Genomic DNA, 110,526 nt, shown 5'->3' on the forward strand with positions numbered 1-110,526 from the left:
CCTGCCATGGAGTTTGCCTTTCTCGACAACGATGCAGCCAAGCACGGCACGCTGTTTCATGGCGTGCCGGTGATCGGTGGGGTAGAGCGTGTGGCCGACTTGAAAGGCCCGGACACGCACTTCGTGAACCTGATCACCCGCGACACCAGAACCCGTTATGAGACGACGCGGCAGATCATCGAGGCCGGCGGAACACTGGGCAACTTCCTGCACCCCGGCATCGATCTGAGCATGACGCGCATGGGCACCGGCAACTATCTCCAGGAAGGCGTGATCATTCAGGCCGAAGTGTCCCTGGGCGATAACAGCAGCATCAGCTACGGCAGCCTGATCGGGCACGAAGGCCGCATCGGGCACAGCGTATTCATGGCGCCCGGAGTAGCCATCGCCGGCTGTGTCGAAGTGGGGGACGGGGCTTTCATCGGCACTAACGCCACCATTCTTCCGCGTTTGCGCATTGGTCGCTGGGCAACGGTCGGCGCCGGCGCCGTGGTCACCCGGAACGTTCCCGACTATGCCGTTGTCGTCGGCAATCCCGCACGAATTATCAAGACTCAGGCCGTCCCTTATCAGGACGGTCGGGTTTTCAACTAACAACACCCCGTATCGGAGCGTTTGCATGAATCCTCATGAGCAGTTTCGCGAAGAAGTAAGCCAGAACATCGAAGGCTTGCAGCAAGACAAAAAACTTCAGTCCGAGTCGCTGGACTGGGTCGGTGTCACGGCCAAACACAAATACACCTACAACTTCAGCTGGATGGGCCGGCCGATCATTCAGTTTCCCCAGGACATGGTTGCCATGCAGGAAATCATCTGGGACCTGCGCCCGGATGTGATCGTCGAAACGGGCATCGCCCACGGCGGCTCCCTGGTGTTTTACGCCTCGATGCTGGAACTGATCGGCCACGGCGAAGTGCTAGGTGTGGACATCGACATTCGTCAACACAACCGCGATGCCATTGAAGCCCACCCGATGGCGCGCCGGATCAGCATGATCCAGGGTTCGAGCATCGATCCGGCCATCGTTGAAGAAGTGCGTGCACGGGTGGCTGGCAAGAAAGTGCTGGTGGTTCTGGACTCCAACCATACCCACGAACACGTGCTTGAAGAGTTGCGCCTGTACGCACCGTTGGTGTCGGTCGGCAGCTACTGCGTGGTGATGGACACCGTGGTCGAAGACATGCCGGAAGATGCCTTCCCGGATCGTCCGTGGGGCAAGGGTGATAACCCGAAAACTGCGGTCTGGGCCTACCTGGAAGAAAACCGCGATTTTGAAATCGATGCGCGGATTCACAGCAAGCTGCTGATCACCGTGGCGCCGGACGGCTATCTGCGTCGGGTTCGTTAAGCAACGACATCATTGTTGAGTTCATCGGGCGATACGCCGGTTGTGGGGAGAAATTATGCAAGGCAAGTGCGGTTCTGAAAGCGGATTACCATTGAACGAGTTGTTGACGGTGGTACTCATCACCCATAACCGACCGGCCTTTGCGCGCCGGGCGGTGAAGTTCTACAGCACCTTGCCTTGCAGGATTCTGGTGCTGGACTCTTCGACCCAAGCCACCGATGGCATCGACGGCGTGTACCCCACGGTCGACTATCAGCACCTGCCGCAGTACGGTTACTGGGGCATTCGGGCCAAGCTCGACTACGGCGTGCAGCAAGTCACCACGCCGTACATGGTGTTTGCCGCCGACGATGACTTCATCGTGCATGATGCCCTCGACGCTTCGGTATCGTTCCTGGAAGAAAATCCGGATTACGGCATGTGCCATGGCTATTGCCTGATGTACCTGACCCTGGCCAACAGCGTGAGCTACTACCGCCGGGACAAGAAGGTCTGTGAAGACTACTCGTCCGAACGTGCGCAGGACCGGGTCATCGATTTCATGCACCAGTACATCCCGCCGTTCTATGCGGTTCACCGCACCGAGCTGTTGCGTGACTGGTACGCGCTCATGCCAGAGAACACCATCTTCGAATGGCAGGAAATCGGCCATGCGTACTACATGCTGGCAATGGCCAAGGCGCGAATTCTGCCGATCCCGTATGTGGTGCGAGAGGTCAATTACATTGAGTCGGAGCACAACACCGAGATCTACAGCACCCTGACCCTTGCCGATGCCAAGTCGGTAGCGGACCGTGAAGCGTTCGCCCAATTGCTGGCGACGTTGCCGAGTAGCCGCACCGGTCTTGACGCGGAGCAGGCCAGGCAACTGGCACTGGACAGTTTCGAGGCGCTGGCCGACAGCTTGCGCAACCGTCGGGCGTTGACTGCCGAGCCGATTTTCGAATCGCGCTGGAACAATGTGCAGAAGGGGCCAGATCGCCAATTCGGGCTTTTGCAATATGTCGAAATGCCTTTCTACAATCAAAAGTTCTTCGACCTGTTGAGCCAGTTCGAATTTCTGCTTCACGCCATGCCGGCCGGCCGCGTTCAGCTTCAGGGGCTCGAAGGTATCTGGACGATGCAGGCTGACATGATGCGGCCCCGCAACAACGACACCCCTGAAAGCGTTATCGAGCGACTGGGGCACGCGTACGGCAGCAACCCGTTCAACCGTCAGGTGGTCAAGCGCCTGGCGCAGCAGTTGGAGCTTCTGGGCGAAGCGGACGACGCGCGGGACATGTTTGCCTGGGCCGAGCGCCTGGACGCGGTGACGACCCAGGGCAACGACGAGGTGTTCGGTGCCATGCGCTCCGGTCGCCTGCTCAAGTGGCTGGCGGCGCGCGCCCCGGACGCTGACGAAGTCGCTGCGACGTCACGTTATCTGGCCGCCCACAACGGCGGTCCACAGTTTGGCATTCTGGTGCTGGACCTCGACAACGACGCGGCCAAGCTGCAGATCACCCTCGACAGTTTGCTGGAAGGCCACAACCATGCCTTCAAGATCGTGGTGTTCACCACCGGTGAGCCGCTGGCGGCAACGACGGTGCACAACACGCTGCATTTCGTTCGCGTAACCCCGGCCAACCATGTCGACAAGCTCAATCAGATCGCGCGTCAATCGCCGTGCGACTGGCTGCTGCTGACCGAGGCGGGGGACGAGTTCACTGCTGGTGGTTTGTTGCGCGCAGGTCTGGAACTGCACGCCGCGCCTGACTGTCGAGCAGTGGCGGCGGACGAGATTCAGCGTGACACCAATGGCGCGCTGATCGATGTGTTCCGCCCAGGCTTCAACCTCGATTTGCTGCAAAGCCTGCCAGCGCTGATGGCGCGGCATTGGCTGATCCGCAAGGATGTGTTGTTGGAAGCAGGCGGTTACCAGGCCGACTTCAGCAAGGCACTGGAGTTCGACCTGCTACTGCGCATCATCGAGCAGGGCGGCCTGGCCTGGCTGGCTCATCTGGACGAACCGTTGCTGATCGCCCGGGCGCCGGTGCTGGAAGACAACGCCCACGAGCGCCAGGCGTTGATCCGTCACCTTGCGACCCGTGGCTACAAGGCGCAAATCAGCTCCGCCGAGCCTGGTACTTATCAAATCGATTACCGTCATGCCGAGCGTCCGCTGGTGTCGATCATCGTGGCCAGCCAGGACAACCTGGCGCAGCTGCAACGTTGCCTGACCGGCATTGTGCAACGAACCCGCTACACCCGTTACGAAGTGCTGATCGCCGATAACGCGAGCCAGTCACCGGACATCCTTCGATGGCTGGACGGCCTCGGGCAGCCGGGCGACAAGATTCAAGTCCTGCGGGCGCACGAGCGTCTCAGCCTGTCGGCGTTGTACAACGAGGCCAGTCAGCAGGTCCAGGGTGAATACCTGGTGCTACTGGCGGCGGACAGTGAAGTGGTCAACCCGAACTGGCTCGAATCCCTGCTCAACCAGGCCCAGCGCCCGGAAGTCGGGGTGGTTGGCACCAAGCTGCTGGATCACGACGGCAAGGTGACTCAGGCCGGGCTGATTCTGGGCATGAACGATGGCGTCGGTTCGGCTTTCGTTGGCGAGTCCAAGGATGCCAAAGGCTATATGAACCGTCTGGTGCTGGAGCAGAACTATTCGGCCGTTTCGGCTGTATGCCTGATGATCCGCAAAGCGCTGTTCGACGAGGTTGGCGGGCTGGACGAACAGGCGTTTGCCAATGCCTACGGCGATGTCGACCTGTGCCTCAAGGCAGGTCAGGCCGGCTATCTGGTGGTATGGACACCGCAAGTGCAGGTTATCCATCCTGGCACCTTGCCCGATGCACCGCAGGCGCTTGCGGCCTTGCGTGAAAAATGGGCCGGGCCGTTCCAGCACGATCTGGCGTACAACAAGAACCTCGCCCTGACCGGCAAGGGTTTCACTCTTGGCAATCCGACCAGCGTGGATTGGGCGCGGTTGCTGGTTTAAGTCTGGCGCACAGGTAAAAGGATCGCGGCATGTTCAACGGTAAATCGATTTTCATCTCCGGCGGCACCGGTTCGTTCGGGCGCATGTTCATCCGGCGTTTGCTCGAGCAGTACCAGCCCAAACGGGTGGTGGTGTTCTCGCGCGACGAACTCAAGCAGTACGAGATGCAGCAAACCTTCAATGCACCGTGCATGCGTTACTTTTTGGGCGATGTGCGCGATGCCGAGCGTTTGCGTCAGGCGATGCGTGGGATCGATTACGTGGTGCATGCCGCTGCCCTGAAACAGGTGCCTGCGGCGGAATACAATCCCACTGAATGCATTCGCACCAACGTCAATGGCGCGGAAAATATCATCGCCGCCGCCATTGATAACGGTGTGAAGAAAGTGGTTGCGCTGTCCACCGACAAGGCGGCCAGCCCGATCAACCTGTACGGTGCGACCAAGCTGCTCTCGGACAAGTTGTTCGTGGCGGCGAACAACATCGCCGGTGATCAGCAAACCCGGTTTGCGGTGGTGCGCTACGGCAATGTGGCCGGGTCACGCGGCTCGGTGGTGCCGTTCTTCAGCAAACTGATTGCCGAGGACGCGAAAGAACTGCCGATTACCGACGAGCGCATGACCCGCTTCTGGATCACTCTCGATCACGGTGTGCAGTTCGTGCTCGACAGCTTCGCGCGGATGCATGGCGGGGAGGTTTTCGTGCCGAAGATTCCGTCGATCCGCATTGTCGACCTGGCACGCGGCATGGCTGAGCATTTGCCGCACAAAGTCGTCGGGATTCGTCCGGGTGAAAAGCTCCATGAATTGATGGTGCCGCTGGATGACGCACGGATGACCCTGGAATTCGAGGACCACTACACCATCGAACCGTCGATTCGTTTTACTCACGTCGACATTGATTTTTCGCTGGACGGCGTGGGTGAGCAGGGACGGCGCGTGAGCGAAGACTTCGAGTACCGCTCCGACACCAACTCGCATTTCCTCTCGGTCGGACAGATCGCCGAGTTGCACGCTGGGTTATCGGCATGATTCCTTACGGTCGGCAAAGCCTGGATCAGGCGGACATCGACGCCGTGGTTGCCGTGTTGCAGTCTGACTGGCTGACTCAAGGGCCGACCATCGAGCGTTTCGAACAGGCCATGGCCCAGCGTTGCCAGGCGGATTACGCGGTGGCGGTGTGCAATGCCACGGCGGCCTTGCACATTGCTTGTCTGGCGGCGGGGCTCGGGCCAGGCGATCGCTTGTGGACCACGCCGAATACCTTTTTGGCCTCGGCCAATTGCGGTCGTTATTGCGGCGCCGAGGTGGACTTCGTCGACATCGACCCGCTGACCTGGAACCTCGATGCCTACGCCCTGAAAGCGAAGCTGGAAGCGGCAGAGGACAACGGCACGCTGCCTAAAGTGCTGGTGGCGGTGGCGTTCTCCGGGCAGAGCTGCGACCTGCGCATGATCGCCGAACTGGCCGAGCGCTATGGCTTCACAGTGATTGAGGATGCGTCCCACGCGGTGGGTGCGTCTTATGCCGGGCGTCCGGTGGGGTGTGGTGAGTTCGCGGCGATGACGGTGTTCAGCTTCCATCCGGTGAAAATCATTACCAGTGCCGAAGGTGGCATGGTCCTGACCAATCGCCGGGACCTGGCCGAGCGCCTGCAACGCCTGCGCAGCCACGGCATGACTCGCGATCCCGAGCAAATGACCGAAGCCAGTCACGGTCCCTGGTACTACCAGCAGGTGGAACTGGGCTTCAACTACCGCATCACCGACCTGCAAGCGGCCCTCGGGCTGTCGCAGTTGAACAAGCTGGATGACTTCATCGAGCGCCGGCGTGAGTTGGCGGCGCGTTATGACCGTTTGCTGGCGTACCTGCCATTGACCTTGCCCAGCGCTCAGCCTGAGGCCGAGTCGGCATGGCATCTGTATGTGGTGCGTCTGCAACTCGATCGTATCAACCTCAGTCATCGACAGGTGTTTGAAGGCCTGCGAGCGGCCGGGGTAGGGGTGAATCTGCACTATATTCCGGTGCATTTACAGCCGTACTATCGGGACCTGGGTTTCGCCGAAGGTGATTTCCCGCAGGCCGAGCGTTACTACGCGGAGGCCATCAGCCTGCCGCTGTTTCCGTTACTCAACGACGAACAGCAGGACTACGTGGTCGAGCAATTGCGCCGGCTGACCGAATAATTGCTGCCATGGCGGCGAATGGGAATGTGTGATGCGCGAACTCAGTGAGCAGGAAAAATTCTGGCAAGGCGATTTCGGTAACCAGTACATCGACCGCAACGTCGGCCAGCCGTTGGTGGCGGCCAACCTGGCCTTGTTTGCCAAGGCTCTGACCCGGGCCGGGCGTATCGAAAGCCTGGTGGAGCTTGGCACCAATGCCGGCAATAACCTGCAGGCGCTGCGTCAGTTGTTGCCGCAGAGCGAGCTGTTTGGCGTGGAGATCAATGCCAGCGCGTGCGCCCAGGCGCAGGCGCTGGGGATTGCGCAGATCTGGCACGGTTCGTTGTTCGATTTTCCCCTCGAACGCACCTTCGACCTGACCCTGAGCAAAGGCGTGCTGATTCACCTGGCACCGCAGCTGCTGCCAGCGGCCTATGCGCAGCTGTATGAACTGAGTCGGCGCTACATCCTGATCGCCGAGTACTACAACCCGGCGCCGGTCGAGGTGTCGTATCGCGGTAACAGCGGCAAGCTGTTCAAGCGCGATTTTGCCGGTGAAATGCTTGATCGCTATGATGACTTGCAACTGCTGGATTACGGGTTTGGTTACCACCGCGACCCGCAATTTCCGGTGGACGATGTCACCTGGTTTCTTCTGGAAAAACGCCGTTGAGCAACGTCGCCATCATCCCGGCCCGCGGTGGCAGCAAACGCATACCGCGCAAGAACCTCAAGCCGTTCGACGGCGTGCCGATGATTGTCCGTTCGATCAAAACCGCTCTCGATTCGGGGTTGTTCGCCCAGGTGCTGGTCAGCACTGACGATGATGAAATCGCCGACCTGGCCCGCGCCAGTGGTGCGCAGGTACCGTTTATGCGCCCGGCGGCGCTGGCTGATGACTTCACCGGCACCGCGGCGGTGATTGTCCATGCACTGGAAGAACTGCATCGACAGGGCAGTGACTTTGATTACGCCTGTTGCATTTACGCCACCGCGCCTCTGCTGCAAACGCGGTTTCTGCAACAGGGTTTGCAGCGGCTGGAACTGCACCCGGACAAGTCGTTCGCGTTCTCGGTGTGCGACTTCGGTTTTCCGGTGCAGCGTGCCCTGACCCTTGACGATCAGGGCGCCTTGAGCGCGTTGTACCCGGAATTTCGTAATACGCGCTCCCAGGATTTGCCGCCGGCCTATCAGGACGCCGGGCAGTTCTATTGGGGCCGCAGCAGTGCCTGGTTGCGCGGCGATGTGTTGTATTCAACCCGGAGTTTGCCGGTGATCCTGCCGCGCTATCTGGTGCAAGACATCGACACCCTCGAAGACTGGAAGCGCGCCGAGTACCTGTACGCTGCACTGAAGGCTGGCGGTGAATTGCAATGAGAGTGCTGATCCGTGCCGACGCCTCGCCGACCATTGGCAGCGGCCACATCGCCCGCTGCCTGACCCTGGCCAGAGCCTTGCGCCGGATGGGCGCGCACGTGGCGTTCGCCTGTCGACGGTTGCCTGGGCATCGGCTCGACAGTCTCGCCGCTGAAGGCTTTGAAACCTTCGCGCTGCCGGAGCGCTATCCCGACGAAGACCCGCTGCAAGCCATCGAGAGCCTGCTGCCGTGGCAGGCGGACATCGCCGCGCTGGGACAAGTGCTAGAGCAGCAGGCGGCTTTCGACTGGATCATTGCCGACCATTACGGCCTCGATCACCACTGGCAGACCGCCGCCCGCCGTTGGGCGCCACGGATCGGCGCAGTGGATGATCTGGCGACGCGCACCTATAGCGTCGATCTGTTGCTCAACCAGAATCTTTCCGGCACGCCAGAGGCCTATGCTTCGCTGCTTGCCCCCGGATGCCAGACATTGCTTGGCCCGCGCTTCGCCATGTTGCGCGATGAATTCTGCTGTCCGGCGATTGAAATCAAACCTCGGGCCAAACGCGTATTGGTGAACTTCGGGGGCTTCGATGCGGCGAAGCAGACTCACCATGCAATGCTCGCGTTGAGCGATTTCCCTGAGCTGCAAGTCGACTTCGTCGCCGGTGCCGACAACCCGGCGTGGGAGCAGATGCAGGTGCTGGCGGCCAGTCGCCCGAACTGGCGTTTGCAGCGTTTTGTCAGCGATTTTTACCGGCTGATGACCGAAGCCGACCTGTTTGTCGGTGCCGGTGGCGGCACCAGTTGGGAGCGGGCGGCCATGGGGCTGCCGACGATTTGCATTGCGGTGTCGAATAATCAGCAGGCCAATGGCGAGGTCATGGCGACTTCGGGCGCCCATGTGTTCCTGGGCGCGCGGGAGCAGGTCAGCGTCGAGCAACTGCGCCAGGCCATCGGTTTTGTCACAGGTAATCAGGGCCTGCGCCAGAGTCTGGCCGAACGCTCCCGGCAACTGGTCGATGGCCGTGGTGCGCAACGGGTCGCGGCGGCGCTGGTCGGTGCGGTGCTGCCGGTGCGCAAGGCAACGCAGAATGATGCGCGCCTGTTGTTCGAGGGCCGTAATGCCGAGGCGGTACGGCGCTGGTCGCAGGACAACTGCAGCATCGACTGGCAAGCACACCAGGTTTGGCTGGCCGCGAGTTTGAGCAATGAGCAGTGCTTGCTGTTGATTGCCGAGGCCGGTGATGGCCCGGTTGGCGTGTTGCGCTACGACCTTGATGGGGTGAGCGCCGAAGTCTCGATTTATTTGTTCGAAGGTCGTTTCGGCCTGGGCTGGGGCAGGGCGCTGCTGGCCCGTGGCGAAGCCTTCGTGACGGCCCATTGGCCGCAAGTACGCACCATCACCGCGCAGGTGTTGCCTGCCAACCGGCCGTCGCTGAGTCTGTTTCGCGAAGCCGGATTTACCCAGAGCGCTTGCGTGTTCACGCGCGTATTGAAGGAACACTGACATGACTAGCTTCAAGATTGGCGACCGGATGATCGGTGCCGATGCGCCGCCATTCATCATCGCCGAGATGAGCGGCAACCATAATCAGTCGCTGGAAGTTGCGTTGCAGATCGTCGAGGCTGCGGCCAGGGCCGGCGCGCATGCCTTGAAATTACAAACCTACACCGCCGAGACCATGACCCTGGACCTGGATCAAGGTGAGTTTTTCATCAAGGACCCCAATAGCCTGTGGGCCGGCACTTCGTTGTATGCACTGTATGAGAAGGCGCATACGCCGTGGGAATGGCACGCGCCGATCTTTGCCCGAGCCAAAGAGTTGGGCATGCTGGCGTTCTCGACGCCGTTCGATGACACCGCCGTGGATTTTCTCGAAGGTCTCGATGTGCCGGCCTACAAGATCGCCAGTTTCGAGAACACTGACCTGCCGTTGATTCGTCGAGTCGCCGCCACTGGCAAGCCACTGATCATTTCCACCGGCATGGCCAGCATTGCCGAGCTGGATGAAACCGTGCGTGCGGCACGTGCGGCCGGCTGCAAGGACCTGGTGCTGCTCAAATGCACCAGCACCTACCCGGCCACGCCGGCCAACAGCAATGTGCGAACCATCCCGCACCTGCGCGAGCTGTTTGGTTGCGAAGTGGGGCTGTCCGATCATTCGATGGGCGTCGGGGTCTCGGTGGCGGCGGTGGCCCTTGGGGCAACGGTGGTGGAAAAACACTTCACCCTGGACCGGGCTGCCGGAGGCGTCGACGCGAGTTTCTCGCTGGAGCCGGCCGAGCTGGCCAGCCTGGTGGTCGAGACCGAGCGCGCCTGGCAGGCCATGGGCCGGGTGCATTATGGCGTCACCGACGCCGAGCAAAAGTCGCTGGTGTACCGTCGTTCGCTGTACGTTGCCCAGGACATGGCCGCCGGTGAGGTGTTCACGTCACAGAACCTGCGAGCCATTCGCCCGGGGTTGGGACTGGCACCCAAACACGCTGAAAGCATTATCGGACGACGTGCACGCGGGCCTTTAAAGCGCGGCACAGCGCTGGCCTGGTCGCTGATCGAATGAGCGCTTGTGCGGCTGATTGCGCAAAATAGCGTGACCTGTGAGTCATAACGGGCATCTTCACTGTATTGTATTGATCGGAAAGATGGCGCCTGGCCGGTAATCGGCTCAGTGATAGCCCTTTAGGCTTTCCGTGGTTGCCCGTTGCGGGCAACGCAAAATCTATGTGTCGGCGCCCCTCGATTCGTGCGAACGGGGGTATTCAGCTGTTTATTATTGGGAAGCCGTAATGATTGGCATAAAGAGCATTGCGAGCTACGTACCTGTAGCCGGCGTGGACAATTACGCACAAGGTGCAAAATTCGAAAAGGATGAGGAATTCATCCTGGGCAAGATCGGTTCCGCTTTCCTGCCGCGTAAAGACGCCGGGCAGGAAACTTCGGACCTGTGTGTCGAAGCGGTCAATACGTTGTTTGCCAACAACCCGGCGCTCAAGCGCGAATCGATTGACGTGCTGATCGTCGTCACTCAGAACGGCGACGAAGAAGGTCTGCCGCACACCGCTGCGATCGTTCAGGACAAACTTGGCCTGCCCACCACCGTTGCCGCTTTCGATATCTCCCTGGGCTGCTCCGGCTACGTGTACGGCATCTACGCGATCAAGGGCTTCATGGAAGCCGCAGGCCTGAAGAACGGCCTGTTGGTGACCGCCGACCCTTACTCGAAAATCGTCGACCCCGAAGACCGCAACACCACCATGCTGTTCGGTGATGCCGCCACCGCGACCTGGATGGGCGAAGATGCTCCGTGGCAGTTGGGCAAGGCCAAGTTCGGCACCGACGGTTCTGGTGCACCGCACCTGAAAGTCACTGACGGAGTGTTCTTCATGAACGGTCGTCAAGTGTTCAACTTTGCATTGCTGAAAGTCCCGGCGCATTTGCACGAGCTGCTCGACGAGTCCGGTCTGCACGCCGACGATATCGATGCGTTCTGCATTCACCAAGGCAGTGCGGCGATTGTTGACGCCGTGGCGCGGCGTTTTGAAGGTGATCCGGAGAAATTCATCAAGGACATGGTCGAGACCGGTAATACCGTGTCTTCGAGCATTCCGTTGTTGCTGGAAAAACACGTACTTGACGCCAAATGGAAGCGCGTTGCGCTGAGCGGTTTTGGTGTGGGGCTCTCGTGGGGTTCGGCGATTATTTATCGCCCATGAGCTAGATCCTGTGGCATAAAAAATAGCGTTCAAGGTGTAACCTTGAACGCTATTTTTTTGCCTGAATGAATATCGAGGCCGCATGAGCGACAGCGTTGAAGACAATTTCCAGGTGATAGAGCGTCGCTGGCCGGCGCTGCATGTACGGTTGATGACTGAAGACAGTGCGGCGGTTCAGGTTGAGCTGGTGGAAGGTTTGGGGTCGACCCTGAGCATTGCCGGTATCCAGCTCACCAGTCGCCATGACCGTACGCGTGAAGCGCGGTTGCAAGCGGCCAGTCTGCCGCCGGCAAGCGAGGTGGTGCATGTCTACGGTACAGGGCTGGGTGACTTGCAGTCAGTACTGCTTGAAAACGCCGAGCTTCAGCGTTTGTACGTGCATATCCTCAATGGCGCGATTTTCTCGTTGACGTTGCAGTTGCTCGATCAGCGGCAGTGGTTGAGTGATCCTCGGGTCGAGTTGATCTATGCCGGCGACTTGTCGGACATCCACCTGCCGTTTTTTGCATTACCGTCCGAGATGCTGCTGGCAGATGATTTCAATGCCAAGATTCGGGATCGGCTGATCAGCGAAGTGCACCTTACCTTCAATAACCGTGAGTTCGATCCGCAGTCTCCAGCGATCATTGAGCGGCTGGAGGAGAGTCGTGAGCTCGTCGGCAGCGATCGCGATGTGGCCGAGTTGTTCGCGACGTGTACCGGTCGGGAAGTCTATGTGATCGGCACAGGGCCAAGCCTTGAGCAGCATTTCGATCAGCTCCGGGCGATACGCGAGCGTGATCAGCGGCCGTTGTTCATCAGTGTCGATACGGCGTACCGCCCATTGCGCGAGCACGGCATCCGGCCGGATCTGGTGGTCAGTATCGACCGACGCATCAGCTTCAGGCACTTGCCGCCCGAGGACACCGGCAACATCCCTTTGGTGTACCTGCCAATGAGCGACCCGCAGGTATTGAAGGCCTGGCAGGGCACGCGTTATGTCGGGTATTCCGCCAGTCCGGTCTATGCCGCTATTCGCCAACAGATCAGCAAGGCTGAACTGTATGTCGGTGGCAGCGTGATCCATCCGGCAGTGGATCTGGCGGTGAAGATGGGCGCGGACCGGATTACCCTGTTCGGTGCCGACTTTGCGTTCCCGATGAACAAAACCCATGCCGGCTGGAACGATGGTGATCTGGGGCCGGGGGTGAACCAGGCCAAGCACTGGGTGCTTGATGGGTATGGGGTGCGGGTCAGGACGCAGTTGAACTTTCGCAGTTATCTGTGTGAACTGGAGCGCTACATCGCCGGGCATCCGCAGGTGCGCTTTTTTAACAGCAGCCGGGCAGGGGCGATGATCGTGGGAACGACGTTCAATCAGGAGTTCGTGCAATGAGCGAGCTTGCACAATGTGTCATCGATTGTCGGCAGTGCGCCGGGTTGTTTCGTCTCGGGCGCGACGTCGAGGCTGCGCTGACCATGGTCGATGTGTTCGATAAGGTGCAGGACCTGCTTTGTCAGGCCCCTGAAGATATCCAGTTGCAATGGGCGCAATTGCTCATGTCGATGCTGGCCTCCCAGGAAGCGCAGGACTGGCTGGGGTTGGCCGACACCATGGAGTATGAATTGATCGACTTGCTGGACGCGATTCACGCTCACCTCTGAACCGTTTTTGCCGGCCAGGCGATCTCCTCGCTCTTCTGTCGCCGGCATTTCCCTGACGTCATTTTTCTCTCGTGGGTCTCGTGCAGGCCTTTGTTTTCGCGGGGGTGGCAGTGTGATGGCATTTTTTTTCAAAAAAGCCCTCAAGCAACCTGCAATCGCGACGATAACTACTACGAAGGTTCTCTAGGCCACACCCGGCGGTTGCCAGGGCCGGAAGCCGCAGTACCCAACCAACGAGGAACTCACCATGTCTTTAGGCGTAAACACTAACGTCGCTTCTCTGTCTGTTCAGAAGAACCTGAACAATGCCGCTAACGCGCTGCAGACCTCCATGACTCGCCTGTCTTCCGGCCTGAAAATCAACAGCGCCAAAGACGACGCTGCTGGCCTGCAGATCGCTACTCGTATGAGCAGCCAGATCCGCGGTCAGACCGTAGCTATCAAAAACGCCAACGACGGCATCTCGATGGCTCAGACTGCTGAAGGCGCTCTGCAAGAGACCACCAACATTCTGCAACGTATGCGTGAACTGGCTCTCCAGGCACGTAACGGCACCAACGGCACTGCTGACCAGTCCGCGACCAACGCGGAATTCACTCAGATGTCCGACGAGCTGACCCGTATTTCCCAGGCCACCAACCTGAACGGCAAAAACCTGCTGGACGGTTCCGCCGGCAGCATGACCCTGCAAGTGGGCTCCAACACCGGTACTGCCAACCAGATCACTCTGACCCTGAGCACCAAGTTCGACGCCGTCAGCCTGTCGGTAGGTAGCGGTACTACTGTTCTGACCGGTGCTACCAGTGCTACTGCTGCTACCAACATCGACGGTGCAATCACCGCAATCGATGCTGCAATCGCCTCTGTTGGTGCTGTTCGTGCAAACCTGGGTGCTTCGCAAAACCGTCTGACCAGCACCATCTCCAACCTGCAGAACGTCAACGAAAACGCCACCGCTGCACTGGGTCGCGTACAAGACACCGACTTCGCAGCAGAAACTGCTCAGCTGACCAAGCAGCAAACCCTGCAGCAAGCTTCCACCTCGGTTCTGGCTCAAGCCAACCAACTGCCTTCCGCTGTACTGAAGCTGCTTCAGTAATTTCGGAATGAGTTTTGGCGAGGGAGTGTGCTGGTCGCGCTCTCTCGCCTTTTTACGTTAAGAGGTGATGGATATGGACATGAGCGTGAAGCTGAACTTGTCTTACCCGACTGCTCAGCCGGCAAGTACGACGGTCGATAAAACGGCTGCAGCACCTCGTAGCAGCAGTGACAGCGTTCAGGCTGTGGCTGGAAGTAAGGGCGCGGACGCGGACGCGCAGAAGTTGAAACTGGCCGTGCAAGAGATCGAGAAGTTCGTACAGTCGATCAAGCGTAACCTGGAGTTCTCTATCGATGAGGCTTCCGGCAGGGTGGTCGTGAAGGTGATTGCCACCGAATCAGGTGAAGTGGTGCGACAAATCCCTTCCGAAGAAGCGTTGAAGCTGGCGGACAGTTTGAATACGGCGAGCAACGTACTGTTCGACGCAAAAGCCTGACAACTGGCATGAATAGTGGTTGCACGTTCATTTGACGACTTGAGTGGTCAAAAGACTGGCGACAGACAGAAAGGGAGAAGCACATGGCAAGTCCAATTTTACCGGGTACAGGGCTGGGTTCCGGCCTGGATATCGGTTCGATCGTTACAGCTTTGGTCAACAGCGACAAGTCGGCCAAGCAGACTCAGATCACCACTCAAGGCACGCTCAACACCTCGAAAATTTCCGGTGTGGGTTCGCTCAAAAGTGCCTTGGCCGCTTATCAGGCTGCCATGGACAAGCTCAATAGCTCGACAAGTCCTGCGTTTGGCGGGTTTGCGGCTACCTCGTCGACGCCGGCGACCTTGACCGTGACTTCTGATAACACTGCGGTCAACGGTACTTACAGCATTAATGTGAAGAATCTGGCTACCGGTTCCAAAGTTGCCAGTGCTTCATTTGCAGGCGGTGCTAGCAGTGCCATTCCGAGTGGTACTTTGAATATCAGTCAAAATGGCACTGCCTACAACGTCACTATCCCGTCCGGTGCGACGCTGCAGTCCACTCGCGACGCGATCAACACCACGCTGACGGCTAAAGGCATCACGGCCAACATCGTCACCGACAGCAGTGGTTCGCGTCTGGTGCTCGGGTCGACTACTACCGGCAAGGGTTCGGACCTTACTGTCAGTGGTATTGCCGGTCTGGAAATCGACGGCACCAAGATGATGGGGACTATCCCTGATCCTTCGTCGACCACCGGGGGGACGCTGCCTGATCCCGCCAGTGCCGGTACTATCGGCGCGCTGGCCGCTGATGCGAGCCTGACGATTGATGGTCTGGCAGTCACCAGCAAAACCAATACCGTCAATCAGGCGGTGGGTGGCTTGAGCATGACGTTGGTTGCGCCGGGTACTTCGACGGTAACCGTGGCCACCAACACCACCGGTTTGCAGACGGCGGTGCAGTCGTTTGTCGACGCCTATAACACGCTGGTGAAAACGGTTACCTCGCTGACCCAGGCCTCGGCCGATGCCAATGGCAAGCTGACCGTCTCTGCTGCGCTGACCGGTGACTCGGTGCCTCGTTCAATAATTGCCGATATTCGCAATCAGTTGGTGACTCCTGGGCCGGGAGGGCAATTGGCGGTGCTATCGCAATTGGGCATCACGACCGATCAGAAACTCGGCACGCTGAACTTTGACTCCACCAAGTTCACCGCTGCGATGACTACCCAGGGCTTGAGTAGCCAGGTTCAAACACTCTTTACCGGTACCAACAGCACCAATGGCCTGCTGGCCCGGATGGGTGCGGCGATCAAGCCTTACTTGCAGACCAATGGCATTCTTGATCAGCGCACCGCCAGCCTGAACAAGCAGAAAAGCGATCTGGCCAATCAGCAGGTGGCGTTGGACTTGCGCGTTACCACGCTGACCGCGACGTTGACTGCCAAGTACAATGCCATGGACTTGTTGGTCGGGCAGATGAAGGCGACGTCGACCAGTATCACCTCGTTCTTCACCTCCTTGAACGCACAGAAGTCCGGCGGCTAATCTTGAGCCAGCGCCAAAAACCCGGCTGCGTTTTTAACGCGCCGGGTTTTTGCCTTTTGAATTTAAAGTTTTTTGACTCGTAGACGATACATTGGTTATACGAGCCCTTGAGTTGTGATGAGGTAGAGCATGAATCCGATGTTAGCCCTTCGGCAATATCAGAAAATTGGAGCACAGGCCCAAACCTCCGAAGCCAGTCCGCACCGATTGGTGCAGATGTTGATGGAAGGTGGGCTGGATCGTATTGCTCAGGCCAAAGGCGCCATGGAGCGCAAGGATATTCCGGGCAAAGGTGTATTCATCAGCAAGGCCATCGGCATCATCGGCGGCCTGCGTGAAGGTCTGGACCTTGAGAACAAGGCGGATGAAGTAGGCGAGCTGGATAATCTTTACGTCTACATGATGAAGCGTCTGGCGGAGGCTAATATCAACAGCGATCCGAAGATCCTCGACGAAGTCGCCAGTTTGCTGGGGACGATCAAGGAAGGCTGGGACGCCATCGCAGCGCCAGGTCCGCAGTTTTAAGGAGATCACCATGAGTCTTGTACTGCAGCGTATCGAACAAACCCGTGAAGCCCTGGTCGATGCACTGGCCGAGCGTAACTGGGAAGCTATCGGTCAACTTGACCTGGATTGCCGTTCCTGCATGGAAGACGTCTTGAGTGAGGCTTCGCTGGATGAGGTGGCGTTACGCGATAATCTCGAGGAGCTGCTGGGGGTTTATCGGCAGTTGCTGGAGGCTGCGACGGGAGAGCGTCAGGCAATATTCGATGAGATGTCGCAGATCCATCAAGCACAGAGCGCGGCAAAGGTTTACCATCTGTTCGGTTAATCCTCAGTTAATCCGATCGTAGTGCGTCATAAATTTGACTGTGTACGGTTTTTTGACTTAACTAGTGGCTGTTTGAAGATTTCAGGCGTCTATCAGGCTTAACGTGCCTGCAAGCGTCTAGCTTGCCCACTTATTTCGGGCATTGAGTTGACTAGGGAAGTTGCTATTGCATGTGGCGTGAAACCAAAATTCTGCTGATTGATGACGATAGCGTCCGCCGCCGCGACCTGGCGGTGATTTTAAATTTTCTTGGCGAAGAAAATTTACCCTGCGGTAGCCATGATTGGCAGCAGGCTGTCGGCTCTTTGTCATCAAGTCGTGAAGTTATTTGCGTCCTTATCGGGACGGTAAATGCTCCTGGCTCACTTCCGGGCCTGTTAAAGACACTGGCTACCTGGGATGAGTTCCTTCCGGTTTTGTTAATGGGCGATAATTCTTCCATTGACCTGCCGGAAGACCAGCGTCGCCGGGTGCTTTCCACACTGGAAATGCCGCCCAGCTACAGCAAGTTGCTCGACTCCCTGCACCGCGCCCAGGTTTATCGCGAGATGTACGACCAGGCCCGCGAGCGCGGTCGTCACCGTGAGCCCAATCTGTTTCGTAGCCTTGTCGGCACCAGCCGGGCAATTCAGCACGTTCGCCAGATGATGCAGCAAGTGGCCGACACCGATGCCAGCGTGCTGATCCTCGGTGAGTCCGGTACGGGCAAGGAAGTGGTCGCGCGCAACCTGCACTATCACTCCAAGCGGCGTGACGCGCCGTTCGTTCCGGTCAACTGTGGTGCGATCCCGGCCGAGCTGCTGGAAAGCGAACTGTTCGGCCATGAGAAGGGCGCCTTTACCGGGGCCATCACCAGCCGTGCCGGGCGTTTTGAGCTGGCCAACGGTGGTACGCTGTTTCTCGACGAGATCGGCGACATGCCATTGCCGATGCAGGTCAAGCTGTTGCGAGTATTGCAGGAGCGCACCTTCGAGCGCGTGGGGAGCAACAAGACCCAGAGCGTCGACGTGCGAATCATTGCCGCGACCCACAAAAATCTCGAAAGCATGATCGAGGTCGGCAGCTTCCGTGAGGATCTGTACTACCGCCTCAATGTTTTCCCGATCGAGATGGCGCCGCTGCGTGAGCGTGTTGAAGATATTCCGTTGCTGATGAACGAGTTGATCTCGCGCATGGAGCACGAGAAGCGCGGTTCCATTCGCTTCAACTCGGCAGCGATCATGTCGCTGTGCCGTCATGGCTGGCCGGGCAACGTCCGTGAGCTGGCCAACCTGGTCGAGCGCATGGCGATCATGCACCCGTACGGCGTGATCGGTGTGGTCGAGTTGCCGAAGAAATTCCGTTATGTCGATGACGAAGACGAGCAACTGGTCGATAGCTTGCGCAGCGATCTTGAAGAGCGGGTAGCCATCAATGGCCATACCCCGGACTTCAGCGCTAACGCCATGCTGCCGCCAGAAGGGCTGGATCTCAAGGACTACCTCGGTGGTCTGGAGCAAGGCCTGATTCAGCAGGCGCTGGATGATGCCAACGGCATCGTGGCGCGTGCTGCCGAACGCCTGCGCATTCGTCGTACCACCCTGGTCGAGAAGATGCGCAAGTACGGCATGAGCCGTCGCGAAGGTGATGAACAGGCGGATGATTGACGCCTGTTTTTCAACTCACTGAATAATGGGCGGTTTTTTTTAGGCACGGGTATTGCTACGTCCCTCGCAACGTTCCGTTTAACTGACGGTCAGCCAAGCGAGAGAGCACGATGCCCCACGCCGCCCAAATGTCCCCTGTCTCCGAAGTCTCGGGGCAATCGTCCTCTGTAGAGCAGGCAAGTCGGCTTGGCCTTGAGCAGGCGTTCGCGCTGTTCAGTCAGATGTCGAGCCAACTGACCGATTCCTACAGCATGCTTGAGGCTCGGGTCACCGAGCTCAAGGGCGAACTGGCAGTGGTCAGTGCTCAGCGCATGCAAGAGCTGGCCGAAAAAGAACGCCTGGCCAACCGGCTGCAAAACCTTCTCGACTTGTTGCCGGGTGGCGTCATCGTCATCGATGCCCAGGGGATGGTGCGCGAAGCCAATCCGGCGGCCTGCGAGCTGCTGGGTCTACCGCTTGAAGGAGAGTTGTGGCGTCATGTGATTGCCCGCTGCTTTGCTCCACGCGAAGACGATGGTCATGAAATTTCCCTGAAGGATGGTCGACGCCTGTCGATTTCCACGCGCTCGCTGGATGCCGAACCGGGCCAGTTGGTGCTGCTTAACGACCTGACCGAAACCCGGCACCTGCAGGACCAATTGGCTCGCCATGAGCGCTTGTCGTCCCTCGGCCGGATGGTCGCTTCACTGGCGCATCAGATTCGCACGCCGCTGTCCGCAGCATTGCTGTATGCCAGTCATTTGACTGAGCAAGAGTTGCCGGTCGCTACCCAGCAACGGTTTGCCGGACGTTTGAAAGAGCGCCTGCATGAGCTTGAGCATCAGGTGCGGGACATGCTGGTGTTCGCTCGCGGCGAACTGCCGTTGACTGATCGCCTGACACCCGGGGCACTCCTGCAATCGCTGCAAGCGGCGGCATTGACGCATGTCCAGGATTATCCGGTGCGCTGGCAGTGCGACAGTCATGCCGGAGAATTGCTGTGTAATCGCGACACGCTGGTCGGCGCGCTGCTGAACCTGATTGAAAATGCGATTCAGGCCAGTGCTGGCGATGTCCGTCTGAAGGTCCATCTATACACCCGTGAAAGCACCCTTCGGCTGTGCGTCAGCGATAACGGCGGCGGTATCGACCCCACTGTGCTGGCGCGCCTGGGTGAGCCGTTTTTTACGACTAAAACCACCGGTACCGGCCTTGGCCTGACCGTAGTCAAGGCAGTGGCCCGTGCTCATCAGGGAGAATTGCAACTGCGCTCGCGGCCGGGCCGCGGCACGTGTGCGGTGGTGGTCTTGCCGTTGTTCTCCAGCGCTCAAGGAGTGGAAAGAGGCTGATGGCAATCAAGGTTTTACTGGTCGAAGATGACCGCTCTCTGCGCGAAGCATTGACGGATACGCTGCTGCTGGCCGGTCACGACTACACCGCAGTGGGCTCGGCCGAAGATGCGCTGCAAGCCGTGGCGAGCGAGTCATTCAATCTGGTGGTCAGTGACGTCAACATGCCGGGCATGGATGGTCACCAGTTGTTGGGGTTGTTGCGAATTCGTCAGCCGCAGTTGCCGGTCTTGCTGATGACCGCCCATGGCGCGGTCGAGCGCGCCGTCGATGCGATGCGTCAGGGGGCGGCAGACTATCTGGTCAAGCCGTTCGAGCCCAAGGCGCTACTGGATCTGGTGTCGCGCCATGCCCTGGGGTGCCTCGGTGCTGCAGAGGGCGAAGGTCCGGTGGCGTTCGAGCCGGCCAGTGCGCAGTTGCTTGAGCTGGCAGCCCGTGTGGCGCGCAGTGATTCGACGGTGTTGATCTCGGGAGAGTCGGGCACCGGCAAAGAGGTGCTGGCGCGTTACATCCACCAGCACTCGCATCGCGCCAGTCAGCCGTTCATTGCGATCAATTGTGCGGCGATCCCGGACAACATGCTCGAGGCGACCTTGTTCGGGCATGAGAAAGGCTCGTTCACCGGCGCTATTGCGGCTCAGGCCGGCAAGTTCGAGCAGGCCGATGGCGGGACCATTCTGCTCGATGAAATTTCCGAAATGCCCTTGGGGCTTCAGGCCAAGCTGCTGCGCGTGTTGCAGGAGCGTGAAGTCGAGCGCGTGGGTGCACGCAAGCCGATTGCGCTGGATATCCGGGTGGTCGCAACCACGAACCGCGATCTGGCGGGCGAAGTGGCGGCGGGGCGCTTTCGCGAAGATCTTTACTATCGCCTGTCGGTGTTTCCGCTGGCCTGGCGTCCGTTGCGTGAGCGCACCGCCGATATCTTGCCGCTGGCCGAGCGTCTGCTGGCCAAGCACGTCAATAAAATGAAGCATGCCGCTGCCAGGCTGTCGCCGGAAGCTCAGGCTTGCCTGATCGGTTATCCGTGGCCGGGCAACGTACGTGAGTTGGACAACGCCATTCAACGGGCGCTGATTTTGCAACAGGGTGGTTTGATTCAGCCGCAGGACTTTTGCCTTGCGGGGCCGGTCGCTTGCGCGCCACTGCCAGCATTGACACCGGTTCCAATGTCGTCACGCATGCTCGAAGTCGAGGCACCGCAAGGCGATTCAGCGGGCGCGCTGGGCGATGACCTGCGGCGTCGCGAGTTTCAGATGATTATCGATACCTTGCGTTCCGAGCGCGGGCGGCGTAAGGAGGCGGCCGAGCGCCTGGGTATCAGCCCGCGGACCTTGCGCTACAAGCTGGCGCAAATGCGCGATGCGGGAATGGACGTCGAAGGTTACTTGTTTGCGACCTGACCCGTATCTGTAGCAGCTGTCGAGCTTGCGAGGCGGCGTTCGAGGCGGGCCGCGTTCGGACGGAGTCCTCGCAAATCCTGCATACGCGGTTTACCTGGAAGAACGTGCCGCCTGATTTTACGACCGCTCCGTCTGGATGCGGCCCAGACCGAACGCAGCCTCGCGGGCTCGGCAGCTGCTACAGGGGCGGTGATCGGTGTCGGACTTTTATGAAGTGTCGCCATGGAGCTGGCACCCTTGTTGCTAACACCACTCTATCCGCCGAGTGAGTGTCAAAAAATTGCGGGTCGTCAGAGAGAGTAGACCATGAGCCAAGGTATTGAATTTAATCGCTTGATGTTGGACATGCGGTCCATGCAAATGGACGCCATGGCTCAGCCGAAAGCGGCGGTCGCGGTGCCGGAAATGGGCGGTAGCAGCTTTTCCGACATGCTCGGTCAGGCCGTCAACAAGGTCAACGACACCCAACAGGCTTCGAACCAACTGGCCAATGCTTTCGAAATTGGCAAAAGTGGCGTCGACCTGACAGATGTAATGATTTCCTCGCAAAAGGCCAGCGTATCTTTCCAGGCGTTGACCCAAGTGCGTAACAAGCTGGTTCAGGCATACCAAGACATCATGCAGATGCCGGTTTAAGGACGAGATTGAGTCATGGCAGAAGCAGTCGCCGATAACGTTCCGGCCAAGGTCACGCCAGCAGACGGCAAACCGCCGTTGTTTGGTCTGTCCTTCCTGGAAAACCTCTCCGAGATGACCATGCTGCGTCAGGTAGGCCTGTTGGTTGGCCTGGCTGCGAGCGTGGCGATTGGTTTTGCCGTGGTGCTGTGGTCGCAGCAACCCGACTATCGGCCGCTGTACGGCAGCCTTGCCGGTATGGACGCCAAGCAGGTCATGGAAACCCTGGCCGCTGCCGACATTCCCTATACCGTTGAACCCAACTCCGGTGCCTTGCTGGTCAAGGCCGATGATGTGGCGCGCGCGCGACTCAAGCTCGCCGCTGCTGGTGTCACTCCCAGCGACGGCAACATCGGTTTTGAAATCCTCGACAAAGACCAGGGCCTGGGGACCAGTCAGTTCATGGAGGCGACCCGTTATCGTCGCGGCCTTGAGGGTGAACTGGCGCGGACCATTTCCAGCCTGAACAACGTCAAGGGCGCCCGAGTGCACCTGGCGATTCCGAAAAGCTCGGTATTCGTGCGTGATGAACGCAAGCCCAGCGCATCGGTGCTGGTCGAGCTTTACTCAGGCCGTTCGCTGGAACCGGGCCAGGTCATGGCCATCATCAACCTGGTGTCGACCGCCGTTCCTGAGTTGAGCAAGTCGCAGATCACCGTCGTCGACCAGAAGGGCACCTTGCTCTCCGATCAGGCGGAAAACTCCGAACTGACCATGGCCGGCAAGCAATTCGATTACAGCCGCCGCATGGAAAGCATGCTCACACAGCGTGTGCACAATATTCTGCAGCCAGTGCTGGGTAACGATCGCTACAAGGCTGAAGTCTCCGCCGACGTGGATTTCAGTGCAGTCGAGTCGACTTCGGAGCAGTTCAATCCGGATCAGCCGGCCCTGCGCAGCGAGCAATCGACGTCCGAGCAGCGCACCGCCAGCAACGGCCCGCAAGGCGTTCCCGGTGCGCTGAGCAACCAGCCGCCATCGCCGGCTTCAGCACCACAAACCACCGGTGGATCGAGCGCTTCCGCGGGCATGGTGCAGCCAGGTCAGCCGCTGCTGGATGCCAACGGCCAGCAAATCATGGACCCGGCAACCGGTCAGCCGATGCTGGCACCGTACCCGGCGGACAAGCGTCAACAATCCACCAAGAACTTCGAGCTCGACCGTTCCATCAGTCACACCAAGCAACAGCAGGGCCGTTTGAATCGCCTGTCGGTTGCGGTCGTTGTGGATGATCAGGTCAAGGTCAATGCGGCCAACGGTGAAACTACCCGCGCGCCGTGGAGCACCGATGAATTGGCACGCTTCACACGTCTGGTGCAGGACGCCGTCGGTTTTGATGCCAGCCGTGGTGACAGCGTCAGCGTGATCAACGTGCCGTTCTCGGCCGAGCGTGGCGAAGTCATCGCTGACATTCCGTTCTACTCGCAGCCCTGGTTCTGGGATGTGGTGAAACAGGTTCTCGGCGTGTTGTTCATCCTGGTGCTGGTGTTCGGCGTGCTGCGTCCAGTGCTCAACAACATTACCGGCGGCGGTAAAGGCAAGCAATTGGCAGGTCTTGGCAGCGATGTCGAGCTCGGTGGCATGGGCGGCCTGGACGGCGAACTGGCCAACGACCGCGTCAGCCTAGGTGGTCCGCAAAGTATTCTGCTGCCTAGCCCGAGCGAAGGCTATGACGCACAGTTGAACGCAATCAAGAGCCTGGTGGCCGAAGATCCGGGTCGTGTGGCTCAGGTCGTGAAAGAGTGGATTAACGCAGATGAGTGATAACCGAGCCGCTATCGCCAAACTCAGCCGGGTCGACAAAGCCGCGATTCTGCTGCTGTCCCTGGGTTCAACCGATGCTGCGCAAGTGCTGCGCCACATGGGGCCCAAAGAGGTCCAGCGTGTGGGTGTGGCCATGGCGCAAATGGGTAACGTGCACCGCGAGCAGGTCGAGCAGGTGATGAGCGAGTTCGTCGACATCGTCGGCGATCAGACCAGCCTCGGCGTCGGCTCAGATGACTATGTGCGCAAGATGCTCACCCAGGCGCTGGGCGAAGACAAGGCCAACGGCCTTATCGACCGTATCCTGCTGGGTGGCAACACCAGCGGCCTGGACAGCCTGAAGTGGATGGAACCGCGTGCCGTGGCGGACGTGATCCGTTACGAGCACCCGCAGATCCAGGCCATCGTCGTGGCGTATCTCGATCCGGATCAGGCCGGCGAAGTACTCGGTAACTTCGACCATAAAGTACGCCTCGATATTATTTTGCGCGTGTCTTCGCTGAACACCGTACAGCCTGCCGCGCTGAAAGAACTCAACCAGATTCTCGAGAAGCAATTCTCCGGCAACTCCAACGCCGCGCGCACCACCCTGGGTGGTATCAAGCGTGCAGCCGACATCATGAACTTCCTCGACAGCTCGATCGAAGGCCAGCTGATGGACTCGATCCGCGAAGTCGACGAAGACCTGTCCGGTCAGATCGAAGACCTCATGTTCGTGTTCAATAACCTGTCCGACGTCGACGACCGCGGAATTCAGGCGTTGCTGCGCGAAGTCTCCTCGGATGTGCTGGTGCTGGCCCTCAAGGGCTCGGACGAAGGCGTCAAGGAAAAGATCTTCAAGAACATGTCCAAGCGGGCGGCCGAATTGCTCCGCGACGACCTGGAGGCCAAGGGCCCGGTACGCGTCAGCGACGTCGAAACCGCACAGAAAGAAATCCTCACCATTGCCCGCCGTATGGCCGAAGCCGGAGAAATCGTTCTCGGCGGCAAGGGCGGCGAGGAAATGATTTAACGCCATGGCATCCAAGAGTGATGAGTCGCCCACCGACCTGATTCGTGCGCGTGATGTTCGCGGTTTTGATACCTGGTCGTTGCCCAGCTTCGACCCGCACGTCCCGGAGCCTGAACCCGAGCCTGAGCCCGAGCCGCCGGAGATGGAAGAAGTGCCGCTGGAGGAAGTCCAGCCACTGACCCTCGAAGAGCTCGAAAGCATTCGTCAGGAAGCCTACAACGAAGGCTTCGCTACCGGTGAGCGAGAAGGTTTTCACAGCACCACGCTCAAGGTTCGTCAGGAAGCTGACGTGGCCCTGAGCGCAAAGCTCGCCAGCCTTGAATTGCTGATGGGCAATCTGTTCGAACCAATTGCCGAGCAAGATACGCAGATCGAGAAATCTCTGGTCGGGCTGGTCCAGCACGTTGCCAGGCAGGTGATTCAGCGCGAGCTGGCCATCGACTCGACGCAAATCGAACACGTCATGCGCGAAGCCCTGAAATTGCTGCCGCTAGGCGTCGGGAATGTGCGTCTGTACATCAACCCGCAGGACTTCGAGCAGGTCAAGGCATTGCGTGAGCGCCATGAGGAGACCTGGCGCATCGTCGAAGACGAAGCCATGTTGCCGGGCGGATGCCGGGTCGAGACCGAGCACAGCCGTATCGACGCGACCGTAGAAACCCGTATCACGCAGATCATGGCCAAGCTGTTCGATCAATTGCACGATCAGGCGCTGCATCCGGCCGAGGCGGATTTGACGCTGGAGCTACCCGTCAGCGAAAAGCCGTCTGCCGCAGCACTTGAGCCAGAGCCGGAAATCGCTGATGCGCCTTGATCGCACCAGCTTCGGCAAGCGCCTGAGCACTTATGCACAGGCCACCGAGTTGCCCGGCCAACCGATCCTCGAAGGACGCTTGCTGCGCATGGTCGGCCTGACGCTTGAAGCCGAGGGCCTGCGCGCCGCCATGGGCAGCCGTTGCATGGTGATCAACGACGACAGTTATCACCCGGTACAGGTCGAAGCCGAAGTCATGGGTTTCTCTGGCAACAAGGTGTTTCTGATGCCGGTCGGCAGTGTCGCCGGCATCGCCCCGGGCGCCAGGGTGGTGCCCTTGGCCGATGCCGGGCGCTTGCCGATGGGCATGAGCATGCTCGGGCGGGTACTGGATGGCGCCGGCCGTGCGCTGGACGGCAAGGGCGGAATGAAAGCCGAAGACTGGGTGCCGATGGATGGTCCCACCATCAACCCGCTCAAGCGCGACCCCATCAGCCAGCCGCTGGACGTGGGTATTCGCTCCATCAACGGATTATTGACGGTCGGTCGCGGTCAGCGCCTCGGCCTCTTCGCCGGCACCGGCGTCGGCAAGAGTGTGTTGCTGGGCATGATGACCCGCTTCACCGAAGCCGACATCATCGTGGTCGGGCTGATCGGCGAGCGGGGTCGCGAGGTCAAGGAATTCATCGAGCACATCCTCGGTGAGGAGGGGCTCAAGCGTTCCGTGGTGGTGGCGTCGCCTGCGGACGATGCGCCGCTGATGCGTCTGCGCGCCGCGATGTACTGCACGCGAATCGCCGAGTATTTCCGCGACAAGGGCAAGAACGTCCTGTTGCTGATGGATTCGCTGACCCGTTTTGCTCAGGCGCAACGGGAAATCGCCCTGGCCATCGGTGAGCCACCGGCGACCAAGGGTTATCCGCCATCGGTATTCGCCAAACTGCCGAAACTGGTGGAGCGTGCCGGTAATGCCGAGGCGGGCGGCGGTTCGATCACCGCATTTTATACGGTGTTGTCCGAAGGTGACGACCAGCAGGATCCGATCGCCGATGCCGCTCGAGGCGTACTCGACGGGCACATCGTCCTGTCGCGTCGCTTGGCGGAAGAGGGGCATTACCCGGCGATCGACATTGAAGCGTCCATCAGTCGGGTCATGCCATCGGTGGTCAGCCCAGACCACATGACCCGTGCGCAGTACTTCAAGCAGCTCTGGTCGCGTTATCAGCAAAGCCGCGACCTGATCAGCGTCGGCGCCTATGTAGCGGGCGGCGACCGGGAAACCGATCTGGCGATCTCGTTGCAGCCGCAGTTGGCCAAGTACTTGCGTCAGGGCCTGAACGACAGCATCAACCTGGGCGAGAGCGAGGCATACCTTGCCTCGATCTTTGCCCCGGCGGCTGGCGGCTAACACCTCATGGCCCAGAGCCGGTCGGCGCGCCTGGCGCCCGTGGTCGATATGGCTGAAAAGGCTGAAAAGACCGCTGCCCAGCGCCTGGGGCACTTTCAGGGCCAGGTGCGATTGGCCGAAAGCAAGCTCGCCGACCTCGAAAGCTTCCGCCTCGAGTACCAGGAACAATGGATCGTACGCGGCAGCAGTGGCGTCTCGGGGCAATGGTTGCTGGGGTATCAGGGCTTTCTCGCGCAACTCGGCACCGCGATCGATCAGCAGCGCCAAAGCCTGGCCTGGCACCAGAACAACCTGAACAAGGCACGTGACACCTGGCAGCAGGCGTTTGCCCGGGTTGAAGGGCTGCGCAAGCTGGTGCAGCGTTACATTGATGAGGCTCGCCAACTCGAAGACCGGCGTGAGCAGAAACTGCTCGATGAGCTTTCCCAGCGTTTGCCGCGCCACGACCCGTATTGAGCGATCTTTTGACCTTGCTCATGCTCCCGGCAAGTGCTAAACCTTCTACACGTTGCCAATGACAGGGAAGCCGCAGCATGTCAGTCGTTACAGAAGTATCGCCGGATGGGCAAAAACTCACGATTTCGGTCAAGGGGCGGTTCGATTTCGCCAAGCATCAGGAGTTTCGCGAGTCCTACGAGCGCCCCGACGGGCAAATGCCAAACTCGGTGGTGGTCGACTTGAAGGACGCGACCTACCTCGACAGCTCGGCGTTGGGTATGTTGCTGCTGTTGCGTGATCACGCTGGCGGAGACAATTCCGATATTCGCGTGGTCAACAGCAGTTCCGATGTGAAGAAAATCCTCGCCATCTCCAACTTCGACAAGCTGTTCGACATCAGTTGACCGTCATGTCGACGCTGCCCGAGCCGCTGACCGTGCTGATCGCAGAAGACAGCGCGGCCGATCGCTTGTTGCTGTCGAGTATCGTCCGTCGTCAGGGGCATGAGGTGTTGGCTGCGGCCAACGGCGCCGAGGCGGTTGAGCTGTACCAGCAGCAGCGTCCGCAACTGGTGTTGATGGACGCGATGATGCCGGTGATGGACGGTTTCGAAGCGGCGCGACAGATCAAGCAGCTGGCTGGCGAAACGCTGGTGCCGATCATCTTCCTGACCTCGCTGACGGAAAGCGAAGCCTTGGCGCGTTGCCTGGAGGCGGGTGGCGACGACTTTCTGGCAAAACCTTATAACCAGGTGATCCTCAGCGCCAAGATCAAGGCGATGGATCGTTTGCGGCGCCTGCAGGCGACGGTCCTGGAGCAGCGCGATCTGATCGCCAGGCACCATGAGTACCTGCTCAATGAGCAGCGGGTGGCCAAGGCGGTATTCGACAAGGTCGCTCACTCCGGCTGCCTGAGCGCTCCCAATATCCGTTATTCACAATCCCCCTATGCACTGTTCAACGGCGACCTGTTGCTGGCGGCATATACGCCTGCCGGTGACATGCATGTGCTGTTGGGGGATTTCACCGGTCATGGCCTGCCGGCAGCAGTCGGCGCCATGCCGCTGGCGGAAGTGTTCTACGGTATGACCGCCAAGGGTTACGGCCTGTCGGAAATGCTGTGCGAGATGAACGCCAAGCTCAAGCGTATCCTGCCGGTGGATATGTTCTGTTGCGCGACCCTGTTGTGCCTGAGTTTTCAGCGTCGTTCGGTGGAGGTCTGGAACGGCGGTATGCCGGATGGTTATCTGCATGATATCGCCAACGACAAGCGCACCGTATTGCCGGCGCGGCATCTGCCGCTGGGAGTGTTGAGTGCGCAAGCCTTTGATGATCGCACCGAGGTGTTGCCGATGGCCCTCGGCGACCGGGTATTCCTGTTGTCGGACGGCGTGATCGATACCTGTGATGCCAACGACCAGTTATTTGGTGTCGAGCGGTTGCAGCAGGTGTTTGCCGACAATCGCCAGCCAGACCGATTGTTCGAGGAGATCGAACAGGCGCTGCGGGATTTCCGTGGCGAGGCGCGTGACGATGTCAGCATGCTCGAGGTTCGCCTGCTCGAAGCCTCGCAACTCACGCCGCCAGCCATGGTGTATTCCGACAGCAGTGTGTCTTGCCCGCTGGATTGGTCGGTGAGTTTTGAGTTTCGTGCAGACTCGCTCAGGCGCTTCAATCCGTTGCCTTATATGATGCAATTGTTGCTTGAGGTGCATGGGTTGCGGGCGCAAAGCGGGGCGCTTTACAGTGTGCTGGCCGAGCTCTATTCCAATGCACTGGAGCATGGTGTACTGGGCCTGGATTCGAGTATCAAGCGCGATGCCTCCGGGTTTGCGCGGTATTACGAGCAGCGCAATGCGCGTCTGGAAGCGCTTGAGGATGGCTACCTGCGGGTGCATATGCAGCTGTCGCCGCAAGGTGCGGGAGGCTGTCTGGTGGTGGAAGTCGAAGACAGTGGTGCAGGGTTCGACGTAGAGCGGGTCATGACTCGACCTGTCGACAGCGGCCGCTTGTCGGGTCGCGGTGTGAGTCTGATTCGTCAGTTGAGTCACAGTGCCAGTTGGTCGGACAATGGCCGACGTGCCCGCGTGGAGTTTTCCTGGGAGGCTCAGGCATAATCCGCGCATTCTTGATCAAGGAGCGAACAAGTGACTGACATTCATCTGGATCACGACGTACTGAGTGCGCTGCAAGAAGTCATGGAGGATGAGTACCCGATACTTCTGGATACTTTCCTTCAGGACTCCGAAACACGTTTGACCCAACTTCGCGAAACTCAGGACCCCGACCAGTTGCTCAGTGCCGCCCACAGCTTCAAGGGCAGCAGCAGCAACATGGGGGCTACGCGCCTGGCTGAACTGTGCAATGAGCTGGAGCAGCGAGCGAAACAAAAAAGCCTTGCGGGAATTGAAGAGCTGGTCGGCGAAATCGACGGCGAATTTGCCATCGTCCGACGCTTGTACAGTGAAGAGCGCCAGCGTTTTCATTGTTGAAAGCACCCACGTTGCAGGTTTTTCCAGCACCTGAGCAAACCTGGCTCGACCCTTGCAGCTTTGTTTCTCAACTGTACCTACGATCCCAGTGCAGCGGAGACCGTTATGCCCCTCGCCCCGAATTCGCTTCTTCAGGCCGCCTCGCAGGCCAAGACTCAGTCCGTGCCTGTCAATGCGCCGGCAGCGCCTGCGGAGCCCCGGGATAAGGCCGCCAGCTTTTCTCAGGTCTACGCCAAACAGGCGCAAGCTACCCCGGCGTCCAGTGCTGACGGGGCCGGTAAAAACGTGCGCGACAAAGTGGCGGACAGCACCGGCAAAAAAGTGGCGCCTGACAACAAGTCTGCCGCGCCAGAGGCGAAAGTTGCCGATAGCGGCAAATCCTTGCCCGCCGACAAACCGGCGGATACCAGCGACAAGGCTGCTAGCGACACAAGCGGTGCCAGCGATGCTGCAGTGGCCAAGGATGCTCCGGTGGCTGATAGCGCTCCGCTTGACCCAACTCTCGATCCGGCATTGGCGCAGGCGGTGCAACCGGCTCAAGCGCCAGTGCCGGTACCCGATCCACAAACACCGCCAGTGGTCGCTCAGGTTCAGACCCAGCCTCAGGTCGATCCGGCTCTTGCGGCGACAGTGACGCCTGCACCGGCCCAGCCTGTGGCTGCGACTGATCCTTCGTTCGATCCTGCAGCCGATCCTTTGGACGCGATGCCGGCCGTGCGCCTGGCACTTGAGCAAAGTGGTCACGTGTCGGCCTCCAGCCAGTCCCCGACCAAAGCGACGCCGGATCAGGCCGATAGCGAGCCCACCGCGGCGCAGAACTTTGCCAATGGCATGGCGAGCATGCTTGACGTGCAAGCCAGCAAGGACAGCACCAGCCAGGGGGGCGAAAAGTCCTTCAGCGGTTTGATCGACGACGGGCTCAAGGACCTGAAATCGGCGACCAGTGACACGCGCGTTGACGATTTTGCCAATCGCCTGGCGGCGCTGACCCAGGCCGCCACGCCCAAGACCGCGAATGCGTTGCCGGTGAATCAGCCGATCGCCATGCATCAGAGCGGTTGGACCGAGGAAGTGGTCAATCGGGTCATGTATTTGTCGAGTGCCAACCTCAAGGCGGCTGATATTCAGCTTCAGCCAGCGGAATTGGGTCGCCTGGATATTCGGGTGAACATGGTTCCCGACCAGCAGACTCAAGTGACCTTCATGAGTGCTCACGTTGGGGTGCGTGAGGCGCTGGACAGCCAGATGCATCGTCTGCGCGACATGTTTGCCCAGCAAGGCATGGGGCAAGTCGATGTCAACGTGTCCGACCAGTCCCGCGGCTGGCAAGGGCAAGGGCAGCAGCAGGCCCAGCAAGGCCAGGGCGCAGGCGCGACTGCCAGCGGAGGTCGTCTGGGCTCGGCGGATGAAGAGCTGCCGGCAAGCGTGGCTGAAGCGGCCGCCAGCACGACCAGCGTCATCGGCTCCAGCGCAGTCGATTACTACGCCTGACGAGTTGCAGCAACCCGAACAGATCGCAGCCTTCGGCAGCTCCTACGCCCCGCCTTTGTAGGAGCTGCCGAAGGCTGCGATCTTTTGATATCGGCATTAGCCGACCGCTACACCATTCCCCCTCCTGACACTTCTGGCATAACACTTGCTCTTGCCTTGCCGTGCACCTGTGAAAACTCGAATAGTGACGGATTATTGGCATGGCGAAGAGCGAAGCAGCAGTGAAAGACCCTGCCGGGAAAGGCAAACTCAAGCTTATTCTCGTGATTGTGCTGGCCGTGCTGCTGGCGATCGGTCTGTCCGTGGGGGCGACCTGGTACTTCATGCACAGCGCTCAGAGCAAGCCTGCGCCTGCAGCCGAAACCGCCAGTAATGCCAAGCCTGCGGCGATTTACGAACCCATGGCTCCGGCCTTCGTGGCCAACTACAACCAGAATGGCCGTCAGCGCTACATGCAGGTGAGCATTACCCTGCAGGCGCGTAACCAGGCCGATCTGGATGCGCTGAAAGTGCATATGCCGGTGATTCGCAACAACCTGGTCATGCTGTTCTCCGCGCAGAGTTTCGACACCCTGGCGACTCCGGTCGGTCAGGAAATGCTGCGCCAGAAAGCCACTGCCAGTGTGCAGGAAGTCGCGCAGAAAGAAGTCGGCAAAGTCGTTATCGACCAGTTGCTGTTTACCAATTTCGTACTGCAGTAGGAACACGACATGGCCGTGCAGGACCTGCTGTCCCAGGATGAGATCGATGCGCTGTTGCATGGTGTCGACGATGGTCTGGTACAGACCGACAACGCTGCTGAACCCGGCAGCGTTAAAAGCTATGACCTGACCAGTCAGGATCGCATCGTCCGTGGACGCATGCCGACCCTGGAAATGATCAACGAGCGGTTTGCCCGTTACACGCGCATCAGCATGTTCAACATGCTGCGGCGTTCGGCGGACGTCGCTGTCGGTGGCGTGCAGGTGATGAAGTTCGGCGAATACGTGCACTCGCTGTACGTACCGACCAGCCTCAACCTGGTCAAGATCAAGCCGTTGCGCGGTACCGCGTTGTTCATCCTCGACGCCAAGCTGGTGTTCAAGCTGGTAGACAACTTCTTCGGCGGTGACGGTCGTCACGCCAAGATCGAAGGCCGTGAATTCACCCCAACCGAATTGCGCGTCGTGCGCATGGTGCTGGAGCAGGCCTTCGTTGATTTGAAAGAAGCCTGGCAAGCGATCATGGAAGTCAATTTCGAGTACATCAACTCGGAAGTGAACCCGGCCATGGCCAACATCGTCGGGCCGAGCGAAGCGGTGGTGGTCTCGACCTTCCACATCGAACTCGACGGCGGCGGTGGTGACCTGCACGTGACCATGCCGTACTCGATGATCGAGCCGGTCCGCGAAATGCTCGATGCCGGCTTCCAGTCGGACCTCGACGATCAGGACGAGCGTTGGGTCAACGCCCTGCGTCAGGACGTGCTGGATGTCGACGTGCCGATCGGTGCCACGGTTGCCCGTCGCCAGTTGCGCCTGCGGGACATCCTGCACATGCAGCCTGGGGATGTGATCCCGGTCGAGATGCCGGAAGAGATGATCATGCGCGCCAACGGCGTGCCGGCCTTCAAGGTCAAGATGGGCTCCCACAAGGGCAACCTGGCGTTGCAAGTGATCGAGCCGATCGAGCGACGCTGATCTGCGTTCGCACACATTCGCTTTTAATTGACGGTTTCCAATTGATTGGTTGCCCGCTGAGGACAAATGATGGCTGACGAAATGAATACCCAGGACGACCAGGCGCTGGCCGATGAATGGGCTGCGGCGCTCGAAGAAACGGGTGATGCCGGGCAGGACGATATTGACGCCTTGCTGGCCGCCGATGCGGCGAGTTCCTCGTCCTCCAGTCGTCTGGCAATGGAAGAGTTCGGCAGCGTGCCGAAGAACCACGAGCCAGTGACCCTCGACGGTCCTAACCTGGACGTGATTCTGGACATCCCGGTGTCGATTTCCATGGAAGTCGGCAGCACCGATATCAACATTCGTAACCTGCTGCAGCTCAACCAGGGCTCGGTGATCGAACTTGACCGTCTGGCCGGCGAACCGCTGGATGTACTGGTCAATGGCACGCTCATCGCTCACGGCGAAGTGGTGGTGGTCAACGAGAAGTTCGGCATCCGCCTGACCGACGTGATCAGCCCAAGCGAACGCATCAAGAAGCTGCGCTGAGTGAAGGCGTTTCTCGGTGTATTGCTGGCCTTGCCGCTCAGTGCATGGGCGGCGGAACCGGTAGCGGCGGTCGCGACCCCAGCGGTCGGCAGCGGCGTGGCCGGGCAGTTGACTCAGCTGGTGCTGGGTTTGCTGCTGGTGCTGGGCCTGATCTTCTTCCTCGCCTGGTTGTTGCGCCGTGTTCAGCAGGCGGGTCCTGCCGGCAAAGGGCAAGTGATCGAGCTGATCGGCTCGCGCGCCCTCGGGCCGCGTGATCGCCTGGTGCTGGTGCAAGTCGGTAACGAGCAGATTCTGCTTGGGCTGACGCCGGGCACCATTACCCCGTTGCATGTGCTCAAGGAGCCGGTGCAAGTGCCGAGCACCGAGCAGGCGACCCCCGAGTTTGCCCAGCGCCTGATGGAGCTGTTAGGTAAGGATAAGAAGTAATGCCGTTGCGCATCCTGTTGACACTGGTCCTGATGCTGGCCGCGCCGTTGGCGTTCGCTGCCGACCCGTTGTCGATTCCGGCGATCACCCTGGGCACGAACGCCAATGGCGCTCAGGAGTACTCGGTCAGCCTGCAAATCCTGCTGATCATGACCGCGCTGAGCTTCATCCCGGCGTTCGTCATGCTGATGACCAGTTTCACCCGGATCATCATTGTGTTCTCGATCCTGCGTCAGGCCCTGGGCTTGCAGCAGACACCATCGAACCAGATTCTCACCGGCATGGCGCTGTTTCTGACCCTGTTCATCATGGCGCCGGTCTTTGATCGGGTGAATCAGGATGCCTTGCAGCCGTATCTGGCCGAGAAGCTGACGGCTCAGGATGCAGTGGCCAAGGCGCAAGTGCCGATCAAGGACTTCATGCTGGCGCAGACCCGTAGCAGCGATCTTGAGTTGTTCATGCGCCTGTCCAAGCGCACCGACATCGCAACGCCGGATCAGGCGCCGCTGACCATTCTGGTGCCGGCCTTCGTGACCTCGGAATTGAAAACCGCATTCCAGATTGGCTTCATGATCTTCATTCCGTTCCTGATCATCGACCTGGTCGTTGCCAGTGTGCTGATGGCCATGGGCATGATGATGCTCTCGCCGCTGATCATTTCGCTGCCGTTCAAGATCATGCTGTTTGTGCTGGTGGATGGCTGGGCGTTGATCATCGGTACGCTGGCGAGCAGTTTCGGCGGTGTTTAGGCATAAGTGAGCGGGTAGGGCGATATGACTCCTGAAGTTGCGGTAGACCTGTTCCGTGAGGCGCTTTGGCTGACCACCATGATGGTCGCCATATTGGTCGTTCCGAGTTTGCTGGTGGGCCTGCTGGTGGCGATGTTTCAGGCGGCCACGCAGATCAACGAACAGACCCTGAGCTTCCTCCCGCGTTTGCTGGTGATGCTGATCACACTGATCGTTGCCGGTCCGTGGCTGATACAAACGTTCATGGAATACATCCTGCGCTTGTACACCAGCATTCCGCAGTTGATCGGCTAAACCATGTCATTGCTGGCGCTGACCGACGCGCAAATCAGTACCTGGGTGGCCAGCTTCATGCTGCCGCTATTTCGGGTTGGCGCGGTGCTGACGACCATGCCGGTCTTCGGCACGACCCTGGTGCCCAAGCGTATTCGGTTGTACTTCGCGCTGGCGATAACGGTGGTTATCACGCCGGGCCTGCCGCCGATGCCGCAGGTCAATCCGCTGGACTTGAGCGGTCTGCTGCTGATTGCCGAACAGATACTGATTGGCGCGCTGCTGGGGTTCTCCTTGCAGTTGTTCTTTCAGGCGTTCGTGGTGGCCGGGCAGATTGTTTCGATCCAGATGGGCATGGGATTCGCGTCCATGGTCGACCCCACCAACGGCGTGTCGGCGGCCGTCATCGGGCAGTTCTTGACGATGCTGGTGACGTTGCTGTTTCTGGGGATGAATGGCCATCTGGTGGTGTTTGAAGTCCTCACGGAAAGCTTCACGACCCTACCGGTGGGCAGTGGCATGCTGGTCAATCATTTCTGGGAAATGGCCGGCAAGATGGGCTGGGTGCTGGGGGCGGCGATGCTGCTGGTATTGCCGGCAATCACCGCGCTGCTGGTGGTCAACATTGCCTTCGGGGTCATGACTCGCGCGGCGCCGCAACTGAATATCTTCTCTATCGGTTTTCCGCTGACCCTGGTGCTGGGCCTGGTGATTTTCTGGGTCAGCCTTGGGGACATTCTCAACCAGTATCAACCGCTGGCCACCGAGGCCTTGCAGTTGTTGCGTGATATGGCACAGGCGCGCTGAGTCATGGCTGAAAGCGAGAGCGGTCAGGACAAGACAGAAGACCCCACGGACAAGCGCAAGAAGGACTCCCGTGAAAAGGGCGAGATCGCGCGCTCCAAAGAGCTCAATACTCTGGCGGTGATGCTGGCCGGTGCGGGCGGATTGCTGATCTACGGCGGCGGTCTGGCGCTGGACCTGCTGGAAATCATGCGCCTGAACTTCTCCCTGCCGCGTGAAGTGGTGCTGACTCCGGACGCCATGGGCCTGTATTTGCTGAAGTCGGGCAAGATCGCGATTATCGCGGTGCAACCGGTGCTGCTGACCTTGTTGCTGGCGGCGATCGTCGGCCCGATTTCCCTGGGCGGCTGGCTGTTCGCCGGCAGTAGCCTGGCACCCAAGTTCAGTCGAATGAACCCGGCCAACGGCCTCAAGCGGATGTTTTCGTCCACGGCGCTGATCGAGCTGCTCAAGGCTCTGGCAAAATTCCTGCTGGTGCTGTTCGTCGCGCTGAGCGTGCTGCGCTCGGACATCGACGATTTGTTGCGAATCGCCCATGAGCCGCTGGAGCAGGCGATTATTCACAGTGTGCAACTGGTGGGCTGGAGCACCTTGTGGATGGCGTGCGGGTTGATTCTGATCGCGGCGGTCGATGTGCCGGTTCAGCTTTACCAGAGTCACAAAAAACTGCTGATGACCAAGCAGGAAGTGCGCGACGAGCACAAGGATCAGGAAGGTCGCCCCGAGGTCAAACAGCGGATTCGCCAGTTGCAGCGCGAGATGTCCCAGCGGCGGATGATGGCGGCCATTCCTGAGGCCGATGTGGTCATTACCAACCCGACCCACTACGCGGTGGCGCTCAAGTACGATCCGGAGAAGGGTGGGGCGCCGATGCTGGTGGCCAAGGGCAGCGACTTCCTGGCGCTGAAGATCCGCGAAATCGCGGTGGCTAATGAGGTCTTGCTGCTTGAGTCGCCGGCTCTGGCGCGTTCGATTTACTATTCCACCGAGCTTGATCAGGAAATTCCTGGTGGGCTCTATTTGGCGGTTGCTCAGGTGTTGGCTTACGTTTATCAGATCCGTCAGTACCGTGCGGGCAAGGGTAAGCGTCCGGATCCGCTTAAGGATGAATTGCCGATTCCTCCGGATCTGCGGCGGGATTCCTGACCGGCTTACGCTGATCAAAATTGTGGGGGTTGGCTTGCCTGCGATGGCGGCCGGACAGCCGACCCGTCTCTTTCAGATATATCCCCATCCTCTGTAGGAGCTGAGCTTGCTCGCGATGACGGCCTGGCAGCCGACCCGTCTCTTTCAGATATACCCCCATCCCCTGTGGGAGCCGGGCTTGCCCGCGATGGCGGCCTGACAGCCGACCAATCTCTTGCAGGTGTACATATCCATTTCTGCGGTAACGGCCACTTAGGGTTTCGCCCTGACGGCGACTCCCTTTGGCAAACGCCCCAAAGGAAGCAAAAGTCTTCGCCCCAAGCGTACGGCACCTCGCCTAGGCTCGGCGTACCCTCGCTCCGGCATTCATCAGGGGGCATCGCCTACGGTCTGCTTCGCGACGACCTCCTCTCGATGTGTCCGGCTGCGCCGTACGGCGCTGCGCGCCCACCCCCTGATGAACACCTCCACTCGGCCTCCCGATAGGGGCGGGTGGATCAAGATCAACAGCAACAGCAACAGCAACAGCAACAGCACGGCGGCCTACCGGCCGGCCTGAGTGGTTGGGGCGTGAACGGCTTTAGATCGTTTCCGCGCAGGAGCGTGGGAGCGATTCGCGGTGGGTGAGTTAATGTTCGGCTTTTTGATGGTTGTTCGATGCGGCTATGACTTTCACCGCGTTATCGATGACGGCTTTGCTCATCTCCTGCAAGTAGTGAGAGGCCCAGGCACAGCGGTCGGTTTTGCGCTCCATCGCTGCATCTTCGGCCAGCATCCTGGAGAGGTGGAGCAGGTCGGACACGTGGGGCAAGGCTTCGTGGATCGAGACGCCACTGTTGACGCGGAACGAGGCTTGATCGTTGTGGATGGAGAAGGGGGTGAGGCTGGCGGTTTTTTAATCGTGGAGGTGCGAAGATTTGTTCATGGCGAGGTTCTCGTTTACTGGTTAGAGCGGCCTCGTTTACTCAATCGGGTTTCCAGTCCCGGTCGCTGATTTGGCAGTGACCACCAAAGACTAGTGATGCCACTTCCGAGGGGCAACCTTGAAAGCCTGTCGGACAAATCCCGGTGTTTTCCAGGTTTGTGGCTGAATTCTTGGGATGGGCGTTGAATATCCGGTCTCTTCGCGGGCAAGTCTTGCTCCTACGGATGTGAGTGATCTGTAGGAGCAAGGCTTGCCCGCGATGGCGTCTGTCCGGTCGCTGAAAAACTCCCGATAAACCCCGCTGTTTCAAGCCCCCTGCAAAAGTTGGAAAGCTTCTTGCAGTACCCGCTCTGCGCCCGCTTCAGGCGTCAAAAGTTTGCTTCAAGGAACGGGGAATACCGGTGGATCGCTCTCAGTTAATCAACAGTGCCCGCAGCAACCTGGCAGACCTCAGTCGAGGCAATCTGGGTGTGCCGCTGTTGCTGTTGGTCATGCTGGCGATGATGATGTTGCCGGTCCCGCCGTTCCTGCTCGACGTGTTCTTCACCTTCAACATTGCGCTGTCGATTGTCGTGCTGCTGGTCTGCGTCTACGCCTTGCGGCCGCTGGATTTCGCGGTGTTTCCGACCATTCTGCTGGTCGCCACGTTGTTGCGACTGGCATTGAACGTGGCCTCGACCCGGGTGGTGATGCTCCACGGTCAGGACGGCCATGCCGCCGCCGGCAAGGTGATTCAGGCCTTCGGCGAGGTGGTGATTGGCGGTAACTACGTGGTCGGTATCGTGGTCTTCGCGATTTTGATGATCATCAACTTCGTCGTGGTGACCAAAGGTGCCGGGCGGATTTCCGAGGTCAGTGCGCGTTTTACCCTGGATGCGATGCCGGGCAAGCAGATGGCCATCGACGCCGACCTGAACGCCGGCCTGATCGACCAGCCCGCAGCCAAACTGCGCCGTATGGAGGTGGCCCAGGAGGCCGAGTTCTACGGTTCGATGGACGGTGCCAGCAAGTTCGTGCGCGGTGACGCCATCGCCGGTCTGCTGATTCTGTTCATCAACCTGATTGGCGGCATGGCGGTCGGGATCTTCCAGCATGGCATGAGCTTCGGCGATGCCGGCAAGGTCTACGCATTGTTGACCATCGGTGACGGTTTGGTGGCGCAATTGCCATCACTGCTGCTGTCCACCGCGGCGGCGATCATGGTGACCCGTGCTTCCGGTTCGGAAGACATGGGCAAGCAGATCAATCGGCAAATGTTCGCGTCGCCCAAGGCGCTGGCGGTAGCTGCCGGTTTGATGGCAGTCATGGGCCTGGTGCCAGGCATGCCGCACTTCTCCTTTCTCAGCATGGCCGCCGTCGCAGCGGGCGGCGCGTATCTGTTCTGGAAAAAACACAACATCGTCAAGGTTCAGGCTCTGGAAGAGGTCAAGCGTCAGCAGGACCTGCTGCCGTCGCCCGCACGGGCCATGGAAACCAAAGAGCTGGGCTGGGATGACGTGACCCCGATCGACATGATTGGTCTGGAAGTCGGCTACCGGCTGATCCCGCTGGTGGATCGCAACCAGGGTGGTCAGTTGCTGGCGCGGATCAAGGGCGTGCGCAAGAAGCTTTCCCAGGATCTGGGCTTCCTGATGCCGACCGTGCACATTCGCGACAACCTCGATCTGGCGCCGAGTGCCTACCGCCTGACCCTGATGGGGGTGATCCTCGCCGAGGCGGAGATTTATCCGGACCGCGAACTGGCGATCAATCCCGGGCAGGTCTATGGCACGCTCAATGGCATCACCGCCAAAGATCCGGCCTTTGGCCTGGAAGCGGTCTGGATCGAAATCAGTCAACGTCCGCAGGCACAATCCCTGGGGTATACAGTGGTCGATGCCAGTACGGTGGTGGCGACTCACCTCAACCAGATTTTGTACAAGCATTCCAGCGAGCTGATCGGCCACGAAGAAGTTCAGCAGCTCATGCAATTGCTGGCTAAAAGCTCGCCAAAACTGGCCGAGGAGCTGGTGCCGGGCGTCGTTTCGCTGTCGCAGTTGCTCAAAGTACTGCAGGCCTTGTTGGCCGAACAGGTTCCGGTTCGCGACATTCGCAGCATTGCCGAAGCCATCGCGAACAATGCCGCCAAGAGTCAAGATACTGCCGCTCTGGTGGCGGCCGTTCGCGTCGGCGTATCGCGCGCTATCGTCCAAAGCATTGTAGGCACTGAGTCCGAGCTGCCTGTGATCACCTTGGAACCAAGGTTGGAACAAATATTGCTCAATAGTCTTCAGAAGGCAGGACAAGGCTCGGAAGAGGGCGTTTTGCTGGAGCCAAGCATGGCAGAGAAGCTGCAACGTTCGTTGATCGACGCCGCGCAGCGTCAGGAAATGCAAGGTCAACCGGTGATTCTGCTGGTAGCAGGTCCGGTACGCGCGATGCTCTCGCGGTTCGGACGTTTGGCAGTGCCGGGGTTGCATGTGTTGGCGTATCAGGAAATCCCTGACAACAAGCAAGTGACCATCGTTGCGACAGTAGGGCCCAACGGCTGAGGTAGTGGTTTATGCAAGTTAAGCGTTTTTTCGCCGCCGATATGCGTCAGGCCATGAAGCTGGTTCGCGATGAGCTGGGCGCTGATGCGGCCATTATCGGTAATCGCCGGATCGCCGGTGGTGTCGAGCTGACGGCGGCCCTGGATTACAAGCTGTCGGCGCTGGCCCCGCGTGTACCGAACATTGAACTCGAAGACGAGTTGCGCAAGACCCAGTCGCGGATCGTCACGGCTCAGGCCGAATTGAGCCTGCGTGGCGACGGCGAAGCTGATGCGAGCGCCAGCACCAATCGCCAGTTGTTTGCCGGCCTGCCGCTGACCGCTGCGGAACCGTTGATCGAGCCGACCTTTGCTGAGCGGCCGCGTCCTGCTTCAGCGCCTGTGCATTCTGCCGGGGTTGATCCGCGGGCTTTCGACTCGATGCGTTTCGAACTCAATGGCCTGCGCGAACTGCTCGAAGTGCAGTTGGGTTCGCTGGCCTGGAATCAGTTGCAAGGCAGTCGCCCGCAGCAAGCCAACCTGTGGCGCCGCCTGCAACGCATTGGCCTGTCCGGTCCGTTGTCGCGCGATCTGCTGGAACTGATTACTGACATTGAAGAACCCCGCCAGGCCTGGCGCATGCTGTTGGCGCACCTGGCGCGGATGATCGTGACTCCCGAGATCGAACCACTGGAAGAAGGTGGCGTGATCGCCATGGTCGGCCCTGCCGGCATGGGCAAAACCACCACGCTGGCCAAGCTGGCCGCACGTTACGTGCTCAAGTACGGCGCGCAGAACATCGCGCTGGTGAGCATGGACAGCTTCCGTATTGGTGCCCAGGAACAGCTCAAGACCCTGGGGCGTATCCTCAATGTCTCGGTGACTCACGTCGACCCGGGCCAGTCCCTGGCGCAAGCCCTTGATCCGCTGTTACGCAAGCGTGTGGTGTTGATCGACACCGCCGGCCTGCAAGCCAGTGATCCGGCGTTGCGCATGCAGCTGGAAAGCCTGGCCGGTCGCGGGATCAAGTCGAAGAATTATCTGGTGCTGGCCACTACCAGCCAAAAGCAGGTGCTGACTGCCGCTTATCACAGTTACAAGCGGTGCGGGCTAGCAGGCTGCATTCTGACTAAACTGGATGAAACAGCGAGCCTGGGCGAGGTGTTGAGCCTGGCAATCAGCCACGAATTACCTGTCGCTTATCTGACCGACGGGCCACGGATCCCGGATGATCTACATTTACCGCGCCGGCATCAGTTGGTCAGTCGCGCCGTTAGCGTGCAGATGCAGGAAGAACCCAGCGAAGAAGCCATGGCTGATATGTTCGCTGACCTCTACCACAGCCCGGCCAAGCGTGTCGGCTGAGGTAATAATGAATAGATTTGTATCTACATCGATGGCCTGCCATGCATTGTTCACAAGTGAGCGCGCAGCCAGTCATGTAGTCCGCGTCTAAGCAAGACAAGGTAAAGAACGAACATGGGCAGCATGCATCCCGTACAGGTGATCGCAGTGACCGGCGGCAAAGGTGGCGTCGGGAAGACTAATGTGTCAGTGAACTTGTCCCTGGCTCTTGCTGAGCTCGGCCGGCGCGTCATGCTGCTGGACGCCGATCTGGGGCTGGCGAACGTCGACGTCCTGCTGGGGCTCACGCCCAAGCGTACGCTGGCCGACGTCATCGAAGGCCGCTGTGAACTGCGCGATGTATTACTTCAGGGGCCGGGCGGAATTCGCATTGTTCCAGCAGCGTCCGGTACCCAGAGCATGGTTCACCTGAGCCCGGCCCAGCATGCTGGCCTGATTCAGGCATTCAGCGACATCGGCGATAACCTCGACGTATTGGTGATCGACACGGCGGCGGGTATTGGTGAGTCGGTCGTCAGTTTTGTTCGCGCAGCCCAGGAAGTATTGCTGGTGGTGTGCGACGAGCCGACGTCGATCACTGACGCCTACGCGCTGATCAAACTGCTCAACCGCGATTACGGCATGAACCGCTTCCGCGTGCTGGCCAATATGGCGCAAAGCCCGCAGGAAGGGCGAAATCTGTTCGCCAAGTTGACCAAGGTCACGGATCGCTTCCTCGACGTCGCCTTACAATACGTCGGTGCGGTGCCTTACGACGAATGCGTGCGTAAGGCGGTGCAGAAGCAGCGCGCCGTGTATGAAGCGTTTCCTCGTTCCAAGTGTGCGCTGGCATTCAAGGCCATCGCGCAGAAAGTCGATACCTGGCCGCTGCCTGCCAACCCGCGTGGGCACCTGGAATTTTTCGTCGAGCGTCTGGTGCAGCAAACTGCGGGTCCGGTTCTATGACAGCCAGCGGTTACAACCTGTACAAGAAGTCGGCGCGTGACGCGCAGTACGAACTGATCGAGCGTTACGCGCCACTGGTAAAACGTATTGCCTATCACCTGTTGGCGCGCTTGCCGGCCAGTGTTCAGGTCGAGGACCTGATCCAGGCAGGCATGATCGGTTTGCTTGAAGTGTCGACCAAATATGACGCGAGCAAAGGTGCGAGTTTCGAGACGTACGCGGGGATCCGTATCCGTGGCGCGATGCTCGATGAAGTCCGCAAGGGTGACTGGGCGCCACGCTCGGTCCACCGCAATACCCGGATGGTGAGTGACGCGATTCGCTCAATTGAAGCTAAAACCGGGCGTGACGCTAAAGATCACGAGGTTGCGGCCGAACTCCAATTGAGTCTCGACGATTATTACGGGATTTTGAATGACACCTTGGGCAGTCGCCTGTTCAGCTTCGACGATCTGTTGCAGGACGGCGAGCATGAAGGGCTGCACGAGGATGGCGCGAGTGCTCATCTCGAACCGTCGCGCGACCTGGAAGATGAACGCTTCCAGGCAGCACTGGCGGATGCGATTGCCAATTTGCCGGAGCGTGAGCGACTGGTGTTGGCGCTGTACTACGACGAAGAGCTGAATCTCAAGGAAATCGGTGAGGTCCTGGGGGTCAGTGAATCGCGGGTCAGCCAGTTACACAGCCAGTGCGCGGCCCGTTTGCGGGGGCGTTTGGGGGAGTGGCGAGCGCGCTGACAGCAGTGTGGGGACACTGCGAACGAAACAGGCAGGGCGTAACGCTGTGCCGGTCTTCATCCGTTGTGCTCCAGACAGTCGTCGAGTGCTCTGCCGAATTGATTGAATGGCGTGTTCAGGTGCTGAACGCGTTTAAGACTGCTTGGAGGTCGAATTGGACAAGAACATGAAAATCCTCATCGTTGATGACTTCTCAACGATGCGGCGGATCATAAAAAACCTGTTGCGTGACCTTGGGTTCACTAACACGGTCGAGGCGGACGACGGTATTACCGCCATTCCCGTCCTCAACAGCGGGAGCATCGACTTTCTGGTAACGGACTGGAACATGCCTGGCATGACCGGTATCGATTTGCTGCGCCACGTGCGCGCCGATGAAAAGCTCAAGCACCTGCCGGTGCTGATGGTCACTGCCGAAGCCAAGCGCGAGCAGATCATCGAAGCCGCTCAAGCCGGTGTAAACGGCTATGTGGTCAAACCCTTCACGGCCCAGGCGTTGAAAGAGAAGATCGAAAAAATATTCGAACGCATCGGTTGATGCGCGGAGCCACTGCGCCACGGGGGGAGCTATGGAGCAAAGAGAATCTTCACAGGGCGATTTCGAATCGACCCTGAAAAAACACGCTCACGAACTGGTCGAAAGCCTTGAAAAGGGCAGGTTCGGTGACGCTGTGCAACTGATCCATGAGCTCAATCAGACCCGTGACCGCGGCCTGTACCAGGAGGTGGGCAAGCTCACTCGCGAGCTGCATAGCGCGATCGTCAATTTTCAGATTGACCCGAACATGCCGCAAGCCGAGGAAGTCTCACAGATCACAGACGCCACCGAGCGCCTGTCCTATGTGGTCAAGCTGACCGAAGCGGCCGCGAACCGGACCATGGATCTGGTCGAGAACAGTACTCCGCTGGTCAATGGCCTGAGCACTGACGCCCAGGCCTTGAGCGCCGACTGGGGGCGTTTCATGCGCCGCGAAGTCGGTGCCGAAGAGTTCCGCGAACTGGCCCGGCGTGTCGACGGTTTCCTGACGCGTAGCGTCGAGGAGAGCCAGGTCGTCTCGGGCAACCTCAACGATATTCTGCTGGCTCAGGATTACCAGGATCTAACCGGTCAGGTGATCAAGCGCGTGACTCAACTGGTCACCGAAGTCGAAAGCAACCTGCTCAAGCTCGTGCTCATGGCCAGTCAGGTAGACCGCTTTGCGGGCATCGAACATGACCATGAAGCGATGCTGGCTGAAAAAGATCCGCAAAAACATCTCTCTCAGGGTGAAGGTCCGCAGATTCATGCCGATAAAAGAGAAGACGTTGTGTCCGGTCAGGACGATGTGGACGATTTGCTATCCAGTCTTGGATTTTAGGTTTTTTAGGTTTTTAGACCTTTAGGAGCACCCCCTTAATGAGCTTCGGCGCCGATGAAGAGATCCTTCAGGATTTCCTGGTTGAGGCCGGCGAGATTCTAGAGCAACTGTCCGAACAGCTGGTCGAGCTGGAAAGCCGACCCGATGATGCGGATTTGCTCAATGCAATTTTTCGCGGTTTTCACACTGTAAAAGGGGGCGCCGGCTTCCTCCAGCTCAATGAGCTGGTGGAGTGCTGTCACATCGCCGAGAACGTGTTCGACATCCTGCGCAAGGGTGAGCGTCGCGTCGACTCGGAACTGATGGACGTGGTTCTCGAAGCGCTGGACGCGGTGAACGGCATGTTCAGCGAAGTCCGCGAGCGTGCACCGATCACTGCGGCTACACCGGAACTGCTGGCGGCTCTGGCCCGCCTGGCCGAGCCTCAAACAGACGATGTGGCGCAACCAGTTGCAGAGGTGGTTGAAGCACCTGCCGCTGAAAGCGAATCGGGCGACGTCACCGACAATGAGTTCGAACTGCTGCTGGACTCGCTGAACGCGGTCAAGGCGCAAGCTGAGTCGGGGGCGCCTGTAGCCCCGGCACCTGAAGCGGCTGCCGGCAGCGATGAAATCACCGATGCCGAGTTCGAGTCATTACTCGACCAATTGCACGGCAAAGGCCAGTTCGCCCCTGATGCAGTGGCGGCAACACCTGCCGCACCGGCTGCCCCGAAAGCGGCAGGCGACAGCTCCGACATTACCGACGACGAATTCGAAGCACTGCTCGATCAGTTGCATGGCAAAGGCAACTTCGCCGTTGATGCCCTGGAGTCGGCAATTGCTGCCGTTCCGGCACCTGCGGCACCTGTGGCTGCGGCCGCTGGCAGCGATCTGATCTCCGATCACGAGTTCGAATCGCTGCTCGACGAATTGCATGGTAAAGGCAAGTTCACGGAGGTCGGCACGGGTTCTGCTGCTTCTGTGGCGGCACCAGTTGCCAAGGCTGCAGCGCCAGCACCTGTGGCTAAAGCGCCCGAGCCAAAGGCTGAAACGCCGAAGCCTGCTGCCGCTGCTGCACCGGCTCCCGCCCGCGCAGCGGCGTCACCGCCACCGGAAAAACCGGCCAGTGAAGCCGAGACCACCGTGCGTGTGGATACCGCACGTCTCGACGAAATCATGAACATGGTCGGCGAACTGGTACTGGTGCGTAACCGCTTGGTCCGTCTGGGCCTCAACAGCGGCGACGAAGCCATGTCCAAGGCCGTGTCGAACCTCGACGTGGTCACGGCCGACTTGCAGACCGCTGTCATGAAGACCCGGATGCAGCCGATCAAGAAAGTCTTCGGGCGCTTCCCGCGCCTGGTTCGCGACCTCGCGCGCCAGTTGAAGAAAGAGATCAACCTGGAGCTGGTCGGTGAAGAAACCGACCTCGACAAGAACCTCGTCGAGGCCCTGGCCGACCCGCTGGTCCACTTGGTGCGTAACTCGGTCGACCACGGTATCGAAGAACCGGCTGATCGTGAGGCGATGGGCAAGCCGCGTAGCGGCAAAGTGATTCTGTCCGCAGAGCAGGAAGGCGATCACATCCTGCTGTCCATCTCTGATGATGGCAAGGGCATGGATGCTGATGTCTTGCGCAGTATCGCCGTGAAGAAAGGCTTGATGGACAAGGATGCGGCGGACCGTCTCAGCGAGTCCGACTGCTTCAACCTGATCTTCGCGCCGGGTTTCTCGACCAAAACCGAGATCTCCGACGTGTCCGGTCGTGGCGTGGGCATGGACGTGGTGAAAACCAAGATCGCCCAGCTCAACGGCACCATCAATATCTACTCGACCAAGGGCAAAGGCTCGAAGATCGTCATCAAGGTCCCGTTGACCCTGGCGATCATGCCGACGCTGATGGTCATGCTCGGCAACCAGGCCTTTGCTTTCCCGCTGGTCAACGTCAACGAGATTTTCCATCTCGACCTGTCGCGCACCAACGTGGTCGACGGTCAGGAAGTGGTGATCGTGCGGGACAAGGCGCTGCCACTGTTCTACCTCAAACGCTGGCTGGTCAGCTCCGCCGCTCACGAAGAGCAGCGTGAAGGCCATGTGGTGATCCTTTCGGTGGGCACTCAGCGGATCGGCTTCGTCGTCGATCAGCTGGTGGGCCAGGAAGAAGTGGTCATCAAGCCATTGGGCAAAATGCTTCAGGGAACCCCGGGCATGTCCGGCGCCACCATTACCGGTGACGGCCGCATCGCCTTGATTCTCGATGTTCCAAGCATGCTCAAGCGTTACGCCGCACGGCGTATTTGATTCTGGCGGAGCGGGGCGACTGAGCCTCGCTCCGTCTAACGGAGTGTTTATGGCAGTCAAAGTCCTGGTGGTGGATGATTCTGGTTTTTTCCGCCGCCGCGTCTCGGAAATTCTTTCAGCAGATCCGAGTATCCAGGTTGTCGGTACGGCGACCAACGGTAAAGAGGCGATCGATCAGGCCCTGGCCCTCAAGCCAGACGTGATCACCATGGACTACGAGATGCCGATGATGGATGGCATCACGGCGGTGCGGCACATCATGCAGCGCTGTCCTACCCCGGTTTTGATGTTCTCCTCGCTGACGCACGAAGGCGCTCGGGTCACTCTCGATGCACTGGATGCCGGCGCGGTGGACTTCCTGCCGAAGAATTTCGAAGACATCTCGCGCAATCCCGAGAAGGTCAAGCAACTGCTGTGCGAAAAGGTCCACAGCATTTCGCGCAGTAACCGTCGTTTCAGCGCCTACAGCGCCCCGGCTCCAGCCGCCGCGCCAGCCCCGGCACCGGCACCTTCGAGTTTCGGCAGCAGTGCGCCTGCGCCTGTGCGTCCGGCCCCGACGCCGATTCCTGCGCGTGCGCCGGTTGCCAGCGCATCGTCGCCGGCACCGAAACGCAAAGCCTACAAGCTGGTTGCCATTGGTACCTCAACCGGCGGCCCGGTCGCGTTGCAACGGGTGCTGACACAGCTGCCGGCCAACTTCCCGGCGCCGATCGTGCTGATCCAGCACATGCCGGCGGCCTTCACCAAGGCTTTCGCCGAGCGTTTGGACAAGCTCTGCCGGATCAGCGTCAAGGAAGCCGAGGATGGTGACATCCTGCGTCCGGGCCTGGCCTTGCTGGCACCGGGTGGCAAGCAAATGATGATCGATGGCCGTGGCGCGGTGAAAATCCTTCCGGGCGACGAGCGTCTGAACTACAAGCCGTGCGTGGACATCACCTTCGGTTCGGCGGCCAAGTCCTACGGCGACAAAGTTCTGGCGGTGGTCCTTACCGGCATGGGCGCCGACGGTCGCGAAGGCGCGCGTCTGCTCAAGCAGGGCGGCAGCGCGGTCTGGGCCCAGGATGAAGCCAGTTGCGTGATCTACGGCATGCCGATGGCGATCGTCAAAGCCGATCTGGCAGACGCGATCTACGGCCTCGACGATATCGGCAAGCACCTGGCCGAGGCGTGCATCTGATGGATGTTTTAAGCCTCATCGGGATCATCATGGCGTTCATCGCCATTATTGGTGGCAACTACCTGGAAGGCGGGCATCTCGGTGCCTTGGCCAATGGCCCGGCGGCACTGATCGTGCTCGGCGGGACCATTGGCGCTGCCTTGTTGCAGTCGCCGATGAGTGCCTTCAAGCGCGCGATGCAGATTCTTCGCTGGATCCTCTTTCCGCCTCGCGTCGACCTCGCCGGTGGTATCGACCGTGTGGTCAACTGGAGCCTCACCGCGCGCAAGGAAGGTTTGCTCGGGCTTGAAGGGGTCGCGGACAGCGAACCCGACAGCTACTCGCGCAAAGGCTTGCAATTGCTGGTCGACGGCGCTGAACCCGAGTCGATTCGCAGCATCCTCGAAGTGGATTTCTACACCCAGGAAAGCCGTGACATCGAAGCCGCCAAAGTCTTTGAAAGCATGGGTGGCTATGCGCCGACCATCGGTATCATCGGTGCGGTCATGGGCCTGATTCATGTGATGGGCAACCTGGGTGATCCGTCGCAACTGGGCAGCGGCATTGCCGTGGCCTTCGTCGCGACCATCTACGGCGTGGCCAGCGCCAACCTGGTGTTGTTGCCGATTGCCAGCAAGCTCAAGTCCATCGCGTTGCGGCAGTCGCGTTATCGCGAAATGTTGCTGGAAGGCATTCTGTCGATCGCCGAAGGTGAAAACCCACGCTCCATCGAGTTGAAGCTTCAGGGCTTCATGGACTAAGGGAATAACCTCATGGCTCGTCGCCGTCAGCACGATGAACACGTCAACCACGAGCGCTGGCTGGTGTCCTACGCGGACTTCATCACACTGCTGTTTGCCTTTTTCGTGGTGATGTATTCCATCTCTTCGATCAACGAAGGCAAGTACAAGGAAATTTCCGAAGCGCTGGTCGGGGTCTTTACCAACTCTGACCGTGCCCTCAAGCCGATCCCCATTGGCGAAGAACGTCCGAAGACGGTTACCCCGGCCAAGCCGCTGGTCAAGGACAGCGAGCAGATCGATGCCGGCATCGCCCAGGCCAGCAAGGATCCGCTCAAGAGTATTGCCGATGACATCAGTGCGGCGTTTGGCGATTTGATCAGTTCCAATCAGATGACCGTGCGTGGCAACGAGTTGTGGGTCGAGATCGAACTCAACTCCAGCCTGTTGTTCGGCAGCGGCGATGCCATGCCCAGCGATATCGCGTTCAACATCATCGACAAGGTCGCGGCGATTCTGAAGCCGTTCGACAACCCGATTCACGTTGAGGGCTTCACCGACGATCAACCGATCCGCACGGCGCAGTACCCGACCAACTGGGAACTGTCCTCGGCCCGCTCGGCGAGCATCGTGCGCATGCTCGCCATGCAGGGTGTCAACCCTGGGCGTCTGGCCTCGGTGGGTTACGGCGAGTTCCAGCCCGTGGCCAATAACGCGACCGCCGAAGGGCGTGCGCGTAACCGGCGCGTGGTGTTGGTGGTGTCGCGCAATCTCGATGTACGCCGCAGCCTGACCGGTACCGGAACCGCTAATGCAAAACCGGACGCCGCGTTGAAGCGTGCTGGCACACAAACTGCACCGACGACCGTCAAGTCGCCGGGACACGAGAGTGCCGTCAATTCTCCGTCACCCGGCTTATAACGTTGAGCTATTTCTCGGTTGTATTGATTCGACCGGGAGGAACAATCTGAATGAGAGTCTGGGCAGTCGCCAATCAAAAGGGTGGTGTCGGTAAAACCACTTCCTCCATCGCTTTAGCCGGTTTGCTGGCAGAGGCGGGCAAGCGCGTGGTTGTGGTCGATCTCGACCCGCACGGCTCCATGACCAGCTACTTCGGTTACGACCCCGACAGCCTGGAACACAGCAGCTACGACCTGTTTCTGCACAAGGGCAGCGTGCCGCAAGGCTTGCCCGGGCAGCTGTTGCTGCCGACCAGCGACGAGCGTATTTCCCTGTTGCCGTCGAGCACTGCGCTCGCCACCCTCGAGCGCCAGTCGCCGGGGCAGAGCGGCCTGGGCCTGGTGATCGCCAAGAGCCTGGCGCAATTGTGGCAGGACTTCGATTACGCGTTGATCGACAGCCCACCGTTGCTTGGCGTGCTGATGGTCAATGCCTTGGCGGCCAGCCAGCAGTTGGTGATCCCGGTGCAGACCGAGCACCTTGCAGTGAAAGGTCTGGAGCGCATGGTCAACACCTTGGCGATGATCAACCGTTCGCGTAAACAAGCGCTGCCGTTCAGCATCGTGCCGACCCTGTTCGATCGTCGCACCCAAGCCTCGCTGGGAACCTTGCGTGTGCTGCGCGACATGTACCCGGAAGAAATCTGGCAAGGCTACATCCCGGTCGATACCCGACTGCGTGATGCCAGCCGTGCCGGCCTGACCCCTTCGCAGTTCGACGGCAAGAGCCGTGGAGTGCTGGCGTACCGCGCACTGCTCAAGCATTTGCTGGCGCAGCAACTTGTTCCGCAGGTGGCTTGAGGTGAATCTTTTCTCTGCCGGGATGGGGTGCCAATGAACCGGCCAGTAAAAATTACCAGCCGACCACAACTGGCGTTGCAGTCCTATCTGGATGCGTTGTTGCAAGACGCGACCGAGGAGTTGCCGTCAGAAGTCGAGGTATTGCCCGAGGTTGTAGAAGTCGTCGAGGTCGTTGAAGCCATTGAGGCGCAAGGCGCACTGGACGAGTTCCAGGCTGCAGTGCTCGAAGAGCAGGCTCGCGATGCACAAAAGCCCGTGGTTGCGCCTCCCGTTGTAGCTCCGGTTGCCGAGGCTCCCGTTGTCGTGCCGGTACTGGAAGCACCTGTACCGATACTGGCGCCGGTTTCAACGGTCGCCCCCTTGCTCAAAGCGCTGGTCGAGCCGGTGGTTGAAGTCCATCTGCCGCCGAGCAACACGCCACCGCCGGTGGTCGGCGATGACCGGCCAAGCTGGGCTGCCGAACCGTTTGAATGCCTGTTGTTCGACGTCGCCGGTTTGACCCTGGCCGTACCGCTGGTGTGCCTCGGTTCGATTTACTCGTTGGCCGGTCATGAGCTGACGCCATTGTTCGGCCAGCCGGAATGGTTCCTCGGGATCCTGCCAAGCCAGGCCGGCAACCTGAAGGTGCTGGATACCGCGCGCTGGGTCATGCCCGATCGTTATCGCGATGACTTCCGCCAGGGCCTGCAATACGTAATCTCGGTTCAGGGTTATGAGTGGGGGCTGGCGGTGCATCAGGTCAGCCGCTCGTTGCGCCTGGACCCGAACGAAATCAAATGGCGCAGCCATCGGGGTCAACGGCCATGGCTGGCCGGGACGGTGATCGAGCACATGTGTGCGTTGCTGGATGTCTCGGAGCTGGCGGAGTTGATCGCCAGCGGTGGTGCCAAGCACATGGGCGGCGGTAAGCCGGCCCACAAACCTACATAACAAGCAGCTGGCCGCATACACAGTGCGGCCGGGCAGAACACACACCGCCACAGGCGGTTTTTCGAGGGGTCAGGGTATGAATGATAAGGCGTCGTCTGCAAAGGGTTCCGAAGATCCGATCCTGCAATGGGTAACCTTCAAACTGGACAATGAAACCTACGGCATCAATGTGATGCGTGTTCAGGAAGTCCTGCGCTACACCGAAATCGCTCCGGTTCCGGGTGCGCCAAGCTACGTGCTGGGCATCATCAACCTGCGCGGCAACGTGGTGACCGTGATCGACACCCGCCAGCGCTTCGGCCTGGGCACCGTCGAAGTCAGCGACAACACCCGCATCGTGATCATCGAAGCCGACAAGCAAGTGGTCGGGATCATGGTCGACAGCGTGGCCGAAGTGGTTTACCTGCGTCAGTCCGAGATCGAAACCGCGCCTAACGTCGGTAACGAAGAATCCGCCAAGTTCATCCAGGGCGTGTGCAACAAGAACAACGAGTTGCTGATCCTGGTCGAGCTGGACAAAATGATGAGCGAAGAAGAGTGGTCGGAACTGGAGAGTATCTGATTGATTCTCGAGGTTGCTGTCATAGTACTGGGGTTCCTGTGGGTAGGGACCCTGGCGATGTTCCTGGCTTACACGCGCAAACAGCGAGAGCTGGCAGCGCTGCAAGCCCAGGGCGATGCGTTGCGCGATCAACGCATCAAGGACCTGGCCAAGCGTGTCGACGACTACCAGAACGGTAACGTGCGCATGGGTGAAGACCTGCATGAACTGCGTGCGGTGGTCGGCCCCTTGCCGGACAAGCTGGCCCAGCTTGAGCAGCGCGACCCGTCGAGCCTGTCATTCGCCCAGGCAGCCCGCCTGGTGGGAATGGGCGCCAGCGTCGACGAATTGACCCAGTCCTGCGGCCTGACCCAGGCAGAGGCCGAGTTGATGAGCAAGTTGCACAAGAACTGATAGCGACTGCGCGAGTCTGGCGACGGGTGAACAATTGTGGCGAGGGAGCTTGCTCCCGCTGGGCTGCGAAGCAGCCCTGAAACCAACAATTACATTCTTCCAGATAGATTCCGTCAGCTTTTTTACGACTGCTGCGCCCGAGCGCGAACCGGTCGGCGGGAGCAAGCTCCCTCGCCACAGTGAGCTTGCTACACCTGCTTGATCAGTAATCATCCCCGCGTTCTGTCACGTCCCGCTCCACTATCGTCTCCTCAGAACCATGCCCTTGTGGAAACTTGCCCTTGAGTTTCCAGGCAAACGCAATGATCTCGGCAATCGTGCGATAGAGCTCTTCAGGGATGCTTTCACCCAGCTCCATCCTCGCCAGCAGTTTCACCAGTTCGGCGTTCTCATATATCGGCACTTCATAGTCGCGGGCGATCTTCAGAATCGCTTCGGCCAGTTCGTCATCGCCTTTGGCGGTGAGCGTCGGGGCATGGCTGCCGTCGTATTTGAGGGCGATGGCCTGGCGCGGTGGTGTGTGGTTGTTCATGCGGTTTCGTCGACCCAGCGTTGTTCGAGGCGGGTTTGATTGCCTTGGGGCGGCGTACCGAGGTGGCAATTCAGGTCGCCGACATTCAGGCCCGATGCCAGCAGCTGCGCGCGCAAGCCCTCCAGGTTGCTTTCGATCAGGCTGGCGGTATAAGGCCGTTCGGCCCAGAGCTGGCTGGAGAGTTTGCCCTGGGCCAGCTGTGCCTGGATCTGCAACGGCCCAAGCGGTTCCATGTCGAACGCCAGCTCGACTCGCCAGAGCCGTTGTTTCGGCTCGCGCTCGACAGGTTTTTCGTGCTGTTGCTTTTCCGGTGTGTCTTCGCGTTGAAACTTGACCTGCAACGGCACGATGTCTTGCAGGTTACGCATGGGGATTTCCAGCTGCCAGGTGGTTTGCAGCTTGCCATCCTCGGTCATGCCGGTCTGTTCCAGGCTCGACAGTTGATGGCTTTGCAGGCGTGAAACGGCCGCTGCAGCCAGGCGCAGCAAATGCTCCAGATCGCCTTCACCTTCCAGGCTTTGCAGCAACCGCGAGGGCAGGGGGAAGCCGCTCGGCTGCGGTTTGGCGCTGACCTGCCCGAGGGTGCCGAGGGCGCTGCGGACAAAGCTTGGCAGCGCCTGCGCCAGGGTGTTGGCGGCGATGATCGCGTTGAAACTGTTATTGGCCGGCAGGTCGGGGGCCAATTGTGCGATCAATCGCAGCAAATTGCCTTTCATGTCCGGCGTCAGCGCAGGGTTCTGTCCGGTGAGCAGTTTGCTTTCCAGAAACAGCCCGCTGTTGACCAGCGCCTGCGCCAGACCTTTGGGGGTGCTTAGTTGCTGAACGTCTGGCAGGTCGGCAAGCAGTTTGTCGACGGCGGCGCGCAGATCGTCGGAGGTGGTGTCGGAGGCTGGCAGGTTTTGCAGGGCATCGATCAGCCCGCTCAATGAGCCTTGGCGACTTTGCTGGGCCAGCAGTTGTTGACTCACCGCCAGTTGCTCCTGACGACTGGCCAGTGGCACGAAGCTCAGGCTTTGCGCGCCCTGGACCAAGGCACTGAGCAGGCTGCCGATGCGCAACGGCTGCGGGCTGTCGATGCTCAAGGTGCTGCCACTGAGCGCGGTATTGAGCACACTCACCAGCGAGCGATAGACCGCCGCCTGCCCCGGTGTTTGCGGCATCAGCTGGGTGGTCAGGACTTTACCTTGCAGCAAGGTGCCGACCGGCAGTTGTGAGGTGTCGAGACGGGTGAGGGTGGCGATGTTGGAGGCGATGGCCTGTTGCACAGTAATCGCCAGGCTGCCGGCTGAAGGTTGACTGACCGTCAGGTTGGTACCTTGAGGCAGAGGCTGGTTGCTGGTGGCTTGCACAGTGGTCTGACGGCCACTGTCCAGAGTGACCTTGAGCAGCAACTGGAAAGTCTGGTCGTTCTGTTTGAGCGCCAGCACTTCAGCGCTGGCGCTTTGGCCTGCGGCGATCAAACCTTCCACCGGGGTCTGCAACTTGAGCAACTCACCACTGACCACCAGCGGGCGCGAGGTGGCCGGCGTCGTAGCGGGCAGTGGAAGGATGTTCATCTCGCCGGTCATCAGGTCACACCCTGTCGAAATTGCCCTCTTTGGAGTAGGACATGACATGTATAATGCCGCCCCGTTGTTGTCGGGGCGCGGAAAACATCGCAAATGTTTGACGCAGCTCTCTAGAACAGGCCGTCAATACATCTATGCTGCATCACTTTAACGGCCGCTCCATTGCCGACTTGAACCGTAAAGGCCCGCGATCTCTTGACCATCCCTCTACTAGAAGCCGTAGCGCTCGCCTGTGAGCGAGACTGGCGGATGCTCTTCGAAAACCTCGAGTTGCGTCTGGGCCGCGGTGACATGTTGCAGATCAGCGGCCCTAACGGTAGCGGCAAGACCAGCTTGCTGCGCCTGCTTGCCGGTTTGATGCAGCCGACCAGCGGCCAGGTATTGCTCAACGGCCAGCCTTTGAACACGCAGCGTCCGGAGCTGGCCCATAACCTGTTGTGGATCGGCCATGCCGCCGGAATCAAGGACCTGCTGACCCCTGAAGAGAACCTCAGCTGGCTGTGCGCGTTGCATCAGCCGGCGACGCATGAGGCGATCTGGCAGGCGCTGGCAGCGGTAGGACTGCGCGGTTTCGAAGATGTTCCTTGTCACACCCTGTCCGCTGGTCAACAACGCCGCGTGGCCCTGGCCCGCTTGTATCTGGACAGCCCGGCGCTATGGATCCTCGACGAACCATTCACCGCGCTGGATAAACAAGGCGTCGCCCAGTTGGAAGAACACCTGGCCGCACACTGCGAGCGAGGCGGCATGGTGATTCTGACCACTCACCACACGTTGGCCCGGATGCCGGCCGGTTACCGCGACATCGATTTGGGGCAGTGGGCCGTATGAGTGTTTTTGCACTGTTGGTCGCCCGTGAGGCGCGTTTGCTGTGTCGGCGTCCTGCCGAGCTTGCCAACCCTCTCGTGTTCTTCGCCATTGTTGTCTCAATGTTTCCATTGGCGGTCGGACCTGAGACACAATTGTTGCAAACCTTGTCACCAGGGCTGGTCTGGGTCGCGGCCCTTTTATCGGTTTTGCTCTCGCTGGACGGGCTTTTCCGCAGTGATTTCGAGGACGGATCCCTTGAACAGTGGGTCCTTTCGTCGCACCCCCTGCCTCTTCTGGTTTTGGCAAAGGTGCTGGCACACTGGGCGTTTTCCGGCTTGGCACTGGTGTTGCTTGCGCCGTTATTGGCGTTGATGCTCGGTTTGCCTGCCGCTTGTCTGCCGGTTTTGCTCTTGTCGCTGTTGCTCGGTACACCGGTATTGAGCTTGCTCGGTGCGGTGGGCGCGGCGCTGACGGTCGGATTGAAGCGCGGCGGTTTGTTGCTGGCGTTGTTGATTCTGCCGCTGTACATCCCGGTGTTGATTCTCGGCAGTGGCGCCTTGCAGGCAGCCTTGCAGGGTATGCCGGCAACCGGTTATTTGCTGTGGCTTGGTAGCCTGACCGCCCTGGCGATAACCCTGACACCCTTTGCAATAGCCGCTGGCCTGAAGATCAGCGTCGGCGAATAATGAGGTCTGGTTAAATTTTAACCAGTAAAGACCCTGGTTCTTCGTGATGGCGAAGAACTACCGTGATGGAAACAGTAATGAACTGGACCTGGTTTCATAAGCTCGGCTCGCCCAAATGGTTTTACGGCATCAGCGGCAAACTGCTGCCCTGGCTGAGTGTCGCGGCGTTGCTGCTGATCGGCGTCGGCGTGGTCTGGGGCCTGGCCTTCGCGCCGCCGGACTACCAGCAAGGCAACAGCTTTCGAATCATCTACATTCATGTGCCGGCCGCCATGCTGGCGCAGTCCTGCTACGTGATGCTGGCGGTCTGCGGCATTGTCGGGCTGGTGTGGAAGATGAAACTGGCGGACGTCGCCCTGCAATGCGCAGCGCCGATCGGTGCCTGGATGACCGCCGTGGCGCTGGTCACCGGAGCGATCTGGGGCAAACCGACCTGGGGCTCGTGGTGGGTCTGGGATGCACGACTTACGTCCATGCTGATTCTGCTGTTTCTGTACTTCGGTCTCATTGCGCTGGGCAACGCCATCAGCAATCGTGACAGCGCGGCCAAGGCCTGCGCGGTGCTGGCGATTGTCGGCGTGATCAACATCCCGATCATCAAGTACTCGGTGGAGTGGTGGAACACCCTGCACCAGGGCGCCACCTTCAGCCTCACCGAAAAACCGGCAATGCCGGCCGAAATGTGGCTGCCGTTGCTGCTGACGGTGCTGGGTTTCTACTGTTTCTTCGGCGCCGTGCTGTTGCTGCGCATGCGCCTTGAAGTGCTCAAGCGCGAAGCCCGTGCCAGCTGGGTCAAGGCCGAAGTGCAAAACAGCCTGGAGGCCGCGTAATGAGTTTTGCTTCATTCGGCGACTTCCTCGCCATGGGCCATCACGGTCTTTATGTCTGGTCGGCTTATGGCATCTGCCTGGCGGTACTGGCTCTCAACGTGGCTGCGCCGATCCTGGCCCGCAAGCGTTACCTGCAACAAGAGGCGCGCCGTCTGCGCCGGGAGAACAGCAAGTGAATCCGCTGCGTAAAAAGCGTCTTATCATTATTCTCGCGATCCTGGTCGGTGTCGGCGCAGCTGTCGGCCTGGCCCTCAGTGCCTTGCAGCAGAACATCAACCTCTTTTACACACCGACCCAAATCGCCAATGGCGAAGCCCCGCAAGACACGCGCATTCGTGCTGGCGGTATGGTCGAGAAGGGCTCGCTGCAACGCTCCGGCGATTCGCTGGACGTGAAATTCATCGTCACCGACTTCAACAAATCCGTGACCATCACCTACCGCGGCATCCTCCCGGACCTGTTCCGTGAAGGGCAGGGCATCGTTGCGCTGGGCAAACTGAATGCAGACGGCGTGGTGGTGGCAGATGAAGTGCTGGCCAAGCACGACGAGAAATACATGCCGCCAGAAGTGACCAAGGCGCTCAAAGACAGTGGTCAATCCGCTCCAACACCCGCGAAGGAGGGTTGATCCATGACCTCAGGCATCTTCATTCCCGAGTTGGGCCATCTGGCGATGATTCTCGCCCTGTGCTTTGCCATCGTTCAGGCCATCGTGCCGTTGCTCGGTGCCTGGCGCGGTGACCGCATGTGGATGGGCCTGGCCCAGCCAGCGGCCTGGGGCCAGTTCACTTTTCTGCTGTTCGCCTTCGGCTGCCTGACCTACGCCTTCATGACCGATGACTTCTCGGTGGGGTATGTCGCCAACAACTCCAACAGCGCCTTGCCGTGGTACTACAAATTCAGCGCGGTATGGGGCGCCCACGAAGGTTCCTTGCTGCTTTGGGCGTTGATTCTCGGCGGCTGGACCTTCGCCGTGTCGATCTTCTCCCGGCAGTTGCCGCAGGTCATGCTGGCTCGCGTGCTGGCGGTGATGGGCATGATCAGCACCGGGTTCCTGCTGTTTCTGATTCTCACCTCGAACCCGTTCGCACGGGTTCTGCCGCAGATTCCCACTGACGGTCATGACCTCAACCCGTTGCTGCAAGACATTGGCCTGATCGTTCACCCGCCGATGCTCTACATGGGTTATGTCGGTTTCTCGGTGGCGTTCGCCTTCGCGATTGCTGCCTTGCTCGGCGGGCGTCTGGATGCGGCGTGGGCCCGTTGGTCGCGGCCCTGGACCATCGTCGCCTGGGCGTTCCTCGGTATCGGCATCACCCTCGGCTCCTGGTGGGCCTACTACGAACTCGGCTGGGGCGGCTGGTGGTTCTGGGACCCGGTGGAAAACGCCTCGTTCATGCCTTGGCTGGTCGGTACGGCGCTGATTCACTCGTTGGCCGTGACTGAAAAACGCGGCGTGTTCAAAAGCTGGACCGTGTTGCTGGCCATTGCCGCGTTCTCGCTGAGCCTGCTGGGAACCTTCCTGGTGCGTTCTGGTGTACTGACCTCGGTGCACGCGTTTGCCTCGGACCCAGCGCGGGGCGTGTTCATCCTGATCTTCCTGCTGTTTGTAGTCGGCGGTTCGCTGACGCTGTTTGCCCTGCGTGCGCCAGTGGTCAAGAGCCACGTCGGCTTCAACCTGTGGTCGCGTGAAACCCTGCTGCTGGGCAACAACCTGGTGCTGGTGGTTGCGGCTTCGATGATTCTGCTCGGCACCTTGTACCCGCTGGTGCTTGATGCCCTGAGCGGCGCCAAGATGTCGGTCGGCCCGCCGTATTTCAACGCGTTGTTCATTCCGTTGATGGCGTTGCTGATGGTGGTGATGGCCGTCGGTGTGCTGGTGCGCTGGAAAGACACTCCGGTGAAATGGCTGATGAATATGCTGACCCCGGTGTTGCTCGGCAGCGCTGCTTTGGCGGTCGTCGCCGGGATCGCTTATGGCGACTTCAACTGGGCCGTGCTGGCGACCTTCATGCTCGCGGCCTGGGTGTTGCTGGCCGGTGTGCGTGACATTTTCGACAAGACCCGCAACAAAGGCCTGATCAAAGGTCTGCCGAGCCTGACCCGCAGCTATTGGGGTATGCAGGTTGCGCACCTCGGTATCGCCGTGTGCGCCTTGGGCGTGGTGCTTTCAAGCCAGAACAGCGCCGAGCGCGATCTGCGCCTGGCACCGGGCGAGTCGATGGACCTTGCCGGTTATCACTTCATTTTTGAGGGCGCCAAGCACTTCGAAGGACCGAACTTCACCTCCGACAAAGGCACCATTCGGGTGATCCGTTCGGGCAAGGAAGTCGCGGTGCTGCACCCGGAAAAACGTCTGTACACCGTGCAGAACTCAATGATGACCGAAGCCGGCATCGACGCCGGTTTCACCCGCGACCTGTACGTGGCGCTCGGTGAGCCGCTGGAGAATGGCGCCTGGGCCGTGCGCGTGCACGTCAAGCCGTTCGTGCGCTGGATCTGGTTCGGCGGTTTGCTGACAGGTTTCGGTGGGTTGCTGGCGGCGCTGGATCGTCGTTATCGGGTCAAGGTGAAAAGTCGCGTGCGTGAAGCGCTGGGCATGACGGGAGCCACTGCATGAGACGTTGGTTAATGGTGTTGCCACTGGCGCTGTTTCTGCTGGTGGCGGTGTTTCTTTACCGGGGGCTCTACCTGGACCCGGCCGAGCTGCCCTCGGCGATGATTGGCAAGCCGTTCCCCGAGTTTTCCCTGCCGACCGTGCAAGGCGACAAGACCTTGACCCGCGCTGATCTGCTGGGCAAACCGGCCCTGGTCAACGTATGGGGCACTTGGTGCATTTCCTGCCGGGTCGAGCATCCGGTGCTGAACAAACTGGCCCAGCAGGGTGTGGTGATTTATGGCGTCAACTACAAGGACATCAACACCGATGCCTTGAAGTGGCTGGTCGAGTTCCATAACCCGTACCTGCTGGACATCCGTGACGAGGCGGGCTCCCTGGGCTTGAATCTCGGCGTTTACGGCGCTCCCGAAACCTTCTTCATCGACGCCAAAGGCATCATCCGCGACAAATACGTCGGGGTGATCGACGAAGTGGTCTGGCGCGAAAAACTGGCGGCCAAGTATCAGGCGCTGGTCGATGAGGCCAAGCCATGAAGCGCTGGATTGCTGCCGCCGTACTCGGCCTGAGTATCGCCGGAGTCGCTCACGCGGCCATCGACACTTACGTGTTCGCCAATGACGCCGAGCGCGAGCGTTTTCACGAACTGACCAAAGAACTGCGTTGCCCCAAGTGCCAGAATCAGGACATTGCCGATTCCAATGCACCGATCGCCGCTGACCTGCGCAAAGAGATTTTCCGCATGCTCGGCGAGGGCAAGGACAACCAGCAGATCATCGACTTCATGGTCGACCGCTATGGCGACTTCGTGCGCTACAAGCCGGCCCTGAACGGCAAGACCGCGTTGCTGTGGTTTGGCCCGGCCGGGTTGTTGCTCGGTGGCGTGCTGGTGATCGCCTTGATCGTCCGTCGCCGTCGTGCCGAGCGCACGGCAGGTACCGACACGCTTTCTGTTGATGAGCGCAAGCGCCTCGACCAACTGTTGGATAACACCAAGAATGATTGATTTCTGGCTCGCTGCAGGTCTGCTTCTACTGGTTGCCCTGAGTTTTTTGTTGATCCCTGTTCTGCGTGGCCGTCGGGCCCAGCGTGAAGAGGATCGTACCGCGCTGAACGTGGCGCTTTACCAGGAGCGCGTGGCTGAGTTGCAGGCTCAACAGGCCGAAGGCGTGCTTGATGCGACGCAAATGAGCGCCGGGCGTGACGAAGCGGCTCGTGAGCTGCTGGCCGATACCGAAGGTGCCGACACGGGCCGGGTTTCCCGTTTGGGCAAGCCGTTGCCAGTGCTGGCAGCGATCCTGGTACCGGTGTTGGGCCTGGCGCTGTACCTGCATTTCGGCGCCAGTGACAAGGTCGAACTGACCCGTGAATTCGCCCAGGCACCGCAATCGATGGAGGAGATGACCCGTCGTCTCGAGCGTGCTGTCGCAGCTCAACCGGATTCGGCCGAAGGCCTGTATTTCCTGGGTCGTACCTACATGGCTCAGGACCGTCCTGGCGACGCTGCGAAGATCTTCGAGCGCACCGTGGCATTGGCTGGCCGTCAGCCTGAATTGCTCGGCCAGTGGGCCCAGGCGCAGTACTTTGCCGACAACAAAAAGTGGTCGGAGAAGATCCAGGCGTTGACCGACGAAGCACTCAAGGCCGATCCTAAAGAAGTTACCAGCCTTGGACTGTTGGGTATCGCGGCTTTCGAAGGCGAGCGTTATCAGGAGGCCATCGACTACTGGGGGCGTCTGTTGGCGCAACTGCCACCCGAAGATAACTCGCGCAGCGCGCTGGAAGGTGGCATTGCCCGGGCAACCGAAAAACTGCAAGCGAACGGCGCTACTGTCGCCAAGGCGCCAGTCGTAGCGGCCAAGCCGGCAGCGTTGCTGAAAGTGACGGTTGATCTGGCGGCGAACGTGAAAGTCAAGGTACAGCCAGGTGACAGCGTGTTCATCTTCGCTCGCGCAACCTCGGGGCCTCCGGCACCATTGGCAGCCAAGCGCCTGACCGTTGCCGATCTGCCAGCGACCGTCGAACTGGGCGATGCCGACGCAATGATGCCGCAATTGAAACTGTCGAACTTTCCTGAAGTCCAACTGGTCGCGCGCGTATCCCGTGCCGGCCAGCCGACTGCTGGCGAGTGGGTCGGTCGCAGCGAGCCTTTGGCCAGCAGCACTACCGCGCCGCAACAATTGACCATCGACAGCCCAGACAAATAATCAGGAATCCGCTATGACCGCCATCGCTCGTATCACCCTGCTCAGTCTTGTCTTGGGGTTAAGTGCATGTGCGGTCCAGCCACCGTCACATGAAGAGCGGTTGCCGCCCATTCCGTCATCGTACCCAGGCAGCAAACCGACGACCGCCCCTGGCAAACCGGTGACCCCAAACAAGCCCGGCAAGCCACAGCCGCGCACCTCCGCAAGCTTCGCACCACCACCCGGCGGCAACAGCCACTGGGATGCGAAACTCGGCGTCTACGTCCTCGACAACCAGACCGACACCTTCTACCGCCAGCGCACCTACTACCACTGGAACAACGGCTGGAGTCGTTCGATCAGCCCGAACGGGCCGTGGGAAGAGATCGACATCCATGGCGTACCGCCAGGATTGGGCAAGCAATACAGTCAGTAACGAAAACGGCGACCCAAGGGTCGCCGTTTTGCATTGTGCGCCAGGCGTGGCGTGAAGGTTGAAACTGGCACGAATAGTGATTACTCATTGACTGACGATTGTTGAACAATCCTGAGGCGATGAGTATGAGTAGCGGACTGTCCCTGGCTGACCACATCACACTGGAGTTGCGCGCCGACATCATTGGCGGTCGCTTGTTGCCGGGGCGGGCGTTGGTGGAAGGCGATCTGGTGATTGCCTATAACGCCTCGCGCAATACCATCCGCGAAGCGCTGCACCGCTTGGGGCAGGAGGGCCTGACCCTTTATGTCCGAAATAAAGGTGTGATGGTTCGCCAACTCGGCGCCGATCAGCTGCGCGATCTGTTTCAGGTCCGACGCACGCTGGAGCTACAGGCCATCAGCGCCAGCCGACCGCTGCGCGAATACCAATCCGATCACATGATCGACGCCATTGAAGCCGCGCAGTTGGCCCGCGAGCGTGAAGACTGGCGGGCTGTCGGCACCCACAGCCTGCGTTTTCATCAACACATTGTCGGTTTGTTACGTAGCCCGCTGTTCGATGAGTTCTTTACCAATGTCGTTGCGCAACTGCGCCTGGTGTTCAGTGCGGCACCTGACGAGTCCCGCTTCCAGGCGCCATGGCTTGAGCGCGACCGGCACATTCACGACTTGCTGGTCGAGGGCGACAAGCCCGGCGCTTACGACGCCTTGAGCGACTATCTCGACGATTCCGAACAGCAATTGCTTGAGTTGTTCAACCATCCTTCCCGTCATTGATCGAGGACTCATGCCATGTACAAAGACTATCCCGCGGCTTATCAGGTCAGTAAGGGTTCGGCGTTGCAGGTCGATAAAGCCTTCTACGAGCGGATCCGCGATACACCGGCCGCGCGCACGCTGATCGAGCAATTCGAAGTGCCGATCCGCACCGGCCGCGCCTGGCATGTACCGGCGGGGCATGTGTTTCGTGTGACCACACCCGTGGGCCCGCAAGTGGGGGACTTCAACGTCTGGAATGCCAACGACCCGCGCGAGCGGCTGTGGGCTGCGCGGACCCGGCAATTGCAGGGCGCTCACGTCAGCACCCATGACCGGCTCTGGTCGAACCTGCCCTTTCTGCGACCGCTGGTGACCATCACCGACGACAGCCTGGCCAACTATGGCATCGACGAACACGGCGGACGTTTGCACGATCTGCTGGGCACGCGCTGCGATCCCTATGTGAACAAAATGCTCACCGGCGAGGATTTCCATCACCACTGCCATTCGAACCTGACCCGCGCCGTGTTACCTCACGGTCTGACCGAGTTCGACGTGCATGACGTGCTGAACATCTTTCAGTGCACGGGGCTCAACCACGATGACATGTACTTCATGAAGGCCTGCCCAGCGCAGAAGGGCGACTACCTGGAGTTCTTCGCCGAGATCGATCTGCTGTGTGCATTGTCGACTTGCCCGGGGGGTGATTTGTCGTTGCCGATGTGGGGGCCGAATGCGCAGGATCCGTTAAGTGTCTGCCGGCCGCTGGGCGTGGAAATCTATCGTTTGGAGGAGACGTTGCTCAAAGGCTGGAGCCAGCCAGAACGGGCTGCGTACAAGGGGCTGCACGGCTTGCATATCGCCAAGGCAGCGTGGGAAAAGTAGAAAAAAGTGTGGAGAAGGGGGGGCGCTTCGCGCCCCAACGGGGGCAAGCCCCCTCGCCACAGTTCAGTCAACGATCCTTCGCATCCTTGGCGTCTGCTTCGGCGTTGCGCTCAGCGACGCGTTTACGTTGCTCATCGGTCAATTCCACTTTGTTCGCGGTGTCGCGCAGCATCATCAAGCCACCGACGATCGATCCGATAGCAACCACCAGAATCAACCAGGCATACCAAGGCATAGGGTTCTCCTTAAGGACAGGTGTTGGCGCGAATGGTTTCGCGTCAACGCCGTGCCTATCCATTTTGAGTCACGGCGTTTCTCTATGGTTCCATTCTAGGCCTGTTCTGCCTGGGGCACCTCATCAAAGACCGGTCAGCATCGCATCCGCTGGTGCATCGGCACGCAATTGCGCTGTCCGCAGGAAGTAGACAAAACCGACCGCCATGAAGCCGAGGAAGATCGCCCCGATCAGCGCGTTGAACCAGGCCATTGCTACCAGGCAGACCACTGCCAATGCCAGGGCAGTCGCCGGTACCAGTGGGTAGCCGGGCGCACGGAAAGTCCGTTCCAGATTCGGTTCGGTTTTACGCAGTTTGAACAGACTGAGCATGCTCATGATGTACATCACGATAGCGCCGAATACCGCCATGGTGATCATCGCGGCGGTCAGGGTCATGCCGCCGAGGTTGATCAGCCCGTCGCTGTAAATGGCCGCGATGCCGATCAGGCCGCCAGCGATGATTGCCCGGTGCGGCGTCTGGAAGCGTGACAGCTTGGCCAGGTAGGCCGGCAGGTATCCGGCGCGGGCGAGGGCGAAGAACTGTCGCGAATAGCCAAGGATGATCCCGTGGAAGCTCGCCACCAGCCCGAACAGACCAATCCACACCAGCATGTGCAGCCAGCCGGAGCTTTCACCGACCACGGCTTTCATCGCTTGCGGCAACGGGTCGTTGATGTTCGCCAGGGTCCGCCAGTCACCCACGCCGCCAGCAAAGAACATCACGCCCATGGCCAGCAATACCAGGGTCAGAATGCCGCTGATGTAGGCCTTGGGAATCGTCCGTTTCGGGTCCTTGGCTTCTTCGGCGGCCATGGCCGCACCTTCGATGGCGAGGAAGAACCAGATAGCGAAGGGAATTGCCGCGAACATCCCGGCGATGGCCGGTGCGCCGAACGCATCGGCGCCGGCCCAACCATTGAGCGCGAAGTTGCTGAAGCTGAACGCCGGGGCGACCACGCCCATGAAGACCAGCAACTCGATGACTGCCAGCACACACACCACCAGTTCGAAGGTCGCCGCCAGTTTTACGCCGAGGATGTTCAGGCCCATGAATACGATGTAGGCGCCGACCGCTGCATGTTTCGGGTCGAGGGCGGGGAACTGCACGTTGAGATAAGCGCCAATGGCCAGGGCAATGGCCGGAGGTGCGAAGACGAACTCGATCAACGTCGCCAGGCCGGCGATCAGTCCGCCTTTTTCACCAAAGGCGCGGCGACTGTAGGCGAAAGGGCCGCCGGCGTGCGGGATCGCCGTAGTCAGTTCGGTGAAGCTGAAAATGAAGCAGGTGTACATGGTCGCGACCATGAGAGAGGTCACCAGAAAGCCGAGAGTCCCGGCTACGCCCCAGCCGTAACTCCAGCCAAAGTACTCGCCGGAAATCACCAGCCCGACCGCGATCCCCCATAAATGCAGGGTGCCCAACGTCGGTTTGAGTTGTGTGTTCATGCGTTTCTCCCGCTGCGATTTGGAAAAGCCCGTGGAGGGCGTGTGCAGTGGGCGTGCCATGTCGATTTGTTAGGTCGTAAAGCGCAGAAAGCTGTCGTATCGAGGATGTTCGCTGCGGGATGTGCGCTTTTTGTGCGCCAGTTGAGGGCGGTGGTGATTCATATGACGCCATCGCGGGCAAGCCACGCACCCACAAGGATTGTGTGAAACCTGTGGGAGCAAGGCTTGCCCGCGATGGGGCCGTTCCTGACACCACTGAAATCTGGCCTGTAACCCCCACGTAAAGCCACTCTTTACGCTTTCTTTATGCCGCGCCCAACCCCTCGGTCTCGTTCCTTTACAGCCTTCCTGCGGACAATTGCGCCACACGCGGCAGTTGCCGTACGACGGAGAAATTCCATGAGTGTTCTGGACGGGGTGTCCCTGCTGTTGGCGGTGGGACTGTTCATTTATCTACTGGTTGCGCTGTTGCGCGCGGATCAGCACTAGGAGCGGCTATGCACAGTTATGACTATTGGCTGATCCTCGCCTTCTTCGCCGTGGTGCTGATTCCGGCACCGTTCCTGGGAAGGTTCTACTACAAGGTGATGGAAGGCCAGCGCACTTGGCTGACGCCGATCCTCGGGCCCGTGGAGCGCGGCTGTTATCGCGTGGCCGGGGTCGACCCGCAGAGCGAACAGAGTTGGCAGAAATACACCCTGGCGTTGCTCGCGTTCAACCTCGCGGGCTTTTTGCTGTTGTTCACGATCCTGTTGTTTCAGGACTATTTGCCACTCAACCCGCAAAACCTGCCGGGGCAGGAGTGGACACAGGCGTTCAATACCGCCGTCAGCTTCATGACCAACACCAACTGGCAGTCCTACAGCGGTGAGGCGACCCTGAGCTATCTGAGCCAGATGATCGGCCTCACCGTGCAGAACTTCGTCAGCGCCGCCACCGGCCTGGCTGTTCTGGTTGCCTTGTGTCGCGGCATCGGTCGCAAATCGGCGCAAACCCTCGGTAACTTCTGGGTCGACATGACCCGCGCCACCCTCTACGGACTGCTGCCGCTGTGCCTGTTGCTGGCGCTGTTCCTGGTCTGGCAGGGCGTGCCACAAACCTTCGCTCATTATGTGAATGCGCTGACGATGCAGGGTGTGGATCAAGTGATCCCACTGGGTCCTGCCGCCAGCCAGATTGCGATCAAGCAATTGGGCACCAACGGCGGTGGCTTCTTCGGCGTCAACTCGGCGCACCCGTTCGAGAACCCGACGGCCTGGAGCAACCTGTTCGAAGTCACGTCGATCATCCTGATCCCGGTGGCGTTGGTGTTTACCTTCGGCCATTACGTCAAGGACCTGCGTCAGAGCCGGGCGATCATCGCCTGCATGCTTGCATTGTTCCTGATCGGTGGCGCGGTGTCGCTGTGGGCTGAATACCAGCCGAATCCGACCCTGAACAACGTTGCGGTCGAACAGACTGCGCCGCTGGAAGGCAAGGAAGCACGCTTCGGTACCACGGCGACCGTGCTCTGGTCGGTGACTACCACCGCAGCCTCCAACGGCTCGGTCAACGGTATGCATGACAGCCTCAACCCGCTGAGCGGCATGGTCGCGCTGATCAACATGATGGTCGGCGAAGTGATCTTCGGTGGCGTCGGCGCCGGCCTCTACGGCATGTTGCTCAACGTGCTGATCGCGGTGTTCCTCGCCGGCCTGATGATCGGACGTACACCGGAATACCTCGGCAAGAAACTGCAAGCCAAGGAAGTACAACTGTTGGTCGTCACCTTGCTGGTGATGCCGGTCGGCGTACTGGTGCTGGGTGCCATTGCGGCGAGCCTGCCTGGCCCTGCGGGAACGATCAGCAACCCCGGTCCCCACGGTTTCAGCCAGTTGCTATACGCCTACACCTCCGCCAGCGCCAACAACGGTTCGGCATTCGCCGGCCTGAACGCCAATACGCCATTCCATAACCTGATGCTGGGCTTGGGCATGTTGATCGGGCGTTTCGGCTACATCCTCCCGGTACTGGCCCTGGCCGGCAGCCTGGCGATGAAGAAAACCGCGCCGATTGGCCAGAACAGCTTCCCGACCCATGGCCCGCTGTTCGTGACGTTGCTGACCGTGACCATATTGCTGGTGGGCGGCCTGACGTTCCTGCCGACCCTGGCGCTGGGTCCTATCGCTGAACACCTGAGCTTGGGCTTCTGAGGGATTTGATGATGAATATGCCCGTTCGTGTATCGAAAAAAGCCGCACCACACGTTGTGCCGGCGCAACCTGTCGAACAACCGAAAACCGCGATCTCGGCCCTGTGGCGGCCGGCGCTGGTGCAAGCCTTCGTCAAGCTCGACCCTCGGCAACTGAAGCGCTCGCCGGTGATGCTGGTGGTCGAACTGACCGCGATCCTCACCACCGTATTGTGTGTGATTCCAGATCCGGCAGTGCCGACGTTTGTCGCGGCACAAATCGCCCTGTGGCTGTGGTTCACCGTGTTGTTCGCGAACTTCGCCGAAGCCCTGGCTGAAGGTCGTGGCAAGGCCCGTGCCGACAGCCTCAAGGCCGGTAGCGAAGGCTTGAGCGCTCGGCGTAAGAAAGCCGATGGCAGCTTTCAGGTAGTGCCAGCGGTCAGCCTGCGCAAAGGCGATGTGGTTCGCGTCGAAGCCGGCGAGATGATTCCCGGTGACGGCGAGGTGATCGAAGGTATTGCCGCGGTCAACGAAGCGGCGATTACCGGTGAATCCGCACCGGTGATTCGTGAGTCCGGTGGTGATCGTTCGGCGGTCACCGGCAACACTCGACTGGTGTCTGACTGGTTGCTGGTGCGCATTACCGCGAACCCCGGTGAATCGACGCTGGACCGTATGATTGCATTGGTTGAAGGTGCCAAACGCCAGAAAACCCCGAACGAAGTGGCGCTGGATATCCTGCTGATCGGCCTGACCATGATCTTCCTGGTGGTGGTCGTAACCTTGCAGCCGTTCGCCCACTTCGCCAACGGCAACCTGCCGCTGGTGTTCCTGGTGGCGCTGCTGGTGACGCTGATCCCAACCACCATTGGCGGTTTGTTGTCGGCCATCGGTATCGCCGGCATGGACCGTCTGGTGCGGCTGAACGTGATCGCCAAATCCGGCCGTGCGGTAGAAGCGGCGGGCGACGTGCATGTGTTGCTGCTGGACAAGACCGGCACCATCACCTTCGGTAACCGTCGCTGCACCGCGATTTATGCAGCGCCGGGCGTGAGTGCCAAGGAACTGGCCGAAGGTGCGCTGTTCGCTTCGCTGGCTGACGACACGGCCGAAGGCAAGTCGATCGTCGAGTACTTGCGTGGACTTCATCCACAGGCTGAACCGTCCGCCGAGGTGCTGACGGTTGTACCGTTCAGTGCCGAAACCCGCTTGTCCGGCGTTGACTATCAGGGCCGCGTCTACCGCAAAGGTGCGGTGGATTCGGTGCTGGCCTTCATCGGCCTGACGCGTGCCGAGATACTGCCGGCGATGTCCCGGGAAATCGACAAGATTGCCCAAAGTGGTGGTACCCCGCTGCTGGTGTGTGCCGAGGGCAAGTTGCTCGGTGCGATCCACCTCAAGGACGTGGTCAAGCCAGGCATTCGTGAGCGTTTCGCCGAGCTGCGCAAGCTGGGGATTCGCACCGTCATGGTGACTGGCGATAACCCGTTGACCGCGGCGGCGATTGCCGCTGAAGCCGGTGTCGATGACGTGTTGGCCGAAGCGACACCAGAGAAGAAACTCGCCCGGATTCGTCACGAGCAGAACGACGGGCGTCTGGTCGCCATGTGCGGTGATGGCGCCAACGACGCGCCGGCACTGGCTCAGGCTGACGTCGGCATGGCAATGAACGATGGGACGCAGGCCGCGCGCGAAGCGGCGAACATGGTCGACCTCGACAGCGATCCGACCAAGCTGCTGGACGTGGTGCAGATTGGTAAAGAGTTGCTGGTGACGCGCGGCGCGTTGACGACGTTTTCCATCGCCAACGACGTGGCCAAGTACTTTGCGATCCTGCCGGCGCTGTTTGCCTCGATCTACCCGCAACTGGGCGTGCTGAACATCATGCACCTGAGCAGTCCGCAGAGCGCGATTCTCTCGGCCATCGTCTTCAACGCCTTGATCATCGTCGGGCTGATTCCGTTGGCCCTGCGCGGAGTACGCGTCCAGGCCGCGAGCGCTGCACACCTGCTGCGGCGCAACCTGTTGATCTACGGCGTGGGCGGCATCGTGGTGCCGTTCGTGGGCATCAAGCTGATCGACATGCTGCTGACTGCTTTGCATTTGGTGTAACGGTGGGCCTGGAGGCCGGGGCTTTTGTGGCGAGGGAGCTTGCTCCCGCTGGGCTGCGAAGCGGCCCCACCCCGGGCCACCGTGTTTATTCAGGCACACCGCATGTACCGCGTTTACGACTGCTGCGCAGCCGAGCGGGAGCAAGCTCCCTCGCCACAGGCGGTGTGTACCTCCCACGCTGATGAATATTCTCCGATTCGAGGGTTTTGAAATGTCTTCTATGATCCGTCCGGCCTTGAGCCTGCTTGTCCTGATGACCCTGATCACCGGCGTCGCTTATCCACTGGTGGTCACCGGTGTCGCCCAGGTGGCGTTCCCTGATCAGGCCAATGGCAGCCTGGTGCGTGACGCCGATGGCAAGGTACGCGGCTCGTCCTTGATCGCCCAGGACTTTGCCGGTGATGCGTGGTTCCATCCACGGCCATCGGCGGGCGCATTTGCGACCGTATCGAGCAGTGCAAGTAACCTGGCGCCGAGTAATCCGGCGCTCGCGACCCGGGTGATCGACGATGCCAACAAACTGCTGGTGCCTGGCCAGGGGCCGGTGCCGTTGGCGTTGCTGACCACCTCTGGCAGTGGCCTCGATCCACACTTGCCTCCGGCGGCAATTGCCTATCAACTGTCGCGGGTTGCGGCGGCGCGCAATCTGCCGATATCGACGGTCGAGCAGTTGATGAATGCACACATCGAGCAGCCGCTGGTAGGACCGCCGGTAGTGAATGTGTTGGAACTGAACATCGCGCTGGAAAAACTGTAGATCAAAAGATCGCAGCTTTCGGCAGCTCCTACGCCTCTGTAGGAGCTGGCGTAGCCTGCGATCTTTTCCGCAACAACGAAACCGAATTTGAAAGGCGAGAAATCAATGAGCGACTCCGGCCGCGCCGACGCACTGTTAGCAGACTTATCCCGCGATGGTCGTGGCCGGCTCAAGGTTTTTCTCGGCGCCGCGCCTGGCGTCGGTAAAACCTACGCCATGTTGCAAGCCGCCCACACCCAGCTACGCCAAGGCGTGAAAGTCATCGCCGGGGTGGTGGAAACCCACGGTCGGGCGGAAACCGAAGCGCTGCTCGGCGGCTTGCCGCAGCAGCCATTGGTGCGCTCGGAATACCGTGGCGTGATGCTTGAGGAAATGGACCTCGATGGCCTGCTCAAGGCCAAGCCAAAACTGGTGCTGGTCGATGAGCTGGCCCACAGCAACGCCCCCGGCAGCCGCCACGCCAAGCGTTGGCAGGATATCCAGGAGTTGTTGTCGGCAGGCATCGACGTGTTCACCACGGTCAACGTCCAGCATCTGGAAAGCCTTAACGATCAGGTGCGCGGGATCACCGGCGTGCAAGTGCGCGAAACCCTGCCTGACTGGGTGCTGCAAGAAGCCTACGAATTGCTGTTGATCGACTTGCCGCCGCGCGAGCTGCTCGAGCGGCTGCGTGATGGCAAGGTTTATGTGCCGGAGCAGGCGCGCGCAGCGATCGATGCGTTCTTCACCCAAACCAACCTCACGGCACTGCGCGAACTGGCGATGCAAACCGCGGCGGCGCAGGTCGATGATGACCTGAGTCGCGGCTATCGACAGTTGGGCCAGGCCGCGCCGGCCGTGCGCGGTCGCTTGCTGGTGGGCGTCGATGGCGACGCCCAGGCCGAGCGTCTGGTACGGCATGCCAGTCGGGTCGCGCAGCGTCGGCATTTGCCGTGGAGCCTGGTGCATGTGGACAACGGCAGCGTGCGCGACGAGCAATCGCGTTTGCGCCTGCAAAGCGCCCAGCAATTGGCTGAACGGCTGGGTGGCGAAGTGGTGCTGCTGCGCGCTGGCGAAGTAGCGAAAACCCTGATTCAACACGCCACCGAACGGCGTGCCAGCCTGGTGCTGGTCGGTCAGTCGCGTCAGCGTTGGCGTCGTCGACTGTTCGGCGGCGGCTTGGCCTCACGCTTGTTGCGCAATGCCCGAGGCCTGGAAATCAACGTCCTCGACAGCGATGAACAACAGCATCAACCGCGTCAGCGTTCGGTGCATTCGTTGGTCTGGTTCGACTATGCGCTGGCGCTGTTGGCGACGGTGCTGGCCAGCGCTTTGGCGTGGGCGGTGTCGAGTATTTTACCGCTGCCGAATATCTCGCTGGTGTTCCTCGCGGCGGTGTTGCTGGTGGCGGTACGTAGCAGCCTCGGGCCGGCGCTGGCGTGTGCGGCGTTGTCATTTCTGACCTACGATTTCCTGTTCATTCCGCCGACCTTCTCCTTTGCGATTCAGCGTGAGGAAGACGTACTGACGCTGCTGTTTTTCCTGCTGATGGCTGCGCTCACCGGCAACCTCGCGGCGCGCCAGCGGCGACAGCTGGAAGCCTTGCGCGACACGCAGCAAGAGACCAGCGAACTGCTCGACCTGTCGCGCAAGCTCACCGCCGCCACCGACCGGCAAGCGGTGATCAGCGCGGCGGCGACGCATCTGGTCGGCTGGAACGATCTGCAATTGTGTCTGGTTAACCGTGACGGGCAGGGCGGCTGGAAGGTCGAAACTGGTGGCCCGCTGCAGTTTTCCGAAGCCGAGCGCGCTGCCGCCGACTGGGCCTGGCAGCACGATCAACCGGCCGGCATGGGCACCGGCACATTACCGTTCGGTCGCTGGTGGTGGTGGCCGTTGTCAGTCGACGACGGGCCGTTGGGCTTGCTCGGCGTTTGCCCGAAAGAGGGTCAGCAGCTCAGTGGTCAGCGGCGACGCTTGCTGACTGCATTGAGTCAGCCGCTGGCTCAAGCGTTGGCCCGTGCGCAGTTGGCCGACGACCTTGAGGCGGCACGTTTGCACGGTGAAACCGAACAATTGCGCAGTGCTTTGCTGGCGTCGGTGTCCCATGATTTGCGCACACCGCTGACGTCCATGCGCGGCAGCATCGACAGCTTGCTGGCGCTGGGCGAGGCGATCCCGCTGGAAGATCGCCGTGAGTTGCTGGAAGGCACCCGCGATGAAGCCGAACGGCTCGACCGCTACATTCAGAATTTGCTGGACATGACGCGCCTGGGCCACGGCGCGCTGAAGCTGGCGCGCGATTGGGTGTCGCCGGCGGATATCGTAGGCAGTTCGCTCAACCGTTTGCGTGCAGTGCTGGCGCCGTTGCAAGTGAGCACCGATGTGCCGGGCGAGTTGCCGTTGCTCTATGTGCATGCAGCATTGATCGAGCAGGCACTGGTGAATGTGCTGGAAAACGCCGCACGCTTTTCGCCGGCCCATGGCCGTTTGCAGCTGAGTGCCGGTGCCAGTGACAGCGAGCTGTTTTTTTCCGTGAGTGACGAGGGCCCGGGCATTCCCGAGGAGGAACGCGCGAAGATCTTCGACATGTTCTACACCGCCGCCCGTGGTGATCGGGGCGGGCAGGGCACCGGGCTGGGTCTGGCGATCTGCCAGGGCATGGTCGGCGCCCATGGCGGGCGGATCAGCGTCGCCGATGGTATCGGTGGGCGCGGCACCTGCATCACCATTCATTTGCCATTGCAGGAGCAGCCGGGGTTTGAAAGTGAAGCCTGACGCTGCCTGCGCTACTCTCTCGCCACTTACTTTGCCTGATTTGAAACCATGAGCCAGACCACGACCATTTTGGTCATTGACGATGAACCGCAGATCCGCAAATTCCTGCGCATCAGCCTGGCCTCCCAGGGCTACAAAGTGCTTGAAGCCGGTACCGGCACCGAGGGCCTGGCCCAGGCCGCGCTGAACAAGCCGGATTTGCTGGTGCTCGACCTCGGCCTGCCCGACATGGACGGCCAGCAAGTGCTGCGCGAATTCCGTGAATGGTCGACAGTGCCGGTGCTGGTCCTGTCAGTGCGCGCCAGCGAAGGGCAGAAAGTCGAAGCGCTGGATGGCGGCGCCAACGACTACGTGACCAAGCCGTTTGGCATTCAGGAGTTTCTGGCGCGGATCCGCGCCTTGTTGCGGCAGGCTCCAGCGGGTGAAGCCCAGGAAGCGGCGCTCAAGTTCGGCCCGTTGACGGTCGATCTGGCGTACCGGCGGGTATTGCTGGACGGTGCTGAAGTGGCGCTGACCCGCAAGGAGTACTCGGTGCTGGCGCAACTGGCGCGTCACGCCGGGCGGGTCATCACCCAGCAGCAGTTACTCAAGGACATCTGGGGCCCAACCCATACCGAAGACAGCCATTACTTACGAATTGTGGTCGGGCATCTGCGTCAGAAACTGGCGGATGACCCGACCCGGCCGAGGTTTATCCTGACCGAGGCGGGGGTAGGGTATCGGCTATTGAACGAGGGCAGTCTGTAGTCCTGTATCGTTTGGCCAATCGCTATCGCGGGCAAGCCTTGCTCCTACGGATTTTGAGTCGGCCGCACGATTTGTGGATGGCATCAATACGTAGGAGCAAGGCTTGCCCGCGATGGGGCCGGAACATCCGGCCAGGATTTGGCGGGGGTCAATCGCGCTCATTCTCATACCGATCCAGGGTATCCCGGGCAATCTCCCGTCCCAGCGCGATCAGCTCCGGCGCCTTGTAGAACTCGAAAAACCGGCAAACCCGCTTTGGCACGTTGATCAGGATGTCCGGTGGATAACCGGCGATCTTGTATTGCGCCAACGACGTTTGCATCACTTCGAAACTTTGGTTGATCAAGTCCAGCAACGAGGCTGGGCCAACGTTGTCGATGATAAATGAGCCCGTGGCCGATCTCGGCGCCCCGTCGCCTTCCGGGGCGGCAGCGGGTTGTTGCGCTTCGGGCTCGGCGGATTCTATCCAGGGGTTGATTTCGGCGGCTTCACTGCGCAGTGCTTCCTGTTCCAGAAGCAGCAATTGTTCGGCCTGTTTGCGGCGGAACGGCAGGCGTGAACCGAGCGAGTTGAGCAGGTTGTCGAAGCGGCTTCTGAACGCGGCAGGGCGCTGGATCACTGGCAACTGATAGTGCCGCTGGTTGGTCGCGTTGAGGTTGACCGCAATGATCAGGTCGCAATGGCTCGAGACCACTGGAACAATCGGCAGAGGATTGAGCAGGCCGCCGTCGACCAGCATGCGATTGCCTTGCATGACCGGTGTGAACAGGCTGGGGATCGCCGCCGAGGCGCGCATCGCCTGGTGCAGGCAGCCTTCCTGGAACCAGATTTCCTGCTGGTTGGTCAGGTCGGTGGCGACGGCCGTGTAGGGGATGCGCAGGTCTTCGATGTTGATCTCGCCGACAATCTTGCGGATCTGCCCGAAGACTTTCTCGCCGCGTATCGCCCCAAGACGAAAGCTCACGTCCACCAGGCGCAGTACATCAAGGTAATCCAGGCTCTCGATCCAGTCGCGGTAATCGTTGAGTTTGCCGGCGGCGTAGATACCGCCGACCACCGCGCCCATGGAGCAACCGGCGATACAGGCGATGTCATAACCGCGTCTTTCGATTTCCTGGATAACTCCGATATGGGCATAGCCTCGGGCGCCACCTGAGCCCAGCACCAATGCGACACGCTTTTTCATGACTCGCCCCTTCGTCAAACAGGCTTCAACAATGCACCCATTGAGGGGCGTGCTTCAATCATGCTGACTCTGAGTCAGGCCATTAGCGTCGTTTTTTTGATACTCAATAACGGCACATGAGTATTCTCGCGGGCGCTATAGTTTCCATGGGTGGACCAAGGCACTTTTTGCAGCATTGGCCGTCTTACCTGCACGATTGTTTTTTATACCTTGAGGAATCATTGATGAAAGCCTGGATCTGTCTGCCATTGATCGCGTTGGTGCTTGCCGGTTGCGCGGGAAAATCTGCTTACCGCGACAGTTGCGGTAGTCAACTGGATGCCGCCTGGCAGGAGCTGGACATTGCCAAGGCCGAAGGTTTCGCTGGTACCGTGAGTTACTCCAAGGCGCTTTCGCTGCTGACCGGGGCCAAGACCCAGCAGCAGTTCGAGGCCTACGAGGGCTGCACTAAAAAAGCCGAGAAAGCACGCTTCTATATTCGCGAATCCCGCGCAGGGCGTTGAATTCACAATGATCTGACGCAATGTCGGCACCCGGTTTTACCGCCAGCATGAGCGTAAACTTGCGATCTGATGCTGGTTGTCGACTTGGGAGAGAGCGATGTCTGCGTTGGTGAATCGGTTGGTGGCCAAGGTGTTGGGGCTGGAAGTGCGTTTGCTGGCCTGCCAGGCGCGCTTGAGCGCCAGCGCCGACCCTGAAGCGCTGCATGACTTGCGCACGACGGTTCGCCGTTTGCGCAGCTTGTTGCGGCCATTGCGCGGTTTGCCCGGTGTCGAACAACTCGAAGCGGCAGCGGCGGGTGTTGGAAGCCTGACCACGCCGCTGCGCGACCGAGAAGTGCTGGCGGCGTACTTGCTGGCACACGGTCAAGCAGACGCGGCCAAGCGCCGAATGGTGCAAATGGCGCAGGCCTATCCGGCTGTGGCCGACAGCCCGGAATTGGCGCAGCTATTGATGATTCTCGATGCATTTCCACGCTTTTTGCGCGCCTCCCAACGTCAAGGCTTGCTCAAGGGGTTGCGTACGCGCATCGAGAAACGCCTGGCCAAACAATGGAAAGCGCTGGATGTGGCCCTGCACGATCCCGCGCATGACCGCCATCGCCTGCGGCTGTTGATCAAACGCGTGCGCTATGCGATCGAAGCCTACCCGGAACTGGATCGCTTGCCTAAAGCTGCCATGCGACGTCTCAAATCGGCACAGGAAGCGCTCGGCGACTGGCACGATTGCTGGCAATGGTTGGCCCGTGCCGAGCACGAGCCCGACTTGCTGCCTTGTGTGGCCGTCTGGCGAGCAACCATGACCAAGGCTGAAGGTCGCGCCGATCGGGTGCTCGACAAACTCATATCGGCTTGCTTCAAAGCCTGACGCGGATTGCCTTTCGTCGCCGTTGGCGGCCTATCTGTCAGCCTCTTTGGCCAGAATAGGTGCTGTACAGGCGCTGCTGGCTGGTTAAGATCCTTCGATCCTTTCCCAGCCTTGAGGTTTCCATGCGTTTTTCCGATTTGCTCGACGCCGTGCGCAGTTCGCCGCATGAGCTGTCTATTCCGGCGGAATGGGCCCAGGGCCGCGCCAGTTTCGGCGGTCTGGTCGCCGCTTTGCAGTACGAAGCCATGCGCGCGAAAGTCCCGGCGGATCGCCCGGTGCGTTCATTGGCGATCACCTTTGTCGGCCCGGTCGAACCCGGTGTGCCCGTGAGTTTTGAGGTGGACGTGCTGCGCGAAGGCAAAGCGGTCAGCCAGGTGCTGGGGCGAGCCGTGCAGAACGGCCAGGTGGTGACCCTGGTTCAGGGCAGCTTTGGTGCTTCGCGTCCTTCCGAAGTCGAGGTGGTGGCCGCGCCCGCGCCAGAGATGAAACACTGGGACGATTGCCAGGAATTGCCCTACATCAAAGGCGTGACGCCCGAGTTCATGCGCCATCTGGCGATGCGTTGGAGTGTCGGCGGTTTGCCGTTCACCGGTAATAAATCCCGGGAGATGGGCGGCTGGGTTCGCTTGCGTGGCGACGTCAAGGAAGAGCCGGTCACCGAGGCGCACATTCTGGCGCTGGTGGATGCCTGGCCTCCGGCATTGTTGCCACACCTGAAGAAACCGGCGGCGGGCAGCACGCTGACCTGGACCATCGAATTCGTTCAGCCGTTGCTGGCGTTGAGCACGTTGGACTGGTGCAAATATCTTGTGGAAATCGAACATGCCCGTGACGGATATGGCCACGCCGCCGCAGCGCTGTGGAGCGCTGAAGGGCAATTGATTGCGTTGAGCCGGCAGACGGTGACTATTTTCGCGTAAGACCTTCAGCGGTGATGGCGTTTGCGCCAGGCGCGCCACCAGCCACCGCTGAGGACAAAACGCGGGAACGTCAGGAATTGCTCGACCAGCAAGCGCGACACCGCATCTTTGCGATCACTGAACGGCTCGGAGGCTAGCGCCTCCAGGCTGTGGCCGTGGCGTTGCAAGCCAAGTGCGGCAAGCAGGCCGACGACCCCGATGGCGACGTTCAGAAAACTCAGGCCGAACACCCCGGAAACGATCAGTAGAAACGCCACGATGAACAGCGGCACGGCAATCAGGTGCAACACCAGATTGGTCGGGTGCTGGTGGTTTTGCGGGTATGCACGCCATTGCCAGGCGGGAAGGTTGGGGTGACGTTTGCCCATGTGGGGAATCCTCGATCCGTGTTGAACACATGATTGAAGGATAGGTGGGGCGGCGGTCGTCGGCGAATCAAGGTTGGCTATCGGCGCGATAGGGGGGCATGGTTGATATTGATGTTGACCGGTATGGCGCTATCGCGGGCAAGCCTTGCTCCTACGAATTTAGACTCGTCCACGCATCGCGCAGTTGGCCCAAAATCTGTAGGAGCAAGGCTTGCCCGCGATGGGCCCCTCAAAGCTTCAGTTGCCCGATCGCCTTGCTCAACTCACCCGCCAGCGTTGCCAGTTCATTGCTGGTGGTCGCCGAATCCACGGTCTGCTGCACGGTGTTCACGGTGACGTCACGGATGCTCACCACTGCGCGGTTCATCTCTTCTGCCACCTGGCTCTGCTGTTCCGCCGCCACGGCAATCTGGGTGTTGCTTTCGCGCATCTGCGCCACTGCGCCGGTGATCTCTGCCAGTGCGGCGCCAGCTTCTTGAGCCTGCTGCACACAGTCATCGGCCTTGAACGAGCTTTCCTGCATGAAGTCCACCGCATCCCGTGTCCCGGCTTGCAGCGCCGAGATCATGCTGGTGATTTCATCAGTAGAGGTCTGTACACGCTTGGCCAGATTGCGCACTTCATCGGCGACCACCGCAAAGCCCCGGCCCATTTCCCCGGCGCGTGCGGCTTCGATGGCGGCGTTCAGGGCCAGCAGGTTGGTTTGCTCGGCGATGCTGTGAATCACACTGACCACGCCGTTGATTTTCTGGCTGTCTTCGGCGAGACGCTGAATCATCTCGGCGGTTTGCTGCACCCCGCTGGAGAGTCCGGCGATGGACTGTTGTACCCGGATGACCACTTCCTGGCCACTGCCGGCTAGGCTGTCGGCGGTTTGCGAGAGGTCGCGAGTGGCGCCGGCATGTTGGGCGATGTGATAGACCGTGGCCGACATCTCATTGATCGCGGTGGCGGCCTGATCGGTTTCGCTTTGTTGGCCGAGCATGCCGTGGCGTACCTCGTTCATGCTGGCGGCCAGACGCGCCGCGCCGATATCCAGTTGGCGGGCAGTATTGGCCACGGTGTTGACCACGCGTTGGTAGCCGGCCTGCATGGCGTTGAAGGCGCTGGCCATCTGGCCCACCTCATCGGTGCAAGCCAGCGGTACGCGAGCCGACAGGTCGCCGGTTTTTTCGACGTGCAGCATCACGTCCTTGAGGGTGTTGAGCTGGGCGAGCAGAAAACGGATCAACAATTGCGAGGCGCCGAGCATCGCCAGCATCAGGATGAACACGGCTGCCGCATAGTTGGCGAATCGTTCGCCGAACACCTGACTCAAACTCGGGCCATAGGCCAGAACGGCGATCTGCTCGCCGTTGGCACGCGCTAGCACCTCGGCACCGATCAATGGGTTCTCGCCAAACAGCGGCATGTCATTGATGTCGACCCAGCCGTTGGCGTTGTTCAACTCGGGCAATGGCTGTTGGTTCAGCAGGGGGATCTGGCCTTTGCCGAAGCTCAGGAAATGCTCGGCTTCAGGCAAGGCCTGGCCGACCGGCCAGTTGCTGATCAGTCGCGCTTGAGCAACGGCCGACTGCTGTGAGGCCTGGTTGCGCGCTTGTTGCTCCAGTTGCACGGCATACAGCACCAGCAGCAGGGTGGTGACGAAGGCGACCGCGTTGACCGCCCAGAATTTGTATTTCAGCGAAATGTTGCTAAGCCAGGCACCCATGGAGGTCTTCTCTGATAGCGGAAACAGTATTGGCAAGGTGCCAGCATTGTGCCGCTACTCAGCGAAGGGCTTTTTGATGTGGATCAATGATGATCCTGGTGTAGCGGGTTCAATCAACCGACGGCAACCCGAAAAACGCTCGCGCACACGCGGTGCTGTGAGCCGCTACGTCTTCCAGGCTTTCGCCACGATGCAAGGCCACCTCACGCAGCACTTCGGTCAGATACGCCGGTTCATTGCGCCCGTTCTTGGGTTTGGGGCGCAAGCTGCGGGGCAACAGGTACGGCGCGTCGCTTTCGAGCATCAAGCGCCCGCGCGGGATCTCGCGGACCAGCGGGTGCAAGTGAGTGCCGCGACGTTCATCGCAGATCCAGCCGGTGATGCCGATATGCAGGTCGAGGTCCAGGTAGCTGAACAGCGCCCGCTTCTCGCCGGTAAAGCAATGCACCACGGCGGCCGGTAGTTGGTCGCGGTAGTCGCGCAGGATTTCCAGCAGACGCTGGCTGGCGTCGCGTTCATGGAGGAAGACCGGCAGTTGCAGTTCGACGGCCATTGCCAGGTGCTCTTCGAGCACTTTTTCCTGTTGCGGACGCGGCGAGAAGTCACGATTGAAATCCAGCCCGCATTCGCCGACCGCCCGCACGTTTGGCTCCTTGAGCAAACTGCGCAAGCGCTGAGCGCTGTCGGCATTCCAGTCACTGGCCGAATGCGGGTGGATACCGGCGGTGGAGAACAACCGCTGGCCGGTTTCGTCCAGTTGCTGGCACAACTCCAGGGCCTGTTCACTGCCTTCGACACTGGTGCCGGTCAGTACCAATTGGCAGACGCCAGCGGCATACGCGCGATCGAGTACCGCCTGGTGTTTGTCGGCAAAACTGGGGTTGGTCAGGTTGACGCCGATATCGATGAGTTGCATGGTGTGACCCTAGGCCTGCGGCCGGAAAGCATACCAGAGCTGTAGATTTATAATAAAAACGAAGAACTACAAAGAGTTAAAGCTGTCTTTTGATGCCGGAAGAGAGCTTCGACGAGCCAGATGGCCGTCGCGGCTGCGCTCTTTCGCACTCTGCCAGCGCTCCAGGCGCTCTGTTTCTGTCGACCCACGGCTCGAAATATCGAGACGTTGGACAGTATTCTTTCCGGAGAACGGATGACACGACTCCAGGTTTTGCTAGTGCTGTGCTTGTCGATGCTGCTGCCGATGCCGGCCGTTGCGCGGTTGGCGGGTCCCTTGGAAGCCGTTCAGTCGGGCAAGGTCCGCGATCTGGCGGAAATCCGCGGCAGCCGTGTATTGCGGGTGCTGGTCAATCAGAGCCGGAACAGTTCCGGCGAGGTCCAGGGCCAGGCCATCGGCGTTGAATACCATCGCCTGCGAGCCTTCGAACAGTACCTCAATGGCCATGCCCGTGACGGCCAGGAAATCTCCCTCAAGATCATCCCCAAAGCCAAGGATCAATTGCTCGGCGCGTTACAGCGCGGCGAGGGTGACCTGGTAGCGCCGGGGGAGTTGCTCGATGCGCAGTCCGCACACGCGGTCAGCACCAGCGAGCCGATAGGTGCAAACGTGCCATTGCTGCTGGTGGGGATCAAGGGCGAGCGCCGCTATACCCGGCTTGAACAACTTTCCGGTAAAACCCTGGCGCTGCCCGCCGGTAGCACGGCCGGTGAGGCAATCAACCAGATCAATCAGAAGCTGGCGCTGCACAAGCTGCCACCGGTCAAGGTCGAATGGGTCGACCCGAGCCTGGCGGTCGAAGACGTGCTGGAGATGGTGCAGGGCGGGATTTTCCACCTGACCATCGTCGAGCAACCGATTGCCGAGCGCTGGGGCAAGATCCTGCCCAAGCTGCGTTTCGATCGGCAGGTGGTCATCAGCGAGCCCGGCAAGGAGTACTGGTTCGTCCGTCGTGACGCATCGATGTTGCGAGCGAGCATCGATCGCTTCCTGCAAACCTATAAAACCCCGTCCGATGAGGATGTGGCTTTCCTGCGTATTTACCGACGCCTGTATCAGGTTCACTACCCGCTGGAACGCGCTGACCGTCAACGTCTTGAGAAGCTGCGCCCGGTCTTGCAAAGGCACGCCCGAGAACAGGGTATGGACTGGTTGAACCTGGCGGCGCTGGCGTTCAAGGAATCGGCGCTGGAGCCAAGCGCCCGCAGCGGCAGTGGCCCGACCGGGTTGATGCAAATTACCCCGTCGGCGGCGCAGCGGGTCGGGGTCAATAACATTCAGTCCGTGGACAACAATGTGCAGGCCGGGGCCAAGTACCTGGCGCTGATCCGTCGCAAGTTTTTCGCCAGCCCCAAGCTCAATGAGCGTGAGCGCATGGCTTTCGTTCTGGCGGCCTACAACCTTGGGCCGGAACGTGTTCAAGGGATGCGTGCCGAGGCCCGGCGCCGGGGCTTGAACCCCAATCAGTGGTTTTTCCAGGTCGAGCGCATTGCTATGGAGCAGGTGGGAATGGGTCCTGTCAGCTATGTTAATAGTGTGAATAAATACTTTTTGGCATATGACCGGGAGCGGGAGTCATTGGAGCCTCAAGGTCAGAAAGTTGTCTCACGTAAATGATCGACTAAACTGATTGTTATGGCGGGTTTTTTGCGCTTTTAACATTATCTTTACTGATTAATATAGCGGTCAACCAACACACACTTACACTGGATGACATAGCATGAGCACACTGATCAACAAGGTACTGTCCACCCGCGCTGGCTACGGTCTGACCGTTATGCGGATCTTCGTCGGCCTCATCTTCGCGGCCCACGGCTCACAGAAGCTCTTCGGCATGTTCGGCGGTTATGGCATTGCCGGCACCGCGCAGTACATGGAAAGCATCGGCCTGGCACCGGGTCACCTGATGGCGATCCTGGCGGGTGGTACCGAGTTCTTCGCCGGTCTGGCGCTGGTCATCGGTCTGCTGGCACGCCCGGCAGCGCTAGGGCTGGCCTTCCTCTCACTGGTCGCGATTTTCTCGGTGCACATTCACAATGGTTTGTTCATGGCCAACAACGGCTATGAATATGCCCTGACCCTGCTCGGCGTCAGCATCGCCGTACTGATCGAAGGCGCAGGCAAGTTGTCGGTAGATCGTGCCATCAGCGGCTAACCGCTCTGACTCAACCAAAAGACCCGCATTGTGCGGGTCTTTTTTTGTTGCGCGAGATTCTTGACACTGTCCTGTCGGCTTCTCTAGGATGCTTGCCATGCGCCGATTTAAACAGCTACTTGCGGGGCGCCAGGTAACTCATCCAGTTGCCGATAGAAGCTTGAAACAGGCTTCGAAATACCGCTAAAGCGCTGGTTCGGTGTTGCCTCTCACCTGCCATGCAGACTTTTGAGGCCGAGACACGACACGATGAATGCACTACGCCCCCCAGTACGTCCTGCGCCGATTACGGCACACCCGACCCAGCGCAATCCAAAAATCCTCCTTGGCGGTAATCATCAGCCGACCCTGTTGCGTTATCTCGATGGCTGGCCACGTCGTACCGGCGGCCCTGCAGCGTTCCTGATCCAGTTTGTCGAAGACGGCGAATCGCTGGCGCGCTTTGCCAGCGACAGCTTCGATCTGGCGGTGATCCAGTCGCCCAGCGCCGAAGACGCGCCCGAAGTGATCAGGCAACTGACGCGTGTTGCGCGCCAAGGGTTGATTACCCGTCGCTGAGGTCTTGCCGAGATTCAGGGATAGTCGATTGCGACGATGTACACGAACTGCTCGCCAGTAGGCGTCTGTACCCGGACTTCGGCATCCAGCGCCTTGCCGATCAAGGCCCGCGCCAGCGGTGAATCGATGCTGATCAGACCTAGCTTGAGATCAAGCTCATCCGGGCCGACGATGCGATAGCGCGACTCTTTGCCGTGTTCATCCTCGATGGTCACCCAGGCCCCAAAGTAGACCTTGTTGGGATCACTGGGTTTTTCGCTGACAACCTTGAGCGCTTCCAGCCGCTTGGTGAGAAACCGCACGCGGCTGTCGATCTCGCGCAGCATTTTTTTGCCGTAGGTGTACTCGGCGTTTTCAGAGCGGTCGCCCTGCGCAGCGGCCTCGCTGACCGATTGGGTCACCTGGGGGCGGCGTACATGCCAGAGCTCATGGAACTCGGCACGCATCCGCGCTTCGCCCTCAGGCGTGATGAGGGCGGTGCCGGCGGTGCGAGGAGGGCGATAGCGGCTCATTGCGGTTTCTTTTGGTCAGGAGGCATCAAGTTTATCAACCCTCGCGCAAGACTGTCAGGGGGCTGGCATTCAGCGCCCGACGAGTGCCGAACACGCCCGCGCCGCCGATCAGCAGCGCCCCAATCACCGGCAACCACAGCAGCCACGGATGCGGATGCCAGGCCAGATCGAATGCATAGCGGTAAAGCACCAGGCTCACCAGTTCCGAGCCCAGCGCCGCGAGTAAACCGCTGACGGCTCCGAGCAAGCCGAACTCGATCCGCCGCGCCTTGACCAGCAACTGCCGTTCGGCGCCCAGCGCACGTAGCAATGCACCTTGGCGAATGCGCTCGTCGAGTGTCGCCTGCAAGCCGGAAAACAGCACCGCCATGCCGGCCGCCAGCACGAACAACAACACGTACTCGACCGCCAGCGTGACTTGCTCAAGGATGCTGCGCAGCTGCGCCAGCAAGGCTTCGACCTGCAGAATGGTCACGGCCGGGAACGCTCGCGCCAGGTCGATGATCTGTTGGTCATGACCTGCCGCCAGGTAAAAACTGGTCAGGTAAGTAGCCGGCAGGTCTTTCAAGGTGCCGGGCTGGAAGATCATGAAGAAGTTCGGCTGGAAGTTGTCCCAGTTGATCTTGCGCAAGCTGGTGACCTGCACCTCGCGGTTGACCCCGCCGATGCTGAAAACCAGATGATCGCCGAGCTTGAGCTTCAGGCTCTCGGCCACTTTGCCTTCCACCGAAACACCGGGTACATCGCCTGTCGGCTGCGCAGACCACCAACTACCAGCCGTGATGCTGTTGCCGGCGGGCAGGTCGGCAGCCCAGGTCAGGCTCAGGTCGCGCTGGATGGCCCGATCACCTTCGGTGTCCTTGCTGACGATGCCTTGCACCGGTTCGCCGTTGATGCTGATCAGCCGTCCCGGCACCACCGGGTACAGTGGCGCCGATTGCGCGGAGAGTTCGATCAGCCGATCAGTGAAGGCCTGTTTGTCGGCGGGCAAAATATTCAGTGCGAAGTAGTTGGGGGCGTTTTTTGGCAACTGGTTTTGCCAGGTATCCAGCAACTCACCGCGCAACAGGGCGATCAGCGCCATCGACAATAGAATCAAGCCGAAGGCCAGCGATTGTCCCGCCGCCGCCAATGGGTGACGCAGCAATTGGCCCAGACCCAGCCGCCACGGCAAGGACGCACGGGCCAACAGGCGCCGCAGGCTGTTGAGTACCAGCAGCAACAGGCCGCCGAGGACCAGTGCGGCGATGACACCGCCACCGAGCAGGGCGAAGGTCAGCAGCAGGTCCAGGCTCAAGCGCCACATGATCAGGCCCAAGGCTGCCAGTGCGGTGCCGTAAACCATCCAGGTGCTGGAAGGGATTGGCAGTATGTCGCGGCGCAGTACCCGCAGCGGTGGTACGCGACCCAGTGCCGCCAGTGGCGGCAGGGCGAATCCGGCGAGTGCTACCAGTCCGGTGCCGATCCCGGCGACGGCCGGCAGCAGCCCGCCTGGCGGTACATCGCTGGGCAGCAATTCACCCAGCAAGGCGAACAACCCCAGCTGCGCGAGCCAGCCGAGGAGGGCGCCGCTGAGGCTGGCCAGCAGGCCGAGTACAGTCAGTTGTACGCTGAACAGCAGCAGGGTTTCCCGACGCGATAAACCCAGGCAGCGCAGCAGCGCGCTGGCGTCGAAGCGGCGAGTGGCGAATCGGGTCGCCGAGAGCGCCACGGCAACGCCGGACAACAGCACGGCGACCAGGCTGGCCATGTTCAAGTAACGTTCGGCTTTGCCCAGCGCACCGCCGATTTGCCGGTTGCCATCGCGGGCGTCCTGCAGGCGCTGGTTGGCGGCCAGCCCCGGTTTGATCAGCTCTCGATAGGTTTCCAGGGCCGGTGCCGTGCCGCGCCAGAGTTCGTGGTAACTGACCCGGCTGCCGGGCTGGACCACACCGGTGGCCGCCAGGTCGGCGAGATTGATCATCACTCGGGGCGTGAGGCTGTAGAAATTGCCGGCACGGTCCGGTTCATAGGTCAGCACGCGAGTCAGGTGCAGGGTTTTCATGCCGACGTCGATGGTGTCACCGACCTTCAGATTCAGTGCCGTCAGCAGGCGCGCTTCGGCCCAGGCTTCGCCCGGTTTCGGACTTCCACCGGCCTCTTCGGGAGCGAACGGGGCGGGCGCGCTTTTCAGTTGGCCGCGTAATGGATAGACCCCGTCGACCGCTTTGATGCTCGACAGCTGAATGCCGTTGTCGGTGGCGATGACGCTGGAAAACTCCACCACTTGCGCGTGTTGCAGCCCCAGCTCCTTGCCGGATTGAATTTGTTCCGGGCGCGCGGGCGAGCTGCCTTCCAGCAGCATATCCGCCCCCAGAAACTCGGTGGCGCGCAGCAGCATGGCGCCGTTCAGGCGGGCACCGAAATAGCCGATGGCGGTACTCGCCGCCACGGCGACCAACAGGGCGAAGAACAACACCCGCAGTTCTCCGGCGCGGGCATCGCGCAGCAATTGGCGAATGGCGAGACTGAACAGGCGCAATAGCGGCAAACGTACCATCAAGGCTCCAGAGGGGCGACGACCAACAGGCCGGCTTCAAGGCGGATCAGACGGTGGCAACGGTGTGCCAGGCGTTCGTCGTGGGTCACCAGGACCAGCGTCGTGCCGCTTTCTTTATTGAGTTCAAAGAGCAGGTCGCTGATGTGCTCGCCAGTATGCGTGTCGAGGTTGCCGGTAGGTTCGTCGGCAAACAGCACGTCGGGTTCGGCGGCAAATGCCCGGGCGATCGCCACGCGCTGTTGTTCGCCACCGGAAAGCTGGCGCGGCGAATGGCTCAGGCGTTGGCCCAGGCCAACGCGGCGCAGCAGTTCGGTGGCGCGTTCGCGGGCGTCTTTGCGACCGTCCAGCTCGAGTGGCAACATGACGTTTTCCAGGGCGTTGAGGCTGTCGAGCAACTGGAACGACTGGAACACGAAGCCGACGTGCTCGGCGCGTATCCGCGCGCGCTGGTCTTCATCCAGATTGCTCAGGGCTTGCCCGGCAAGGGTGACTTCGCCGCTGCTGGGCAGGTCGAGACCCGCCAGCAAACCCAGCAGGGTAGATTTGCCGGAGCCGGAACTGCCGACGATCGCCAGGCTGTCGCCCTTGTTCAGTTCCAGGTTGAGTTCGTGCAGGATGGTCAGTTCACCTTCCGCGCTGGGAACCACTTTGCTAAGGTTCCGCGCAGTGAGAATGCTTGCGCCCATGGAGAGTCCGATGCGTGTGTGGTTTTTGAGTGCTGGCCTGGCCTTGATGTGCATGGCCCAGAACGCAGCGGCGGGTACAGTCCTGATCGTTGGCGATAGTATCAGCGCAGCTTTCGGCCTGGATACCCGGCAAGGGTGGGTGTCGTTGCTCGAGCAGCGGCTCAAGCACGAAGGTTTCACCGAGACGGTGGTCAATGCGTCCATCAGTGGCGACACCAGTGCCGGCGGCCAGGCACGCCTGCCGGCGTTGCTTGTGGAGCATAAGCCTGAGGTGGTGATTCTCGAGTTGGGGGGCAACGACGGGCTGCGCGGATTGCTGCCAACGCAATTGCAACAAAATCTTGCGTCGATGATCGACAACGCCAGGGCCAGCGGTGCCAGGGTGCTGCTGCTGGGTATGCAATTGCCACCCAATTATGGGGTGCGCTACACCGAGGCGTTCGCGAAGGTCTACAGCGATCTGGCCGAGGAGAAAAAAGTCCCGCTGGTGCCGTTTTTCCTTCAGGGAATCGGCGGGAATCCCGAGCTGATGCAGGCCGATGGCATTCATCCGGCGGTCGCGGCACAGGGCAAGTTGCTGGAAAATGTCTGGCCTACGCTAAAACCGCTGTTATGACGCTTTTCTAGCGGCAGTCTTTCGGCTAATGTGGCGCCCCCCTGATTTGGAGCCCCCGATGCCGCGTCCTGCCTGGTCCCTGTTTGCCTACCAACTGATCGAGCCTGACGAACAGCTGGATCTGTTCGCCTGCCAGGAAGTCCGGGTGCATCTGGTGACGCGTCAACTGGAGTTGGGTGGCTCGGCCGACCGTACCCTGTGCGGCACTTTGCTGCCGGCACAACCGCGCTGGTCGAGCGTCGATCGGACGGTGTTTCAGGACCAGCGACTGTGCTCGCTATGCCGGGCGATCCTGGAATCGCAAAAGCGCGGCACATCGCCGATCTGGCCCGAGTTGCGCTTCGAGCTGTAAAGCCCTCAAAGGGTAGTCCATCGACCCGGCTCCCCGAATTCGGGGGCTTCGGTGTACAATCTTGCCCCCATACCCTCTGTTGATCATACGAAGGATGTTCCGGATGCTGCCGCGCTTTCCTGCCGTCACCCGCTACTTGTCTCTTGCCGCCTTGTGTGTAGCGGGTCCCGTTGCAGCATTGGAGCTGCCTTTACCGCCGCCGGGCGAAGATATCGTCGGCCAGGTGCAAACGGTCAAAGCCAAGTACGAAGACACCTTTGCCGATCTGGGCACCACCTACGATCTGGGCTACCTGGAAATGGTCGCCGCCAACCCGGGCGTCGATCCGTGGTTGCCGGGTGCTGGTACCGAAGTCGTACTGCCAACACGCTTCATCCTGCCACCAGGCCCGCGTGAAGGCATCGTGATCAACCTGGCCGAGTATCGCCTCTACTACTACCCCAAAGGCCGGAACGTGGTGTACACCTTCCCGCTGGGTATTGGTCGTGAAGGCTGGGGCTCACCCATCGCCCACACCAGCATCACTGCCAAAACACCGAACCCGACCTGGACCCCTCCAGCCTCGATCAAGGCTGAACACGCCGCCGATGGCGATCCGCTGCCAAACGTCGTGCCGGCCGGCCCGGACAACCCGCTGGGGCCGTTCAAGTTCACGTTGGGCACACCGGGCTACCTGATTCACGGTTCGAACAAGAAGTTCGGTATCGGCATGCGTACCAGCCATGGCTGCTTCCGCATGTTCAACAACAATGTGCTGGAAATGGCCGGCATGGTGCCGGTGGGAACGTCGGTGCGGATCCTCAACGACCCGTACAAGTTCGGCATGAGTGGCGGCAAGGTTTACCTGGAGGCGCATACGCCGCTGGACGACACTGGCAACCCGTCGGTGGTCGACAAGCACACCGCGGTGATCAACGCTTTGCTCAAGCGTGAAGACCTGGCCAAGAACCTGCGCATGAACTGGGATGTGGTGCGCGACGTGGTCGCCGCTGAAGATGGTATGCCGGTGGAAATCGCTGTACCGAATACCTCCGCGCCTGTGGCGTCGGCTGTACCGATCGATCTGCAGTAAGCGCTTCAAACGACCCGCCGGGGCCTCACAGCGTCGGCGGGTTTTTTATTGCCCTCGGCAAAATCGGGGCAATAAAAAAGCCGACCCAAAAAATGGATCGGCTTGATAACAGTCCCGAGGGACTATTACTTGCGGCTAGCTTTGTCCAGCATGCGCAGAGCACGCTCGTTAGCTTCGTCAGCAGTCTGTTGTGCTTTTTGAGCAGCAGCCAGAGCTTCATCAGCTTTACGGTAGGCTTCGTCTGCACGAGCCTGGGAGCGAGCTGCTGCGTCTTCAGTAGCAGTCAGACGTGCTTCGGTTTCTTTCGATACGCTGCTGCAACCGGTAGCCAGAACTGCGGCCAGAGCCAGAGCAGAGAATTTCAGAACGTTGTTCATCGTGTTCCCCTTCAAGGACTTTCTATTAAGTAGCTGTCTCCTCAGAGTGAGGAAATAGCCGGCATACATACTACCCATTACTTGTAGTAAGTAAACTGACGTAGCGCAAGAAGCAAAAAAAATTGTAGGCGCGGAATCTTTTTCGAGCAACTTTTAATCGTGTTGTATAAAAATTAGTCAGCTGGGAAGCCCGCCCTGAGCGACCTGCTTGTATAGCTGACAGACGAATATGACTGTTTCACGCTCTAGAGCCCAAGTCGCTCTATATCGATTCGTCTACACTTTTGTTCAGAATTTGCGGAGCGGCTCACGCCTCTTTGTGCATCTAGAGGTGACTTTAACAAGGCCGGTTCGTCTTAAGTCTCAACATCCGGCAATGTTCAGGCTATCGACCAGGGGAGATGTTCGGTCGAGCCGCCACTACGTGCCCTGCGCTGGACCGACGCAATCGACATGATGACAAGTGCGCCTTGAGCATTTCAGCCTTTGGTGACTACTATTCGAAATGTGTCCGGTTGCGCGAGATGGCTGCAGTTCCTCTCGGTGTCCAAACAGACACGGGGTGGCGTAGAGGTTCCTTCGCCGGGAAAACATCGGTAAGGTAGGGGTCAGTTCAAGACCCGCGAGGAGTAGTGATGAGCGAGGCGTTGTCCATCCACCATGACCAGGCTGGTCATCAGTTCGAGACCAATGTGGACGGTCATCGTGCCTACCTGACCTATATGGATCTAGGGAAACAGACCTTGGATATCTATCGTACTTTCGTGCCCAACGCGCTGCGTGGTCGCGGTATTGCGGCGGCGTTGACCGAACAGGCGCTGCAGTACGCCGAGGAAATGGGCTACACAGTCATTCCGTCGTGTTCCTACGTGGAGCGCTACATGGAACGTCACCAACGGCATGCGGCCAAGCTCTGAGCAGGATCACCGAATAAAAAAACGCCGGGCTTAGCCCGGCGTTTTTGTGTGCGCTGAATGCAGTCAGGTGCGCTGACGTTTCGGCAGCACATCCTTGAGCTTGGCATGCATGCTGCGCAAGGTGTTTTCGGTCGCTGTCCAATCGATGCAGGCGTCGGTGATCGACACGCCGTATTGCAACTCGGCGAGGTCTTTCGGAATCGCCTGGCAACCCCAGTTCAAATGGCTTTCGACCATCAGGCCGATGATCGACTGGTTGCCTTCGAGGATCTGGTTGGCGACGTTCTCCATCACCAGTGGTTGCAGCGCCGGGTCCTTGTTGGAGTTGGCGTGGCTGCAGTCGACCATGATGTTCGGCTTGATCTTCGCCTTGTTCAGCGCTTGCTCGCAGAGTGCGACGCTGACCGAATCGTAGTTCGGCTTGCCGTTGCCGCCGCGCAGTACTACGTGACCGTAGGCATTGCCCTTGGTGGTGACGATCGACACGCCACCTTCCTGGTTGATCCCCAGGAAGCGGTGCGGGCTGGAAACCGATTGCAGGGCGTTGATGGCAACCGTCAGGCCACCGTCGGTGCCGTTCTTGAAGCCGACTGCCGAGGAAAGGCCCGAAGCCATTTCACGGTGCGTCTGGGATTCGGTGGTGCGTGCGCCAATCGCCGACCAGCTGATCAGGTCCTGCAGGTACTGTGGCGAGATCGGGTCAAGGGCTTCGGTCGCCGTCGGCAGGCCCATTTCGGCCAGGTCCAGCAGCAACTGACGACCAATGTGCAAGCCATCCTGAATCTTGAACGAGTCATCCAGGTACGGGTCGTTGATCAGGCCTTTCCAGCCGACAGTGGTACGAGGCTTCTCGAAATAGACCCGCATGACCAGATACAGGGTATCGGACACTTCAGCGGCGAGTACCTTGAGGCGCTCGGCATATTCGTGTGCAGCCTTGATGTCGTGGATCGAGCAAGGCCCGATGACGACGAACAGGCGGTGGTCGGTGCCATCCAGGATATTGCGAATGACTTCGCGGCCCTTGGTCACGGTGCGCAGGGCAGCATCGCTCAGGGGGATATCACGCTTGAGCTGGTCAGGAGTGATCAGCGTCTCGTTGGAGGCGACGTTTAGGTCATTGATCGGTAAATCAGCCATCGTGTTACTCGTCAGGTCACGGGTGCCGGCCGCCAGCGATCCCCGCGCGGCGGAGCACAGCATGATTTAAGCGCAGCGGGGAGCCGAACCTTAGCGCGTTACGCGGTGGCTCGACAATGGGCAGGCGCGGGTTTATCCAGCGTTTACTGCGCAAAGGCCTGTCGAACGGTCTCGTGAGAGTACTCGGTGGCATGCTGGTCGAGCCATTTTAGGGCCAGCGCATCGACGCCTTGCTGTTCAACCTGGGGCTTTTGCTGACGGCAAAAACGTTCGATCTGGCAGACCTGCTCGCCCATTCGCGCTTTAAACAGGGTCTGTTCGTCAATGAATGCGATGCCGACCAGATAACCGTGCTTTCGTCGCAGGCACCAGGCCACGTAGCCCAGATAACAGACATTTTCGCTCAGGGTCGGCATTCGCACTTCCAGTGCCGTTCCTTTGCGCCAGGCGCGGTGGTAATTGCAAGCCACGCCTCCGAGACTGATAGTGTGCAGTTCTTGCCGAGAAATACACTGATGCTTGCGCAACGTTAACTCGACAGGCACATCGTCAGGATGAGGAATAAAGCGCCCCATGAACACAGACTCCAAGTGTCGGTCTTTCGACAGTGCTTCACCCAGTATAGTTGTCGAATGCGAGCTGACTGATTTCGATGCCGACCAGCGGCTGTTGGCGATGAGTGGTGTGTCGCTGGTGATTTTTACCAGCGTCGGCTGTTCCAGTTGCCGTTGGGCGCGCCAGCAGTTGCCGGAACTGGAGCTTGAAGTCGATCAGCTGTGCTGGATCGACGCGGGGAACAACGGTGGTGTGGTGGAGCGTTATCAGGTCTTTCATTTGCCCGCGTTGTTTGTCGTGCGCGATGGCGAGTTTTATGGGGCGTTACAGTCGCGCCTGGCCCGCACCGAACTGAATGCTGCGCTGGGGCAGGCGCTGAGTCGAAATCCAGAGGAGTTGCCATGACGGGCACTGCAGTTGAAAAGCCGAGAATCGGCATTATCGGCACCGGAGCAATCGGTGGCTTTTACGGTGTGATGCTGGCGCGGGCCGGGTTCGATGTGCACTTTCTGTTGCGCAGCGAGTTTTCAGCGGTCGCCGAACGCGGCCTGCAACTCAACAGCGCGCCCTATGGCGCGTTGACCTTGAATCCGGTTCAGGCGTATTCGTCGGCCGACGATATGCCGCTGTGCGATTGGTTGCTGGTCGGCGCGAAAACCACCAGCAACGCCGAGCTTGCACCGGCGATCATCAAGGCCGCGGCGCCGGGGGCGAAGGTCCTGTTGCTGCAAAATGGCCTGGATGTCGAAGACAGCCTGCGCGATCTGTTACCCGACTCACTGCACTTGTTGGGTGGGCTGTGCTTTATCTGCGTGCATCGTTCGGGGCCCGGAGTGATCGAACATCAGGCACTCGGTGCGGTGAACGTGGGTTATCACAGCGGACCGGCGCTTGATGACGAGACGGCGCGTCAGGCGATTGTCGAGCAAGGGGCAGGGTTGTTTCGTACCGCCGGTCTTGAATCGCAGGCGATGAGCAACCTTCAGCAGGCGCGCTGGCAAAAACTGGTCTGGAATGTTCCTTACAACGGTTTATCGGTCTTGCTCGGCGCGAGCACGACACCGCTGATGACTGATGACAGCAGCCGTGAACTGATTCAGGCATTGATGGCCGAAGTGGTGAAGGGCGCACTTGCCTGTGGCCACAGCATGCCGCCGGGGTATGCCGAGCACCTGTTCAAGGTCACCGAAAAAATGCCCGACTACTGGCCGAGCATGTACCACGACTACCAGCATAAACGGCCACTGGAACTGGCTGCGATTTATGCGCGGCCACTGGCAGCCGCCAAGGCCGCCGGTTGCGAGTTGCCGAAAATCGAGGCCTTGTATCAGGCCCTGGATTTTATCGATCGGCATAACGGTTAAGTCGTTTCACCTGGGGGGAGCAGCATGGCAAAAGGGATAGGCGATAAATTGGTGCTGGCGATTTCTTCGCGAGCGCTGTTCGATCTGAGCGAAAGCCACAAGCTCTATCTGGCGAGTGGCGTCGAGGCTTATCGGCAGTATCAGATCGAGCACGAAGACGAAATCCTCGAGCCGGGTGATGCGTTCCCACTGGTGCAAAAACTGTTGAACCTCAATACCAGCCTCGGTCGGGCGCGGGTCGAGGTGGTGCTGGTGTCGCGCAATAGTGCAGACACCGGTTTGCGAGTCTTCAACTCGATTCACCATTACGGGCTGACGATTTCCCGCGCGGCGTTTGTCGGCGGGCGCAGTCCATATCCGTACCTGAAGGCCTTCGGCTGCGATCTGTTTCTCTCCACCCACGCCGATGATGTGCGCAGCGCACTCGATGCCGGCTTCGCCGCGGCGACGATTCTGTCCGGTGGTGCGAGCCGCGCCGCCAGCGAAGAGTTGCGCATCGCCTTCGATGGCGACGCCGTGCTGTTTTCCGATGAGTCGGAGCGGGTTTATCAGTCGGGTGGCCTCGAGGCCTTTCAGGCCAACGAGCGCGAAGCCGCTCGCGAGCCGTTGCGCGGAGGTCCGTTCAAAGGTTTTCTGGCCGCGCTCAATCTGTTGCAGCGCGAGTTTCCTGATGACAGTTGCCCGATCCGCACTGCACTGGTGACCGCGCGTTCGGCACCGGCTCACGAGCGGGTAATCCGTACGTTGCGCGAGTGGGATATTCGACTCGACGAATCGCTGTTTCTCGGCGGGCTGGCGAAATCGGCGTTTCTTGAAGCCTTCGCCGCCGACGTTTTTTTCGACGACCAGGCAGGTCATTGCGAGTTGGCGCGTGAGGTGGTCGCCACCGGCCACGTCCCTCACGGTGTCAGTAATGAACTGAAGATTTAAGCCCAACGTTCAATGCCTTGCGCAGAACGTCGTATCGCTGTGGCGCTGCTAAGCTGAATTAATCGCCGCCATCTTTGCATTCGAGGAGATCAAATGATCCATTCGATGCTGTATGCCACTGACCTCGGCCTGTACGCACCCTTTGTGATGCAGCATGCGTTGGCATTGGCACGAACATTCAAAGCCGATCTGTATGTGGTGCACGCCGTTGAGCCTATGGGGCTTTTTGCCGAATCGGTGTTGCAGAGCTATCTCGACGAGCAAGCCTTGAATGAATTTCACAGCCAGGGTTTGAACACGGTGATGGCTAATATCGAGCAGCGGGTATTCGACAGCTTCCGCGAAGAGTTGGGGGAGGGGCAGCAGGACCTGGAGCTGATTCAATCGGTCAGAGTATTTCAGGGTGACCCGTCGCAGGTCATTCTTGATCAGGCACAGAAACTCTCGGTGGATTTGTTGATCCTAGGAAGTCACAGCCATGGGGCCGGTGGAGAAACACCGTTGGGACGGACTGCTGCGCGTGTGCTGCAGTTGTCGCACGTGCCGGTTTACCTGGTGCCATTGTCGCAGCGTCGGCGTCACGGCGATATTTAAGGCGAGAATGCTGGCCTTTTGATGAAAAAGTTCTAGATTTATTCTTCAAACCATTAATATAGTTATATACCGTCGCTGATGCCCGTGGCGTCTATCTGCTTTGAGGGATTCATATGAAGCTTCAACAATTGCGCTACATCTGGGAAGTGGCGCACCACGACCTCAACGTTTCCGCAACGGCCCAAAGCCTGTACACCTCGCAGCCGGGCATCAGCAAGCAGATCCGTCTGCTGGAAGACGAATTGGGTGTCGAGGTTTTCGCGCGCAGCGGCAAACACCTGACCCGAGTCACCCCGGCCGGTGAACGAATCATCACCACCGCTGGCGAAATTCTGCGCAAGGTCGAAAGCATCAAGCAGATCGCTCAGGAGTTCTCCAACGAGAAGAAAGGCACCCTGTCGATTGCCACCACCCACACCCAGGCACGTTATGCACTGCCACCGGTGATCAGCAATTTCATCAAGCAATACCCGGACGTTGCCCTGCACATGCACCAGGGTTCGCCGATGCAGATCGCCGAAATGGCCGCTGACGGCACCGTGGATTTTGCCATCGCCACCGAAGCGCTGGAGCTGTTCGGCGATCTGGTGATGATGCCGTGCTACCGCTGGAACCGTTGCGTAGTCGTGCCGCAAGGTCACCCGCTGACCAAGCTGCCGAAGCTGACCCTCGAAGCCCTGGCTGAATACCCGATCGTGACGTACGTGTTCGGTTTCACCGGTCGCTCGAAACTCGACGAAGCCTTCAGCCATCGCGGCCTGACCCCGAAAGTGGTGTTCACCGCCGCCGACGCCGACGTGATCAAGACTTATGTTCGCTTGGGTCTGGGTGTCGGGATCGTGGCGAAAATGGCCGTCGATACCAAACTCGACAACGACCTGGTGGTGCTCGACGCCAGCGAACTGTTCGAATCCAGCGTGACCAAAATCGGTTTCCGTCGCGGGACGTTCCTGCGTGGCTTCATGTGCGACTTCATCGAGAAGTTCGCCCCGCACCTGACTCGCGAAGTCATGGCCAAAGCCATCCAGTGCCACAACAAGCAGGAACTGGAAGAGCTGTTCGAAGGCGTTGAACTACCGGTTCATTGAACTGACTAGACCACCTCGGTGACAGCGAACTGTTGCCGAGTGCCCGCCACCACGATCTCCACCTCATCGCCCTCGAACTTGCCCAGCAAACTTTTGCCCAGCGGTGAGCGTGGGGTGATGACGGTAATCAGTTGCCCCACCAGATCAACCTTCAAGCCGGCTGCATCAGGCGCCAGGAACAGCCACTGTTCGCGCCCCTTTTCGTCTTCCAGGCCCAACAGCGCACCGACTTCAATCCCGCGCTGGTCGTCATAAGCGCGCAATGTCAGGTTCTTGCACAGCGCCAGTGACTGGCGGATTTCCTCCACCCGTTTGGCCTGTCCAGCGGCCAGATAAGACGCTTCCAGTCCCAGGGTGTCGTACTTGTTCTCGGCGATGTTTTCTTCGTGAGTCGCGGTTTCGTATGCGGTTTGCGCTGCACGCTCGGCGATGTCGAGATCGACCGCAAGCTTTTCCAGAATCAGTTGGTGGACCGTGTGTTTGTTCATGATCAATCGCAGAATTGCTGGACGTTGGCGCGGCTTTTTTCGCTGGGGGCGGTTTGGTCTTGCTGCATCCAGAACTGGCATTTCGGGTTGGACAGGTTACGGGTATTGCTGCGTGCCTGATCGAGCGTTTGCTGTTGCGCCTGTTTGCGCAGGTTTTCCTTGTACTGCTCGAACATCTGATTCTCGGGTGCCGGTTCAACCGCCGCGGGCTTGGGTTGTGCTATTCGATGCGCCGCATCGGCAAGCGGGGCGAGTTGTTCGCTGAACAGCAGTTTCGACGCCAGCCAGCAGGTCAGCGCGATGGCCAAAAAACCCAGCCACAAACCCACGGCGATGCTGGCAATCAGTTGCAATGGGCTGAGTGTGATGGACACCGTGCGGCGAACGTGTGGACGGTAGGGCATGGCTGCTTCCTGGCGAGGGTGGTGGGCTGCGGCGATTGTCGCATGAAGATTAATCGGCGTCGGCTCTTCTGCGCGCAACGATTTATGCGGACAATTAAGTTCTTTGCCCCACGGAGCCTGGAATGAAAGTCGACTGGGATATTTTCTGCACGGTCGTCGACAACTACGGCGACATCGGCGTGACCTGGCGCCTGGCCCGACAATTGGTGGCCGAACATCACTGCGCAGTACGGCTGTGGGTCGATGACCTGCGGGCCTTCGAACGCTTGTGCCCGGAACTCGACATCAGTGCTGCCCGGCAGTGGCAGCAAGGCGTCGAAGTCTGCCATTGGCCGGCCGACTGGGCGCCGACAGAGGCCGCCGATGTGGTGATCGCTGCATTCGCCTGCCAGTTGCCGCATGCCTATATGGAGGCAATGGCGGCGCGCGAAAAGACTCCGCTGTGGATGAACCTCGATTATTTGAGTGCCGAAGACTGGATCGTCGGCTGCCATGGCTTGCCGTCGGTGAAGTACAAACAGGTGCAGAAGTACTTCTTCTTTCCGGGGTTTAAGGCGGGTACTGGCGGCTTGTTGCGTGAGCGCGGGTTGCTGGAGCGGCGCGAGCAGTTTCAACACAGCACTGAGGCTCAGCGCGAATTCCTGCAAGGGCTGGGCGTCGATCGCGCCGAAGGTACGCGGCTGATTTCGTTATTCGCCTACGAGAATGCCGGATTGGCCGATTGGCTGGACGTCATGGCGAGTGACATTCATGCCACTCATCTGCTGGTGCCCGAGGGTCGGATTCTGGGCGACGTCGAGCGCTGGCTGGGCGTTGAAGGGCTTGGTGTCGGCGCATTACAGGTGCGCGGGGCGTTGACCGTGCAGGTGTTGCCGTTCGTCCGACAGGATCAATATGACCTGCTGCTGTGGTGTTGTGATTTCAATGCGGTGCGTGGAGAGGACTCGTTCGTCCGCGCGCAATGGGCGGCCCGGCCAATGCTGTGGCATATTTATCAACAGGAAGAAGATGTCCACCTGGACAAACTCGAAGCCTTTCTGACGCTGTACACCGCAGGCCTTTCTCCGGCGGCAAAAGCCGCGCTCGTCGGATTATGGCGAGCCTGGAACACGGGCGCTGGAATGGCTCAGGCATGGGTTGCGACACAGGAACACTGGCCAGAACTGCAAAAGCACGCTCAGGCATGGTGTCTGGATCAGGCTTTGCAGGCCGATCTTGCCACGGCGCTGGTACAGTTTTATGTAAATTGGATATGATACGCGGCCTAGATTTTTGTAAATCCCATCCAAATTCGGATATTCGCAATGAAAACTGGTAAAGAACTGAAACCCGGTACGGTGATCCGTCTCGAAAACGACCCTTGGCTGGTTCAGAAAGCTGAATTCACCAAGTCCGGTCGTAACAGCGCGATCATGAAGACCAAGCTGAAAAACCTGCTGACCGGTTACAAGACCGAGATCGTTTACAGCGCTGACGACAAACTGGACGACGTAATCCTCGACCGCAAAGAAGCGACCCTGTCGTTCATCAGCGGCGACACCTACACGTTCATGGACACCACCGACTACACCATGTACGAGCTGAACGCTGAAGACATCGAAGCTGTTCTGCCTTTCGTTGAAGAAGGCATGACCGATGTTTGCGAAGCGATCTTCTTCGAAGAGCGTCTGGTTTCCGTAGAACTGCCGACCACTATCGTGCGTCAGGTTGACTACACCGAAGGTTCCGCTCGCGGCGACACTTCCGGCAAGGTGATGAAGCCTGCCAAACTGAAGAACGGTACCGAACTGTCGGTTGCCGACTTCATCGAAATCGGCGACATGATCGAGATCGATACCCGCGAAGGCGGTTCTTACAAAGGCCGCGCTAAATAAGCGCAGTTTTTTGCAGGAAAGAAAAAGCCCGACCATCGAGTCGGGCTTTTTTGTGCGCGTCTGTTGGGTGCGAACACTCAGACAGTGACGTGCAGGCGAACGTCTACATTGCCGCGCGTGGCGTTGGAGTACGGGCAGACCTGGTGCGCGGCGTCGACCAGCGATTGCGCGTCGGCCTGTTCCAGGCCTGGCAGGCTGACGTGCAGGTCGATGTCGAGACCGAAACCACCTGGAATCTGGCCAATCCCGACGTGAGCGGTGATCGAGGCATCATCAGGGATTTTGCGCTTGGTCTGGCTGGCGACGAATTTCAGTGCGCCAATGAAGCATGCGGAGTAACCGGCCGCGAACAGTTGCTCAGGGTTGGTCGCCGCACCGCCGGCACCGCCGAGTTCTTTTGGCGTGGCGAGCTTGACGTCGAGGATGTTGTCGCTGGAAACGGCGCGACCATCACGGCCACCGGTAGCGGTTGCAACTGCGGTATAGAGAGTTTGCATGGTGTGGGCCTCGTTCGAATTTGATTTTTGCGCTAAAGGTTTGCGCGCTAAGTAATTGCGGAATAAATGTAGCTCGCGAATGTTTTGCGCACAAGATAAATTTTTAAAAATGTTTGTCGAGGGCCGGCTGGCAAGTGGATACCTGCGCCTGGAAGTATTGAGCTAGAGGTGTTGGCGGGGGGATATGCGAGGAGAGAGATTTTTATCTCAAGGCAGCCGTCTTCGCGGGCAAGCCCTGCTCCTACAAACCTGTAGGAGCAGGGCTTGCCCGCGATGAACGATGACGCGGTAGCTCAGGTAGCCCGCTCAGAGGCTCTCTTGCAGATGACTGCGCAGATTTTGCAGATCGGCCTGCAGTTTGCGCATTTGTTCCAGGGTCTGGCCGCTGGCGCCGAGGATGCACGGCGGAATCTCTCGGGCTTTTTCCCGCAGGGCGCGACCTTGTTCGGTCAGCTCGACAATCACCACGCGTTCATCTTCGCGGCTGCGGGTGCGGCTCAGCAGGCCTTCGGCTTCCAGGCGTTTGAGCAGTGGCGTCAGGGAGCCGGGATCGGTCAGCAGGCGCGTGCTGATTTCGCCGACGGTCAGCCCGTCGCGCTCCCACAGCACCATCATTGCCAGGTATTGCGGATAGGTCAGGCCCAGTGCTTGCAACAAGGGTTTGTAGACCTTGGTCATCAGCAGTGAGGTTGAGTGCAGGGCAAAGCACAGCTGGTTATCCAGCAGCAGGTTGTCGCAGTTGTCCGGGGTGTTGCGTTGGGTGTTCATGTCTAAACCTTGATCATTCATCGTCATGAATTTAGCGGTCGAGTCTTTAATGCGCCAGATAATTTTTGGTTTAGGATGCGAGGCCTGATTTGAGAGGGAGTCGTCAGTGATTGAGTTAGTCATGTATCTGGTGCTCGGCGCTGCGCTGGGCACTGTCGGCGGTGTGTTCGGGATTGGCGGTGGTTTGATCGCGATTCCCGCGTTGGGCGTGTTGTTCGGTCTGGATCAGCAAATTGCCCAGGGCACGGCGCTGGTCATGGTGGTGCCTAACGTGATGCTGGCGCTGTGGCGCTATCATCAGCGCAATCGCATCGAACTGCGCCACGCATTGCCGCTGGCTTCGATGGGCTTCTGCTTTGCCTGGATCGGCTCGATCTGGGCGGTGGGCATTGATGCACAGCTGATGCGCATCGGTTTTGTAGCGTTCCTGATCGCCTTGTCGGCCTACAACTTGTTGCGCATGTTCATGGCCACTGCGCCGGCTGCCTCGCAGATGCGTTACTCGTGGCCTTGGCTGGGTGTGTTGGGCGCAGCTTCGGGGACCATGGGCGGGTTATTCGGCGTGGGCGGCGCGGTGGTGGCGACGCCGGTGCTCACCAGCCTGTTCGGCACCACGCAAGTGGTGGCTCAAGGGTTGTCATTGGCGCTGGCGTTGCCCAGCACCGGCGTCACGCTGGTGACTTACGCGCTCCATCATCAAGTGAACTGGAGCATCGCACTGCCGATGGCCGTCGGCGGTTTGCTCAGCATCAGCTGGGGCGTGAAGATCGCCCACGCCATGCCGGAGCGTTTGCTGCGCGGGTTGTTCTGCGCCTTTCTGGTGCTCTGCGCGGTGATGCTCGCCTTTAAAGTTTGAAGCCTTCGACAATGTGCTCCGCCAGGCATTCGGTGATGGGTGAAGGGTTGTTCAGGTTGCGCACCAGCATGATGCTGGCTTCGGGCAACAAGGGCAGGCCTTCAGCCTCGCCGAGGATGCGCATGTCCTGGGTGATCAGGCTTTCCAGTTGCGCGGTGACCGCCAGCCCGGCGCTGACCACCGCCATGATCGCCGACAGGCTCGAACTGTTGTAGGCGATCCGGTACTCGCGCCCGGAAGCGTCCAGCGCATTGCAGGCCCAAAGCCTGCAAAAACAATCACTGTTGAACATCGCCAGAGGCAGCGGCGTCTGCTCGTTGGGGCTGAAGCACTGCGCCTGCGCCCAGACAAATCGTTCCTTGCGCAGCAGTTGGCCGATCTCGCTGCCGGGTTCACGGGTGACGATCGACAGGTCCAGGTCCTGACGCAGCAGTAACTGCTTGGATGACTCGCAATGGACCTCGATCTGGATCAGCGGATAGGCCTGGGCAAAGCGCGAGAGGATGCCCGGCAAGAAACGCATGACATAGTCATCCGGGGTGCCGATGCGCACCGTGCCGACCATGTGTGGCTCACGCAGGGTGTTGAACACTTCGCTGTGGAGTTTCAGGATCCGCCGGGCATAACCGAGCAACACCTGACCCTCGGCGGTCAGCTTCACCTGACGGCCGTCGCGCTGAAACAACTGGCGTTGCAGCACATCCTCTTCCAGCCGTTTCATCTGCATGCTCACCGCCGATTGCGTGCGATTGACCAGCTCGCCAGCGCGGGTGAAACCACCCTGGTCGGCAATGGCAACGAAGGTGCGCAGGACTTCCGTATCGATACTCGGGTAGTGGCTCAATTCATCAATCTCCGAGATGTATTGCATAAGAAACATTCGTTGGATTGATCTTAGCTCCGGCGCGAGACTTCAGTCATCTACAACGGAGGGCAAGATGATGAAAGGTCAAAAAGGTTATGTGCTGGTTGGAAAGTTTCACGGGTTTTCCCTGGGCCATTGGCTGGAAAAAATCGTCCGCTGGCATGAACTTCATCGTGAGCGCGCTTTGCTGGCGAGCATGAGTGATGAGGCGCTCAAGGATATCGGTATCAGCCGCGCCGATGTCGAGCATGAAGTCGTCCGGCCATTCTGGGATGACCCGATGCACAAATGAGTACCGAACCGCTACACAAGCAGCTTCACACTGAGGTAGTTTGCGAGCAGACAAGGAGATGCACATGCCCGCAGAACTGTCCTTATCCCTCAAACAGGCTCGGCGTCTGGCACTGGCCGCCCAAGGTTTCACCGGGCGCCAGCCGCCAGCGGCGGTCAAGCCCGCTCAGCTCAATCGCCTGATCGAACGCTTGGGTATTCTGCAAATCGATTCGGTCAACGCACTGGTGCGCTCGCACTATCTTCCGCTGTTCTCGCGTCTTGGCAACTACTCCGCCGACTTGCTCGACCAGGCCGCCTGGAGCCAGGGCCGACGGCGTACGTTGTTCGAGTATTGGGGGCATGAAGCGTCGTTGTTGCCGCTGTCGATGTATCCCTTGATGCGTTGGCGCATGCAGCGCGCGGCGCAAGGCGAGGGGATCTATCAGCAACTGGCGCGATTCGGTCGCGACCAGCAAGAGACCATTCGCCGCGTCCTGGCTTCAGTCCAGGAGCTGGGTGCACTCGGCGCTGGCAGTTTGTCGACGCGCCAGGAGCGGGCCGGTCCGTGGTGGGATTGGAGCGCTGAAAAGCATGCACTGGAATGGTTGTTCGCTGCCGGCGAAGTGACGGTGGCTGGGCGTCGCGGCTTTGAGCGTCTTTACGACTTGCCGGAACGGGTGATTCCCGAATCGATACTCAAGCAACCGCTGCTCGGCGAAACCGAGGCGCAACGCGGATTGCTGTTGCATGCAGCCAATGCGTTGGGTGTCGGCACGGAAAAGGATCTGCGCGACTATTTTCGTTTGGGTCTGACCGAGTGCCGCAACGGCCTGGCCGAGCTGGTTGAAAATGGTCAGTTGCTGGTGTGCGGGGTGCAGGGCTGGAAGCAACCGGCATACTGCCTGCCGGAGCCAAAAGTGCCGCGTAAGGTTGAAGCCAGTGCGTTGCTTTCACCGTTTGATTCGTTGATCTGGGAACGCAGTCGAACCGAGCGGTTGTTCGATTTTCGTTATCGACTGGAAATCTACACGCCACCAGACAAGCGGGTTTACGGCTATTACGTGCTGCCGTTTTTGCACAACGAGCGGATTGCCGCGCGGGTCGATCTTCGAGCGGAACGGGCGTTGGGTCGATTGGCAGTGCATGCGGTGCACGAAGAAGAGCAAGGCCTGGATGAGCAGGGGATGCAGGCGTTGGCGGCGAATCTTCGGCAGATGGCCGATTGGTTGGGGTTGGAGCAGATTCAGCTCAATTGCCCGCGGGCCAGTGCGGCGCGGTTGCGGGTGGCGTTGACGCAGATTGGCGGTGCCTGAGCTGACGCCTTCGCGAGCAAGCCTGGCTCCTACGGGTTAGGGTTGTTACGGCCAACCTCATTCTCTGTAGGAGCCAAGCTTGCTCGCGATGGCGGTGTGTCAGGCAACACAAGGCTTACAGATTCAGCGCCGAACCTGCTTCAGGGTCTCGGCAATCAAGAACGCCAGCTCCAGCGACTGATCGGCATTCATCCGCGGGTCGCAATGGGTGTGGTAACGGTCCGACAAACCATCTTCGGTGATCGGCCGTGCACCGCCGATGCATTCGGTGACATTCTGCCCGGTCATCTCGATATGAATGCCGCCGGCATAGGTGCCTTCCGCTTCGTGAACCTGGAAGAACTGCTTCACCTCGCCGAGGATCTGCGCGAAATCCCGGGTCTTGTAGCCGCTGCTGGCCTTGATGGTGTTGCCGTGCATCGGGTCGCTGCTCCAGAGCACTTTCTTGCCTTCGCGTTCGACCGCACGAATCAGCTGTGGCAGATGGTCGCCGACCTTGTTTGCGCCCATCCGCGCGATCAGGTTCAGGCGGCCTGGATCGTTGTCGGGGTTGAGCACATCGATCAGGCGAATCAGTTCTTCGGTGTTCATGGACGGGCCGACCTTGACCCCGATCGGGTTGTTCACCCCGCGCAGGAACTCGACATGAGCGCCATCGAGCTGACGCGTGCGATCGCCGATCCACAGCATGTGCGCCGAGCAATCGTAGTAATCGTTGGTCAGGCTGTCGCGACGTACGAAGGCTTCTTCGTAGTTCAACAGCAGCGCTTCGTGGGCGGTGAAGAAACTGGTTTCGCGCAATTGCGGCGAGCTGTCCATGCCGCAGGCGCGCATGAACGCCAGGGTTTCATCGATACGGTCGGCCAGGTGGCTGTACTTTTCGGCCAGCGCCGAGTTGGCGATGAAGTCCAGGTTCCATTTATGCACTTGATGCAAGTCGGCAAAACCGCCCTGGGCAAAGGCCCGCAGCAGGTTCAGGGTCGCGGTGGACTGGTGATAGGACTGCAACAGGCGATCCGGGTCGGGGACGCGGCTTTTTTCATCGAAACCGATACCGTTGACGATGTCGCCGCGGTAGGCCGGCAGGGTCACGCCGTTGATGGTTTCGTCATTGGACGAGCGCGGTTTGGCGAACTGCCCGGCCATACGTCCGACTTTTACCACCGGACAACCGGCGGCGAAGGTCATGACGATCGCCATTTGCAGCAGGACTTTGAAGGTGTCACGGATTTTTGCCGCCGAGAATTCGGCGAAGCTTTCCGCGCAATCGCCGCCTTGCAGCAGAAACGCCCGGCCCTGGGTCACCTCGGCAAACTGACGGCGCAACTCCCGGGCCTCACCGGCAAACACCAATGGCGGATAACTGGCCAGGCTTTGCTCGACCTGTTGCAAATGCGCAGCGTCAGGGTAGTGGGGTTGTTGCTGGATCGGCAGGGCGCGCCAGCTGTCAGGACTCCAGGGTTGGCTCATCATGAACTCTAATGTTTTACGATCGGACGTTTATGTTACCAGCAATTAGTGCGTGACCTGTTCCCGAAGCTTGGCGGACAATCGCGCCTTTGCCGCGTCAAGCGGAATGAATGATTGCGTTGCCGGGGATCAGCCCGACAACGACCAGGAGACGAAATGACTGAGGAGCGCGTCGAGCATCTGCTCGCCGAGGTGCACGATGAATTCGGCATGATCCGGGTGCTGGAAGTGGCGGATTACCGTTTTCTCGAATTTGGTGATGCCATCGAGCAGAGCTGCGTGTTCACTGCCGATCCGAGTTGGCTCGAGTACGACTACACCCGCGCGATGCTGATTGGTGCGTTGTGCCATGAACAACCGGAGAGCGCGCTGTTTCTCGGCCTGGGGGCGGGCACCCTGACTCAGGCGTGCCTGAAGTTCCTGCCGCTGGAAGACGTCGAAGCGATCGAGTTGCGCCCGGACGTACCGCGCCTGGCCATCGAGTACCTGGGGCTGGACGACGATCCTCGTCTGTATATCCGCATCGGCGACGCTCTTGAGTTGCTCGAGACCGCTGAGTCGGCGGATCTGATTTTCGTCGACCTTTATACCGATGTCGGGCCGGGTGTCGGCCATTTGGCCTGGGGCTTTCTGGAAAACTGTCAGAAACGCCTGAACCCGGGCGGCTGGCTGGTGATCAATCAATGGGCGACCGATGACGGCAAGCCACTGGGTGCGGCATTACTGCGTGGGCTCTATCACCGGCATTATTGGGAGCTGCCGGTGAAGGAGGGCAACGTGATCCTGATCGTGCCAGCCGACCTTGACCAGGAACTGGACATGCAAGGATTGACCGCCCGCGCCGAAGCGCTGGCGCCGCGGTTGGGGTATTCGCTGCAATCGCTGATCAAGGCGATTCGCCCGGCGACCTGAATTCTGGCGAGCCACTGTGGCGAGGGAGCTTGCTCCCGTTGGGGCGCGAAGCGACCCCAGAACCGGCAAGCGCCGTCTTTCTGATGCACCGCGATTGCTGCTTCACGACTGCTGCGCAGCCGAACGGGAGCAAGCTCCCTCGCCACAAAGGCAATGTCAGCAGCCTTTGAATACGCCCGGGCGTTTCTCGATCAACGATCGCACGCCTTCCTTGGCGTCTTCACTGTTGAGCAACTTCTTGACCAGCGCTGGCAAAGCCAATGCCGCCGCTGTTTCGCCCTCCAGATGGGCCTGGCGCGCGGACTGCAAGGTCGCCTGAACCCCCAGCGGCGCCTGCCTGGCAATGCGTTCTGCCAGCTCGATCGCACGCGGTAACAGGTCTTCGCTGGCCATCACCTCCTGCACCAGTCCCAGACGCAGCGCTTCGTGGGCATCGAACTCATCGCCGGTCAGCAGCCAGCGCATGGCATTGCCCCAGCCGGCTACCTGATGCAGGCGCAAGGTTGCCCCGCCAAAGGGGAAGATGCCGCGCTGCACTTCCATTTGCGCAAAACGGGTGTTGCTGGCGCAGAGGTTGATATCGGCGGCCAGCATCAGTTCGATGCCAATGGTCAGGCAATAACCCTGGGCCGCAACAATCACCGGTTTGCTGACCCTGGGGCCAACGAACACCCCCCACGGATCGCAACCGCCGGCCGGGACTTGCCAGCCTTCGGCCAGTGCCGCGCTGACACTCGCCAGGTCCAGCCCGGCGGTAAAGTGCTCGCCATGACCGAACACCACCGCAACGCGGGCCTCGCTGTCGGCTTCGAACTCGCCATAGGCCAGGCTCAGTGCGTTGAGCAGATCGAGGTCAAATGCATTGCGCTTGGCCACCCGGTCCAGCCCGATCAACAGGACATGACCGCGTCGTTCACGGCTGACACGACTGCAATCTGCTTGATTCATGGGGTCTATCCTCGGGCGGGGAAGGGGGGCGCGGACCAAAGGTCATAGCCTGAAAGATGAACCGTTTAAGTGTCACGACCAACAGGGCCGGGCCTTTGAAAAATAGACCGTTGCACGATTATCCGCAAAGCCTGTGACACAACGGTGTATGCCGGGTTTTTCCGACAAATAAAGCTCCCTTTTTTGGCGAATTCCGGTATAGTGCGCGCCGGTCTTTAGCCAGGCCGCGTTTAGGTAGCGCAATTCCCCGAAGTCAGCTTCGGCTGCACGTCCGCACAGCGGACTCTTCCTTGACGAATCTTTTTCATTCATTCGTTTTCGCAAATCCCCGCCGACAAAGCAGCCAGGGCGACTCTTGAGTCTTACACGGCATGCGCAGCTTTGGAGCATGGGTCTTTGCGGATGCACTTAGAGGCAGACCCATGACCCAGGAAACCGGCGGCTTCGCCGCTTTTAACCTTAATCCGAATATTCTTGCAGCCGTCATCGCGACTGGCTACGAAGAGCCTTCGGCTATTCAGCAGCAATCGATCCCGATCATCATGGCCGGTCACGACATGATTGGTCAGGCGCAAACCGGTACGGGTAAAACCGCTGCGTTCGCCCTGCCGATCCTGCACCGCATCGATCCTGCTAAGCGCGAACCGCAAGCCCTGATCCTGGCGCCAACCCGTGAGTTGGCGCTGCAAGTAGCAACCGCTTTCGAAACCTACGCCAAGCAAATGCCGGGCGTTACCGTTGTGGCCGTTTACGGCGGCGCGCCTATGGGCCCGCAACTGAAAGCAATCCGTAATGGCGCACAGATCGTTGTCGCCACTCCGGGCCGTCTGTGCGACCACCTGCGTCGTGACGAAAAAGTATTGGCGACCGTGAACCACCTGGTTCTCGACGAAGCTGACGAAATGCTCAAGCTGGGCTTCATGGACGACCTGGAAGTTATCTTCAAGGCCTTGCCGGCAACCCGTCAGACCGTATTGTTCTCGGCTACCCTGCCGCAGTCGATCCGTGCCATCGCCGAGCGTCATCTGCGTGATCCGCAGCACGTGAAGATCCAGACCAAGACTCAGACCGTTACCGCGATCGAACAGGCTCACCTGTTGGTTCACGCTGACCAGAAGACCTCGGCTGTATTGAGCCTGCTGGAAGTGGAAGACTTCGACGCGCTGATCATGTTCGTGCGTACCAAGCAAGCGACCCTGGACCTGGCCAGTGCCCTGGAAGCCAAAGGCTACAAAGCCGCTGCGCTGAACGGTGACATTGCTCAGAACCAGCGTGAGCGCGTGATCGAGTCCCTCAAGGATGGTCGTCTGGACATCGTTGTGGCGACCGACGTTGCTGCTCGTGGTCTGGACGTTCCACGTATCACTCACGTTTTCAACGTTGATATGCCGTACGATCCAGAGTCCTACGTTCACCGTATCGGCCGTACTGGCCGTGCCGGTCGCGAAGGTCGTGCATTGCTGCTGGTGACTCCGCGTGAGCGCCGCATGCTGCAAGTGATCGAGCGTGTAACTGGTCAAAAGGTAGCTGAAGTTCGCCTGCCAGACGCTCAAGCCGTTCTCGATGCACGCATCAAAAAACTGACCAACAGCCTGTCGCCGCTGGTGGCCGATGCCGAATCGACTCACGGTGATCTGCTGGATCGCCTGACTGCCGACATCGGTTGCACCCCGCGTGCACTGGCTGCTGCTCTGCTGCGCAAGGCTACCAACGCTCAGGCACTGACCCTGGCTGCCATCGAGAAAGAACGTCCACTGGTGCCGAACAATGCACCGCGTGGCGATCGTCCAGAGCGTACCGGTGATCGTCCGGACCGTGGTGATCGCGAGCGTCGTGCTCCGATCCCATTGGCCGAAGGCCGTGCTCGTTGCCGTACCGCGCTGGGTGCGCGTGATGGTATCGCTGCCAAGAACCTGCTGGGCGCCATCCTCAACGAAGGTGGTCTGGCTCGTGAAGCAATCGGTCGTATCCAGGTGCGTGACAGCTTCAGCCTGGTCGAGTTGCCGGAAGATGGTCTGGAGCGTCTGCTGACCAAACTGAAGGACACTCGCGTTGCCGGTAAGCAGCTGAAACTGCGTCGCTATCGCGAAGATTGATCCGCTTTCGGGCTGATTGATCGCAGATAAAAAATCCCCGACTGGTTCGGGGATTTTTTTTGCCTGCAGTTTTGTGTCTGGCCTTTGTTGATCGTTCCCACGCTGCGCGGGAACGAGCGGCAGGATTCAGCCGAAACGATAGATGTCCATCCCCAGCGCACCCATGGTGAACCCCTGGTGGGCGATGCTGAAATCGCCACCGGCGCCGCGGGCGAAGTACAGCGGCAGCAAGTGTTCGTCGCTGGGATGGCTGCGCACGGCATTCGGGGCTTGCCGGCGATAGTCGTGCAGGGCGGCTTCGTCGTTTGTGGCGAGCTTTTCAATCATCCAGTCACGAAAGGCCTTGGCCCAGGGCTCGACGCTTTCCGGGCCGGCATGCCAGTCCAGTTCGCGCAGGTTATGGGTGATGCTGCCGGAACCAATCAACAGCACGCCTTGCTCGCGCAGACTGGACAATGCGCGACCGACGCGGGTTTGCAGGGCTGGGCCAAGACGACTCGGCAGTGATACCTGCACCACCGGAATGTCGGCCCGCGGATACATCAGAGACAGTGGCACCCAAACACCATGATCGAACGGACGCTGGTTATCGAGCTGTGCCGGCAAGCCATCAGCCTTGAGTAATTCGGCGACCTGCGCCGCGAGTTCCGGCTGGCCGGGTGCCGGGTATTGCACCGCGAACAGCGCGGCGGGGAATCCGCCGAAGTCGTGCCAGGTTTCCGGTTGCTCAGCGCTGCCGACGCGCAGGTCCTGGCTTTCCCAGTGTGCGGAAACGATCACGATGGCCTTGGGTTTCGGCAGTTCGCTGGCCAGGCGGGCGAGCGCCGGGCCACTGGCGCCGGGCTCCAGTGCCAGCATGGGTGAACCGTGAGAGATAAACAGGCTGGGGAACATGAATAAGGTCCTGAGCGTTAAGATGGGAGCATCTTCAGTCAGATCATTGATCTAAATCTAATATAAGTTTTAGGGCATATAGATCGAAATATCAGGGGGATTTATGCAGCCGGAGTTTTGGCAAAAGCGTTGGGAGCTCAATCAGATCGGTTTCCATCAGTCAGAGGTTAATCCTTATTTGCAGCAATACTGGCCGCAATTGAATCTGGCAAAGGGCTCGCAGGTGTTGGTGCCGCTCTGTGGGAAAAGTCTCGATCTCGTGTGGCTGGCAGGGCAGGGACATCGGGTGCTGGGTGTCGAGTTATCGGAAAAAGCCGTTGAGGAGTTTTTTCGTGAGCAGCAACTGACACCGCAGATCACCGAGCAAGGTGCGTTCAAGGTCTACCAGGCGGGCCCCCTGGCATTGTGGTGCGGGGATTTTTTCGGCCTGACCGCAGGCGATGTGGCCGATTGTGCGGCTGTCTATGATCGGGCGGCGCTGATTGCCTTGCCACCGCTCATGCGCGAGCAATACGCCGCGCACCTGAGCCGGA

At 59.8% G+C, this 110,526-nt stretch carries 115 protein-coding genes and 1 pseudogene (2 of these 116 running past the window's edge); 93 read left to right on the top strand and 23 right to left on the bottom strand.

Annotated elements, in window-relative coordinates; translation table 11 throughout:
* From AC1RJ3_RS19435 to flhB, 38 genes are all read left to right on the top strand, one after another.
* Positions 1-594 carry the 3' portion of an acetyltransferase gene (locus AC1RJ3_RS19435; protein WP_493079988.1) on the top strand. Its footprint begins 72 nt before the window's first position, so 594 of the gene's 666 nt are visible here — the last part of the coding sequence; its start codon lies beyond the left edge, outside the window; the stop codon is at positions 592-594.
* A 25-nt stretch (positions 595-619) separates the two neighbouring features.
* The gene (locus tag AC1RJ3_RS19440) at positions 620-1,348 is read left to right on the top strand and encodes a cephalosporin hydroxylase family protein (protein WP_347929319.1); all 729 of its coding nucleotides are present in this window, start codon (positions 620-622) and stop codon (positions 1,346-1,348) included.
* Positions 1,349-1,403: 55 nt separating this feature from the next.
* Positions 1,404-4,334, top strand: a complete 2,931-nt coding sequence (locus AC1RJ3_RS19445) for a TIGR00180 family glycosyltransferase (protein WP_493079990.1) — start codon at positions 1,404-1,406, stop codon at positions 4,332-4,334.
* 29 nt (positions 4,335-4,363) lie between these two features.
* Positions 4,364-5,365, top strand: coding sequence for a UDP-N-acetylglucosamine 4,6-dehydratase (inverting) (pseB, locus tag AC1RJ3_RS19450; protein WP_493079992.1), 1,002 nt, complete (start codon positions 4,364-4,366; stop codon positions 5,363-5,365).
* The gene (gene pseC / locus AC1RJ3_RS19455) at positions 5,362-6,519 is read left to right on the top strand and encodes a UDP-4-amino-4,6-dideoxy-N-acetyl-beta-L-altrosamine transaminase (RefSeq protein WP_493079994.1); all 1,158 of its coding nucleotides are present in this window, start codon (positions 5,362-5,364) and stop codon (positions 6,517-6,519) included. Before pseB ends, pseC begins: the two co-directional genes overlap by 4 nt.
* A 31-nt stretch (positions 6,520-6,550) precedes the next feature.
* The gene (locus AC1RJ3_RS19460) at positions 6,551-7,171 is read left to right on the top strand and encodes a pseudaminic acid biosynthesis-associated methylase (RefSeq protein WP_103315598.1); all 621 of its coding nucleotides are present in this window, start codon (positions 6,551-6,553) and stop codon (positions 7,169-7,171) included.
* Positions 7,168-7,875 carry a pseudaminic acid cytidylyltransferase gene (gene pseF / locus AC1RJ3_RS19465; protein ID WP_347929323.1) on the top strand — a complete coding sequence of 236 codons (708 nt, stop codon included), beginning with the start codon at positions 7,168-7,170 and terminating at the stop codon, positions 7,873-7,875. The genes AC1RJ3_RS19460 and pseF overlap by 4 nt, the downstream gene beginning before the upstream one ends.
* Entirely contained in the window at positions 7,872-9,368 is a 1,497-nt protein-coding gene (gene pseG / locus AC1RJ3_RS19470; RefSeq protein ID WP_493079997.1) for a UDP-2,4-diacetamido-2,4,6-trideoxy-beta-L-altropyranose hydrolase, read from the top strand. Before pseF ends, pseG begins: the two co-directional genes overlap by 4 nt.
* Position 9,369: 1 nt before the next feature.
* Positions 9,370-10,422, top strand: a complete 1,053-nt coding sequence (gene pseI, locus AC1RJ3_RS19475) for a pseudaminic acid synthase (protein ID WP_493079999.1) — start codon at positions 9,370-9,372, stop codon at positions 10,420-10,422.
* A 226-nt stretch (positions 10,423-10,648) separates the two neighbouring features.
* Complete coding sequence (locus AC1RJ3_RS19480; RefSeq protein ID WP_103315602.1) at positions 10,649-11,575, top strand: ketoacyl-ACP synthase III; 927 nt, start codon at positions 10,649-10,651, stop codon at positions 11,573-11,575.
* A gap of 82 nt (positions 11,576-11,657) precedes the next feature.
* Positions 11,658-12,950 carry a motility associated factor glycosyltransferase family protein gene (locus tag AC1RJ3_RS19485; protein WP_493080001.1) on the top strand — a complete coding sequence of 431 codons (1,293 nt, stop codon included), beginning with the start codon at positions 11,658-11,660 and terminating at the stop codon, positions 12,948-12,950.
* Complete coding sequence (locus tag AC1RJ3_RS19490) at positions 12,947-13,219, top strand: hypothetical protein (RefSeq protein WP_103315604.1); 273 nt, start codon at positions 12,947-12,949, stop codon at positions 13,217-13,219. Before AC1RJ3_RS19485 ends, AC1RJ3_RS19490 begins: the two co-directional genes overlap by 4 nt.
* A gap of 247 nt (positions 13,220-13,466) precedes the next feature.
* Positions 13,467-14,318: a flagellin domain-containing protein gene (locus AC1RJ3_RS19495; RefSeq protein WP_103315605.1), complete on the top strand. Its 852-nt coding sequence runs from the start codon at positions 13,467-13,469 to the stop codon at positions 14,316-14,318.
* Positions 14,319-14,391: 73 nt separating this feature from the next.
* On the top strand, positions 14,392-14,754 hold the full coding sequence (locus tag AC1RJ3_RS19500) for a flagellar protein FlaG (protein ID WP_347929329.1): 363 nt from the start codon (positions 14,392-14,394) through the stop codon (positions 14,752-14,754).
* An 83-nt stretch (positions 14,755-14,837) separates the two neighbouring features.
* Positions 14,838-16,286, top strand: coding sequence for a flagellar filament capping protein FliD (gene fliD / locus AC1RJ3_RS19505; RefSeq protein WP_347929330.1), 1,449 nt, complete (start codon positions 14,838-14,840; stop codon positions 16,284-16,286).
* A 129-nt stretch (positions 16,287-16,415) separates the two neighbouring features.
* Positions 16,416-16,811 carry a flagellar export chaperone FliS gene (gene fliS / locus AC1RJ3_RS19510; protein ID WP_347929331.1) on the top strand — a complete coding sequence of 132 codons (396 nt, stop codon included), beginning with the start codon at positions 16,416-16,418 and terminating at the stop codon, positions 16,809-16,811.
* Positions 16,812-16,821: 10 nt separating this feature from the next.
* The gene (gene fliT, locus AC1RJ3_RS19515; RefSeq protein ID WP_103315609.1) at positions 16,822-17,118 is read left to right on the top strand and encodes a flagellar protein FliT; all 297 of its coding nucleotides are present in this window, start codon (positions 16,822-16,824) and stop codon (positions 17,116-17,118) included.
* A 170-nt stretch (positions 17,119-17,288) separates the two neighbouring features.
* Complete coding sequence (locus AC1RJ3_RS19520) at positions 17,289-18,764, top strand: sigma-54 dependent transcriptional regulator (RefSeq protein WP_103315610.1); 1,476 nt, start codon at positions 17,289-17,291, stop codon at positions 18,762-18,764.
* Between the two features lie 128 nt (positions 18,765-18,892).
* On the top strand, positions 18,893-20,092 hold the full coding sequence (locus tag AC1RJ3_RS19525) for a sensor histidine kinase (protein ID WP_493080005.1): 1,200 nt from the start codon (positions 18,893-18,895) through the stop codon (positions 20,090-20,092).
* Positions 20,092-21,492, top strand: a complete 1,401-nt coding sequence (locus AC1RJ3_RS19530; RefSeq protein WP_493080007.1) for a sigma-54-dependent transcriptional regulator — start codon at positions 20,092-20,094, stop codon at positions 21,490-21,492. The genes AC1RJ3_RS19525 and AC1RJ3_RS19530 overlap by 1 nt, the downstream gene beginning before the upstream one ends.
* 306 nt (positions 21,493-21,798) lie before the next feature.
* On the top strand, positions 21,799-22,128 hold the full coding sequence (gene fliE / locus AC1RJ3_RS19535; protein WP_019692392.1) for a flagellar hook-basal body complex protein FliE: 330 nt from the start codon (positions 21,799-21,801) through the stop codon (positions 22,126-22,128).
* 15 nt (positions 22,129-22,143) lie between these two features.
* Complete coding sequence (fliF, locus tag AC1RJ3_RS19540; protein WP_054596284.1) at positions 22,144-23,931, top strand: flagellar basal-body MS-ring/collar protein FliF; 1,788 nt, start codon at positions 22,144-22,146, stop codon at positions 23,929-23,931.
* Positions 23,924-24,943, top strand: coding sequence for a flagellar motor switch protein FliG (gene fliG, locus AC1RJ3_RS19545; RefSeq protein WP_019692390.1), 1,020 nt, complete (start codon positions 23,924-23,926; stop codon positions 24,941-24,943). The genes fliF and fliG overlap by 8 nt, the downstream gene beginning before the upstream one ends.
* A gap of 4 nt (positions 24,944-24,947) precedes the next feature.
* Positions 24,948-25,757, top strand: a complete 810-nt coding sequence (gene fliH / locus AC1RJ3_RS19550) for a flagellar assembly protein FliH (RefSeq protein WP_347929333.1) — start codon at positions 24,948-24,950, stop codon at positions 25,755-25,757.
* Positions 25,747-27,105 (top strand): flagellar protein export ATPase FliI, encoded by a 1,359-nt coding sequence (fliI, locus tag AC1RJ3_RS19555; RefSeq protein WP_347929334.1) that lies wholly within the window; start codon positions 25,747-25,749, stop codon positions 27,103-27,105. The genes fliH and fliI overlap by 11 nt, the downstream gene beginning before the upstream one ends.
* Before the next feature lie 6 nt (positions 27,106-27,111).
* Positions 27,112-27,561, top strand: a complete 450-nt coding sequence (gene fliJ / locus AC1RJ3_RS19560) for a flagellar export protein FliJ (RefSeq protein ID WP_054596287.1) — start codon at positions 27,112-27,114, stop codon at positions 27,559-27,561.
* A 77-nt stretch (positions 27,562-27,638) separates the two neighbouring features.
* On the top strand, positions 27,639-27,947 hold the full coding sequence (locus tag AC1RJ3_RS19565; RefSeq protein WP_103315616.1) for an STAS domain-containing protein: 309 nt from the start codon (positions 27,639-27,641) through the stop codon (positions 27,945-27,947).
* Positions 27,948-27,952: 5 nt separating this feature from the next.
* The gene (locus AC1RJ3_RS19570) at positions 27,953-29,659 is read left to right on the top strand and encodes an ATP-binding SpoIIE family protein phosphatase (protein WP_493080012.1); all 1,707 of its coding nucleotides are present in this window, start codon (positions 27,953-27,955) and stop codon (positions 29,657-29,659) included.
* 30 nt (positions 29,660-29,689) lie between these two features.
* Entirely contained in the window at positions 29,690-30,034 is a 345-nt protein-coding gene (locus AC1RJ3_RS19575) for an Hpt domain-containing protein (protein WP_054596289.1), read from the top strand.
* 105 nt (positions 30,035-30,139) lie between these two features.
* Complete coding sequence (locus AC1RJ3_RS19580) at positions 30,140-31,525, top strand: flagellar hook-length control protein FliK (protein WP_493080014.1); 1,386 nt, start codon at positions 30,140-30,142, stop codon at positions 31,523-31,525.
* Positions 31,526-31,725: 200 nt separating this feature from the next.
* Positions 31,726-32,226 carry a flagellar basal body-associated protein FliL gene (fliL, locus tag AC1RJ3_RS19585; RefSeq protein ID WP_054596291.1) on the top strand — a complete coding sequence of 167 codons (501 nt, stop codon included), beginning with the start codon at positions 31,726-31,728 and terminating at the stop codon, positions 32,224-32,226.
* Between the two features lie 9 nt (positions 32,227-32,235).
* The gene (fliM, locus tag AC1RJ3_RS19590) at positions 32,236-33,204 is read left to right on the top strand and encodes a flagellar motor switch protein FliM (protein WP_010456950.1); all 969 of its coding nucleotides are present in this window, start codon (positions 32,236-32,238) and stop codon (positions 33,202-33,204) included.
* Between the two features lie 69 nt (positions 33,205-33,273).
* Positions 33,274-33,735 (top strand): flagellar motor switch protein FliN, encoded by a 462-nt coding sequence (fliN, locus tag AC1RJ3_RS19595; protein WP_054598271.1) that lies wholly within the window; start codon positions 33,274-33,276, stop codon positions 33,733-33,735.
* Positions 33,736-34,161 carry a flagellar biosynthetic protein FliO gene (gene fliO, locus AC1RJ3_RS19600; RefSeq protein ID WP_145014857.1) on the top strand — a complete coding sequence of 142 codons (426 nt, stop codon included), beginning with the start codon at positions 33,736-33,738 and terminating at the stop codon, positions 34,159-34,161.
* On the top strand, positions 34,161-34,910 hold the full coding sequence (gene fliP / locus AC1RJ3_RS19605; RefSeq protein ID WP_054596294.1) for a flagellar type III secretion system pore protein FliP: 750 nt from the start codon (positions 34,161-34,163) through the stop codon (positions 34,908-34,910). The genes fliO and fliP overlap by 1 nt, the downstream gene beginning before the upstream one ends.
* 24 nt (positions 34,911-34,934) lie before the next feature.
* Positions 34,935-35,204 carry a flagellar biosynthesis protein FliQ gene (gene fliQ / locus AC1RJ3_RS19610; protein WP_054596295.1) on the top strand — a complete coding sequence of 90 codons (270 nt, stop codon included), beginning with the start codon at positions 34,935-34,937 and terminating at the stop codon, positions 35,202-35,204.
* A 3-nt stretch (positions 35,205-35,207) separates the two neighbouring features.
* Entirely contained in the window at positions 35,208-35,990 is a 783-nt protein-coding gene (gene fliR, locus AC1RJ3_RS19615) for a flagellar biosynthetic protein FliR (protein WP_054596296.1), read from the top strand.
* Between the two features lie 3 nt (positions 35,991-35,993).
* The gene (flhB, locus tag AC1RJ3_RS19620; protein WP_347929338.1) at positions 35,994-37,133 is read left to right on the top strand and encodes a flagellar biosynthesis protein FlhB; all 1,140 of its coding nucleotides are present in this window, start codon (positions 35,994-35,996) and stop codon (positions 37,131-37,133) included.
* 628 nt (positions 37,134-37,761) lie between these two features.
* Here the strand turns inward: flhB and AC1RJ3_RS19625 are convergent.
* Positions 37,762-38,013: pseudogene (locus AC1RJ3_RS19625) on the bottom strand (DUF3077 domain-containing protein); the annotation flags it as partial.
* 446 nt (positions 38,014-38,459) lie between these two features.
* Between AC1RJ3_RS19625 and flhA the strand changes: the two are divergent.
* The 14 genes from flhA to AC1RJ3_RS19695 all read left to right on the top strand — a co-directional run bounded on the left by flhA (position 38,460) and on the right by AC1RJ3_RS19695 (position 52,795).
* Positions 38,460-40,589: a flagellar biosynthesis protein FlhA gene (gene flhA / locus AC1RJ3_RS19630; protein ID WP_054596299.1), complete on the top strand. Its 2,130-nt coding sequence runs from the start codon at positions 38,460-38,462 to the stop codon at positions 40,587-40,589.
* Positions 40,590-40,600: 11 nt separating this feature from the next.
* Entirely contained in the window at positions 40,601-41,932 is a 1,332-nt protein-coding gene (gene flhF, locus AC1RJ3_RS19635) for a flagellar biosynthesis GTPase FlhF (RefSeq protein WP_493080019.1), read from the top strand.
* A gap of 114 nt (positions 41,933-42,046) precedes the next feature.
* The gene (fleN, locus tag AC1RJ3_RS19640; protein ID WP_019692370.1) at positions 42,047-42,877 is read left to right on the top strand and encodes a flagellar synthesis regulator FleN; all 831 of its coding nucleotides are present in this window, start codon (positions 42,047-42,049) and stop codon (positions 42,875-42,877) included.
* Positions 42,874-43,614 (top strand): RNA polymerase sigma factor FliA, encoded by a 741-nt coding sequence (gene fliA / locus AC1RJ3_RS19645; protein WP_007894214.1) that lies wholly within the window; start codon positions 42,874-42,876, stop codon positions 43,612-43,614. Before fleN ends, fliA begins: the two co-directional genes overlap by 4 nt.
* Before the next feature lie 166 nt (positions 43,615-43,780).
* Positions 43,781-44,152 (top strand): chemotaxis response regulator CheY, encoded by a 372-nt coding sequence (locus AC1RJ3_RS19650; RefSeq protein ID WP_008006721.1) that lies wholly within the window; start codon positions 43,781-43,783, stop codon positions 44,150-44,152.
* Between the two features lie 31 nt (positions 44,153-44,183).
* Complete coding sequence (locus tag AC1RJ3_RS19655) at positions 44,184-44,972, top strand: protein phosphatase CheZ (protein WP_054596301.1); 789 nt, start codon at positions 44,184-44,186, stop codon at positions 44,970-44,972.
* A gap of 38 nt (positions 44,973-45,010) precedes the next feature.
* Positions 45,011-47,254, top strand: a complete 2,244-nt coding sequence (locus AC1RJ3_RS19660; RefSeq protein WP_493080022.1) for a chemotaxis protein CheA — start codon at positions 45,011-45,013, stop codon at positions 47,252-47,254.
* Between the two features lie 49 nt (positions 47,255-47,303).
* Positions 47,304-48,431 carry a protein-glutamate methylesterase/protein-glutamine glutaminase gene (locus AC1RJ3_RS19665; RefSeq protein ID WP_054596303.1) on the top strand — a complete coding sequence of 376 codons (1,128 nt, stop codon included), beginning with the start codon at positions 47,304-47,306 and terminating at the stop codon, positions 48,429-48,431.
* Positions 48,431-49,171: a flagellar motor protein gene (locus AC1RJ3_RS19670; RefSeq protein ID WP_054596304.1), complete on the top strand. Its 741-nt coding sequence runs from the start codon at positions 48,431-48,433 to the stop codon at positions 49,169-49,171. The genes AC1RJ3_RS19665 and AC1RJ3_RS19670 overlap by 1 nt, the downstream gene beginning before the upstream one ends.
* A 12-nt stretch (positions 49,172-49,183) precedes the next feature.
* A complete protein-coding gene (gene motD / locus AC1RJ3_RS19675; protein WP_054596305.1) occupies positions 49,184-50,071 on the top strand; it encodes a flagellar motor protein MotD in 888 nt (295 codons plus the stop codon).
* A 50-nt stretch (positions 50,072-50,121) separates the two neighbouring features.
* Positions 50,122-50,910: a ParA family protein gene (locus tag AC1RJ3_RS19680; protein WP_054596306.1), complete on the top strand. Its 789-nt coding sequence runs from the start codon at positions 50,122-50,124 to the stop codon at positions 50,908-50,910.
* 33 nt (positions 50,911-50,943) lie between these two features.
* Positions 50,944-51,840, top strand: a complete 897-nt coding sequence (locus AC1RJ3_RS19685) for a CheW domain-containing protein (RefSeq protein WP_054596307.1) — start codon at positions 50,944-50,946, stop codon at positions 51,838-51,840.
* Positions 51,841-51,916: 76 nt separating this feature from the next.
* Positions 51,917-52,402, top strand: a complete 486-nt coding sequence (locus AC1RJ3_RS19690) for a chemotaxis protein CheW (RefSeq protein WP_019692361.1) — start codon at positions 51,917-51,919, stop codon at positions 52,400-52,402.
* Positions 52,403-52,795, top strand: a complete 393-nt coding sequence (locus AC1RJ3_RS19695) for a DUF2802 domain-containing protein (protein WP_347929343.1) — start codon at positions 52,403-52,405, stop codon at positions 52,793-52,795. It begins immediately after the preceding gene.
* A 202-nt stretch (positions 52,796-52,997) separates the two neighbouring features.
* Here AC1RJ3_RS19695 and AC1RJ3_RS19700 read toward each other — a convergent pair whose 3' ends face one another.
* Positions 52,998-53,327 carry an EscU/YscU/HrcU family type III secretion system export apparatus switch protein gene (locus AC1RJ3_RS19700; protein ID WP_019692359.1) on the bottom strand — a complete coding sequence of 110 codons (330 nt, stop codon included), beginning with the start codon at positions 53,325-53,327 and terminating at the stop codon, positions 52,998-53,000.
* Positions 53,324-54,895, bottom strand: coding sequence for a flagellar hook-length control protein FliK (gene fliK, locus AC1RJ3_RS19705; RefSeq protein WP_493080027.1), 1,572 nt, complete (start codon positions 54,893-54,895; stop codon positions 53,324-53,326). Before fliK ends, AC1RJ3_RS19700 begins: the two co-directional genes overlap by 4 nt.
* Before the next feature lie 249 nt (positions 54,896-55,144).
* On the opposite strand from fliK, the gene ccmA reads away from it, so the two are divergent.
* From ccmA to AC1RJ3_RS19765, 12 genes are all read left to right on the top strand, one after another.
* Positions 55,145-55,726 (top strand): cytochrome c biogenesis heme-transporting ATPase CcmA, encoded by a 582-nt coding sequence (gene ccmA, locus AC1RJ3_RS19710; RefSeq protein WP_256585146.1) that lies wholly within the window; start codon positions 55,145-55,147, stop codon positions 55,724-55,726.
* A complete protein-coding gene (ccmB, locus tag AC1RJ3_RS19715; RefSeq protein ID WP_054596311.1) occupies positions 55,723-56,391 on the top strand; it encodes a heme exporter protein CcmB in 669 nt (222 codons plus the stop codon). The genes ccmA and ccmB overlap by 4 nt, the downstream gene beginning before the upstream one ends.
* A gap of 77 nt (positions 56,392-56,468) precedes the next feature.
* Positions 56,469-57,221, top strand: coding sequence for a heme ABC transporter permease (locus AC1RJ3_RS19720; RefSeq protein WP_054596312.1), 753 nt, complete (start codon positions 56,469-56,471; stop codon positions 57,219-57,221).
* Entirely contained in the window at positions 57,221-57,397 is a 177-nt protein-coding gene (gene ccmD, locus AC1RJ3_RS19725) for a heme exporter protein CcmD (RefSeq protein ID WP_019692354.1), read from the top strand. Before AC1RJ3_RS19720 ends, ccmD begins: the two co-directional genes overlap by 1 nt.
* A complete protein-coding gene (gene ccmE / locus AC1RJ3_RS19730; protein ID WP_054596313.1) occupies positions 57,394-57,849 on the top strand; it encodes a cytochrome c maturation protein CcmE in 456 nt (151 codons plus the stop codon). The genes ccmD and ccmE overlap by 4 nt, the downstream gene beginning before the upstream one ends.
* Positions 57,850-57,852: 3 nt before the next feature.
* A complete protein-coding gene (locus AC1RJ3_RS19735) occupies positions 57,853-59,841 on the top strand; it encodes a heme lyase CcmF/NrfE family subunit (protein WP_493080030.1) in 1,989 nt (662 codons plus the stop codon).
* Positions 59,838-60,374 (top strand): DsbE family thiol:disulfide interchange protein, encoded by a 537-nt coding sequence (locus AC1RJ3_RS19740; RefSeq protein WP_054596315.1) that lies wholly within the window; start codon positions 59,838-59,840, stop codon positions 60,372-60,374. Before AC1RJ3_RS19735 ends, AC1RJ3_RS19740 begins: the two co-directional genes overlap by 4 nt.
* The gene (locus AC1RJ3_RS19745; RefSeq protein ID WP_493080032.1) at positions 60,371-60,844 is read left to right on the top strand and encodes a cytochrome c-type biogenesis protein; all 474 of its coding nucleotides are present in this window, start codon (positions 60,371-60,373) and stop codon (positions 60,842-60,844) included. The genes AC1RJ3_RS19740 and AC1RJ3_RS19745 overlap by 4 nt, the downstream gene beginning before the upstream one ends.
* Entirely contained in the window at positions 60,837-62,045 is a 1,209-nt protein-coding gene (gene ccmI, locus AC1RJ3_RS19750) for a c-type cytochrome biogenesis protein CcmI (RefSeq protein WP_493080034.1), read from the top strand. Before AC1RJ3_RS19745 ends, ccmI begins: the two co-directional genes overlap by 8 nt.
* Positions 62,046-62,058: 13 nt before the next feature.
* The gene (locus AC1RJ3_RS19755) at positions 62,059-62,460 is read left to right on the top strand and encodes a hypothetical protein (RefSeq protein ID WP_054596318.1); all 402 of its coding nucleotides are present in this window, start codon (positions 62,059-62,061) and stop codon (positions 62,458-62,460) included.
* 125 nt (positions 62,461-62,585) lie between these two features.
* The gene (locus tag AC1RJ3_RS19760) at positions 62,586-63,239 is read left to right on the top strand and encodes a GntR family transcriptional regulator (RefSeq protein ID WP_493080036.1); all 654 of its coding nucleotides are present in this window, start codon (positions 62,586-62,588) and stop codon (positions 63,237-63,239) included.
* Between the two features lie 15 nt (positions 63,240-63,254).
* The gene (locus tag AC1RJ3_RS19765) at positions 63,255-64,106 is read left to right on the top strand and encodes an urea carboxylase-associated family protein (protein ID WP_477770609.1); all 852 of its coding nucleotides are present in this window, start codon (positions 63,255-63,257) and stop codon (positions 64,104-64,106) included.
* Between the two features lie 67 nt (positions 64,107-64,173).
* On the opposite strand, the gene AC1RJ3_RS19770 is transcribed toward AC1RJ3_RS19765, so the two are convergent.
* Together AC1RJ3_RS19770 and eat are read right to left on the bottom strand one after the other, a co-directional pair.
* Complete coding sequence (locus tag AC1RJ3_RS19770) at positions 64,174-64,341, bottom strand: DUF2897 family protein (RefSeq protein ID WP_493080038.1); 168 nt, start codon at positions 64,339-64,341, stop codon at positions 64,174-64,176.
* 123 nt (positions 64,342-64,464) lie between these two features.
* On the bottom strand, positions 64,465-65,829 hold the full coding sequence (gene eat, locus AC1RJ3_RS19775; protein ID WP_347929348.1) for an ethanolamine permease: 1,365 nt from the start codon (positions 65,827-65,829) through the stop codon (positions 64,465-64,467).
* 399 nt (positions 65,830-66,228) lie between these two features.
* Here eat and kdpF point away from each other — a divergent pair, with 399 nt between their 5' ends.
* The 6 genes from kdpF to AC1RJ3_RS19805 all read left to right on the top strand — a co-directional run bounded on the left by kdpF (position 66,229) and on the right by AC1RJ3_RS19805 (position 74,372).
* Positions 66,229-66,318, top strand: coding sequence for a K(+)-transporting ATPase subunit F (gene kdpF / locus AC1RJ3_RS19780; RefSeq protein ID WP_019692955.1), 90 nt, complete (start codon positions 66,229-66,231; stop codon positions 66,316-66,318).
* Positions 66,319-66,326: 8 nt separating this feature from the next.
* Positions 66,327-68,021 carry a potassium-transporting ATPase subunit KdpA gene (gene kdpA / locus AC1RJ3_RS19785; protein WP_103315638.1) on the top strand — a complete coding sequence of 565 codons (1,695 nt, stop codon included), beginning with the start codon at positions 66,327-66,329 and terminating at the stop codon, positions 68,019-68,021.
* A gap of 11 nt (positions 68,022-68,032) precedes the next feature.
* Complete coding sequence (gene kdpB, locus AC1RJ3_RS19790) at positions 68,033-70,111, top strand: potassium-transporting ATPase subunit KdpB (RefSeq protein ID WP_347929349.1); 2,079 nt, start codon at positions 68,033-68,035, stop codon at positions 70,109-70,111.
* Between the two features lie 211 nt (positions 70,112-70,322).
* On the top strand, positions 70,323-70,868 hold the full coding sequence (gene kdpC / locus AC1RJ3_RS19795; protein WP_054598272.1) for a potassium-transporting ATPase subunit KdpC: 546 nt from the start codon (positions 70,323-70,325) through the stop codon (positions 70,866-70,868).
* 105 nt (positions 70,869-70,973) lie between these two features.
* Positions 70,974-73,625 carry a DUF4118 domain-containing protein gene (locus AC1RJ3_RS19800; RefSeq protein WP_493080042.1) on the top strand — a complete coding sequence of 884 codons (2,652 nt, stop codon included), beginning with the start codon at positions 70,974-70,976 and terminating at the stop codon, positions 73,623-73,625.
* 48 nt (positions 73,626-73,673) lie between these two features.
* The gene (locus tag AC1RJ3_RS19805; protein WP_103315642.1) at positions 73,674-74,372 is read left to right on the top strand and encodes a response regulator; all 699 of its coding nucleotides are present in this window, start codon (positions 73,674-73,676) and stop codon (positions 74,370-74,372) included.
* 148 nt (positions 74,373-74,520) lie between these two features.
* On the opposite strand, the gene AC1RJ3_RS19810 is transcribed toward AC1RJ3_RS19805, so the two are convergent.
* The gene (locus tag AC1RJ3_RS19810; protein ID WP_054596326.1) at positions 74,521-75,558 is read right to left on the bottom strand and encodes a patatin-like phospholipase family protein; all 1,038 of its coding nucleotides are present in this window, start codon (positions 75,556-75,558) and stop codon (positions 74,521-74,523) included.
* 224 nt (positions 75,559-75,782) lie between these two features.
* Here AC1RJ3_RS19810 and AC1RJ3_RS19815 point away from each other — a divergent pair, with 224 nt between their 5' ends.
* The 3 genes from AC1RJ3_RS19815 (at position 75,783) to AC1RJ3_RS19825 (ending at position 77,846) form a co-directional block, all read left to right on the top strand.
* The gene (locus AC1RJ3_RS19815; RefSeq protein ID WP_054596327.1) at positions 75,783-76,061 is read left to right on the top strand and encodes a hypothetical protein; all 279 of its coding nucleotides are present in this window, start codon (positions 75,783-75,785) and stop codon (positions 76,059-76,061) included.
* 97 nt (positions 76,062-76,158) lie between these two features.
* Complete coding sequence (locus AC1RJ3_RS19820; RefSeq protein ID WP_347929351.1) at positions 76,159-76,926, top strand: CHAD domain-containing protein; 768 nt, start codon at positions 76,159-76,161, stop codon at positions 76,924-76,926.
* A gap of 122 nt (positions 76,927-77,048) precedes the next feature.
* Positions 77,049-77,846 carry an acyl-CoA thioesterase gene (locus AC1RJ3_RS19825; RefSeq protein ID WP_493080045.1) on the top strand — a complete coding sequence of 266 codons (798 nt, stop codon included), beginning with the start codon at positions 77,049-77,051 and terminating at the stop codon, positions 77,844-77,846.
* A gap of 5 nt (positions 77,847-77,851) precedes the next feature.
* On the opposite strand, the gene AC1RJ3_RS19830 is transcribed toward AC1RJ3_RS19825, so the two are convergent.
* The 3 genes from AC1RJ3_RS19830 to AC1RJ3_RS19840 all read right to left on the bottom strand — a co-directional run bounded on the left by AC1RJ3_RS19830 (position 77,852) and on the right by AC1RJ3_RS19840 (position 80,841).
* On the bottom strand, positions 77,852-78,214 hold the full coding sequence (locus AC1RJ3_RS19830; protein WP_103315646.1) for an Mpo1-like protein: 363 nt from the start codon (positions 78,212-78,214) through the stop codon (positions 77,852-77,854).
* A 229-nt stretch (positions 78,215-78,443) separates the two neighbouring features.
* The gene (locus tag AC1RJ3_RS19835; protein WP_054596331.1) at positions 78,444-79,925 is read right to left on the bottom strand and encodes a methyl-accepting chemotaxis protein; all 1,482 of its coding nucleotides are present in this window, start codon (positions 79,923-79,925) and stop codon (positions 78,444-78,446) included.
* Between the two features lie 109 nt (positions 79,926-80,034).
* On the bottom strand, positions 80,035-80,841 hold the full coding sequence (locus AC1RJ3_RS19840) for a TatD family hydrolase (protein WP_054596332.1): 807 nt from the start codon (positions 80,839-80,841) through the stop codon (positions 80,035-80,037).
* A 234-nt stretch (positions 80,842-81,075) separates the two neighbouring features.
* Here AC1RJ3_RS19840 and AC1RJ3_RS19845 point away from each other — a divergent pair, with 234 nt between their 5' ends.
* The 3 genes from AC1RJ3_RS19845 to AC1RJ3_RS19855 all read left to right on the top strand — a co-directional run bounded on the left by AC1RJ3_RS19845 (position 81,076) and on the right by AC1RJ3_RS19855 (position 83,593).
* Positions 81,076-82,497, top strand: coding sequence for an MltF family protein (locus tag AC1RJ3_RS19845; RefSeq protein ID WP_489111767.1), 1,422 nt, complete (start codon positions 81,076-81,078; stop codon positions 82,495-82,497).
* A gap of 103 nt (positions 82,498-82,600) precedes the next feature.
* On the top strand, positions 82,601-83,035 hold the full coding sequence (locus AC1RJ3_RS19850) for a DoxX family protein (protein WP_347929354.1): 435 nt from the start codon (positions 82,601-82,603) through the stop codon (positions 83,033-83,035).
* A 249-nt stretch (positions 83,036-83,284) separates the two neighbouring features.
* Entirely contained in the window at positions 83,285-83,593 is a 309-nt protein-coding gene (locus AC1RJ3_RS19855) for a hypothetical protein (RefSeq protein ID WP_054596335.1), read from the top strand.
* A gap of 14 nt (positions 83,594-83,607) precedes the next feature.
* Here the strand turns inward: AC1RJ3_RS19855 and greB are convergent, their stop codons facing one another.
* Genes greB through AC1RJ3_RS19870 form a run of 3 tightly spaced genes read right to left on the bottom strand, consistent with a single transcriptional unit; the run spans position 83,608 to position 87,330 of the window.
* A complete protein-coding gene (greB, locus tag AC1RJ3_RS19860) occupies positions 83,608-84,105 on the bottom strand; it encodes a transcription elongation factor GreB (protein WP_019692939.1) in 498 nt (165 codons plus the stop codon).
* A gap of 34 nt (positions 84,106-84,139) precedes the next feature.
* A complete protein-coding gene (locus tag AC1RJ3_RS19865; RefSeq protein WP_493080049.1) occupies positions 84,140-86,644 on the bottom strand; it encodes an ABC transporter permease in 2,505 nt (834 codons plus the stop codon).
* Positions 86,644-87,330, bottom strand: coding sequence for an ABC transporter ATP-binding protein (locus AC1RJ3_RS19870; RefSeq protein ID WP_103315652.1), 687 nt, complete (start codon positions 87,328-87,330; stop codon positions 86,644-86,646). Before AC1RJ3_RS19870 ends, AC1RJ3_RS19865 begins: the two co-directional genes overlap by 1 nt.
* 10 nt (positions 87,331-87,340) lie before the next feature.
* Here AC1RJ3_RS19870 and AC1RJ3_RS19875 point away from each other — a divergent pair, with 10 nt between their 5' ends.
* From AC1RJ3_RS19875 to AC1RJ3_RS19885, 3 genes are all read left to right on the top strand, one after another.
* The gene (locus tag AC1RJ3_RS19875; RefSeq protein ID WP_054596339.1) at positions 87,341-87,946 is read left to right on the top strand and encodes an arylesterase; all 606 of its coding nucleotides are present in this window, start codon (positions 87,341-87,343) and stop codon (positions 87,944-87,946) included.
* 58 nt (positions 87,947-88,004) lie between these two features.
* The gene (locus AC1RJ3_RS19880; RefSeq protein ID WP_019692935.1) at positions 88,005-88,298 is read left to right on the top strand and encodes a hypothetical protein; all 294 of its coding nucleotides are present in this window, start codon (positions 88,005-88,007) and stop codon (positions 88,296-88,298) included.
* A gap of 103 nt (positions 88,299-88,401) precedes the next feature.
* On the top strand, positions 88,402-89,370 hold the full coding sequence (locus AC1RJ3_RS19885) for a L,D-transpeptidase family protein (protein ID WP_054596340.1): 969 nt from the start codon (positions 88,402-88,404) through the stop codon (positions 89,368-89,370).
* Between the two features lie 125 nt (positions 89,371-89,495).
* Here AC1RJ3_RS19885 and oprI read toward each other — a convergent pair whose 3' ends face one another.
* Positions 89,496-89,747 carry an outer membrane lipoprotei OprI gene (gene oprI / locus AC1RJ3_RS19890; protein ID WP_002553018.1) on the bottom strand — a complete coding sequence of 84 codons (252 nt, stop codon included), beginning with the start codon at positions 89,745-89,747 and terminating at the stop codon, positions 89,496-89,498.
* Between the two features lie 635 nt (positions 89,748-90,382).
* On the opposite strand from oprI, the gene AC1RJ3_RS19895 reads away from it, so the two are divergent.
* A complete protein-coding gene (locus AC1RJ3_RS19895) occupies positions 90,383-90,664 on the top strand; it encodes a GNAT family N-acetyltransferase (RefSeq protein ID WP_019692933.1) in 282 nt (93 codons plus the stop codon).
* A gap of 63 nt (positions 90,665-90,727) precedes the next feature.
* Here AC1RJ3_RS19895 and AC1RJ3_RS19900 read toward each other — a convergent pair whose 3' ends face one another.
* On the bottom strand, positions 90,728-91,804 hold the full coding sequence (locus tag AC1RJ3_RS19900) for a 3-deoxy-7-phosphoheptulonate synthase (protein ID WP_054596341.1): 1,077 nt from the start codon (positions 91,802-91,804) through the stop codon (positions 90,728-90,730).
* 143 nt (positions 91,805-91,947) lie between these two features.
* Positions 91,948-92,379 carry a PilZ domain-containing protein gene (locus AC1RJ3_RS19905; RefSeq protein ID WP_103315653.1) on the bottom strand — a complete coding sequence of 144 codons (432 nt, stop codon included), beginning with the start codon at positions 92,377-92,379 and terminating at the stop codon, positions 91,948-91,950.
* On the opposite strand from AC1RJ3_RS19905, the gene AC1RJ3_RS19910 reads away from it, so the two are divergent.
* The 5 genes from AC1RJ3_RS19910 to cysB all read left to right on the top strand — a co-directional run bounded on the left by AC1RJ3_RS19910 (position 92,378) and on the right by cysB (position 96,335).
* Positions 92,378-92,764 carry a thioredoxin family protein gene (locus AC1RJ3_RS19910; protein ID WP_054596343.1) on the top strand — a complete coding sequence of 129 codons (387 nt, stop codon included), beginning with the start codon at positions 92,378-92,380 and terminating at the stop codon, positions 92,762-92,764. The genes AC1RJ3_RS19905 and AC1RJ3_RS19910 overlap by 2 nt on opposite strands.
* Complete coding sequence (locus AC1RJ3_RS19915; RefSeq protein ID WP_493080053.1) at positions 92,761-93,723, top strand: putative 2-dehydropantoate 2-reductase; 963 nt, start codon at positions 92,761-92,763, stop codon at positions 93,721-93,723. Before AC1RJ3_RS19910 ends, AC1RJ3_RS19915 begins: the two co-directional genes overlap by 4 nt.
* A 24-nt stretch (positions 93,724-93,747) precedes the next feature.
* Positions 93,748-94,653 carry a 5'-nucleotidase gene (locus AC1RJ3_RS19920; protein WP_054596345.1) on the top strand — a complete coding sequence of 302 codons (906 nt, stop codon included), beginning with the start codon at positions 93,748-93,750 and terminating at the stop codon, positions 94,651-94,653.
* Between the two features lie 93 nt (positions 94,654-94,746).
* Positions 94,747-95,247, top strand: coding sequence for a universal stress protein (locus tag AC1RJ3_RS19925; RefSeq protein ID WP_054596346.1), 501 nt, complete (start codon positions 94,747-94,749; stop codon positions 95,245-95,247).
* A gap of 113 nt (positions 95,248-95,360) precedes the next feature.
* A complete protein-coding gene (cysB, locus tag AC1RJ3_RS19930) occupies positions 95,361-96,335 on the top strand; it encodes an HTH-type transcriptional regulator CysB (protein ID WP_007955684.1) in 975 nt (324 codons plus the stop codon).
* A gap of 5 nt (positions 96,336-96,340) precedes the next feature.
* Here the strand turns inward: cysB and AC1RJ3_RS19935 are convergent, their stop codons facing one another.
* Together AC1RJ3_RS19935 and AC1RJ3_RS19940 are read right to left on the bottom strand one after the other, a co-directional pair.
* Positions 96,341-96,823 (bottom strand): GreA/GreB family elongation factor, encoded by a 483-nt coding sequence (locus AC1RJ3_RS19935; protein ID WP_493080056.1) that lies wholly within the window; start codon positions 96,821-96,823, stop codon positions 96,341-96,343.
* 2 nt (positions 96,824-96,825) lie between these two features.
* Positions 96,826-97,227, bottom strand: coding sequence for a hypothetical protein (locus tag AC1RJ3_RS19940; RefSeq protein ID WP_347929361.1), 402 nt, complete (start codon positions 97,225-97,227; stop codon positions 96,826-96,828).
* Positions 97,228-97,349: 122 nt separating this feature from the next.
* Between AC1RJ3_RS19940 and earP the strand changes: the two genes are divergently transcribed.
* Entirely contained in the window at positions 97,350-98,483 is a 1,134-nt protein-coding gene (earP, locus tag AC1RJ3_RS19945; protein WP_493080058.1) for an elongation factor P maturation arginine rhamnosyltransferase EarP, read from the top strand.
* Positions 98,484-98,531: 48 nt separating this feature from the next.
* Positions 98,532-99,101 carry an elongation factor P gene (locus tag AC1RJ3_RS19950; RefSeq protein WP_007943632.1) on the top strand — a complete coding sequence of 190 codons (570 nt, stop codon included), beginning with the start codon at positions 98,532-98,534 and terminating at the stop codon, positions 99,099-99,101.
* A 77-nt stretch (positions 99,102-99,178) separates the two neighbouring features.
* On the opposite strand, the gene AC1RJ3_RS19955 is transcribed toward AC1RJ3_RS19950, so the two are convergent.
* Positions 99,179-99,598, bottom strand: coding sequence for an organic hydroperoxide resistance protein (locus tag AC1RJ3_RS19955; protein WP_123584054.1), 420 nt, complete (start codon positions 99,596-99,598; stop codon positions 99,179-99,181).
* Between the two features lie 306 nt (positions 99,599-99,904).
* Entirely contained in the window at positions 99,905-100,366 is a 462-nt protein-coding gene (locus AC1RJ3_RS19960; protein ID WP_054596351.1) for a MarR family winged helix-turn-helix transcriptional regulator, read from the bottom strand.
* A 121-nt stretch (positions 100,367-100,487) separates the two neighbouring features.
* Between AC1RJ3_RS19960 and AC1RJ3_RS19965 the strand changes: the two genes are divergently transcribed.
* Positions 100,488-101,222 carry a sulfite exporter TauE/SafE family protein gene (locus AC1RJ3_RS19965; protein ID WP_173859977.1) on the top strand — a complete coding sequence of 245 codons (735 nt, stop codon included), beginning with the start codon at positions 100,488-100,490 and terminating at the stop codon, positions 101,220-101,222.
* Here AC1RJ3_RS19965 and AC1RJ3_RS19970 read toward each other — a convergent pair.
* Positions 101,212-102,066: a LysR substrate-binding domain-containing protein gene (locus tag AC1RJ3_RS19970; RefSeq protein ID WP_216742114.1), complete on the bottom strand. Its 855-nt coding sequence runs from the start codon at positions 102,064-102,066 to the stop codon at positions 101,212-101,214. The two genes, AC1RJ3_RS19965 and AC1RJ3_RS19970, sit on opposite strands and share 11 nt — an antisense overlap.
* A 97-nt stretch (positions 102,067-102,163) precedes the next feature.
* On the opposite strand from AC1RJ3_RS19970, the gene AC1RJ3_RS19975 reads away from it, so the two are divergent.
* On the top strand, positions 102,164-102,379 hold the full coding sequence (locus AC1RJ3_RS19975) for a DUF1127 domain-containing protein (protein ID WP_054598273.1): 216 nt from the start codon (positions 102,164-102,166) through the stop codon (positions 102,377-102,379).
* Positions 102,380-102,443: 64 nt separating this feature from the next.
* Entirely contained in the window at positions 102,444-103,673 is a 1,230-nt protein-coding gene (locus AC1RJ3_RS19980) for a winged helix-turn-helix domain-containing protein (RefSeq protein ID WP_493080061.1), read from the top strand.
* Positions 103,674-103,796: 123 nt separating this feature from the next.
* On the opposite strand, the gene AC1RJ3_RS19985 is transcribed toward AC1RJ3_RS19980, so the two are convergent.
* Positions 103,797-105,143, bottom strand: coding sequence for a class II 3-deoxy-7-phosphoheptulonate synthase (locus AC1RJ3_RS19985; protein ID WP_103315665.1), 1,347 nt, complete (start codon positions 105,141-105,143; stop codon positions 103,797-103,799).
* Between the two features lie 156 nt (positions 105,144-105,299).
* On the opposite strand from AC1RJ3_RS19985, the gene AC1RJ3_RS19990 reads away from it, so the two are divergent.
* Positions 105,300-106,055: a spermidine synthase gene (locus AC1RJ3_RS19990; RefSeq protein WP_054596356.1), complete on the top strand. Its 756-nt coding sequence runs from the start codon at positions 105,300-105,302 to the stop codon at positions 106,053-106,055.
* Between the two features lie 156 nt (positions 106,056-106,211).
* On the opposite strand, the gene AC1RJ3_RS19995 is transcribed toward AC1RJ3_RS19990, so the two are convergent.
* Positions 106,212-107,003: a crotonase/enoyl-CoA hydratase family protein gene (locus AC1RJ3_RS19995; protein WP_103315666.1), complete on the bottom strand. Its 792-nt coding sequence runs from the start codon at positions 107,001-107,003 to the stop codon at positions 106,212-106,214.
* 422 nt (positions 107,004-107,425) lie between these two features.
* Here AC1RJ3_RS19995 and AC1RJ3_RS20000 point away from each other — a divergent pair, with 422 nt between their 5' ends.
* A complete protein-coding gene (locus AC1RJ3_RS20000; RefSeq protein ID WP_054596358.1) occupies positions 107,426-109,099 on the top strand; it encodes a DEAD/DEAH box helicase in 1,674 nt (557 codons plus the stop codon).
* Between the two features lie 126 nt (positions 109,100-109,225).
* On the opposite strand, the gene AC1RJ3_RS20005 is transcribed toward AC1RJ3_RS20000, so the two are convergent.
* Positions 109,226-109,993, bottom strand: coding sequence for a DODA-type extradiol aromatic ring-opening family dioxygenase (locus tag AC1RJ3_RS20005; protein WP_493080064.1), 768 nt, complete (start codon positions 109,991-109,993; stop codon positions 109,226-109,228).
* A gap of 103 nt (positions 109,994-110,096) precedes the next feature.
* Between AC1RJ3_RS20005 and AC1RJ3_RS20010 the strand changes: the two genes are divergently transcribed.
* A protein-coding gene (locus tag AC1RJ3_RS20010; RefSeq protein ID WP_493080066.1) for a thiopurine S-methyltransferase crosses the window boundary here: on the top strand, positions 110,097-110,526 show its 5' portion. The gene runs 227 nt beyond the window's last position; only the first 430 of its 657 coding nucleotides appear in the window; it begins with the start codon at positions 110,097-110,099; its stop codon lies beyond the right edge, outside the window.

This window comes from Pseudomonas sp. GW822-FHT04C11, from assembly GCF_058800905.1.

Bases quoted from the DNA above. Each gene is read 5' to 3' on its own strand.
- AC1RJ3_RS19440 (WP_347929319.1), top strand. From the start codon at position 620: ATGAATCCTCATGAGCAGTTTCGCGAAGAAGTAAGCCAGAACATCGAA.
- AC1RJ3_RS19445 (WP_493079990.1), top strand. From the start codon at position 1,404: ATGCAAGGCAAGTGCGGTTCTGAAAGCGGATTACCATTGAACGAGTTG.
- pseB (WP_493079992.1), top strand. From the start codon at position 4,364: ATGTTCAACGGTAAATCGATTTTCATCTCCGGCGGCACCGGTTCGTTC.
- pseC (WP_493079994.1), top strand. From the start codon at position 5,362: ATGATTCCTTACGGTCGGCAAAGCCTGGATCAGGCGGACATCGACGCC.
- AC1RJ3_RS19460 (WP_103315598.1), top strand. From the start codon at position 6,551: ATGCGCGAACTCAGTGAGCAGGAAAAATTCTGGCAAGGCGATTTCGGT.
- pseG (WP_493079997.1), top strand. From the start codon at position 7,872: ATGAGAGTGCTGATCCGTGCCGACGCCTCGCCGACCATTGGCAGCGGC.
- pseI (WP_493079999.1), top strand. From the start codon at position 9,370: ATGACTAGCTTCAAGATTGGCGACCGGATGATCGGTGCCGATGCGCCG.
- AC1RJ3_RS19480 (WP_103315602.1), top strand. From the start codon at position 10,649: ATGATTGGCATAAAGAGCATTGCGAGCTACGTACCTGTAGCCGGCGTG.
- AC1RJ3_RS19485 (WP_493080001.1), top strand. From the start codon at position 11,658: ATGAGCGACAGCGTTGAAGACAATTTCCAGGTGATAGAGCGTCGCTGG.
- AC1RJ3_RS19490 (WP_103315604.1), top strand. From the start codon at position 12,947: ATGAGCGAGCTTGCACAATGTGTCATCGATTGTCGGCAGTGCGCCGGG.
- AC1RJ3_RS19495 (WP_103315605.1), top strand. From the start codon at position 13,467: ATGTCTTTAGGCGTAAACACTAACGTCGCTTCTCTGTCTGTTCAGAAG.
- AC1RJ3_RS19500 (WP_347929329.1), top strand. From the start codon at position 14,392: ATGGACATGAGCGTGAAGCTGAACTTGTCTTACCCGACTGCTCAGCCG.
- fliD (WP_347929330.1), top strand. From the start codon at position 14,838: ATGGCAAGTCCAATTTTACCGGGTACAGGGCTGGGTTCCGGCCTGGAT.
- fliS (WP_347929331.1), top strand. From the start codon at position 16,416: ATGAATCCGATGTTAGCCCTTCGGCAATATCAGAAAATTGGAGCACAG.
- fliT (WP_103315609.1), top strand. From the start codon at position 16,822: ATGAGTCTTGTACTGCAGCGTATCGAACAAACCCGTGAAGCCCTGGTC.
- AC1RJ3_RS19520 (WP_103315610.1), top strand. From the start codon at position 17,289: ATGTGGCGTGAAACCAAAATTCTGCTGATTGATGACGATAGCGTCCGC.
- AC1RJ3_RS19525 (WP_493080005.1), top strand. From the start codon at position 18,893: ATGTCCCCTGTCTCCGAAGTCTCGGGGCAATCGTCCTCTGTAGAGCAG.
- AC1RJ3_RS19530 (WP_493080007.1), top strand. From the start codon at position 20,092: ATGGCAATCAAGGTTTTACTGGTCGAAGATGACCGCTCTCTGCGCGAA.
- fliE (WP_019692392.1), top strand. From the start codon at position 21,799: ATGAGCCAAGGTATTGAATTTAATCGCTTGATGTTGGACATGCGGTCC.
- fliF (WP_054596284.1), top strand. From the start codon at position 22,144: ATGGCAGAAGCAGTCGCCGATAACGTTCCGGCCAAGGTCACGCCAGCA.
- fliG (WP_019692390.1), top strand. From the start codon at position 23,924: ATGAGTGATAACCGAGCCGCTATCGCCAAACTCAGCCGGGTCGACAAA.
- fliH (WP_347929333.1), top strand. From the start codon at position 24,948: ATGGCATCCAAGAGTGATGAGTCGCCCACCGACCTGATTCGTGCGCGT.
- fliI (WP_347929334.1), top strand. From the start codon at position 25,747: ATGCGCCTTGATCGCACCAGCTTCGGCAAGCGCCTGAGCACTTATGCA.
- fliJ (WP_054596287.1), top strand. From the start codon at position 27,112: ATGGCCCAGAGCCGGTCGGCGCGCCTGGCGCCCGTGGTCGATATGGCT.
- AC1RJ3_RS19565 (WP_103315616.1), top strand. From the start codon at position 27,639: ATGTCAGTCGTTACAGAAGTATCGCCGGATGGGCAAAAACTCACGATT.
- AC1RJ3_RS19570 (WP_493080012.1), top strand. From the start codon at position 27,953: ATGTCGACGCTGCCCGAGCCGCTGACCGTGCTGATCGCAGAAGACAGC.
- AC1RJ3_RS19580 (WP_493080014.1), top strand. From the start codon at position 30,140: ATGCCCCTCGCCCCGAATTCGCTTCTTCAGGCCGCCTCGCAGGCCAAG.
- fliL (WP_054596291.1), top strand. From the start codon at position 31,726: ATGGCGAAGAGCGAAGCAGCAGTGAAAGACCCTGCCGGGAAAGGCAAA.
- fliM (WP_010456950.1), top strand. From the start codon at position 32,236: ATGGCCGTGCAGGACCTGCTGTCCCAGGATGAGATCGATGCGCTGTTG.
- fliN (WP_054598271.1), top strand. From the start codon at position 33,274: ATGGCTGACGAAATGAATACCCAGGACGACCAGGCGCTGGCCGATGAA.
- fliP (WP_054596294.1), top strand. From the start codon at position 34,161: ATGCCGTTGCGCATCCTGTTGACACTGGTCCTGATGCTGGCCGCGCCG.
- fliQ (WP_054596295.1), top strand. From the start codon at position 34,935: ATGACTCCTGAAGTTGCGGTAGACCTGTTCCGTGAGGCGCTTTGGCTG.
- fliR (WP_054596296.1), top strand. From the start codon at position 35,208: ATGTCATTGCTGGCGCTGACCGACGCGCAAATCAGTACCTGGGTGGCC.
- flhB (WP_347929338.1), top strand. From the start codon at position 35,994: ATGGCTGAAAGCGAGAGCGGTCAGGACAAGACAGAAGACCCCACGGAC.
- flhF (WP_493080019.1), top strand. From the start codon at position 40,601: ATGCAAGTTAAGCGTTTTTTCGCCGCCGATATGCGTCAGGCCATGAAG.
- fleN (WP_019692370.1), top strand. From the start codon at position 42,047: ATGGGCAGCATGCATCCCGTACAGGTGATCGCAGTGACCGGCGGCAAA.
- fliA (WP_007894214.1), top strand. From the start codon at position 42,874: ATGACAGCCAGCGGTTACAACCTGTACAAGAAGTCGGCGCGTGACGCG.
- AC1RJ3_RS19650 (WP_008006721.1), top strand. From the start codon at position 43,781: ATGAAAATCCTCATCGTTGATGACTTCTCAACGATGCGGCGGATCATA.
- AC1RJ3_RS19655 (WP_054596301.1), top strand. From the start codon at position 44,184: ATGGAGCAAAGAGAATCTTCACAGGGCGATTTCGAATCGACCCTGAAA.
- AC1RJ3_RS19660 (WP_493080022.1), top strand. From the start codon at position 45,011: ATGAGCTTCGGCGCCGATGAAGAGATCCTTCAGGATTTCCTGGTTGAG.
- AC1RJ3_RS19665 (WP_054596303.1), top strand. From the start codon at position 47,304: ATGGCAGTCAAAGTCCTGGTGGTGGATGATTCTGGTTTTTTCCGCCGC.
- AC1RJ3_RS19670 (WP_054596304.1), top strand. From the start codon at position 48,431: ATGGATGTTTTAAGCCTCATCGGGATCATCATGGCGTTCATCGCCATT.
- motD (WP_054596305.1), top strand. From the start codon at position 49,184: ATGGCTCGTCGCCGTCAGCACGATGAACACGTCAACCACGAGCGCTGG.
- AC1RJ3_RS19680 (WP_054596306.1), top strand. From the start codon at position 50,122: ATGAGAGTCTGGGCAGTCGCCAATCAAAAGGGTGGTGTCGGTAAAACC.
- AC1RJ3_RS19685 (WP_054596307.1), top strand. From the start codon at position 50,944: ATGAACCGGCCAGTAAAAATTACCAGCCGACCACAACTGGCGTTGCAG.
- AC1RJ3_RS19690 (WP_019692361.1), top strand. From the start codon at position 51,917: ATGAATGATAAGGCGTCGTCTGCAAAGGGTTCCGAAGATCCGATCCTG.
- AC1RJ3_RS19700 (WP_019692359.1), bottom strand. From the start codon at position 53,327: ATGAACAACCACACACCACCGCGCCAGGCCATCGCCCTCAAATACGAC.
- fliK (WP_493080027.1), bottom strand. From the start codon at position 54,895: ATGACCGGCGAGATGAACATCCTTCCACTGCCCGCTACGACGCCGGCC.
- ccmA (WP_256585146.1), top strand. From the start codon at position 55,145: ATGCTCTTCGAAAACCTCGAGTTGCGTCTGGGCCGCGGTGACATGTTG.
- ccmB (WP_054596311.1), top strand. From the start codon at position 55,723: ATGAGTGTTTTTGCACTGTTGGTCGCCCGTGAGGCGCGTTTGCTGTGT.
- AC1RJ3_RS19720 (WP_054596312.1), top strand. From the start codon at position 56,469: ATGAACTGGACCTGGTTTCATAAGCTCGGCTCGCCCAAATGGTTTTAC.
- ccmD (WP_019692354.1), top strand. From the start codon at position 57,221: ATGAGTTTTGCTTCATTCGGCGACTTCCTCGCCATGGGCCATCACGGT.
- AC1RJ3_RS19735 (WP_493080030.1), top strand. From the start codon at position 57,853: ATGACCTCAGGCATCTTCATTCCCGAGTTGGGCCATCTGGCGATGATT.
- AC1RJ3_RS19740 (WP_054596315.1), top strand. From the start codon at position 59,838: ATGAGACGTTGGTTAATGGTGTTGCCACTGGCGCTGTTTCTGCTGGTG.
- AC1RJ3_RS19745 (WP_493080032.1), top strand. From the start codon at position 60,371: ATGAAGCGCTGGATTGCTGCCGCCGTACTCGGCCTGAGTATCGCCGGA.
- ccmI (WP_493080034.1), top strand. From the start codon at position 60,837: ATGATTGATTTCTGGCTCGCTGCAGGTCTGCTTCTACTGGTTGCCCTG.
- AC1RJ3_RS19755 (WP_054596318.1), top strand. From the start codon at position 62,059: ATGACCGCCATCGCTCGTATCACCCTGCTCAGTCTTGTCTTGGGGTTA.
- AC1RJ3_RS19760 (WP_493080036.1), top strand. From the start codon at position 62,586: ATGAGTAGCGGACTGTCCCTGGCTGACCACATCACACTGGAGTTGCGC.
- AC1RJ3_RS19765 (WP_477770609.1), top strand. From the start codon at position 63,255: ATGTACAAAGACTATCCCGCGGCTTATCAGGTCAGTAAGGGTTCGGCG.
- AC1RJ3_RS19770 (WP_493080038.1), bottom strand. From the start codon at position 64,341: ATGCCTTGGTATGCCTGGTTGATTCTGGTGGTTGCTATCGGATCGATC.
- eat (WP_347929348.1), bottom strand. From the start codon at position 65,829: ATGAACACACAACTCAAACCGACGTTGGGCACCCTGCATTTATGGGGG.
- kdpF (WP_019692955.1), top strand. From the start codon at position 66,229: ATGAGTGTTCTGGACGGGGTGTCCCTGCTGTTGGCGGTGGGACTGTTC.
- kdpA (WP_103315638.1), top strand. From the start codon at position 66,327: ATGCACAGTTATGACTATTGGCTGATCCTCGCCTTCTTCGCCGTGGTG.
- kdpB (WP_347929349.1), top strand. From the start codon at position 68,033: ATGAATATGCCCGTTCGTGTATCGAAAAAAGCCGCACCACACGTTGTG.
- kdpC (WP_054598272.1), top strand. From the start codon at position 70,323: ATGTCTTCTATGATCCGTCCGGCCTTGAGCCTGCTTGTCCTGATGACC.
- AC1RJ3_RS19800 (WP_493080042.1), top strand. From the start codon at position 70,974: ATGAGCGACTCCGGCCGCGCCGACGCACTGTTAGCAGACTTATCCCGC.
- AC1RJ3_RS19805 (WP_103315642.1), top strand. From the start codon at position 73,674: ATGAGCCAGACCACGACCATTTTGGTCATTGACGATGAACCGCAGATC.
- AC1RJ3_RS19810 (WP_054596326.1), bottom strand. From the start codon at position 75,558: ATGAAAAAGCGTGTCGCATTGGTGCTGGGCTCAGGTGGCGCCCGAGGC.
- AC1RJ3_RS19815 (WP_054596327.1), top strand. From the start codon at position 75,783: ATGAAAGCCTGGATCTGTCTGCCATTGATCGCGTTGGTGCTTGCCGGT.
- AC1RJ3_RS19820 (WP_347929351.1), top strand. From the start codon at position 76,159: ATGTCTGCGTTGGTGAATCGGTTGGTGGCCAAGGTGTTGGGGCTGGAA.
- AC1RJ3_RS19825 (WP_493080045.1), top strand. From the start codon at position 77,049: ATGCGTTTTTCCGATTTGCTCGACGCCGTGCGCAGTTCGCCGCATGAG.
- AC1RJ3_RS19830 (WP_103315646.1), bottom strand. From the start codon at position 78,214: ATGGGCAAACGTCACCCCAACCTTCCCGCCTGGCAATGGCGTGCATAC.
- AC1RJ3_RS19835 (WP_054596331.1), bottom strand. From the start codon at position 79,925: ATGGGTGCCTGGCTTAGCAACATTTCGCTGAAATACAAATTCTGGGCG.
- AC1RJ3_RS19840 (WP_054596332.1), bottom strand. From the start codon at position 80,841: ATGCAACTCATCGATATCGGCGTCAACCTGACCAACCCCAGTTTTGCC.
- AC1RJ3_RS19845 (WP_489111767.1), top strand. From the start codon at position 81,076: ATGACACGACTCCAGGTTTTGCTAGTGCTGTGCTTGTCGATGCTGCTG.
- AC1RJ3_RS19850 (WP_347929354.1), top strand. From the start codon at position 82,601: ATGAGCACACTGATCAACAAGGTACTGTCCACCCGCGCTGGCTACGGT.
- AC1RJ3_RS19855 (WP_054596335.1), top strand. From the start codon at position 83,285: ATGAATGCACTACGCCCCCCAGTACGTCCTGCGCCGATTACGGCACAC.
- greB (WP_019692939.1), bottom strand. From the start codon at position 84,105: ATGAGCCGCTATCGCCCTCCTCGCACCGCCGGCACCGCCCTCATCACG.
- AC1RJ3_RS19865 (WP_493080049.1), bottom strand. From the start codon at position 86,644: ATGGTACGTTTGCCGCTATTGCGCCTGTTCAGTCTCGCCATTCGCCAA.
- AC1RJ3_RS19870 (WP_103315652.1), bottom strand. From the start codon at position 87,330: ATGGGCGCAAGCATTCTCACTGCGCGGAACCTTAGCAAAGTGGTTCCC.
- AC1RJ3_RS19875 (WP_054596339.1), top strand. From the start codon at position 87,341: ATGCGTGTGTGGTTTTTGAGTGCTGGCCTGGCCTTGATGTGCATGGCC.
- AC1RJ3_RS19880 (WP_019692935.1), top strand. From the start codon at position 88,005: ATGCCGCGTCCTGCCTGGTCCCTGTTTGCCTACCAACTGATCGAGCCT.
- AC1RJ3_RS19885 (WP_054596340.1), top strand. From the start codon at position 88,402: ATGCTGCCGCGCTTTCCTGCCGTCACCCGCTACTTGTCTCTTGCCGCC.
- oprI (WP_002553018.1), bottom strand. From the start codon at position 89,747: ATGAACAACGTTCTGAAATTCTCTGCTCTGGCTCTGGCCGCAGTTCTG.
- AC1RJ3_RS19895 (WP_019692933.1), top strand. From the start codon at position 90,383: ATGAGCGAGGCGTTGTCCATCCACCATGACCAGGCTGGTCATCAGTTC.
- AC1RJ3_RS19900 (WP_054596341.1), bottom strand. From the start codon at position 91,804: ATGGCTGATTTACCGATCAATGACCTAAACGTCGCCTCCAACGAGACG.
- AC1RJ3_RS19910 (WP_054596343.1), top strand. From the start codon at position 92,378: ATGAACACAGACTCCAAGTGTCGGTCTTTCGACAGTGCTTCACCCAGT.
- AC1RJ3_RS19905 (WP_103315653.1), bottom strand. From the start codon at position 92,379: ATGGGGCGCTTTATTCCTCATCCTGACGATGTGCCTGTCGAGTTAACG.
- AC1RJ3_RS19915 (WP_493080053.1), top strand. From the start codon at position 92,761: ATGACGGGCACTGCAGTTGAAAAGCCGAGAATCGGCATTATCGGCACC.
- AC1RJ3_RS19920 (WP_054596345.1), top strand. From the start codon at position 93,748: ATGGCAAAAGGGATAGGCGATAAATTGGTGCTGGCGATTTCTTCGCGA.
- AC1RJ3_RS19925 (WP_054596346.1), top strand. From the start codon at position 94,747: ATGATCCATTCGATGCTGTATGCCACTGACCTCGGCCTGTACGCACCC.
- cysB (WP_007955684.1), top strand. From the start codon at position 95,361: ATGAAGCTTCAACAATTGCGCTACATCTGGGAAGTGGCGCACCACGAC.
- AC1RJ3_RS19935 (WP_493080056.1), bottom strand. From the start codon at position 96,823: ATGAACAAACACACGGTCCACCAACTGATTCTGGAAAAGCTTGCGGTC.
- AC1RJ3_RS19940 (WP_347929361.1), bottom strand. From the start codon at position 97,227: ATGCCCTACCGTCCACACGTTCGCCGCACGGTGTCCATCACACTCAGC.
- earP (WP_493080058.1), top strand. From the start codon at position 97,350: ATGAAAGTCGACTGGGATATTTTCTGCACGGTCGTCGACAACTACGGC.
- AC1RJ3_RS19950 (WP_007943632.1), top strand. From the start codon at position 98,532: ATGAAAACTGGTAAAGAACTGAAACCCGGTACGGTGATCCGTCTCGAA.
- AC1RJ3_RS19955 (WP_123584054.1), bottom strand. From the start codon at position 99,598: ATGCAAACTCTCTATACCGCAGTTGCAACCGCTACCGGTGGCCGTGAT.
- AC1RJ3_RS19960 (WP_054596351.1), bottom strand. From the start codon at position 100,366: ATGAACACCCAACGCAACACCCCGGACAACTGCGACAACCTGCTGCTG.
- AC1RJ3_RS19965 (WP_173859977.1), top strand. From the start codon at position 100,488: ATGTATCTGGTGCTCGGCGCTGCGCTGGGCACTGTCGGCGGTGTGTTC.
- AC1RJ3_RS19975 (WP_054598273.1), top strand. From the start codon at position 102,164: ATGAAAGGTCAAAAAGGTTATGTGCTGGTTGGAAAGTTTCACGGGTTT.
- AC1RJ3_RS19980 (WP_493080061.1), top strand. From the start codon at position 102,444: ATGCCCGCAGAACTGTCCTTATCCCTCAAACAGGCTCGGCGTCTGGCA.
- AC1RJ3_RS19985 (WP_103315665.1), bottom strand. From the start codon at position 105,143: ATGAGCCAACCCTGGAGTCCTGACAGCTGGCGCGCCCTGCCGATCCAG.
- AC1RJ3_RS19990 (WP_054596356.1), top strand. From the start codon at position 105,300: ATGACTGAGGAGCGCGTCGAGCATCTGCTCGCCGAGGTGCACGATGAA.
- AC1RJ3_RS19995 (WP_103315666.1), bottom strand. From the start codon at position 107,003: ATGAATCAAGCAGATTGCAGTCGTGTCAGCCGTGAACGACGCGGTCAT.
- AC1RJ3_RS20000 (WP_054596358.1), top strand. From the start codon at position 107,426: ATGACCCAGGAAACCGGCGGCTTCGCCGCTTTTAACCTTAATCCGAAT.
- AC1RJ3_RS20005 (WP_493080064.1), bottom strand. From the start codon at position 109,993: ATGTTCCCCAGCCTGTTTATCTCTCACGGTTCACCCATGCTGGCACTG.